Origin of the sequence: Pseudoalteromonas luteoviolacea CPMOR-1 (assembly GCF_001625685.1) — a bacterium.
GTDB classification, from domain to species: domain Bacteria; phylum Pseudomonadota; class Gammaproteobacteria; order Enterobacterales; family Alteromonadaceae; genus Pseudoalteromonas; species Pseudoalteromonas luteoviolacea_K.
On record NZ_AUYC01000084.1, the window covers coordinates 230687 to 327959 of the forward strand.

Sequence of the window (97273 nt, forward strand, 5' to 3'; positions counted from 1 at the left end):
CCTGCGTTTAGACCCGCTGGAATAATGCTTGCAGCGCTTGCTTTACCTGCTTCAGCACTCAAATCAGCTGTTGCTACTTCTACTGATACAGCGCCTGAAATAGCGTTGCCGTCAGCATCTTGTAGAGTAACAGTTGTTGGGATATCCAGCTTCGCGCCACCATTTGTTGAGTTTGCTTCAACAGATAGAGGTTCAGCTAGTTTACCGTCTGTAGTCGCTAAGTCTGCTTGCGATGCAACCGCTAGGTTTGCTTTGCTTACAAGGTTTACTGCAACATTAATTGCATTAGCGTCGCCGCTTAGGTCAACAATTGCTGAGCCTTCAAGGTAATCAGCTGCTGAAACAGCTAAAGTGATAGAAGAAGCTCCATCTTTTGTCTTGAACGCAAATGCGCCATCAGTAGACGTTTGTGATGAAATATCTGCACCGTCTAAATCAGTTACGTTTGTTGAAGCTGCACCGCTTTCAAAGAACGTGATAGTCGCGTTGTCAACTACATTACCTGTTGCACTGTCAGTTACAGTTACAGAAACGTATGAAGAAAGTGCTGCTGGAGTATCTGGAGTAGGAACTTTAGTGGTTTCTTCGCCTGGATCTGGCGGAGTGACTACAACGTCGTTGTCGTTATCGCTGAAACAACCTGTTAAACCAACTGTTAGACCCAATGCAAGGGCAAGTTTAGTTAGCTTCAAATTTTTATTTCCCATGATTTTTACCTTTTCCTTTAAATACAAGTAAACTGAGAGTTATAACCAATTGGTGCAGATGTAAGAAAGCCTTGCCCTGCATGCAAATTAGTGAATTAGAGAATAAGCGTACATTAAATGTTCGTCAAGTGAACTGACCTAACTTTATCCAAAAATTCACGTTTAATAATAACACACTGATCTAAAATTGGGATCTGATCTGACCAATGTTAATAAAATAATAATATTCAGAAATTACAGCTGTGAAAACCCATCTACGAATTCGTGTAACGCTGCCAGATCAACAGGCTTTAAACCTGAATTTGTTCTCTCTATTAAGCCCTTTTGAACTAGTTCGCTCACCACGCGTCTATAGGCGCGTTCAGTTGTTGCAAATCGTTCAGCTTCCGCACTGACTGTTGAATAAGCTCGGAGCAATGTAGAATGTTTATCCTCGGCGCGTAATAAACAGTCCTTGGCAATATTGTAGCTCAACGGAAGTAACAATTTGTCTAGGTTTATCTTTTGGTTCTCGGTAAATTTTGCTGCAATAGTTTGTGCAGTGTATAAACTTAAATCTGGCTGCTCTAATAGCAATTGACGCCAGTGCTTAAGTTCAATTAAGTTGTACTGCACGTCATTTAAACAGGTGACCGTATAGATACAGGGTTGATTATTGAGTGCTTCTATTTCACCGATTAAGGTATTGTTACAGTCCAATTGCCCGAGTAATAGTCGCCTACCATTACCCACATCATAGCTAAATGACACAGTACCACTTCTGACCAAGATCAATTTGCTGAGCGGTTCATCCTGATGGATCAGTATTTCTTTTTTTCTATGCTGAAAACTATTTCCTGCAAAACTGAGTAATTGCTCGACCAAGGTGGTTGAAAAGTGATATTGGAACATCTGGTTAGCTCTCGGACAATTGTCCTATTTATTAAATTAGTATAAAGATAGCATGAACTGAGTTATTCAAAGCTATACACGTTGTTTCTTTTAAGACTTTATTCTCGCTTATCCTTAACTAAGTGAATTAATTACTCCATGAGTTGAGTGTGAACTAAACTATTCATATCTCTTGTGATTAATGGAGCAAGTGTGTAGAAAATCGCCCTACATCTGCGCATTATAGGCTCAAATGTAGTCTGTTATTATCCCTAAAAATGACTTGAATATCGTTTTAGCCGCCAATGCTAACCTAACTACGAGGAGAGAACAAATGACTTGGGAATATTTAGGCTATCTAGCTTCCGTCTTTTTGGTTGTTTCTCTTATGATGACCAATGTCACTAAATTGCGCTGGTTCAATCTAGCAGGCTGTATTTGCTTTACAGTTTACGGCGCAATGATCAGTGCTTGGCCTGTGGTATTGACCAATGGTTTACTCGCACTGGTCAACATCTATCATTTATTTAAGTTAGCCAAATCTGACAATTAGTCTCGTTTGTATTTAAGTTTGCCAGCGATCCACGTTTGCTCTACTTTTATATCATGTAGCTGAGCATTTTCGACCGTAAAATAGTCACGGTCGATTAAAATAAAATCGGCCCACTTTCCGTGCTCTAGACTACCTAATTTAAATTCTTGAAAGGCTGCATAAGCGGCGTCTAGGGTGAACGCTTTCAGCGCTTGTTGTTTTGTCAGGCGCTCTGAGCTTCTCCAGCCATCTTTTGGTTGTTGCGCTTTATCCATTCTAGTGACAGCTGCATATAAACCATCAAAGGGGTTTGCGAGTTCAACAGGAAAGTCAGAGCCGGCAGCCACTTTGATATTGTGTTTTAAAAATGTTTGCCATGCATAAGCGCCTGTTAATTGTGAATTTCTCAATCGTTTCTCTGCCATGCGCATATCTGACGTAGCATGGACAGGTTGCATTGACGGAATAATCTTTAACTGTTTGAAGCGAGGAATATCCTGCATATCGACAATTTGTGCATGTTCAATTCGGTTTCTCAGTAGCTGTCCACCTGTATCTTTAAAAACGTTCTGGTAACTGTCCAATACGATTCGATTCGCGCGGTCACCAATGGCGTGTGTGTGTGCGCTGAATCCATGTTTTACACTCATGCGAATCAAAGACTCGAGCATCGCCTGTTGCTCAAGCATCAACCCTTTATGACCTGGTCTATCTTTGTAGTCTGTTAAGAGTGCCGCTCCTCGACTGCCGAGCGCGCCATCGGCATAAATTTTAACGCTGCGGATGGTTAAGTAATCTGTTTGTTCTTTGACGATACCGGCTTTGAGCATTTTCTCTAAGTTTGGATCTGAGGCGCTTAACATGGCATAAATTCTTAAAGGCATGGATTGTTGCTGTGCTCTATGCTTATATAAATGCCATGTGTCGGCATCAATGCCCGCATCATGCACAGATGTAATTCCTAAACCGAGTAAATGCTTAGCAGCTTTATCCAGTGCGCCATTTAATTGTGTAGGTGAGCGTTTGGGTACTTTACGTAATATCAGTTGCTCGGCTTTATCAATAAATATACCGCTGGGTTGTTTATTGGCTAAACGCAGGATTTCTCCGCCGTCTGGTGATATTGTCTGTTTAGTCACCTGTGCTAATTTCATTGCTTTCGAGTTCACCCAGATAGCATGTCCATCAACTCGGGTTAAAACAACTGGTCTATCAGACACATACTTGTCTAGGTCATGTGCTGTTGGGAATTGATTGGGAGACCACTTAGTCTGGTCCCAGCCTCTCCCGATAAGCCAACCAGACGGATTTTCTTTGGCATAGCTTTTTAGCGATTCACCTACCTCTGCTACTGATTTTGCGTGGCGAAGGTCAAGGCGGGACAAATTTTCACCGAGGCCAATGACATGTCCATGGGCATCGATTAAGCCTGGCAACATGGTTAATCCTTTACCATCGACTGTGGTAGACTGAGGGTATTGCTTGATGGTTTCATTGTCGCCGATTTTGACTACTTTGCCATCCTTAATGACGAGAGTAGAAAACTGTTCAATCCCCCCTGCGCGGGTTGGGGTGTATCCATTCACATTGTGGACTACTGTAAACTGAGCATGGGCCCAGTGACTAAAGAGACATAAGCAAAGTAGCAAGTGTTTTTTCACAGAGATGCCTTTATTTTTATATTTATGATATTTATAAATTAATTATTTTTAATTTGATATCAAATTTTAGCCTTAATTTACAGGCTTAAGTTCTGCGTAGCTACAATGATGCAAAAAATAAAGTTAATCTTCTTTATCGACTTTAATGGCGATTTTGATGGCAATAATAACAATGGCAAACATTAAAAAAGGCAGTGCAGCAAGACTGTACTCTGCCCAGTGATTATTTTGATAGCTCGGTTGCAGAATAAAATGTCCCCCAATGCATAGCGCAATGCTGATCAACAACAAGGGAAGCATTATTAATTCCTTTTTGTAATTAGACTTTTTCATTGTCACCTCCAAACCCCAGTATACATCGCATGCCTCTGTTGAGTTTGACATTGATCATAGTTCATCACGGGGGAGTTGACGTAATCAACATGAATACGATGGTAACGTCCTTGAAATAAATTCTATTGATCTGTTTGTTTAGTATTCAATTTTCATTGCGCGTGGTATAAAAAAAGTCTGTAAAAGATCTTTGGATGTATGTTTGATGGCTAACAAAAAAGTCATTGTTATTAAACTAGGCACTAGTGTACTGACGGCTGGAGGCACGTTACTCAATAAACCAAGGCTGATTGAAATTGCAAGTCAGTGTGTTGAATTGAGAGCCGCAGGGTGGCAGGTCATTCTCGTTTCAAGTGGCGCCGTGGCAGCTGGTCGAGCGGCACTGGATCAAGATGTTGGAAATTCGATTGCGGAAAAGCAAATGTTAGCTGCTATTGGACAGGGTCAGCTCATTCATTTATGGCAAAGCTTGTTCTCAATTTTCGATGTATCCGTTGCGCAATTATTGTTGACGCGTGCAGATGTCGAGGACAGAGCGCGCTATTTGAATGCGAGAGATACGCTCACTCAGCTGCTGCGTCACGATGTGGTCCCTATTATTAATGAGAATGATGCGGTGGCAACAAGTGAAATTAAGGTGGGAGATAACGATAATCTATCTGCAATGGTCGCAATTTTAGCAAATGCAGATAGGCTTCTATTATTGACTGATCAGTCAGGTTTGTTCACTGCAGACCCACGACAAAACCCCGATGCACGTTTAATTGAAACGGTTGACGAAATCGATGAGCAGATCATTGCGATCGCCGGTGGCGCTGGCTCGTCACTGGGCACAGGGGGAATGGCAACGAAATTACAAGCTGCTCAAATTGCTCAGCGGGCAGGCATTGAAACAGTCATTGCCAAAGGCAGTGAACCGAGTGTCATTGTAAACATTCATTCAGGTTTGGCTAAGAGTACCAAGTTCATTCGCTTTGATGCACCACTTGATGGACGTAAAAAGTGGCTACTTTCAGGACCGAGATGCAGTGGCGCGCTGTTTTGTGATGAAGGGGCAATTAGTGCCGTTTGCTCGCAAGGGGCGAGCTTATTAGCGAAGGGCATTACAGACTTAAGCGGTCAATTTCAACGCGGTGATCTAATAGAGCTTAAGAGCAGTCAAGGTAGGGTCATTGCCAAAGGGTTAGTGGCATTTGATAGTCAAGAGTTGCAAAAAATTAAGGGGCTGCATAGTAGAGAGATAAGTGAAGCATTAGGTTATCAGGGTGCCAATGTAGTTATTCACAGAGATGATCTTGTACTACTAGAGAACGTTGCAACCTAACTAAGAGGGTCTAAGCTATACAATGTGAGGGTATTGGGAGACTTAAGTGTGGACATATCACCATGCGGACATGAATTTGCAATCAGCTTATTGCAAATGCGCAGTGAAAATAGTTTGTATAGTCGTATCCAGCAAATCCTCACAGAGTTACTCCCAGCGATACCCATGGCGATGTATCTCGCGCCAAGTTTATCTGAAAAGGAGCGCTTGAAGTTATTAGCCTTATCATCTGCAGACACCCCACCAGATCTTGAATATCTCATAGCCAGAGCGGAGACCTTAAAAAATCAAAACATTCTACGGGGGGAAAATCATGTATGCATTGTATTGAGAAGTAATAAGGCGCTAATGGGGCTATTATGGATTGGTGAGAAGTTACCTACAGCGCGTAGCTTTTTAATAGCACATTTGATAAGTGTGTTTTATCACCAACTCAATACACTGGCTTTGAGTCGCATAGATCCTTTAACGCAGTTACTCAATCGACAGACCTTCGACGACAAGGTGATTGAAATTACGACCGGTGAAGGGTTTGTGATTGAAAGAGAGCAACAAGGAGTGAGAAAATGGTACTTGGCCTTGTTTGACATTGATCACTTTAAGGTGGTTAACGATAACTTTGGTCATGTGATTGGTGATGAAGTACTGTTGTTGGTTGCTCAGCAATTGAAAGATAACTTCCGCGCGGAAGATTTCGTTTTTCGGTACGGTGGAGAAGAATTTGCAGTGCTGTTTCAAGCGCATGACAGAGAAGAAGCAAAATCATTACTTAATCGCGTCAGGCAAGTTATTGCGCGATTTAACTTCCCCCAAGTACAGCACTTAACCATTAGTATCGGTTATACAATTTTAGAAGAAATAGCACAGGTTTCTGAATTGGTACATGAGGCAGACCTTGCCTTGTATTATGCAAAGAAACATGGTCGTAACCAAGTTATTGATTTTGATGAACTTGGCATTGCCGGACAAGCCAAAGCAGAAACAGATATTGAGCTATTTTAGTTTTCTATGGTGAACGTACTCGCAGTAATCATGATAAGCAACTACCGATTATGAAGCATACTTTTATAGGAACTTTTGCGCGTAAGTTGTGCAGCTTTGTGGTATTCTAGCCCCGATTTTGACTGGGAGAATATTCATGAAACTGATCCGTTGGTTGCTTGGTCGCCTTATCTTATTTTTTGACTTTGTTTTTACGCCAAGAAGTAAAAAGCGTTCGGCGCAATCACAGCAACAACTCGATACTATCACGCAAAACCTGAAGCTATATCAGTTTAAGGCTTGCCCTTTTTGTGTCAAAGTGAGACGCGCAGCAAAACGTGAAGGCTTAAAGCTAGAAACACGTGACGCAAAAAGCAATGCGGCTTATCGTCAAGAGTTGCTCGAACAGGGCGGAAAAGTAAAAGTACCTTGCCTGAGAATTGAAGAACAAGGCCAAGTAACTTGGCTTTATGAGTCAAGTGATATTGTGAACTACCTTCAAGGGTTAGAAAGTTCAGTCTAAGCACAGTCAATATGTTAGCTATTTTCCCTATGCTAAGGCTGTGCTAGCATTCCATTTATTATTTTTAGTAACGAATTTAAGAGACATATCATGACAATCCGTACACGTGTTGCGCCCTCTCCGACAGGTGATCCGCATTTAGGTACTGCTTATATAGCGCTATTTAACTACTGCTTTGCTAAGCAACAAGGTGGTGAATTTGTATTGCGTATCGAAGATACCGATCAGGTTAGAAGCACGCCAGAATCAGAGCAGGCTATCATGGATAGCTTGCGTTGGTTAGGTCTTAACTGGGACCACGGTCCGGATGTAGGCGGTGAGTTTGGTCCATACCGTCAGTCAGAGCGTACAGAGTTATATCAAAAGTTTGCTCATCAGCTAGTTGAAGAAGGGAAAGCGTTCTACTGTTTTGCAACCGCGGAAGAGCTTGATCAAATGCGTGAAGAGCAAATGGCTGAAGGTCTTCGTCCTAAATATGATGGTCGTGGTTTACGTTTAAGCAAAGAAGAAATTCAAGCAAATTTAGACGCAGGTAAACCTTACGTTATCCGCATGACAATTCCTGAGGAAGGTACGTTTAAGTTTAACGATTACCTTCGTGGTGAGATTGAGATCCCTTGGGAAAACGTAGACATGCAAGTTTTGTTGAAAGCAGATGGTTTTCCAACTTACTTCATGGCGAACGTTGTGGATGATCATCACATGCAGATCAGCCACATTTTCCGTGGTGAAGAGTGGATCAACTCTGCGCCTAAGCTGTTAAAGCTGTATGAAGATCTTGGCTGGGAGGCACCTGTACTAGGTCACTTGCCTCTGCTACGTAACCCAGATAAATCAAAACTGTCAAAGCGTAAGAACCCGACTTCTATCAATTATTATAAAGAAATGGGCTTTTTACCTGAAGCTGTGCTTAATTACTTAGGCCGCATGGGCTGGTCAATGCCAGATGAGCGTGAAAAGTTCACCTTAGCTGAGATGATCGAACATTTTGATATGAAACGTGTATCACTGGGTGGACCGGTATTCGATGTTGATAAGTTAAGCTGGTTAAACGGTTTATGGATCCGCGAAAACTTATCAGATGAAGAGTTAATTCAACGCTTTGTTGATTGGAAATTCAATGCGCAGACGCTGGCGCGAGTATTGCCTGAAGCAAAAGCACGTATTAATACGTTATCAGATCTGGTTGACCTTGCTGGTCACTTTGTTGGTGGTATACCAAGTTATGATCCTGCACTATTAACTGCTGGTAAAGCAGATGATGCCGTGATCACCCAAGCACTTCAGTTTTTTATTTGGGAATTGGAAAAGCTACGCAGCTGGAATAAGTCTGAGATCTTTGCGATTGCGAAAAGTGTTGCGACGTTCCATGAATTAAAGATCAAAGAATTCTTGGAGCCGATTTTTGTTGCGATCACTGGTAAGACTTCGTCAACATCTGTTGTGGATGCGATGGAAGTACTGGGCTCAGATCTTTCTCGTGCACGTCTACGTGTGGCGCTTAACCACATCGGCGTGTCAAAGAAACAGGCTAAAAAGCTAGAAAAGGCATACCGAGAGTATCCAACAATCGGCTAACCTGTGGCGCATGGTAAGTGTCTTACTTACCATGCACTTCTGTGACCATCAGCTGGTCAAGCAGCTGTTTTAGCTCGATGAGTTTTGCTACCGGCATCTCAGTTTGTTTTAGCATTTGAGAGGGGATGCAAGCACATAAACTCTCTAAGCTTGTACCTTGCTCAGTCAGATACACATAACATTGCCTTTCATCTTCACTGTCCCTTTGACGTGTTACTAATCCATTTTGCTCTAGTCTCTTTAGCAAAGGGGTTAGCGTATTACTCTTGAGCTGTGCACGTTCCCCAATGTCTTTGACTAACATGCCATTTTTCTGCCATAAGATCAGCAGTACAATGTACTGTGGATAGGTTAAGTTATGCTGTTTCAGCATGGGCTGATATAGGCGTGTAATGTGTCTTGAAGCGGCATATAAACTAAAGCAAAGCTGATTGTCTAAGTTCAATTCAGGGTGCTTGTCGCTCATGAAGTGTGCCCAAGCGCATTGATGATATCTGCTTTGATTTTTTCAGGCTTCGTGGTCGGCGCATAGCGCTTAAGCGGTTGCCCATCTTTGCCAATTAAAAACTTGGTAAAGTTCCACTTGATGTTGTTGGTTAATATCCCAGGCAGTGCTGATTTGAGATATTGATAAAGAGGATGTGCCTGAGCGCCATTGACTTCAATTTTTTCCATCATGGTAAAGTCGACACCATAATTGATTAAGCAGCCTTGTTGGATCTCTGAGGCACTGCCTGGTTCCTGTTTGCCAAATTGATTACACGGGAAACCGATGATCTCAAGCCCTTCAGCGTGCAGTTCTTTATGAAGTTGTTGAAGCCCTTCGTATTGCGGTGTCAAACCACATTGACTCGCCGTATTCACGACAAGCACAACTTTTCCTTTTAAAGTCGAAAAGTCATAGGTTTGGCCTTGTAGGGTATTGGCTGTAAATTCGTAAAGCATTTATATCTCCGGTGATTTAATCGTGCACGATTTAAATGTTAGATTAGACTTACGCTGATCGCAATAGAAAAGATCACTTAATGTGTGCAAGTAAAAAGTCGATCAGGAGCCGAACACGCAGTGGCATTAAGTCTTTTCGGGGGTAAACCAGCCAACTGGCATTGTCATTGACCTGATAATCGTCAAGTAATGAAACGAGCTCACCACTTGCAAGACTTTGCTCGGCAATATCTTCAGCTAGATGAGCGATCCCAAGACCTGCACGACAAGCATGGAGGATCGCTTGTGGGTTATTACTCCGCCAATTGCCTGAGACTTTGATCTCATCGATGCCTTCATCGCCAAGGAATCGCCAACGATTGGAAATTGCTATAAGACAATTGTGCTGGGGCAAATCTTGTGGAGATCTTAAAGCCGGCGCTTTTGCCAAATAGTCAGGGCTTGCCAGTAATTTCATATAGCGTGTACTGAGTTTACGGGCAATGAGTCTAGAGTCTTGCAGGCGGCCAAAACGAATTGCCAAATCAAAGCCATCGTCGACTAAATCGACATTGCGTGCATTAAAGTCTAGATGCACGTCGACCTCTGGATAAAGTTGGCAAAACTTAACAATCACAGGGGCAACCCGGTTTGCAACGAAGTCGCCTGCACCGGTGATTCTAATAGGCCCTTTAGGAGTATGCTGGACACCTTGTAGTTCATTGTTGGCATCTAATAATGCGTGTTGTATGTCTTTAAGTTTGGCTGAATAGGCAAGACCTTCTTCAGTCAGCTTTATACTGCGAGTCGTACGCTGCAATAGGACTGTGCCCAGTCTAGACTCTAACTGCTGTATCTGACGGCTCACATGGGAGGTTGAAACATCCAAAGCATTGGCTGCTTTACTAAAACTACCATGCTCTACAACCGCTAAAAAAATATCTAACCCTTGCCACATATCTTGTATCACCTGTGCAAATATGGAAGTGAATAATACTTCATTATTGCATATGCGCAAAAGTGAATTGTCTTTTGAATAATGATCTTCGATAAGCATACCATTACACTGTCTCTGAATTAAATAATATACCGTCATTGCAGGAGCAGTTATGCTTAACTTTAATTTTTACAATCCTACTGAGATCTTTTTTGGTGAAGGACAGATCGCTGAAATAACCAAGGCTATCCCGAGTGAAGCAAAAGTATTGGTGGTTTATGGCGGGGGCAGTATTCATAAAAATGGTATTTATGAGCAAGTCAGTGCCGCTTTAAGCGAGTTTAACTGGGGCGAGTTTGCTGGTATAGAGCCTAACCCAACTTACCAGACTTGTATGCAAGCGGTGGAAAAAATTAAGGCTGAAGAGTTTAACTATATTCTTGCTGTAGGTGGTGGTTCAGTGATTGATGGCAGTAAATTCATCGCTGCGGCTGCCAATTTTGAAGGTGAGCCGTGGGACATCTTGAGTAAAGGCGCAGAAGTCAAATCAGCATTGCCAATTGGTGTGGTATTAACCCTACCTGCAACAGGCTCAGAGTCAAACAGTTTTAGCGTAGTGTCAAACAGCGAAACGCATGACAAACTGCCGTTTGCTTCAATCCTTGTTCAGCCAAAGTTTGCAGTACTGGATCCAAAAGTAATGGAAACGCTCCCTACGAGACAGTTGACCAATGGGGTTGTTGATGCATTTGTTCATACGATGGAGCAATATCTGACTTATCCAGTTGATGCTAAAGTACAAGATCGCTTCGCTGAAGGTTTATTGATGACGTTGATGGAAGAGGGACCAAAGCTGCTGTCAGATGACGTGGATTATAAAGTACGCGCCAATGTAATGTGGTCGGCAACTATGGCGCTCAATGGATTAATTGGTGCGGGCGTGCCACAGGATTGGGCAACGCACATGATTGGTCATGAGATCACCGCGGTGTATGGTTTGGATCATGCACAGACGCTTGCCATTATTTTACCAAGAATGATGTCAGAGCAAAAAGAACATAAGCGAGTGAAATTATTACAATACGCAGAGCGTGTTTTAGGACTCGATACATCTGATGAAGCGCAAGCAATCGCATCGGCAATTGAATTAACAGAGCAGTTCTTCCACCGCGTTGATATGAAGACACGTTTAAGTGATTATGGCGTTGGCGAAGAGGCGGTAGATAAGCTCACGGCTCAATTGGAGCGCCATGGTATGACAGCACTGGGTGAACAACAGGCTGTTACACTGGATAAAAGCCGCCAGATCATTATGGCGAGCTTGTAAGCGATTAGGCTGAGTTGGGCGTCAAATCGGCGCCTTTATTCACAATAGTAATCTTTATTCCCTTACCTTTTGTCCTGCCGCAAAATTTCTGCGTTTTATAACGCAAAACCATCGTTTTTGTTTATCCCCTCAGGTACTCTTTACAATCACACAAAAATAATAGGGGCAATTATGATTAAAGTGTGGGACGGATTTATTCGCGGGTTTCACTGGCTGCTCGTCATAGGCATTGCTGTTTTATATGTATCAGGAGACGAAGGCTGGCTGGATCTGCACTTTGTGACTGGGTACGTGCTATTGGCTTTGATGGTCACGCGAGTGGCGTGGGGTGTGTTTGGGAGTGACACAGCAAAACTGACGGCATTATTTCACCGTCCAAAATCGGTCGTTGAAGCACTCAAGCATAAACGCGCTCATATTGGGCACAATCCAGCAGGCAGCATGATGGTGCTGTTTTTCTTTGTGGTCATTTTTGTTCAGCTGATATCCGGGTTAATGACCACGGATGACATTTTGATGGATGGACCGCTAGTGCGCTATGTCAGTTATGATTGGGTCGAGCTCGCGGGCAGTATTCATAAGACTAATATTGATATTTTGCTCGTCGGTATCGGTGTGCATATCCTAGCCATTGGGCTTTATCGTATTAAGGGCATTCATTTACTGAGCACATTACTGACTGGTAAAATGAGGTCATCAGATAACGCTCCGACCATAAAAAACGGTTTATGGGCGTACGTTATTTTTATGCTGGTTGCGAGTGGTATTTTGATCTTATGGGGAGCTGAGCCACTGAGCGCGCTATTGTAGTTTTAGTATTATCGTTCGTCTTGCTATGACAATCTCTTGGTTAGCCTGTCCTCATAACGTGTTTTGTAGCATACATAAAAAGTGCTGGCGACATCAAAAGTTACAACATATAGCATAGAGATATGACCTCTCTATGCTTATTTTCTGCTAATATAGCGCGATTTTCATGCAAGAAAGAAGTTAACTATGCTTACACCTTATTACCAACAAGAAACCAATAAACTCGTGATCAACCGTGAACAAGGCAGTCAATTTGCAAAGCAAGTCGCCGATGACTTTAACCCTTTGCACGATATTGATGCAAAGAAGTTTTGTGTTCCTGGTGACTTACTGTTTTCATTGGTCCTTGATAAGTATGGTGTGAGTGAAAACATGCACTTTACCTTTGCTGGTATGGTGGATGAAACATCAGTGTTAGAGTTTCCTGAAGGCAGTGATGAGTTTGACATCATTTCAAATGGCAAAACCATGTTGTCAGTGAAGCGTTCAGGCCAAAGCAAGCAGTGCACTCAACTCGTAGAAAGTTTAATTAAGAACTATGTCGCCTTTTCTGGTAAAGCTTTCCCACATGTGATCATTCCGTTAATGGGTCAGCAAGAAGTGATGATAAACCCAGCCCGCCCTATGGTTATCTATGAGTCTATGTCAATTCATTTGGATACATTGGACATTGAAGAGATCACACTGGAAGCTGCAACGCCAGAGTTCAGCTATGAAGGTAAACGTGGCAAGATTATTCTTCGCTTTGAACTATTAAGTAATGGTGAAAAAGTTGGCTTTGGTGAAAAGCACATGCTGGTATCTGGTATTAAAGAATACTGCCAGCAGGCAATCGATGATTTGATTGCCTATTACAATGAGCGAAAAGTCACATTAAAGTAAGTAAAGAGCCAGCAATTAGCTGGCTTTTTCTTTGTTAAAGCAACATTTTTTGATTAAATCCAAAATCACTTTTTGGCTTGGTGTGATTTTATTCATATCTAAGTGTTCGTCGGGCTGGTGGGCTTGATTAATTGAACCTGGGCCCATGACAATGGTTTCACAGCCCAACTGTTGTAAAAAGGGCGCTTCGGTACAGTAATTTACTGCAATGGCCTTTTGCTTTGAGAGCTTTTCTGCAAGCTTCACGAGCCCTGAATCTGTGCGTCCACTAAAAGCGGGGATAGGGTCGTGAAGCGCGATGACATCGACACTACCAGGAAATTGTTCATTAATAGGCTTGAGTGCATTGAGTAGCATCTGCTCCAGTTCAATGATACTCAGTCCAGGTAGCGGTCGAATATCAATATGCAGTTCGCAGCATCCGCAAATGCGATTGGCATTGTCGCCACCGTGAATATGGCCTAGGTTCAAAGTTGGGTGCGGTACAGCGAAATGCTCAATTGAATATTTATTCTTTAATTCTTCTTTTAAATGTAACAATCTTGTGATCGCTTGCTGCATGACTTCGATGGCATTTAACCCTCTATCGGGATCTGAACTATGCCCCGAACGTCCTGTAACACGAATAGCACTGCTCATATGCCCTTTGTGTGTAAATACAGGCACCATGTCAGTGGGTTCTCCGATCACACAGTATTTCGGTTTGAGGGAAGTGTGCTGGGCAACTTGTTGCGCACCTGCCATTGTGGTCTCCTCATCTGCCGTGGCGAGGATCATCAATGGTTCACTTTGGTACTTGTGATCTAGCTGTGATATGGCGTCGATCACAAATGCAAAAAAACCTTTCATATCAATACTGCCAAGCCCAAACAGCTTATTGTCCTTCTCAGTTAACTCAAAGGGATCTGAAGTCCATCTGGCATCGTCAAAAGGCACTGTATCTGTATGACCTGCAAGCATTAACCCGCCATGATTTTCACTGCTATCAAGCGGCTCTCTGCGGGCCAGTAAATTATATTTCCCGGGCGCATGTGTGAGTTCGGTGATCTCAACGTCAAAGCCGAGATCGCGACACCAGTTGGCGAGCGCGTCGATAACGTCCTTATTACTCTGATCTAACGTCTCGTCAATGGCGCTGATTGACGGCTTGGCAATGAGGGTTTTATACATGTCGAGAAAATCAGGCACAGACATAATACTCCAAAATATTTATTCAAAGATGTTGCATAAAAATCTATATGTGTTTAGTATGAATATCAATTCATTTTTAAAGAATAATTATTTTAGGGGTGGCGATGCGAAGAACATGACATCTATAGCAAGTGTGACTCCCCAATCAACTAACTAAGAAAGAGTTATCGATGTTAAATGTTTCTATTATCGGCGCCAGTGGATATAGTGGTGCAGAATTAGCCAAATTACTAGCAAATCATCCTGAATTTAATTTGATTAGTTGTTACGTTTCTGAACAAAGCTTGGACAAGGGTAAGTTGTTGAGTTCTTTGTATCCGGAACATAGCGGTTTACTGGATATCGAGTTATCACCCCTCACAGAGCAAGCATTCGCTCAAATTGCTGCGCAGTCGGATTACGTTTGCCTTTGCACTGACCATAAAGTAAGTGTATCTCTGGCCCCTAAATTTCTCGAATTAGGGTTAAAAGTTTTTGACTTGTCAGGGGGCTTTCGCCTAGCTGATGCCTCTCAATACCAAGCATTTTATGGATTTGAACATCCACATCAAGCATTGCTAGACGAAGCTCAATATGGCTTGGCTGAGTGGTACTCTACTGCGATTAAAGATGCGCAGTTGGTTGCTGTTGCTGGGTGTTATCCAACCGCAGCGTTAAATGCATTAAAACCACTTAAAAACGCAGGGTTACTCACTGAATTACCTATTATTATCAATGCGGTTTCCGGTGTTACAGGGGCGGGCAGAAAAGCCTCTTTGGCTACGCAGTTTTGTGAAGTGTCTTTATCTCCTTATGGTTTATTTAACCATCGTCATGGCCCCGAAATCACTCAGTATCTGGATCACCCAGTTCTATTTACACCACATTTAGGCAATTTTGCACGTGGGATCTTGGAAACTATCTACGTGCAGTTAAAAGAAGGCGTGACATCTCATGAGGTTGAAGCGGCTTATCAATGCCTTGCGGATGAACCCCTTATTCGTCTCAAAGGCGAAAACATGCCATCGATTAAAGGAGCGGCAAATACCCCGTTTGTAGATATAGGCTGGCAACAACAAGAGCAGCAGTTAATTGTGGTCGTCGCAATTGATAATTTACTGAAAGGCGCAGCGGGTCAGGCCCTTCAATGTATGAATATTGTTAGTGAGTTTTCACCTACTTTGGGGTTAAAAGGATGAATCAAGTAGCAAAACAAACTTGGGTGATCAAAGTGGGTGGTGCGGTGCTCAATACCGAACAAGCCGCGCTTTCGCTATTTCAGGTTTTATACGCGTTAAGCAAAGAGCAAGACAAGCAGTTTGTACTGGTTCATGGCGGTGGCGCATTAGTTGATCGCTGGCTAGAAGATGCGGGCTTTGCCACTGCTAAACATCAAGGTTTGCGGATAAGCCCCAAAGAGCAATTGCCATACATAGTCGGCGCTTTGGCGGGGTGCGCTAACAAACAGCTTATGTCACAAGCCATTGTTGCGGGACTTCAGCCTGTTGGCACGTGTTTGTACGAGGCGGGTTTTCTAGCTAAGCAAAAGCTCAAGGCGCTCGGGCAGGTCGGTACATGCGTTGCCGAAGAGGGGCTCGGTCTTTTGGAAAATCTGTTGGCGCTTGGGCGCATACCTCTAGTGAGTTCCGTTGGAATAGGTCAAGACGGCGGTCTGTATAACATCAATGCGGATGAGGCTGCTGCGGAGATTGCTCAGAATATTGGCGCTGAGTTGGTATTTATGACCGATGTAGAAGCGGTATTAGATGCACAAAAACAGCCTTTGCACTCGTTAGATGCAGAGCAAATTGAAAGCTTGATACAACAGAAGGTGATTGTGGGCGGGATGGAGGTCAAAGTTAAGACCAGTCTTCACGCTGCCCAACATTTACGACGTGGTGTTTATATCTCTAGTTGGCAAAAGCCAGAAAATTTAATTGCCTTATTAAAAGGCGACCATGTTGGAACCAAAATTTTACCTTAGGATATACCATGACTCAGTCATTCATCACGGGCTTAGAGCTCGATCAAACTGGACTTTTAAAACTGTTTAATCTTGCGCACCAGATTAAAGCGCAACCACAGGATTTCTCACAAGCTTTGGCTGGAAAGTCGATAGTCACTCTATTTGAAAAACCAAGCTTACGAACGCGTTTATCATTTGATATAGGGATCAACAAACTCGGTGGCCATGCTGTTTATCTGGATCAACAAAATGGCGCAATGGGCAGCCGCGAATCAGTAAAAGATTTTGCGTTAAATATTTCTACTTGGGCTGATGGCATTGTCGCGCGTGTTAATCAACATAGCACGCTGTCAACGCTTGCTGAATATGCCACTGTTCCGGTGGTGAATAGCTTATGTGATCTCTATCACCCATGTCAGGCCTTGGCTGATTTTATGACATTGCAAGAAGTATATGGTGATGTGAGTGGGTTGAAATTGGCCTATTTGGGTGAGGGAAATAACGTGACTCATTCTCTGATGTTATTAGCCGCCAGTTTAGGCACCGACTTTGTTGCTGTGTGTCCTAAAGGCCATTCACCAGATGCGCAAATTGTTAAGCAAGCGGAGCAGATGGCTGCGGTGAATGGAGCCAGTATTTTGATCAGTGATCGAGTTGAAGCTGCAGCAGGCGCAAATGTGTTGTATACAGATACGTGGGTTTCAATGGGCAGTGATGTGTCATTGGAGCAAGCAAAAGACACGTTTATGCCATATCAAATTAATAGTGAACTGTTAAAACAAACAGGCGCACAAACCGTTTTACATTGCCAGCCTGCACACAGAGAGTACGAAATTACGTCTGCTGTAATGGATGGTGAGAATTCAAAGATTATTCAACAAGCTGAAAACCGGATGCATGCCCAGAATGCGCTACTGGTGACCTTGTTAAACAAGCAATATTAAAAGGGTAGATAAAATGAGTGAAGTAAAGAAGGTTGTACTGGCGTATTCTGGCGGTTTGGATACGTCTGCAATCGTACCATGGTTAAAAGAAAACTACGGTTGCGAAGTAGTCGCGTTCGTCGCAGACGTAGGTCAAGGTGAAGAAGAGCTTGCTGGTGTAGAAGAAAAAGCCATCGCCTCAGGGGCCAGTGAATGCCATGTCGTTGACTTAAAAGAAGAATTGGTAAGTGATTATATTTATCCGACTTTGCAAACTGGCGCTATTTATGAAGGCACCTATTTACTTGGGACATCGATGGCGCGTCCTATCATTGCCAAAGCTCAGGTTGAAGTAGCCCGTAAAGTAGGGGCAGATGCGTTATCGCATGGGTGTACGGGTAAAGGCAATGATCAGGTTCGTTTTGAATCTTGTTTTGCTGCGTTAGCGCCTGATTTAAAAGTGATCGCACCATGGCGTGAGTGGACACTATCGAGCCGAGAGTCGCTGCTTGATTACCTTGCCCAAAGAGATATTCCCTGTGCTGCATCGGCCACAAAAATATACAGCCGAGATGCCAATATTTGGCACATCTCTCATGAGGGTGGTGAGCTTGAGGACCCTTGGAATCAGCCAAGCGATCAGGTTTGGACTTGGACAACAGCGCCAGAGCAAGCGCCTGAAAAGCCTGAATTTGTTTCAGTTCTAGTTGAGCAGGGGGCAGTTGTTGCGGTCAACGGTGAGCGATACAGTCCTTATCAATGCCTAGTAACATTAAACCAAATTGCCGCAAAACATGGGGTTGGCCGTGTTGATATCGTGGAAAATCGTCTCGTTGGTATGAAATCTCGCGGCTGTTATGAAACGCCGGGCGGCACGGTGATCATGGCTGCATTGCAAGCCATTGATGAATTAGTATTAGATAAATCAAGCCGTAAGTGGAAAGAAACATATGCCAGCGAGTTTTCTCATCTAGTTTACGATGGCCGTTGGTTTACGCCACTGAAAGACTCCATTTTAGCCGCTGCTCAAGCGTTGGCTGGTAATGCGACGGGTGAAGTGGTGTTGAAGCTGTACAAAGGGCAAGTGGTCGCTGTACAAAAGCAATCAGTGAACAGCCTATATAGCGAGGATTTTGCCACATTTGGTGAAGATGATGTTTATGATCAATCTCATGCTGAGGGCTTTATTCGTCTGTTTTCGCTGTCGAGTCGCATTGCAGCTTTGAATAAGCAAAAGCAGTCTTAGTGGCGCAAAAGGAGTTATAAGTTATGGCATTATGGGGTGGGCGCTTTTCTACAGGCCCTGATCAAGCATTTAAGCAGTTTAATGATTCATTACCTTTTGACTACCAGTTAGTTGAGCAAGATATCGTCGGTTCTATCGCATGGGCTGGTGCGCTTGAGCAAGTCGGAGTTTTGACAAAAGAAGAGTGTGGACAGCTTGTCGCTGCTCTAGACTCACTGCTAGAGGAGTCAGTTCAAGATAGGGCGTCGATAGCAAGCAGTGGCTATGAAGATATCCACTCGTATGTTGAAGCGAAACTGATAGAAAAAGTGGGCGACTTAGGTAAAAAGTTGCATACCGGTCGCAGCAGAAATGACCAAGTTGCTACGGACTTTCGGCTTTGGTCTCGTCAGACTGCACAGCAGATTGTCGCTGCGCTAAAGTCTTTGCAAGGTGCGTTGGTGCAACTAGCTGAACGGGAGTTTGAGACCATTTTACCTGGTTACACACATTTACAGCGCGCGCAGCCTGTGCTCTTTAGTCATTGGTGTATGGCGTATGTTGAGATGTTGACTCGCGATGTTTCACGTTTGAACGGTGCAATTGAACGCCTCAATGAATGCCCGCTTGGATCTGGTGCATTGGCAGGCACTGCGTATCCAGTGGATAGGGAGCACTTGGCAGAGCAACTTGGTTTTAATCGTGCTACGCGAAATAGCTTAGATGCCGTGTCTGATAGAGATTTTGTGGTAGAGCTACTGAGCTGCGCCTCTATTTCAATGATGCATTTGTCGCGTCTTGCTGAAGATATGATCTTTTATAACAGTGGTGAGTCAGGTTTTATTGAATTGGCAGATAACGTGACGTCGGGCTCATCCTTGATGCCGCAAAAGAAAAACCCAGATGCACTGGAGTTAATTCGCGGAAAAACGGGGCGTGTGTTTGGCGCATTCAGTGCCATGATGATGACACTCAAAGCACTTCCTTTGGCATATAACAAAGATATGCAAGAAGATAAAGAAGGTCTGTTTGATGCCCTACCAACGTGGATCGCATGTATTCATATGGCGGAGTCTTGTATTCAGGGGGTGAAAGTAAATGCTGAAACGACCTTAAAGGCTGCACAAGGCGGGCACGCTAATGCAACTGAACTTGCAGATTACCTTGTCGCTAAAGGTATTCCTTTTAGAGAAGGGCATCACATTGTTGGACAATTGGTGCAAATAGCCATTGAGCAGGGCAAGAATTTAGAAGAGCTTGCCCTGGATGAATTTAAACTGGTATGCCCAAAAATTGACAGTGATGTCTATCCGCGGTTAGAAATTGCCGCTTGTATTGCCGCAAGGCAAGCGTTGGGCGGCACATCTTTGCCGCAAGTGCGCGAAGCTATCAATACATTTAAGCAATCTATCGCAGATTAAATATACATAAGTTGCTCGAGTGAAGTGATTGCAAAACTTCACTCATTATTTTTAGTTTACATTTTATTTTCTTTATTGTGTCATATAATATGCATTTGTTCCCATAAGTTCCCTCTTTGGTCAAAGATTTACATGCACTAACAGTAAAAGGTCTAATCTAATCTTTTTTAAGTTTTTGACTTTAAAGTTATTTTTGTTTTTTCACTTCCTAAGTTGATCATTATATTTTTTGTTAACTGATATGAAATTCAGTGATTTTTAATTGTTAAAATGACAATTTCAGACTCGTTTTCCTATAAATCAATAGGTTAATTATTGTTCTCTTAAAGGTTTGGTAAATTTTTTGTTTTATTTTTGTTTTGCTCTGGCCTGGTTGTTGCTTAAATATGACTTCTAGAGTTTTAGCTGCTGAATATTGTTGTGTCAGCTGAAATGAAAAAATTCATAAAGAGGGAAAGCAATGTTTAACTTTAATATCGAACACTTTGATTCATCTAAAAATGCTGGAAAAACAAAGACAAAATCTGGTAATGTGATTACATCTCTCGAAATTTTAAAGGTTGTATCTGGTGGGCGTGGTAGCGGCAATTATCCTAAAAAGCGCTTTTCATATACTCAACGTAGATAATGGCATTTGATTACTTCGGATTAAGTATTGGGGCCCTGGTGATATGGGGCTTTTTTATGGCCAGTTTACTCCATGTGTCTTTTTATATACTGGCCGTGAATAAAAATGTGCAGGCATTAGCATGCGCAACTATTTTGGCTGTCTCATATAGCCTGAGTGACTTGACTATGCCAGTAAATTTTGAAGCCATAGATTTTGGGGTCTTGCTGGCTTATGATTTACTCACGTTGTTTATACTTATCATAGCAAGGCACTTTCTGTTTCAGCAGGCTGTTCGCCAACCTTGCTATACATATTGCTGCATAGGCCTGACCATAAATGCGCTGTTATTTTTAGCGATGTTTACAGACTCGTATTTATTAGGTAACTATGAACCTTGGGGTTTATGGTACTTTTATTCTTCAACCGTCAATATTGTCGACTTAATCATGGTTAGCGCTGTGATACTGAACCGTGATTTTATAGGTTTACAATTACTGTCACAAAAACTTTTTAGTACAAAGGTGACTGCTTAATTTGCTGCTATCACGTGAGTGTCATAGCAGCAACTGGCCGACTCATTAATATTGATATTCCCAACTGACACCAAATGCTTGATGTGTATCGTCTTGTTGATCTGTTTTGTCTTGCCAAATAGTAAAGCTGGATTTAAATAGACCTGTCCAAAGCTCAGTTTGAACACCAACTTCTAACAACGTTCGGTCCAAATCAAGCGATTCAAAATCGCTCACTTTTAGCTTTGCATACCCCCCAGCGCCTTCAATTTGAAAGTAATCGGCTGCAATGGTAATGCTTTTTACTTGAGGTCCACTGGATGCACCAAGCCACAGCCCATATTCTTTGTAGTCAGCGCCTTTATCTGTTTGTTGGAAGTTACATTGAAAGCTTGCTGACCCTGCTAAGCAATCAGTTGTGGTATCACTGAATTCGATATAGCCTTTTATACGGTAGTCTTCATCAGCCCAGAAGCTTTCAACACCTGCCGTAAAAAGCGTTTCATCCGGTAGAACGCCGTTATCATTGTTACCACTATACTCGCCGTACAATGCGAAAGGCTGGCCACTCCATATTGATGAGAATTTAAAATCTACGCTGGTAATACGTTGTTTTTTCAGCTCGGTTTCAGTGCTTAGTTGGGTGTAAACAAAGTCACTGCCTGTCGTCGCAAAACCCAGTTCAAGTCCTTTAACGGGGGTGGAAGAGAATCGAGCCCCCCAAAAGTTTCCAGACTTATTGGCTGGTTTTTGACGTGCAGCGATGGCGGTGATTTGCCATGGCCCAATAAAAGATAAAAACTGTGGTCCTTTGTAATTTGTATTGGCTCTACTTAAACGGACAGCTTTCATCGGAGTTGCATTATTGGATAGCAGCAGCGCGTTCTCATTGCCAGAGCCCCACCAATAGTCAAGTCGTTCAGCGCTTAAAGACCAGTCACCGAGTAATACGGCTAAGTGGCTACCATGATGATTAATATGCTTGCCATCCAGTGCTTCATCGGCATAGTTGATTTGAACGCGAGCACTGACATTGCTGCCGGTGATCTCACCAAATGTTGTAATGCCCGACTTCTCTCTATGATTCTCACCCATGCCAGTATCTGAACCTGGCTTATGTCTATAATGCGCTTTAATACCGGATTGCGTGCTTGTTTTTGCATACTGAAGTGCATGGCGAAGGTGACTGACAGCAAAAGCGGTTTCATCATTCAAAGAGGCTGAATCGATATGACTCAAGTCATGTGCGATGCCTTGCCATAATAAAGGGTATTGATTAACAGGTCGATTGATCAGGCCATAGCTGACCAATAAATCGATTGAGTGCTTTAATGCACTATCCTCAGCAGATATCCAAGGCCCAGCGTAGCTGTGAAGTGATAAAGTGCACAAACCGATTGCACTGAGATATTTTAACTTCATGCGTGCAGTTTCTCCTTCAGGGCGCTAGCAACCAGTGGGTCAACAAATTCACTGACATCTCCGTGGTGAAGCGCGACCTCTTTGACTAAGGTTGAGGAGATAAATGAGTTTCTTTCTGATGGCGTTAAAAATACGCTTTCTAACTCTGGGTATAGTCTACGGTTCATATTGGCAAGTTGAAACTCATAGTCAAAGTCAGAGACAGCGCGGATCCCCCTAATCAAGACATTGGCATTTTGTGCTTTTGCTAGGTCAACTAATAGACCTGAGAATCCGATAACTTTGACATTTGGTATGTCACACAGCACTTCTTTAGCTAATTCTACACGCTCTTCAAGTGTGAAACAGGGCTTTTTTGAAGGGTTGTGTGCGATGGCTAATATGACGGTATCAAACATATTCGCAGCGCGTTTTATAAGATCAGAATGTCCGTTTGTCAGCGGATCAAATGTACCTGGATATAGAGCTATAACTTTCATCAGATTGTTGCAACACAAAAAATTTTTGCTATGTTAGCAGCCTTCTAAAGCAAATTCACTGGTCTGCTTTCAAATTTGCTCATTTAACCTTGTATATGTTTAGTGCTATTTTCAATTAACCAAGTGGCCGCCAAGCCGTTACTTTAATTAAGCGTGTAAAGAGAGTTGGATATGAATACCAAGGAAAAAATAATTCGTACGAGTATTGCCCTGTTTAACCTGCATGGTGAACGAGCAATAACCACCAATCACATTGCTTCCAATATGGGGATTAGCCCGGGAAACTTGTACTATCACTTTAAAAATAAAGAAGACATCATCAGGCATATTTTTTCTCTCTACAGCGAACATTTGAGCACGCATTTTAAGCCATTAAGTATTGAGCATGAGCCTTTGGAGCAATTGACACAGTACTTAGACTCTTTGTTTGAGTTAATGTGGCGATATCATTTCTTTTACGACAATCTCACGGATATTTTGGCGCGTGATAAAGGCTTGAAAAAAGATTATATCGAATTTCAATCACAGTTATTTGAGCAAGTTAAAGCCGTTGTTATCGGCTTGCGCAGTGCCGGTGTGATTGATATTGAAGACTATGATGTGGATGAGTTGGCACATATGCTCAAAATGGTTGTTAGTTTTTGGACTCCTTATGTCAAAGCAAGAAGGTTGACAGGAGTACTTGAGCAAAAAGATATCTACAATGGTATTGTGAAAGTGCTGATGCTATTTAAGCCTTATGCAACACAAATGAGCAGTGAAAAAATAGCGCAGCTGAGAGATTATTATCAAGAGCAGGCTGATACAAGCTTACCAAGTATTGCTTAATCGGCTGTAATCGAGCTGCCATCTGACGTTGGCAGCTTTAGCTGTGGTCCTCAACTATTTGCCAATCTCGCTGATTATTTCCTAGTCTTTAATAAGTTTGCTATAATCCCGCGCCTTAAAATGATTCAACGTCTTGTGCGTTTATAGTTTCACACCAGCGAGTAACTTCATATGCTTAAATTTATCGTCAAGCTGCACCCTGAGATCGTCATTAAAAGTAAATCAGTGCGTAAGCGTTTCACTAAAATTTTAGAAAAAAACATCAAGCTTTTGCTGGGCCGAGTTGATGAAAAGATTTTCGTGAAAAACAACTGGGATAATATCACGGTTGTGAGTCAGTTAAGTGATGATAAAACACGCTTGGCATTGATTGATGGCCTAAAGCGTGTGCCTGGTGTGACGTTATTTTTAGAAGTACAGGAAGTGACCTTCGAAACGTTGGATGATATCTACCAACACACTTTACCATTAGTGCGTGAGCAAATTGCGCATAAAACGTTCTGTGTTCGTGTGAAACGTCAAGGTAAGCATGACTTCACTTCAAGTGATGTAGAGCGTTACGTGGGTGGCGGGCTAAATCAAAATGTTGAAACGGCAAGTGTAAAATTAACTCGACCGCAAGAGACGGTTAAAATCGAAATAAAGGACCAGTTTGCCTATATCGTGCGTGCCCAATATCGTGGTTTAGGCGGATTCCCACTGCCTACTCAAGAAGATGTGCTGTCTTTAATGTCGGGCGGGTTTGATTCGGGTGTTGCCAGTTACCAAATGATCAGAAAAGGCGCTCGTACGCATTTCTTATTTTTCAACTTAGGTGGGGCTGCACATGAGATTGGCGTGAAGCAAGTGAGTCATTACCTTTGGAAGCAGTATAGCTCAACACATAAAGTAAAGTTTATTACGGTTGATTTTGAACCTGTCGTTGCAGAAATTTTGGAAAATGTAGAAAACAGCCAGATGGGTGTTATCTTAAAGCGTATGATGATGCGAGCGGGTAGCGCTGTCGCACAAAAGCTTGGTATTCAAGCACTTGTTACAGGTGAAAGCATTGGTCAGGTTTCCAGCCAAACATTGGCAAACTTAAGTGTTATTGACCGTGTGACTGAAACTTTGATCCTAAGGCCGCTGATCCAGAATGACAAAGAAGAGATCATCCGGATTGCCAGAGAAATTGGTACATGTGAAATGGCTGAAGCCATGCCTGAGTACTGTGGTGTGATCTCTAAAAAGCCAACGGTTAAAGCGGTACTTGAGAAAATAGAAGCAGAAGAAGCTAACTTCGATTTTGATGTATTGGATACTGTCGTCGATAACGCGGTGATTAAAGACATTCGTGATATCGAAGTTGAAGCAAAAGAAGAAGTCAAAGAAGCAGAAAACGTCAAAGAGTTACCAGAAAACGCAGTGGTCGTTGATATTCGTTCTCCAGAAGAGGAAGATGCAGATCCATTGGAAATCGACGGCATTGAAGTGATCCATTTACCGTTTTTCCGTTTAGCGACTAAATTCGGTGATTTGCCTCAAGATAAAGACTATTACCTCTATTGCAGTAAAGGGGTAATGAGTCAGCTACAAGCACTGATCTTACATGAAAATGGTTTTACTAAAGTTAAAGTCTACAGACCATAAAAAATACTAGAGCAGGCTTAAGTCTGCTCTATCAGTTTTATTTGTCGCCATAATCTGTCGTTGATATCCGCATGGCGACCATGCTTTTGTGCTGTTAAAGAGATAAAGCCACAAATTGCATCTATTTCAGAACGCCTTTTAAGCTTGATATCTTGTGCCATCGATGACGTATTCTTTGCGGTTAAAGTCATAACGTTGTAGGCACGAGCAAGTTCTTCATTTAATTTTAATTGAACCCCCTCTAAGTGCGCAATAAAACAAGCTTCATTAAGCAAGTCTAATACGTCAGAGGCATATTTGGGAGCCCTCAATGCACCATTGGGGCATTGCTTAATCGCACTTAATGGATTGATGGCAATATTTACACAGAGCTTTTGCCAGCGGATCACGTTGATGTCATCAACCATTTCAATGGGATCAAAACGCTGTGAGAACCATTTTTGATATACATCGTTCAGCGTGAGTTGCGCCGCTAAGTTGCAAGCGCCCAGTTGAGTGAGGCCTGGGCCTTTAAATATCACTGTGTTTGGGGCTGATTTCATACCACCCATAGAGGTACTGAGAAAAAACAGCGCCTGTTTTGAAGCTAACTTGGCGCTGATCTCAGAGAGGTCGTGCATGCCATTATGGCTGAGAATAATATCAGCGTCATGACTCAAATGGGGTATAATCTCTTTGCAAGCCTGTTCTAGCTGGTAGGCTTTCACTGGCACGATACAGGTCTGAATTTTTTTATTCAGCTGTTTCAATGTGGTCACTTGTACATTGAGGCGATGCTGTATTTTGCCTCGAGTGAGAAAGTATTCAGTATCTGTGCTATCACGTGTGATAAGGACCACCGTATGGTGGTGAGCGAGCCTTTCAGCCAAAAGTAACCCAATTGCCCCACACCCAAGGATATAAATCTCACTCATTATTTAGCCTGCGTTGCTTAAAGCGTTGGTAAAACCATATGGCAATGAAGTAGCTAATAGCACCTGCTACATCAGCAATAAAGTCGCCTAGAGATGCTTGCCTGTATGGGATGGTAGATTGCATCCACTCTACGGCCGCACCATAACTTATTAGTAGCACCATATGAAACCAGATCTTGAATCTAAAAGCGCGATGGGAGAAAAATGCAAGTGCAAAAAATACCCCAAAGTGCACGACTTTATCTAAGTGCTCTATTCTTAAGCCATGACCTTTCACTTCTTTTGCAAAAAGGTATGTGATGACGATTAAAAACAGTAAAAGTAGTGTTCTATATACTTTTCTGGTCACATGTGCTCCAACTTCGATGTGATGAAAATTGAGTATAACACTGAAATATTAAAAGTGGCTTAATAGCAAATGTATGAATACACAGCAGTATATGACTATGCACCAGCGTTCAAGGTGATGTAAAAAAGTATATATTATTGCTAGCGAGCATTGTTATAATTCGACATAAATTTGTTTTGAGGAGAAAGCAATGCCTTCATTTGATATTGTATCTGAAATTGAAATGACGGAAGCAAAAAATACCGTTGATAATGCAAACCGTGAGCTAGAAACGCGCTATGACTTTCGTGGTGTCGAAGCATCGATCGAGTTAAAAGACGAAGTGATCCAGTTAAAATCTGAGTCTGAACAACAGGTGATGCAACTGTTTGATATAGTCGTAGGTAAAGCAGCAAAGCGTGGCTTAGATGTTGGCTGTTTTGAGTTAAAAGACGTAGAGCGCAGTGGTAAAACGTTTGCACGTAAAGTGGCGTTAAAGCAAGGTATTGATAAAGATATGGCTAAGAAAGTCGTTAAGCTTATCAAAGATTCTAAGCTTAAAGTACAAGCGGCTATTCAAGGTGAAGAAGTACGTGTTACAGGAAAAAAGCGTGATGATTTACAAGAAGTTATGCAGCTTATTCGTACGTCAGAACTAGGTCAGCCATTCCAGTTTAAAAACTTTAGAGACTAATTGGTTTCTCAACTAGGGTTTCAGATCAATAGATGGTGCTGGAACTCTAGACGTCCATTGACAATCCCCCCTTAAATCTCAGACAATGTGCGCGGAATTTCGAGGTGCCTGACCCGACAGATAGACTGTCGGTATATTGGATAATCGGGAAGTTGGTGCGCAAGACAGAACTTGGCAATGCCAACGCTGCCCCCGCAACGGTAAAACTGTTTAAATTGGTTGAGCCCGGAGACCGGCCTTGAATTTGACTCATTTGATGAACTTTGTGCGGTGGGCACAGAGTAGGGGACCTTCATGTTAAAAATTTCTGCGCTAAGTGCTGCTGTATTAGCAGCGGTATCATTTCACACATCTGCGACTCAAGAAATAGAGCGTATTACCGTTACAGCAAATAAAATTGAGCAGTCGCAAAAAGATGTATTAGCGTCTATATCGGTAATAGAACGCACAGACATCGAGCGCAGTGGCGCACGCGACCTGGTTACGCTTCTATCTCAGCAAGCTGGTATTCAAATTAATTCAAACGGTGGTTTTGGCCACAATGCTGGTTTGACTTTAAGAGGTGCAAGCTCAAAGCATACTCTGGTATTGATTGATGGAAATCGAGTGGGCTCTGCAACACTAGGCTATAAGTCAATTGCAAAAGTGCCTCTGCAAAGTATTGAACGTGTTGAAATATTAAAAGGATCTCGAGCAGCAATTTATGGCTCTGATGCTATGGCTGGCGTGATCAACATTATCACTCGTCGTGCGGAGCATACAACAGCGGATATTACCCTGGGTAGCAATAGTTATCGCAATGCTCAAGTCGCTACTTCGTTTAAGAATGATGTGCTGACTGTTTTAGCAAATTTGGGCTACGAAGAAACTGATAATTTCGACGTGCTACAGGGTACACAGCCTGACAAAGATGCTCATGATAACACCAGTTTTGGGCTGAGAGCCGAGTACCAAATTACGTCAGAAAGCAAAGTATTTGCGGCTTTTCAAGGCAGTGAAGGGGATACAAGCTATGATAGTCGCTTCGGATCTAGCAATGCGACTGTATACCAAGATAAGTTCGACAATCAATTTTTAAGCATCGGTTTTGAGACGCAGTTGGGTAATGTATCACATGCATTTACAGCAACGAAATCGCAAGATGAGTCCTTGGATGTGAGTGAGTTTGGTGACAGCAAAACGGTGACTAAACGCAATATATTCAATTACGATGGCCATATTGATGTGCAAGAAAACTGGGTTGTTCTGGGGGGGGTCAATGCAACAGAAGATGATGTATCTGCATCAACTTCTACCTATGTACAGAGTGAGCGTGATACCTTGGGTGTATTTGTAGGTACTGTTTACGAATATGATCAAGCTTTGGTAGAGGCAACGGTACGTTATGACGATGATGATCAGTTTGGCAGTGAAGTGACACAAAGTCTCGCATTGGGATATAAAGTACATCGCGATGCTACATTTAGACTAGCCCATAATACTGGCTATAAAGCACCTACTTTTAATGATCTGTATTTTCCTTCATCTGGAAACCCGGCACTATTACCGGAAGAGTCAGATAACTTTGAGCTTGGCTTAAAGGCAGCGATGGCTGACACTGTGATAGATTTTGCGATTTATCAAACGGATTACACAAATAAGATAATATGGAGACCTAATGCTAACGGCAATTGGGGACCTGATAATGTCGAGAATGCACAGCATCAAGGTTTAGAGCTGAGTATTTCAAATACGTGGCTGTATGGTATTGAGTCAGACTTCAATTTCGCATTTGTAAATGCTAAAGACAAGACCAATGGTAAGCCACTTCCTCAGGTTGCAAAGAGCACTGTTAATTGGCAGCTCGCTAAACAATGGGATGACTTTGAAGTGATCACTGAGCTGCAGTTCCGTGGTCGTCGAGACAGCACGGCAGCTTTACCTACTGGCGAAGCATTTAGATTAAACTCATATACCTTGGTGAACTTAGCGGCCAATTATGATTTGTCTGACGCACTTAAGTTATCTGCGCGAATAGAAAACTTACTCGACAAAGAGTATGGTGCGGTTGCATCCAGCCTAGTAATGAATGAGCAAAGCGAAGTGACAGGCGTGAATTATTACAACACACCTGAAAGACGTTTCTTTGTTAATTTACAATATCGCTTTTAAGCGGTAAAAAAAAGGTGAGCGAGTGCTCACCTTTCTTATTCTAAGTAGGCGCTAAATCGCTGCTCAAACTTAGCTACCTTAGGCGCAATCATAATGCTGCAATACCCTTGATTGGGGTTATCATCGAAGTAGTTTTGGTGATATTGCTCGGCATTATAAAATGTATCAATTTCACTCAGTTCAGTGACAATGGTGTCTTGGTACTCAGGTTGCAGCTTTGTTATATGAGCTTGGGCTAGCTGTAACTGCGCATCGGAATGATAAAAAATGACACTGCGGTACTGTGTACCAATGTCATTACCTTGGCGATTTAGTTGCGTGGGATCATGTAGTGTAAAAAACATTTCAAGTAGCTTCTCAAACGATACTACATTCGGGTCAAACGCCAGTTGCACAACTTCTGCATGGCCTGTTGTGCCTGAGCAAATATCTTTATATGTTGGATTGAGTGTACTGCCGCCGCAGTAACCAGACGTTACTTGTGTAACCCCTTTAACTCTGCGAAAAGCAGCATCGATACACCAAAAACACCCGCCACCAAACGTGGCCAGTTGTGATTCACTCATTATTCAACTCCTTCGTTTTGCTCACGATGAGGAAAAGCTTGTTGCTGTTTCCCCAGCTCAACAGCAGTATGCTCAGGTGAGCGGGTTCGTTTAGCCAATATGCTATAGGCTGTTGGAATAACAAACAAGGTTAAAATCGTTGCTAAGCTAACCCCCGCGAATACGACGACACCAATTACCATTCTGCTCTCAGCGCCGGGTCCCGTCGCTAACACTAAGGGAATTGCGCTCATAACCGTGGTTAAAGAGGTCATGATAATAGGGCGCAGACGCTGTGTCGCAGCGGTGATGATGGCGTGTTCGAAAGCCAAACCTTTGTCGCGTAATTGGTTGGCAAATTCCACGATTAAAATCCCATTTTTGGCACTGAGTCCTATCAACATAACGATGCCAATTTGACTATAGATGTTGATTGAGTTGTTACTAAAGTACAAACCTAACATGGCGCCAATTAATCCCAGAGGCACTGTTAACATAATGACAAATGGATGCACAAAGCTCTCAAATTGTGCCGCCAAAACCAAGAAGGTGACTGTCAGTGCAAGGATAAAGACATAGGTCATTGCAGATGCGCCTTCATAAAAGAGCTGAGACTCACCTTTATAGTCGATGGCGCCGTCAATCTGATTTTCTTCACTGGCCACAGTGTTCAAAAAATCCAATGCCTGCTCGAGTGTATAGCCCTCTGCAAGATTGGCTGAAATGGTGATTGCACGCATACGGTTGTAGCGGTTTAACCTTGCTGCAGTGGCTTCTTCTTTGATGGTGATCAGACTATCGAGAGGAATGAGTTGGCCTGTTCGGGAAGACACATATACGTTATTAATATCTGTTGGCGTTGTAAAGTCAGCCTTAGTGCCCTTGAGGATCACGTCATATTCTTCACCTCTGTCAATGAAGGTGGTGACACGGCGCTGGCCAAGCATGGTTTCTAACGTGCGACCGATATCGTCGGTGGACACACCTAAATCAGCCGCTTTGAGTTTATCAATACTGATCAAAAATTGTGGGAATGTTTCTTTGTAATCATGATCAAGCCGAACTAATCCTGGGTTGCTTCTTGCCCGCTCAAAAATTCGGTCTCGCCAAGCGGCGAGTTCTTGGTAGTCGTTGCCTTGCAATACGAACTCAATGGGTCGTGAAGACCCTCCGCCGCCAATACCTCGGCGCATAATCGCAAATGCTCTGACATCGGTTACCTGTTGCATTTTGCCACTGATCTCTGACATAACTTGCCAAGTGGAACGCTTTCGTTCATCCCAATCAGGCATACCAACAATGGCAACGCCCCCCATATTTCCCCAGCCAGGCACACGGATCAGCACACGGCTGAGTTCATTGTTTTCAACATACGGCAGGAGGTGCTGTTCAATTTGTGCCATATTGGCCGCATTATTTTCATAGCTGGCGCCTTCTGGACCACTCATCATTAGGAAAAATGTACCGCGATCTTCTTTCGGTGTCAGCTCTGAAGGGATTTGTTTAAAGAGACCATAACTCGCAGCTACTGAGAGCAGTAAAATGCATAAGAGTCCATAGCGGCTGTGTATATTACGTCTTAAGACATTTTGATAATGTCGCTCTAGCTTGCCAAATTGAAAGTTCATCCACTTTGAAAAGCGACCCTCTTGTTCTTGTTTGAGTATTTTAGAACACAGCGCGGGCGATAGGGTAAGCGCCGTGATACTCGAGAAGATCACTGCGGCACTGACCGCCAGTGCAAACTCGGTGAATAGGGCCCCGATCCGGCCATCCATAAAGATCAGTGGCACGAATACGGACACCAACACCAATGTTGTGGCGATGATTGCGAAACCGACCTCTCTGGCTCCTCTAAAAGCTGCTAATAATCTTGGTTCGCCTTGCTCAATGCGGCGGTGAATGTTTTCAAGCATGACAATGGCGTCATCAACCACGAGGCCGATGGCAAGTACCAAGGCCAATAAGGTGAGCAAGTTGATTGAATAGCCCATTGCGAGTAAAAACATAAATGTTGCTATGAGTGCCACTGGCACCGTTACCGCAGGAATAAGCGTTGCACGAATGTTGCCCAAGAAGATGAAAATAATGAGTACAACTAACCCCATGGCAATGGCGAGCGTGCGATAGACCTCTGAAATAGACTCACGAATAAAAATAGACGAGTCATAGCTGTCTTCAATTTTGGTGCCTTCAGGTAGGTTCCTCTTGATGGCAATAAGCTCTTTTCTCACGTTATCAACAACGTCCAATGTATTGGCTTTGGCCTGCTTTACAATGCCAAGCCCAATCATATTCTTACCGTTTCCTCTGAAGGTACTTTCTTCATCTTGTGCTTCTAAAGACACATTAGCCACTTCGCCTAAGCGAACTAAATAGCCATTTTCGCCGCGTTTAACAACCAGTTCATTGAAATCATGTTGTGAGGTGTAACTACGGGCAATTCGCACGGCAAAGTCACGGTCTAAAGACTCAATTTCACCAGCGGGCAGTTCAACGTTTTCGCGACGCAATACGCTTTCAATATCACTACTTGTTATACCTCTGGCGGCCATGGCTTGACGATCAAGCCAAATTTTCATGGCATACCTACGTTCTCCGCCTATTTGCACGCGTGACACACCATCAACAACGGCAAGTCGGTCAACAACATAGCGCTGTGCGTAGTCAGAAAGTTGCAGCGTGTCCATTGAAGTGCTGTTAAGTACAAACCACGCTATGGCGTTTTCATCGTCACTTGATTTTGATACTTCAGGAGGGCGAACTTGTTCAGGTAATCTATCTAAAGCGCGAGAGACACGCTCTCTCACATCATTCGCTGCAGCATCAATATCTCGGTCGACATTGAACTCTATGGTGATATTAGAGCGACCATTTCGACTTGATGAATTGATACTTTTTATGCCTTCAATTCCAGAAATACGGTTTTCTAACACTTGGGTAATTTTAGCTTCAACGACAGCAGCCGACGCGCCAGTATAATCGGTGCTGACATTAACGATCGGTGTTTCAATATCCGGGTACTCTCGCAAAGGTAGCATGGTGAATGCAACGATACCGAATGTGAGTAAGAGTAAATTGATAACAATGGCAAAAGTGGGCCGCTTAACAGCCATATCAGTGATTTTCACATTTTACCCCTTAACAGACACTTGGCTACCACTACGCAATTTGGTGGTGCCTTCAGTCACAACTAATTCTCCAGCTTGAACCCCTGTGACGGCGACCCAGCCGGAGAAGCGATTTAACAATGTGATCTGCTGTTGCTGTACTTTGTTATCCTTAACGACATAAACAAAGTGCTTATCTTGTCGTGGTATTAAACTTTTTTCCGGCACCATTAAGGCGTCAAGTTGCTGCAATTGGACTGCCACATTCAATAACATGCCTGGACGCAGTGCGTGGTCAGTGTTGTTAAAGTTGGCGGTAACTTGAATACTGCGTGTTGCTTCGTTTATACGGGGGTCAATATGTGAGATCTGGCCCAAAAACGCACGACCAGAATAAGCGTCGCTGGTCACATTGGCTGTCATGCCTAATGCCAGCTTCGCCAAGTACTTTTCTGGTAACTGAAAATCAACTTTAATGATACTGATATCATCGAGTGTGGTCAGTGGGGTGTTGTCTTTGACATAACTGCCGATTGATACCAAACGTTTGCCAAGTACGCCATCAAAAGGCGCATGAATACTCATTTCTGATAATTTGAGTTTCGTCGTTTGCAGTTGTGTGGTTAATGCGTCAACCATTGAGCGTTGTGCGTCTAACTGAGAACGTGCTGCTGATTGTGTTTTGGCTAGTTCTGTTAAGCGAGTCAACTGCCTTTGCTGCTCTTTTAAATTGATAGTCAACTCTTTGACAGCTAGAAGTTCCTCTTTATTATTGAGTTGAGCAAGTTTTTGACCGCGAGAGACCTCTTGCCCATCCACAAATGAGATGTCACTGATGTAATCGCTGTGTGAACTCGTAATATCCACAGCTTGATTCGCTCGGGCTGAGCCGATGGCGTTTGCTGTGATGGCGCGTTGTTCGGCAACAACCTCATGGACTGACACTTCGACGGTTCTTGTCGAACGATTTGTTTGCTCTCCTTGTGACGCAGGAAAATAGAGATAGCCGCATAATGCGAATAGCATTAAAATGAGAGTAGGAAAAAGGGCTTTGCCCGACTGTTTTGCACGCATAATTTAATCTCACTATTTGTAGATGATTAGTGTACAAAAATTCTTACGAGAGAAAATCACGGATATCTTGTATATTTGTGTATTAAACGAAAATATAACAGAACAGATTAATGTGTACCTAAAAGGTTACTGACATGCGTAAAGCAAAACCCTGTAAAAGGTGCTTACAACTGAGAAAGTTATTCGTGTGGTTGATTGCCATGCTGATATTTTATTGGTGGTTTTATTATGCATAAAGTTTCATTACGCGCCTCTGCGAATCGCCATAGTATAGAGTTTATGCTCGCTGGTGGTATTTGCTTAGGAGTGATTATTTTATTCGTGACGTTGCGTGCTACACCACCTACGATATTGGAGCTGGCCCTAGCGGCAGCAGCTATCTGCTCGATATTATTGGGTTTTTTGAAAAGTCAGCAGCCTTTCTACAGCATCGAATTGAGCACGTTAGCGTTTAACTATGTACATAAATTTGGCGTTATGCACGTTTCTCATGGCAATTTTCACTCCAGCGGTGTCCCTTTTGTAACTCAAGGAGTTGAAAACCTTGAGTTAAATGCTGTAGGTATTAAACTAAACAATATTGATGAGTTTTTAGCAGAGCTTACCCCCCGTTTGGCTGGTAAGTTGCTAATTGAACAACGGCATATTTTTTTACAAGCTGTTAAAATACATTGCGCAAATGGCAATTGTCCATCAGAATGGCTGGTTGAGGAAACCTGTTATGAGTCGCCGAATGGGCGAGTTTACACAGGTCTAATGGCTATGTTTGCAAACCGGATGCAAAATTTAAAAACGGTCACAGGGTACGATTTATTGTTACCTGCGAATGTTTTGGATAGGGATATATGGCAATTTGCTACTATTTTAAACCACTGGAAATTAAATCCAGAAAAGGTGGTCAGAGATTTGCATGAGCAAATAGCCACCGCTAGATGAAGTAACAGGATATATACATGAGCTTCGATAAAGCCTTTATTAAAAGTGGTCGAAATACCATCATCCATAAAGATAAAAAGCTCGATTTAGTGATCGTAAACGGGGAAGCCCATCCGAGAATTAAGGTAACTGCGACTGGTTTGATACCTTTCAAAGAGGAGTTGCCGAGAAACCGTCGGGAAGCTAAAGAGCGTTATTTAGAGGTGGTGCAAATATCAAGTCCGGACGTATTCAGTGAAGTAAAACGGCTGCTATTTATTCAGTCACTAGACGGTCGTGAATACAAAGTTGATTACAGTAAAATTGGTACTAAATTATTTGTTCGGATTCACCAAGATAGCTACCTCTAACTTGACACTGAGGTAGTCAGTTAGGAGTTGTAATGCTAAAAAAATCGCTTATCGTCACAGCCGTCTCTGTTGTTTTGAGTGGCTGTGGGGGCTCTGGTGGCTCAGATGAAGAAGTTGTCAGAGCCAGCATCAATGCAGGACAAGATGTCACTGTCATAGAAAAGAATGAATTTACACTCAAAGCGACTGCGTCACCAACAGGTGGGACGTTCAATTGGCAAGTGACTTCAGGTCCCTCATTCGAAGGTTTTCCTCAAACAGGCGAAGAGCTTACTGTCACTGCTCCCGATGTTAAAGGGGATAGCATCGCCGTATTAAAAGTAGATTATCTGGCACCATCAGGTGAACTCGTGTCAGACATGCTCAATGTCAATATCACGTCTAATAATCAATTGCCGGTTGCTAAAGTGACTCAAACAGGCCCTGAAACGCCGCCTTCAAAGTATTTGGATACCGTGGTGTTATCTGCGGCTGATTCGAGCGATCCTGACGAAAACGGCCAAGTTGTAGGTTATAAGTGGGAGCTGATATCAGGACCCAGTAATATCACTGTTGAAGACAGTGGCAGTGTGACCTTAAGTTTTGTACATCCTCTGCTTGCCGATACTCAGACGGCAGTATGGCGCTTAACCGTGACAGATGATGAGGGGGGCAGCACCACCACCGATTTTAGCGTTGCATTGGCAAAAAACGACAAGGTGGTGTTGGCCAATGCAGGGGACGATCAGCAGGTATTGGAGTTCGATACCGTGACTTTGGATGCGACCAAGAGTGTGACTGTGGATGGCGAATATACTTGTGCCTGGCAGCAATCCAGCACAGGAGATAGCATTACCTTGGCTGATAGCAGCGCTTGTAAAACCACATTCCAAGCGCCGGATAAAGACGACAAAACATTCGCAACATTTAAAGTCACTGTGACTGACTCGTCTAATCGCACCGGCGATGACGAAGTCCGTATTGATATCTTGCCCAAGCCGTTGAGTAACCTAAACGACAGTGGAGCCAGTGCTTGCTATAACGACTCAGCCATCATTAACTGTGATAATACTGAGTTTCCACGCCAAGATGCTGAGCTCGGTCGAGACAGTGTGGCTCAAGTTATTTCTAAAGAGGGCACCGGTAGCCTTGCCTTTGACTTTACGAAGCTAGACGCTGATGGTAAAGAGTTACGTGATGATGCATCCACATTTAGTTGTGTGCGAGATAATATCACGGGATTAGTGTGGGAAGTAAAAGAAGCAACCGCAGGCACATTACCTACTACGTCAACGCGCAATGCGCAAAATCACTATACTTGGGCTCTAAACCCCGACGGAACAGAGTTAATTGGCAGCGAGTACCCGGTGATAGATCCGGCACCCTGTCCGCACATTAGCGATACATATCGATGTGGTGTGCAAGCTTTTATCACTCGTGTAAATAGTGAGTCGGGTGGCTACTGCGGTGGTAATACTTGGCGCTTGCCAAGTTATACAGAGCTTATGAGTATTGTAGATTTTGGCCGTGTAGGTGTTCATGTACTCGACCCTACTTTCTTCCCAAATGTGCCACAAACGTCACTGCAAGGGCATTTGTATTATTGGACCATTCAGACCGCGGTTGGGGGAACCGATGGCAGTGATGGCAATTTAACTCGTGCTTATGTAATTGATATGGAAACAGGTAATGATGTGCCTAGGGCAAAAGCGCAAACTGCGTACGTGAGGCTAGTGCGAGGTAATACCAATGCAAATTAAGATGATTTTGGCCGCTGCATTATTTAGTCCTTTTGCGATTGCTCAGCAGTGTGCTTCCAATACCTCGGTGCCGCTTTCAACACCTGATGATCGCTTTATCATTAATACGGATGGTACCGTGTGTGATACTATAACTGACATTATGTGGCAGCGATGTACATTTGGTTTTGTGTACAACGCCGAAACCGAGAGTTGCGATAATAAAGAGCAACAATTGAATTGGCAGCAAGCACTGGCAGCTGCAAATAACAGCCGTTTGGGTGACTATGATGACTGGCAGTTACCAAATGTGAAAGAGCTCGCAACCTTAGTAGAGAGAAGCTGTGAGGATCCCGCCATCAATACGACGGTATTTTTAGGTAATCACAGTGGTAATTACTGGACCAATACTACGAATGTTAAAGACATCTCACGCGCATGGACGTATCAATTTTCAGATGGTCTGAATGACAGTTCAAGTATTAAAACATCAGATGCGTTTGTACGATTAATGCGATATACCTTTTGCCCAAAATCTGAACAATAAATTGCGAAGCGGGTAGAGGGGGTTGTACATCGAAAATGTATGCAGCTCATCTCGCTTGGGTTAAAAATAAGTTTGGTTGAAAAATAAAATTTGCTACCCTCATGCTATTACGTATGGGGGTAGTATGAAGTTGTCTATATCTAGCGCTAAATCTGTGTTCTTGTCACTGTTACTCAGTGCGTCGAGTTTTGTGCATGCTGATGATAAATGTGATGTGGAATTAGGACATGGTTTGATCATCACTGATTCTGTGATCCGCATACTTGATAACGGCCAAACCCGAGTACAAATCAATAATGATAACCAGCTATTGGTGCGCGGCATGTGGGTTAAGCTTAATGAGCAAGAAACTCAAGTTCTGCAAGAGTACGCAAAAGGGATCCGAGATACGGTACCTGAGCTCGTTAACTTAGCAACGGATGGGGTCAACTTGGGGCTCAGCGCTATAGAGCAAGTAGTGGAAGGCATGTCTGATAGTAACCCTGAAGTCCTAAAAACGCAGCTGCAATATGTGGAGCGTGCGCTTATGGATAAGTTTAAGCGTGGCGAAGACTTTTATTATATTGCACCGCAATCGCTGTCTAAAATTGATGATTTCTTTACCAAAGAGATAAGCGGCAAAATCCACTCTGCGGTGCACGGCTCTCTTGGCGCGATCCTTGTGTCGGTTGGCGATGCATTTAAATCGAGAGAGGGTAATATAGAAAGTCGCTTTTCTGACATGGGACAACGTATGGAGATTATTTCTAAAGAAATTGACAAGTCTCTACAACAAAAAGCCGCTCAGCTTGAAGTTAAGGCAAACGAATATTGCGAGTGCCTCAATACTTTGGATGAAACTGAAAAACGTTTACAAGTTATTGTCCCAAGCTTAGCGGCGTTTGATCTAGTACAGATCCGATCTTAAACATCTAGTTTATACAACCGCTTGGCGTTTTCAAAGCTAAGGTTTTGCCATACACTGCTATCAACTTGTTGAATAAGCTCATAATAGTGCTGCCACTGTGCCTGATAATCACGATGGATGAGGCAAACCGGGTGATTAGTTGCCAGCATCACACGTTCTGGACCAAAGTAGGTTAATAGCGCTTGAAGTTGATAGTGTGGTGTCATCGGCGCATCTAACAGCTCGTGCCCTGAAAACTTGATATAGCAGTTTTTTAATTGCGAAAGTAATTGAATATTTTCTTGCCATGTATGGTTCTCAGTCATGAATCCCGCATGATTAATCACCAAAGTGGCTTCTGGCTGTTCGCTGTAAATCTCATACATATGGCGACTGACATCGTTGTTATGTACTTCAAATTGCGCCTCAAAATGTATGCTTTGCTGTGCTAAATAATGGAGGTTCTGCACGGTATGCTGGGACAGCAGTCGCTGGGCATCATCACCTTCTGTGATATCCCTAATGGCAATTAAACTGGGGTGTTGGAGTTCTTCTAGCGCATTGCGAAACTGTTCGTGTGGACTGTCTATTTGGGCATAAGCGACGGCTTTATAAGGCAGTGGGGGTACGATGTTCGCTAACCACTGCAGCTCTTTGATTGGATGAATATTATCGAACCCTGCTTCGACATGCACGCAAGCTGCAACTTGAAAAGTTACATCACCTTGCAATGCACATGGTAAATGGTTTTGTTGGATCTCACTCAAGTTACGCCAAGCTGGAGGGTTGTGCTTTAACCAGCTGTAATTACCTTTGTCGAGATCAAAAAAATGCAAATGTGGGTCGATTATCTTCATTAGCGTGCTGTATAACCACCGTCTATGGTTTGCAAACTACCAGTAATAAACGCAGCATCATCACTGAGTAAAAATGCCACCAGCGCGGCAATTTCATTAGGTTGACCTAATCTGCCTAGCGGCTGAAGAGCGGCTTCTTCGGCCACAACTGCTGTTTTGTCGGCACCGCTTTGTGCACAATATCTGTCAATTGCATTGTGGAACAGTGGCGTTTCGATTGTACCCGGACAGACCGCATTGGCGCGTATATTGTACTGGGCATAATCTAGGGCGGTAGTTTTTGCCATCGAGGCCAGTGCATGTTTACTGAGGTTGTAAGCAAAAGAGTTAGGTTTCCCTACATGTGCTTGGTCTGAGGAAATCAGCACAATCTTACCATCACGTTGCGTTTTCATCGCTGGTAGGACTGCTTGTATGGCTGCATACGCCCCTTTTACATTGAGCGCGAATAATGCATCTAACGTTGCTTCATCTGTGTTTTCAATAGTCGCACTGAGGTGTTTGCCTGCATTTGATATTAAAGCATCTACGCGACCAGTGTCTTCGACAATACTGTGGATGGCCTGTTTAACTTGCTCCACTTGGCTTACGTCGCACTGACGGTATTCACCGAGGTCGCTATGTACAATATCGAGGTTAAATACTCGGTAGTTTTGATTCAGCAGCTTTTCGACAATGGCTTTGCCAATGCCAAAGCTGCCACCAGTAATGATGGCAACAGGTTGCATATATTTTCCTTAGTGGTCGTGACCACAGCCGCCTGCGCCGTGCACATGGCCATGGGATAGTTCTTCGGCTGTCGCTGCTCTCACATTAATAACTTCAACATCAAAGGTCAGTGTCTTGCCAGCAAAAGGGTGATTTAAATCACAATCTGCATTAAAGCGACCGACTTTTACAATGCTTACTTGATGACGCCCTTGGTTTGATTCAACGATGGCTGTCATGCCTGGTTTCCATACTTTGTTTTTACCTAAGCCTTGCAGGTGCTTGATTGGGATACGCTGAATTAGGCCTTCTTGGTATTCACCATAGCTGTCTTTAGGTTCTAGTGTCACGGAAAATTTGTCGCCGGCAGATTTTCCGTCTAGAGCTTCTTCAAGACCTGGAAGCATGCCGTCTTGACCATGCAAGTAGTTTAGCGGCTCTCCATTTTTGCTCGATTCAATTTGCTCTGAACCTTCTGTTAGCGTGTAATGAAATTCTACCGCTGTATCTTTTGTAATTTGCATATGTATTCTTCTGTCTCTTGAGTGTGGCTTTATATTCTACGCTAGGGCCTAGTCTGGGGGCAAGCTAGGTTCAGCGGTGCTTGGGACTTCTTTCAGTTGGATTGCTTCCTCAAGTACATCGAGATAGCTTGGTGTCGTCACCGGATGCTTTGTCTGTGCTTTAGCTTTTGTAGGTAAATGTAAAATAAGTACTTTACCGGGAGATAGAATACTTGCTGATTGTAAGTTGTTCCAATCGAGTAAGTCTTTCAAAGGTACTTGATAGTGCTGGCTTAAATCCCACAAAGAGTCCCCTGCGATAATCGTGTGATGATGCTCTATAGTCGCTTGCTTAGGGGTTGCAAGCTGTTCTAAATAGGGACTTATCTTATAATTTACAGTGAGAGAGCGGTTAATATTCGCCTGATTTATTAGTAGCGTCTCACCAACCCTTATCAAGTTGTTTTGCTTATTATTCAATTGCTTTATTGCCTTTACTGAGGTCCCAAACTGGCGTGCAATACCATATAAAGTGTCATTGAGTTTGACTTGATAGCTTTTGCTAAATTGCTCGCGGTAAAATGGGCTTTGCATTAACGCTTGATCAGTAAGTGGCACTAACACTTTGTAGGGGCCTTGCTCTGGTGTTTGGTGCCGCAAATAACCGCTGTTCAAGTCATGCAATTGTTGTTTATCGATATTAAGCAGTTGTGATAAGACGCCAAAGTTAAATGCTTGGCCAACATCTAAAATTGTGGTGGAGGCCTGATTGGCAAGCTCAGGTCGTTTAAATCCTGTTTCTGGGTGCTTCAATAAGTAACTTAATGCCAGCAGTTTGGGGATGTAATCTGCGGTTTCTTTTGGGAGTTTTAGATGCCAATAATGTGTGCTTTTTCCCGCACTGCGATTACGCTTAATTGCTGCTTTGACACGGCCTTCACCTGTATTATAGGCTGCGATTGCATGCAGCCAGTTACCGTCAAATGTTTTGTGTAAATACGTCAAATAAGAAAGTGCGGCATCTGTGGATGCGAGTACATCACGTCGACCATCGTACCAGTCATTGCTTTGTAAGCCAAAATGGTAGGCGGTTGCATCTACCAACTGCCATATGCCTACGGCGCTTTGCTTTGATACAGCTTGAGGGCGAAAATCACTTTCTACAAAAGGTAACAGCGCAAGATCTAGAGGCAGTCCGCGCTGCTCTATTTTTTTGACAATATGGTACAGATACGGTTTAGCACGCTGGTTTACGGTAAGCAGATATTCTGGCTGTGATAAATACCACTCGACTCTGGTTTTGACGCGTTGATGCGGCGTTTGTTCAAAGCGAAGGTTCTGGGCAATGTGCTGCCATATGTCAGGTGAGCGATAAGGCTTGGGCGGCGCTTGTTCTTGCACCGCGCGTTGCGGCACTGTTTCAACGACAAGTTCAGGTTTTTTAGTCGTTAATAAGTCTTGCAATACATCCTGAAGTGAAGCTCTTTGAATAGGTGTTTGCTTACACCCTAAGATGCTTAAAAAAATGATGCAGCAACAAAGCTGTATATAAATGTTTTTACGGATCATAGGCGCTTAATACTGGAAAACACGATGGGTGATCAACAGATAAATTAGCATAGCTCATGTGTCGTACTATACCTTCTGGTGGTTATTTGTTCAAAAGCTAGTGTGCTTTTTTTGCTTTGTGGCCTGCTCAAAGTAGGCATCAAATTGACTTTTTGAAAAGCCACTTTGTTGATATTGCTGCCGTAACTCATCAACCTGTTGCGGGTTATATTTTGAATTTAATAGAGATAAAAACTGCATCGGTAGACGGAGTTTTGCGCTTTTATAGGGTTTACCAAATCCTGGAAGTACCCACTTTATTTGTTCGGAATGCTTAAGAGTATGCAGGGTTTTTTGCCAGCCCTGAGTGTGGGACTGGGGGACATATGGCAAAGCATTTGTTGTGTGACCACCAAAAAGGGCTTGGTTGCTATGACTATATACATATAGTGCAGCGCCTTTATAGCCTTCAACGGGCGTAACCGATAGCGAGTAACGGCCCAGATCCAGAGTAATGACTTTAGACACAGAGATCACTGTCGGTGGAGATATGTTATGCCAGCGGCTCAAGCGTTGCTTGGCTTGTTGTAACTTCGCATGCCAAGCTAGCTGCTTGGACTCGGGGACTTTAGAAATACGTTGTTGGCTCAGCAATAAGCTTTGCTCAAATCCTACGAGTTTTTGTTCCAACTCCTGCTTTATCGTATTACTTATCGCGTTTTTTGTAGATGTGTTATCTGTTGGAGTGTAAATCAGTGCGTTTGGAAAAGCGCTTTTGAGTAACGCGATACCAGATAGCTGCTTGGGGTCTAAGTTTGTGGCGACGATGAAGCACAAAGGCACGGTAAGTTTTGAACGCATTTGCGCAACTAACAATTCAAGCGCAACGAAGTCACCATGACTGTCTATCAAGGCTGCGCACTTATTACCTTGGATAATCGCTTGATTGGGGAGGAGGTAACGTGCTTCTTTGGTCGGCTCAATGAGCACAGTGTGTTTATCGACTTGATGCCAGTTTGCTGCCTGAGCATAGATGGGGGAGAGCATCAGCACGAGAAAGAGGCCAAACGCAATCCGATTTGGCATGGTTATTTAGCCTCTAAGTGTTCGCCCAAGCGTGCTACCAGCTGAGTACTTTTATTGGTCGCCATTTGATGCTCTTTTTCCAGTGCTTGAAAATCATGACACAGGTGTAAAGCAGCCATCAAAAGTGCGTTTTGATCTGTACGAACCGTGTCCCTACGTTTCATTTCATCAACGCGAGAATTCAATAATTCTACCGCATCAATGAGTGCTTGCTCTTGTCCCTCAGCACATGAAAACTGGTGGCTTTTACCGAGAAGGGTAACCGCCACCTGGCTTACTTTATCCGTCATTAGCTCGCCTGGTGAGCGCTCTGAAGTTTATCCAGTAAGCTGCTTAGCGTTGTGCTGGTTTCTTTTTGCTTTTCTTCACGTTCTAGTAGTTCTAACTGCAATGTTTCGTTTTCATCAACTAATTTACCATTTTGCTCTTTTAATTGGGTAATTTGCTGCTCTAGCTGCTCATTCTTACCAATCAGTTGATCTACCAGTTGTTCGAGTTGTGGAAGAATATCGTTCATTTTAAATGCGCTCTTATCACTGTGATTTGTCATGCAAATGTAAAGCAAAGCGGGCTTTATTACCAGTATTTGCGTAGCTTTATACTGATTTTTGCGCCGTTTTAAGAGATAATTCTGATAACTTCTTATTTTGTTCATTTGTTATTCATGAAAGTGGTCGGGTTTTGACCATTTTGAATTGAGACGAATTTTCAAAAAAGCCACTATAGTCAGTGAATAAAGGCCATTATGCTCAGTTATAGACATTCTTTTCATGCTGGTAATCCAGCAGACGTTATCAAACACTTAGTTTTAGCTGAAGTGCTCTCTTATATGACGCGTAAAGATAAGCCGTTCGACTATATAGATACGCACTCCGGCGCAGGTTTCTTTGAGTTGTCATCAAGCGATGCGCAAAAAACGCAAGAATTTGAGCAAGGAATAGGCCGATTGATGCACTATGGGGGGGAGAATGAAGCGATCCTCCGTTATATCGACATGGTAAAGAGTTTCAACGATAAAGCGTTGGCTTTTTACCCAGGCTCTCCAAAAGTGGCAGAACAATATCTGCGTAAACAGGATAAAGGCTGGTTTTTTGAACTCCATCCACAAGATTTACCTTTATTGCAAAAAAATACAGCTCATAAGCGCTCTTTGCGGGTCAAAGGGGAGGATGGATTTAAAGGGTTATTAGGGTTAGTGCCGCCTTTGTCACGCCGTGCCGTGGTGCTGATGGATCCGCCTTATGAAATAAAGTCAGACTATCAAAAAGCGGTAAAAACCATTGTAAAGGCGCATAAAAGTTTTACCTCAGGGACTTATATGATTTGGTATCCAGTGGTTGATAGAGATCGTATTGAGCACATGGAAGCTGAGTTGATTGCATCTGGTGTGCGCAATATTCAATTGTTTGAGTTAGCGACATCGGCAGATACTGATGAACGTGGTATGACGGCTTCAGGCATGATCGTGATTAATCCTCCTTATGTACTGAAAAATACCATGGATGCGGTGTTACCAGAGTTAGTCAAAGAGCTTGCAGATGATGATGGCTTTTTCCGCAGTGTTGAGTTGGTCGCGGAATAATTAAAGTTGTGTTCCAACCTGATCTTAACTAAGTTCAGGTTGTATTTTATTTGCTCCACTGGCGAAGATTTCATATGCTGAAGCTATGGATGCCAGTAATGCGTGCAAGAGTGAAGGATGTTAATGAGTAGTGAAACTGCTAAGGTAAAGAAAAACGCCGTTCAGTATATCGCCCGCCAAGCTATTTTAAATAGTGAACTGCAAGTACATGCCTATGAATTACTGTATCGTGACTCACACAATAATGTGTTTCCAAGCGGTGTAAGTGATGGGCTTGCAACGGGGCGTCTGTTCTTTAATTCGTTACTGTTTATTGGTTTAGATAGGCTCGCTGCGGGCGCTTTGGCATTTGTTAATTTTTCAGATGAAACACTCATACAAGAACTTCCTAAGCTACTAAGTCCACAGGGGCTTGTGGTGGAAATTGTTGAGCGCTCACAAGATATCGAGAGTTTGACTGCAACAGTCAGTAAATTACAAAATGTGGGCTATCGTTTTGCACTAGATGACTATGATGGCGATCCACGCTGGCAGCCTCTTTTAGACTTAGTTGACTTCGTGAAGCTGGAAGTCGAACTCCCTATCATCAAAACCACCATGATGGTGAAAAAGCTCAAACGTCAATATCCACACCTGCAAATAGTTGTGGAGCGAATTGAAACGCAAGAGCAATTTAATTTTATCCGCGCGGCAGGGGCTGATTATTTTCAAGGTTTTTTCTTTGCCAAACCTGAGATGCTCAATCATGGCAATGTGGAACCCTCTAAGCTTGCGGTATTTGATTTATTGCGTTGTACTGCGAAAAAGTCTCTCTGCTTCAAAGAGGTACAAGATCGTGTATCGAAAGATTTAAGCTTGACTGCGCGAGTACTCCGGCTGGCCAATGCCAAAGCAGGGGAAGATCGCATTGAGATCCGCTCAATTTCGCAGGCGGTGATATACCTCGGTGAGGATGCTATTCGCCAGTTTGTTAAAGTATTGGCGTTGAGTGAATTGGGCGCAGATAAGCCGACAGAATTGACTAAGCTTGGCTTGAATCGTGCCAAATTCTTGGAGCTTTTTTTGGCTCCTGGTGGTGATGAAATGGCAGAGCAGGGCTATTTAATTGGTCTGATGTCGGTACTTGATGCCATTTTAGATGTGGAGCTTTCTGTGGTCGTAGATGAGTTTTCATTGGATCCTGATTTAAGTAGTGCATTATTAAGTTATAAAGGGTTAATTGGTGGTGCACTTCGCTTGGCAATTGAAGTTGAGCGTAACAATTTAACTGAAGCTGAACTTATCTTAAATGCGATTCGCCCCGCGTCAGAGATACAAGTACTTTTTGACTTAATTATAAAAAGCCGAGCATATGGAGATGAAATGTTTGCTGTAGCAAGGGAAGATGTCGACCAGTAGTCAGCTTACTTGTCGACCTTGTGCACTGACACTAGTAGATTGTTATGTCGAGTGATAGAGATAGGTTTTTCCAATAAGCTTGCTCCTGCTCTAAGTCTGCTGCAAACAGTGAATGTTGTTCAAACCATATGCGTTCAAACGAGAGTTCAACACTCTTATTGGTGACAGAAAAACGATATTTAGGTACTTGACTCTCTTGACGTTTTTGATGGAACAGAATCGCTAAACGCAACAGCGTGAGTAATTTTGAGAATTGCGCAAGAGATTCTTCTTCAATCAGTGCATTGAGATCGACTGCTTTAATTTTTTTGCGATGAAAACGGATCAAGGCCCCAAGTAACTGTTGTTGTTCTTGTGTAAAGCCTGGGAGCTGACTATTACTCACCACATATGCACTGTGTTTATGAATGCCAGAAGAATTGATTGCAATGCCTACCTCGTGTAATTGTACAGCCCAGCGCAGGATCTCTAAATCAAGCTCTTCAAGTTGCCATGTTGTTTTTGCTACATTAAATAGTTGTGCAATGGTTTGACATATATGGTTGGCATGCGGCGTATCAACGGCGTACTGCTCTGCGAATGAGGAAATAGTACGGGCACGAATATCAAATTCATTATTTTGCGCTAATTCATGTAATAACCCTTCCCGCAGTGAAAAGTCACAATACGTCATGTCCGTTATATTGAGCTGATTAAAAGCGCCTATTAGCACAGCAAGCCCGCCAGCAATGCTTGCCAGGCGCTCTGGTGGGAGCGCCTTGAGGTCCATACTTTCTAATGTTTGCGCGTCAACAAAATGATTTCGGATCTGATGTAATGACGTTAAGGTCAGAGTTTTGCTGGTAAATAACTCTTCGTTGATTGCGGTGAGGGTTTTAATGGTACCAGATGTGCCTAAGCAGGTTTGCCAGCCTGCTTTTTGATAGTTAGCGGTAATGGCCTCAATGTTTTGCTCTGCGTGGATAATGGCTTTTTGAAAACGCTTATTAGTGAGCTTTCCATCGGCAAAATACCGTTGATTCATGGTAACGCATCCAATATCACGGCTAGTGAGTAGCTTGTGGTGTTGGTGCTTACCAATGATCATTTCTGTACTACCCCCTCCGATATCTATTACTAGGCGGTTGTGCTCGTCGTGCATGTAATTAGCGACACCTTGATATATTAAGCGAGCTTCTTCTTGTCCAGAAATGACATTGATTTTATATGGAAAAACGGCCTTGGCCTGTTTTAAAACGTGGCGCAAATTTTGACACTTTCTCAATGTATAGGTTGCTGCCACTTCAACGTTCTTTTTATCAAACCCGTTCAGTGTGGCGGCAAACTGAGAAAGCACATGCACAGCGCGTGCAATGGCTTCATCACTGAGGTGATCATTTTGATCAAGCCCAGCCGCCAAATAAACACGTTGCTTTTCTTTGTGTAGTATTTGTAATCGACCATCTACCTCCCTTGCAACCACGAGATGAAAACTATTTGAGCCTAAATCAACGGCTGCAAAAGATGGGTATGTTGTCATGTTAAATCCTACTGCTTTCCCATTTTTTAATGTGATCATAGATGGCGATTTGAGAACGGATCTTCTTTTTATTGCCGCGATTCACATAGTTATTTTTTTGTTCACTATCAATTAAACGCGCTTTCACGCGATCTCGAAATTGTAGTTCTAATGTATCAATGATCAACTGTTTCAATGATTCATCATAAATGGGTACGCCCACTTCGACACGGTGATCTAGGTTACGAGTCATCCAATCGGCCGAAGAAATATAGACCTGTGGCTTACCCCCATTTTCAAACACCATGACACGTGGATGTTCTAAAAAACGATCGACGATACTGATCACGCGAATATTGTCGCTGAACCCTGCAAGGCCGGGAACGAGTGCGCACATACCACGAATGATCATACGAATTTTGACACCAGCCATAGCGGCACTATAGAGTTTTTCGATTAACTCCTTATCGACTAAGTTGTTCACCTTTACTGTGATACGTGCTGTTTTACCTGCGCGCGCGTTGTCGACTTCTTGTTCAATGAGTGAGTATATTTTTTCACGTGCATTGAGAGGAGATATCATTAAATGTTGGAAGTTAAATGGTCGATAGCTGGTTTCGATGAATTTAAAGACATCGTCACATTCATTACAAATCTCTGGGTGCTTGGTGAATAAACTAAAGTCGGTATAGATTCGCGCTGTTTTTTCATGGAAATTACCAGTACCTATGTGTGCATATTTAACAATTTGGCCTTTTTCTTTTCGGTGGATCACACACAGTTTGCTGTGAACTTTCAGTGCAGGTAAGCCAACCATAACTTTGATGCCATACTCACTGAGCATTTTTGCCCACTCAATATTGTTTTGCTCATCAAAACGGGCTTTTAACTCGACCATAACGGTCACTTTTTTACCATTTTTGGCAGCATTGATAAGCGACGCGATCAGCTGAGAGCGACTGGCAACTCGGTAAATATTGATTTTAATCTGAGTTACTTTGGGATCAAACGCTGCTTGGCGCACATATTCCAACATGTGGTTAAACGTGTGGTATGGATAGTAGAGTAAAACATCTTGTTCAGAAATGGCTTTAAAGGCACTCTCGTGTTTATCGAACGCACTGCTTTTTAAAGGGGGCAGTGGTTTGTTTTCTAAATATCCCCTGCCAACATTTGGAAAGGCAATAAAATCTCTAAAGTTGCGATAGCTACCGCCTGGGATCAGGGCGTCTTGATGTGTTACACCTAAGCGTTTTTTCATCACTTTCATAATGCTTTCAGGCATGGCTTCATCGTAGGTGAGGCGCACAGGCTCTGCATATAAACGCTGCTTTAGACCTTTAGACATTTTATCCAGTAAGCCCTCTTCAAGCTCGTCATCTAGGTTATATTCAGCATCCCGAGTCAGCTTTATCTCGTATCCTTCGATGTGTTCAAACGAAAGGAAGTTACTGAAGACTTCGCGCAGGTGATATCTCACGACATCATCAAGCAGCATTAACGTTTTTTGTCGGCGTGTTCTCTCTGGCGGTAAAATAACAAATCTATCTAGCCTATCTGTTGGCAGTTCAAGTAGGGCGTACTGATGTTTGTCATTATCGTTACGCATTTCGACAAACAAGTAGGTCATGGTATCGTTGATCAGATCTGAATAGTCCCTATTTTCTGAGAGTAAAATGGGGGATAGATGCTGTAAAACCTGATCGTTAAAATAATCTCGTAACCACTGTTTATGGAACTCTGACAAGGCTTCTGGTTGCTTTACGTGAATGTTATGGGCATTTAAGTCATTAAAGATTTGATTATGGATGTGGTTAAACTTTTTCCCTAAAGACAATACTTTTTTTTGTATTTGATTCAGTAATGCTTCGTTTTCGTCGAAGTTGGCATCGGGCAGATTGCTGAGCAATATCCGGCGTTTGACATCAGCCACTCTGACACGAAAAAACTCATCAAGGTTGTTAGAGAAAATGCCTAAGAACCTTATACGTTCGATGATTGGGTTATTTTTGTCTTTGGCTTCTTGCAAAACTCGCTCATTAAATGAGAGCCAGCTGAGCTCTTTGGCAAAAAAGCTGATGGCCTTAGGGTCGCTAGATAGTGCGTGCATTTTACATTCCATAGTAACGATAGCTTATTCTAGAGTATGTCCAGAATGTGACACTTATATGACAGTAGGTACAACCGAGCGAAAAAGGAATATGGCAGTGGTAAAACCTTGCTGCCATAAGAGTGTAGAATATTTTTAGTGAATTAATTTAATTAGGATCAAACGTTAATCGGGTTCAACATCCACAATCAGATCACTGGTGATTGCTTCTAGTGCATCTACGACATTTTCTTTATCCATGCCGGGAGGTAAGCTCACGGTGGCAAAAGCACTGAATATGGGCAAGCCCCAGTTAGGTGCGCTTTGCTGTCTAGAATTCAAATGAGTGATATTGGCGCCTTTGTGGCGGATCACAGTTGAAAGTTCTTGGATTATGCCTGGTCGATCATTGCCAGTTATCACCAAGTTGAGTTTTTCAATTTGAGTCTCCGGCTTGCTTTGTTCGCCGTGCTCTATGCGGACTTCAAGTTCTGGTAACGCATGAAGTGCATCTTGCAGTGTTTGCAAGTGCTCTTCAGCCACTTCAACGAGAACAATACCTGCAAATTGGCCAGCTAAATGGCTGAGATTACTAGTTGCCCAGTTACCATGGTGCTGTAAAATTGTGGCAGATATTTCTTCAACGAGACCAGGTCGGTCCTTACCTAAAAGTGTTAATACTAACTGCTTCATATCACATGTCTCTTATTATTAAATGCCTTTTGGCGGTGGTGGAAAAGCGAATTATCGCCTGTTAAGCCTAGTAAATGTGCGGGATTTTTCCAATGAGATGACACTTGCTTTGTAAACAAATGCAAATGAAAACGCGGTGCATTTGAGATACGATTTGCTAATACGTATTAAAAGTTAAAAAAAGGGACACATTCCTCTCGCCTGATGTAACATAACTGTCATCTTGATGAAATATAATGCGCCGCAACTTGATAATAAAAAGGTGTTTTGATGACTTCCAATCCGCAAAAACCGTCCTTCAAAACGGATAGAAGCCGTCTCTTTAAAGACCGCTTTGCCCAATTTGGCATTACCTCGGGTGGGGTGATGGTATTGGTTGCTTTGCTCTTGATCTTCTTCTATTTACTTTATGTCGTACAGCCGATCTTTGAATCAGCAAGTGTGACAAAACGTACTGAATTAGTCCTTCAAAGTGATAAAACGTATTTTGGTCTAGGTATGGAAGAGCAAACTGAAATTGCTTACTTGCTAGATAGCACAGGCCAAGTCGATTTTTACCAGATTAAAGGCGATAAAACCGGAGAGTTACTTAGCTCACTGCCTGTTGACTTAGCGGGTCAGGTAAGCAGTTTTTCACAGAGCGCACCTTTTTTAGGGATATATGCCTACGGCTTAGATAATGGTCAGGTTCAGTTAGTTAAGCCGAGTTTTTTGATCTCATTCCCAGGTAACGAACGTGTGATGAAGCCACGCTTGAGTTATCCGTTAGATGGCGTTCAGCTGGTGGTCGATGAGCAAGCGCAAGCGATCAAGCAGTTTGCATTTAGTCACTATGAAGATAAAACGGCCGTGATCGCACAAACGCAAGATAAGCGCGTTATTTTTGCTTCATTCAGCGCAGAAGAGAATATGTTCTCTGGTGAAATAGAGTGGCAAGTTGAGCGTAGTTTATTACCGATTGAAGGGCGTATTGATGAAATGTTGATATCGCCAGACACGACACGTGTATTTATTCGCTCTGCAAACCAAATTTATGTATTTGATACGCGCTTTGCCGATGAGGTTGAGCAAATTCAGTTGCTTGCCGCAAACGAAGAAAATGCAAACCTTGTTAATATGAGTTTGTTAGCGGGCGCTAACTCACTGATGATCAGCAATGATAATGGTGAAGTATCTCAGTGGTTTGAAGTGAATACAGGTAATGGTCGTCAGTTTGCTAAAATTCGTGCATTTGAGAGTATCGCGGGTGCACAGGTCGATATTTTCAGTGAGTTTTATCGCCGCACTTTCTTTACGACGACCAATACTGGTGAACTGGGTTTGTATTACACAACCAGTGAAGCGCACCTGTGGCAAGGTAAAGTCACTCAAGGTGCGATTGAGCAATTTGCAGTATCACCTCGAGCCAATGCTGCGCTGTTATTGTCTGATAAGACTTTGAGCGTCGTTGAGCTTCACAATGAACACCCTGAAGTGACTTGGTCTGCACTGTGGCAAGAAGTGTGGTATGAAGGTTACCCTGAGCCTGCATATACTTGGCAGTCAACTTCAGCAAGTGATGACTTCGAGTCTAAATTCTCTTTGGTACCAATCTCGTTTGGTACGATCAAAGCAGCGATGTATGCGATGTTATTTGCAGTACCAATTGCGCTGTCAGCAGCCATTTATACCGCTTATTTCATGTCGCCGGAACTACGCCGAGTCGTTAAACCAACCGTCGAAATTATGGAAGCTTTACCAACCGTGATCTTGGGTTTCCTAGCAGGCCTTTGGTTAGCGCCACTGATTGAAGCACATTTACCGGCCATCGTTGCCTTGCTGATATTGTTGCCAATTTCTATCCTTGCGACGGCGTTTGGTTGGACTAAATTACCGAAGCAGATCCGTCATTTGCTGCCAGATGGTTGGCATTCAGTATTACTTATCCCTGTGGTGCTTTTCATCGGTTGGTTGTCTTTTGCAATCAGTGACAGCATTGAAGTGTGGATGTTTGGCGGCAACGTTCGTCAGTATCTAACTAATGAATTAGGCCTCACGTTCGACCAACGTAACTCTTTGGTTGTGGGGATAGCGATGGGCTTTGCGGTTATTCCAACTATTTTCTCTATTGCGGAAGATGCGGTATTCAGCGTGCCAAAGCATTTATCAAACGGCTCCTTAGCATTGGGTGCAACACAGTGGCAGACACTGGTTCGCGTGGTTCTATTGACGGCGAGCCCAGGTATTTTCTCAGCGGTCATGATGGGCTTAGGTCGTGCTGTGGGTGAGACCATGATTGTACTGATGGCAACGGGTAATACGCCAATTATGGATTGGAGTATCTTCCAAGGTATGCGTACGCTTGCCGCAAACATTGCTGTGGAAATGCCGGAGTCAGAAGTGGGTAGTTCTCACTACCGAATTCTATTCTTAGCCGCTTTTGTACTGTTTATTTTTACATTTATCTTTAACACGGTTGCTGAATTTGTTCGCCAGCAGTTGCGTGATAAATACAGCTCGATGTAATGGAGTGATGACATGGTAAGACAATGGTTTAAGTCAGGATCTCCGTGGATCTGGATGACAGGTGGTGCAGTTAGCATCAGTTTAATCTCGGTGATTGGCCTATTGGCAATGATCGCATGGAAAGGGTTGAGCTTCTTTTGGCCAACCGAAGTTGTGCAGTTTGAACTTGAAGGGTCTGTCGCGAAGCAAACGGTGATAGGTGAAATCTACGACCGTGAAATGGTGCCTAAAGAGCGATTAGTCGCTGCAGGGTATGATTTATCGGATTATCAAGACGAGTATGTAGAGCGCCTTCTAGTTAAAACCGGTAACCGTGAGTTTGTTGAGCTAGATTTCCGTTGGATTTTAACGACGGATATTCAAAGCCAATCAGTGCCAGAAGAGATGGCGGTTTTTGAACGTAGTAAAAACGGTAACTTTTATGGTTATGTCGTTCGCGTCATCGAAGATGGTCAGGTGGTCTCGCAAAACCCAGTTGCGCGTTTAGAAGAATTAGTCGAACGCGCCGTAGATTTAAATGAAGAAGCATTAGATCTTCAAAATGGCGATATTGGCCATATTAACTACGAGCTTGAGAGATTGCGTTTAAAGGAGCGTGGTTATCAACTTGATAATGAGCTAACAGCAGACATTAAAGCGGACTTAGAAGCGCAGCGTGCACAGCTTCGTGAAGACTACAAAGTGTTTGAAAAGCGTTTGTTTGAACTGCGTGGTGATGCAAAGCGTGACTATGTAGTTGTACGTGATATGCGTGGTGAAGAAGTGACTTTACCTCTTTATCAAGTACTGGATGTGTGGTTCCCAAATAACATGGGCTTCTTTGCAAAAGTTGGCCATTACTTCTCACAAACGGGTAAATTTATCAGTGATGACCCACGTGAAGCGAATACCGAAGGCGGTGTGTTCCCAGCGATTTTCGGTACTGTTTTCATGGTGATGTTGATGGCGGTGATTGTTACTCCATTTGGTGTGATAGCAGCAATTTACTTACACGAGTATGCAGCGAAAAACGCCGTGACTAAGATGATCCGTATTGCTGTGATTAACTTGGCAGGTGTCCCATCTATTGTATACGGTGTATTTGGTTTAGGGTTCTTTGTGTATATGCTTGGTGGCTCTATTGACCAATTGTTTTACCCAGAAGCTGCGCCAAGTCCAGTATTTGGTACGCCAGGGGTAATTTGGTCAGCACTGACACTGGCTATTTTGACATTACCAGTTGTGATTGTGTCAACAGAGGAAGGTTTGTCACGTATTCCAAGTTCAGTTCGTCATGGTTCATTAGCACTGGGTGCAACAAAAGCGGAGACGCTATGGCGTATTATCGTGCCAATGGCCAGTCCTGCGATCATGACCGGTTTAATTTTAGCGGTTGCGCGCGCAGCCGGTGAGGTTGCACCTCTGATGCTGGTGGGTGTGGTAAAAATGGCACCAACCTTACCACTGGACGGCAACTTCCCTTATATTCATTTAGATCGTAAGTTTATGCACTTAGGTTTCCATATTTATGATGTTGGTTTCCAAAGTCCAAATGTTGAGGCGGCACGTCCATTGGTCTATGCAACCGCTTTCTTACTTGTTACGGTGATCATTGCGCTAAATATTACAGCGATTGGCATTCGTAACCACTTACGCGAAAAATTCAGAGCTCTAGAGCACTAATAGTACAGATTTGAAATAGGTATCCTTTTATGATTACAGTAGCGCCACAAGTAAATAATGCAGATGCTAATACGAAATTAGATCTTGCCAACTTGAGCCCAGAGCAAACCGCTTTAGAGATCAAAGACCTTGACCTTTACTATGGTGATAAACAAGCTCTGAGTAAAATCAACATGTTGATCCCAAAGGGTCAAGTAACCGCGTTTATCGGTCCATCAGGGTGCGGTAAGTCAACGTTGTTACGTTGTATCAATCGGATGAATGACTTAGTTGATACATGTCGCATTGAAGGTGAAATTAACCTTCAAGGGCAAAATATCTATGACAAAAGCGTTGATGTTGCAGCACTGCGACGCAACGTGGGTATGGTATTCCAAAGACCAAACCCTTTCCCTAAGTCTATTTACGAAAATGTTGTTTACGGCCTTCGCCTGCAAGGTATTAAAGACAAGCGTAAACTGGATGAAGTTGTAGAGCGTTCACTGCGTGGTGCAGCACTGTGGGATGAAGTGAAAGATCGTCTTCACGACAGTGCATTTGGTCTCTCGGGCGGTCAGCAACAACGTCTTGTTATTGCCCGTTCAATTGCGATTGAGCCTGAAGTATTACTGCTGGATGAGCCAACCTCGGCACTAGACCCGATTTCTACGCTGGTTATCGAAGAACTCATCAATGATTTAAAAGATAAGTATACTGTTGTTATTGTTACGCATAACATGCAACAAGCTGCACGTGTATCTGATCAAACAGCCTTCATGTATATGGGCGAACTTATTGAGTACTCAGATACCAATACACTATTTACAACACCGACGAAGAAGAAAACTGAAGACTATATCACTGGCCGTTACGGTTAATTTATAACAGTGTGGTTGCCCATATACTGGGCAACTTGTTGGGGTTGTTATTAAAGGTAGGGTTTTAGATGGAACACAATATTAATAAGCATATTTCTGGCCGCTTTAATGAAGAGCTAGAAAACGTAAGAAATCACGTACTAAGTATGGGTGGACTGGTTGAGCAGCAGCTGAATCTTGCACTAGATGCTGTGAGCACAAGCAATGCGGACAAAGCACGCAAAGTTAGTGAGAATGATTACAAAGTTAATGCGATGGAAGTGAACATTGATGAAGAGTGTACGCGTATTATCGCTAAAAGACAGCCAGCAGCCAGTGACTTAAGATTGGTCGTGGCCATTGCTAAAACCATTGCTGACTTAGAGCGTATAGGTGATGAAGCAGAACGCATCGCAAAAGTCGCGCTTGATTCTTTCACCAAAGATCAACAACACCTGTTGGTGAACGTAGAAAACATGGGCCGCCTGGTGTCTAAAATGTTGCATGACGTGTTGGATTCTTTTGCACGCATGGATGCACAACGTGCATTTGAAGTGCACAAAGAAGATGCCAAAGTAGACAGAGAATATGAGGCAATTACTCGCCAAATCATGACTTACATGATGGAAGATCCGCGCTCTATCCCAAAAATTATGGACTTAGTTTGGTCAGTTCGTTCATTAGAGCGTATTGGTGATCGCTGTCAAAACATTGCGGAATATGTCATTTATTTTGTAAACGGTAAAGATATTCGCCATACCTCTCAAGAAGATATCGAAAAGACTTTATAGATTTACAAGGGATTAATCGGAATAAATCGAACGATTAATCCCAAGTTCATGATAAAAATCGTTCACAATTTCGGTTAATGCTGTAAACTTGGCCTCTGCACATGCATATTATTATGATTTAAGGGTCAGTTATGCCTAGTAATGCGTTTTTAGGAGTCTTTGCAAAATCTCCTATTAAGCCGATTGAAGAGCACATTAAGATAGTGCATCAAGCCAGTGAAAGCTTGATCCCGTTCTTTGAACATGTCTTCAAAGGGGAGTGGACTGAAGCGGATGCACTTCGCGTTAATATTCGTAACCTAGAACGTGAAGCAGATGCGCTTAAGCGAGAAGTACGTCTTCAGCTGCCTCGCGGTCTATTTATGCCAGTTGAACGGACTGATTTACTGGAACTTATTACCCATCAAGACAAAATCGCCAATAAAGCCAAAGATATCGCAGGTCGAGTCGTTGGCCGTGAAATGGTGATCCCCGAATCTATTCAAAATGAGTTTGTTGCGTATTTAAGCCGTTGTGTAGACGCGACAAAACAGGCCTCAAAAGCGATTAACGAACTGGATGAACTGTTAGAAACAGGCTTCAGAGGTCGTGAAGTTGTATTAGTCGAAAAAATGTTGAGTGAGCTTGACGCCATTGAGCAAGATACCGATGACATGCAAATTAGAATTCGCCAAGAACTTCGTCAAGTTGAAGCTGATCTTAACCCGGTTGATGTGATGTTTTTATACAAAATCATCGAATGGGTAGGGGAGTTAGCTGATATCGCTGAACGTGTTGGTGCTCGCCTCGAGGTAATGTTAGCACGCTGATTTTTATCAGCGATAGTTTATAAAGAAGTACACCGTTGTTACTCTCAAAGCTAGACTAGAGAGCGGCGGTGTTGTGTTTGTTTAATAGCTATTTATATGTGTTCTCATAATCAAGAGTGTGACGAGATAAACGTATAAATACATAATCAGTGTTTAAAAAACACTAAAGGTTTTTCAATGGATATCATTGCTTCTCATGGCTCGATGTTAGTACTCATCGCAGCGGCAGTTGGTTTCTTTATGGCTTATGGTATTGGTGCAAACGATGTTGCAAATGCCATGGGTACTTCTGTGGGGTCAAAAGCCCTTACAATCAAACAGGCAATCATCATTGCGATGATTTTTGAGTTTGCAGGTGCTTACCTTGCGGGCGGTGAAGTAACGTCGACGATCCGCAAAGGGATCATTGATGCAGCTCCATTTGCTGACATCCCTGAATTAATGGTGTTAGGTATGATCTCGGCACTATTTGCAGCAGGTACTTGGTTGCTGTTAGCGTCAGCACTGGGCTGGCCGGTATCTACAACGCACTCAATCATTGGTGCGATTATCGGTTTTGCGTTGGTTGCTGTAGGCAGCGAAGCTATCCAGTGGGGCAAAGTAGCCGGCATCGTAGGTAGCTGGATTGTAACACCTGCAATCTCAGGCTTCATTGCGTACCTTATCTTTATGAGTGCACAAAAACTGATTTTTGATACTGATAAACCGCTTACTAATGCAAAGCGTTTTGTGCCTTTCTACATGGGTCTAGCAGGCTTTGTGATGTCTTTGGTGACTATCAAAAAAGGCTTGAAGCACATTGGTATTAACTTAGGTACTTTTGAAGGTTATGCACTTGCGATTGGTATCGCAGTGTTAATTGGCCTAATTGGTAAAGTGTTTATTGCACGCATGAAAATGGATCCAAATGCTGACAAGCAAATGCAGTTTAACAATGTTGAAAAAGTGTTTGCCGTATTAATGGTACTAACGGCGTGTTGTATGGCGTTTGCACATGGTTCAAATGACGTAGCCAATGCGATTGGTCCACTAGCTGCGGTTGTAAATATTGTAGAAAATAACGGTGAAATGGCGAAAAAAGCTGAGCTTGCATGGTGGATTTTACCGCTTGGTGGCTTAGGTATCGTTGTTGGTCTTGCGGTATTAGGTAAAAAAGTAATTAAAACAATTGGTGAAGGTATCACGCATTTAACACCAAGCCGTGGTTTTGCGGCTGAGCTAGCGGCGGCTTCGACGGTAGTTATTGCTTCTGGTACTGGCTTGCCTATTTCAACGACACAAACATTGGTAGGTGCCGTTTTAGGTGTTGGTATGGCCCGTGGTATCGCGGCGCTTAATATGGGTGTGATCAGAAACATTGTGGTTTCTTGGGTAATCACATTGCCAGTCGGTGCAGCCCTTGCTATTGTTATATTCTATATTTTAAGAAGCGTGTTCGGCGTTTAGTAAAAATCAGACTTTTAGCTTGAAAAGATCTCAGCACCATTGGTGTTGGGGTCTTTTTATTTATGGGTATACCAGTGAATAACTTACCAAGTATAAAACAATTACAATACCTAATTGCAGTGTATCAGCAGCAGCACTTTGGCCGAGCGGCAGAGGCGTGCTTTGTTGGCCAGTCGACGTTAAGCAGTGCGATTCAAAACTTAGAAGAAACGCTTGGCTGTCAGTTGATTGAACGAGAAAATCGCAGTCTTATGTTTACGGATGTAGGTGAAGAAGTCGTCGCACGCGCAAAGAAAATAATTGATGATTCAATTAGCGTCGTAGAGCTCACCAAGAGCTTTAAAAACCCATTATCCGGTAAGCTGGTACTGGGATTGATCCCGACCATTGCCAGCTTTATCGCTGCGCCTTTATATCAGTATTGCCAAACAGCTTTCCCAAATTTGCAACTTGTGTTGGTAGAGGACACCAGTGATAGGCTACTAGATAAGTTAGAGCATGGTCATATCGATATGGGCATATTGGCGCTGCCATACAGAACAGATAAGTTTCATACGCAGATTTTAACTAAAGACCATTTCTCACTGGTTCACCATGAAGACTATGCTATCCCTGAAGTATTAGAAGATTTTAATTTGCTGCCTAAAGACAGTGTATTTTTGCTCGAGCGCGAACACTGTATGACAGGGCATGCACTGAGCGCATGTAACCTGACTCGCAGCGAGTGTATTAATCCATTTGAGGCCGCGAACTTACATACTTTACTTAGCATGGTTGAATATCAGAACGGGGTGACTTTTCTACCTCAGATGGCGCTCAATGCAGGTATCTTAGATGGAAAGCCTATGGTGACTTTGTCGCCTCAAGCGAATGCATATAGAGAAATAGGCTTGCTATGGCGCAAAACCACAGGGCGAATACGAGACTTCAGATTATTTAGTAATGAGGTTGGAGAGTTTATTAAAAAGCAGTGCCAATAGCACTGCTTTTGAGTAGCATGAAATCATTGCTTAAGTCGAACTGAGCTTGCTCTGTGACATAAGATTGGGTAGAAATAATAAGTATACCCACACAACTAAGTTGAAATACGGTACAAACCCTAATACTGTAAACAGCTTAGTTGGATACCCTTTTTGTTTGGCGCAGCGGTAACATTGTATTGTGATTAAACAATGTACCATTGATAGAAACAGAATAAACTGAAACATACTTATCTCCCCGAATTCCATTACGAGATGTACTCAAATCCATTGTATGTCTTCTACTTATAAGCATATAAGTAAAAAAAGAAGACATTCACTTCGAAGTTTTATTATAGTTGAGTTTTTAGTCGACTGCAGCGACTTTTTTCCCCATTTGGATTAGCATGCTGTTTTTAGGGATAAAATAGTTTTTATTTGATGTTTTAATTGCTCAATTGGAAGCGGCTTTGAGATGAAATATCCCTGCCCATAGTCGACGCCTATTCTTTGAAGTTCATCAAAAATTTCTTTACTTTCAACATACTCTGCCACAGAACATTTGTCTAAAGAGTGGCTAATATCGTTGACCGCTTTTACCAGCGCAAGATCAATTGGGTCATTGAGCATATCTCGGACAAAGGAACCATCTATCTTTACATGCTGAGCTGGCAATTGTTTAAGATAGCTAAATGTACTAAAACCAGTGCCAAAATCATCAATAGAAAAATGACAGCCCAGCTGATTAAGCTGTGTGATCATCGCTTGCGTGGCACTTAAATTGTTGATGCTTGCAGATTCTGTGATCTCAAAAATAATGCAGTGTGCTGGGACTTGAAAATCGCGCAGGCACGTTTGGATATGTGGCATAAGTCGCTCGTCTAGAAAAGACTGGGCCGACAAGTTTATTGATATCTGATGTAGCTCTGGGTGATTAGATACCGCTCGGATACTTTCTTTGATGACGGACTGATCCATTAAAAAAGTATCATTAAGCAATTCCAAGGCAGGAATAAACTGATTTGGATATATGATTTTATCATCAATGACTAGGCGAAGCAGCGCTTCAAAATAAGCGATTTGGCTGTTTTTAAAATCCCAGATAGGCTGATAGTGAAGTTCAAATTGATTGTTTTTCAGCGCTTCTCGGACGCTGTGTCCCCATTCTAACCCTGTCTGCAAGGTGCTGTTTTTGGCATCTTCTTTGGTATAGCAGTGAACGAGGTTTCGGCCTAGGTTTTTTGCAATGTATAATGCGATGTCCGATTGCTTCAAGCATTCATTCGGATCGCAATTCACTGTTGATATGAGTGTTAATCCAATCGAGCAGCTGATTGTATAACTGGCCTCCTCAGAGTGAAACTGGTGGTTTTCTATTGCACTACAAATACTCTCGGCCATCATATGAGCGTCGAGCAAACGGGTGTGTTTGAGTAGAATGGCAAACTCATCTCCACCAATTCTAAATATCAGGTGCTCTTTTGCGATATGCGCCCTAAATAGCTGTGCAACTTCTTGTAGGACAATGTCACCTTGTTGGTGGCCTTTACTGTCATTAATGATTTTAAAGTGATCTAAATCGATATAAATCAGTGCATGCTCGGTATCGAGATTATGCTTGGCTTCTTTACAAAAGAGGTTAAGCTGCTGATCAAAATAATAACGGTTATGCAGGCCTGTCAGAGTGTCATGTAGCGCTAAGTGTCGCAATTGTAATTCGGCTTCTTTACGCTCATGTATGTTGTCAATTGTTGCCGTGATTGACGCATTATTCGTTTGATTTTTTATTAGCTGAAAACGGCACTCAACCCAAATTGAAGTGCCTGAATTATGACTCAGTTGGAGCTCGACTGTTGAGGCGTGTGACCCATTAAGTACATCTTCTATGGCTGTATGCAAGCTGGTCAAGTAATCTGGATGTACATAATCACACAGTTGGGTTGCAAGTGTGGATTTGAGCTTATGACCTGTTAATTGCTCCCATGCAGGATTAATAAAGCGAATACAGCCTACAGCATCCAATTCCAATACAACGGTATTTAAATGCAGTAAAATACGTTGGTGTGCAGAGAAAAGCTCTTTGTAACTCTGTTCTCTTCGACTTAGCTGCTCCACTTTATTCGCAAACTCAGCGTAGCTGACCATAAAGTCTTCACGTCTCGCGGCATGGTCACACACTTTACTTAATAATGATAAATTATAAGGGGCTCGAATAAAATCTGTGACGCCCAGTAATAAGAGTTGCTCGGCGTAATCAGCGTTTCGATTGTCTATTATTGTTACGATAGCTTGGCTTGGTTTGTGTTGAAGGATGTTTGCAACGAGTTCTTTGGTTGTTTCTGCACGAGTAGATGTTGCGTCCAGTAAGACGATTGAGTAATCGTTTTGTAAAAACTCGGAGAGCGCTGCATTTTCTGTAGAAACAGTATTGCAGCTGAAGCTCAAAGCAAGATGATCGCTAATATCGTCTGCTTTTTTCCCATTGGGTTCCAACAGCAGCAAATTAAGGCGGCTACTTTTTTCTAAATGTGTCGATAGAACATTGGCCAAGACCTGAGGCAATACATCATGTCGTTCTAGCGGCAGCACGGCATCAATACTGTAACTTCGCGCGGTAGTTTCTGCAATGCGCTCACAGTATGTCGGTGGGATCAACACAATAGGGGTGTGTTTTGGGGTTTTTAATAGCCCTGAACGGATCATGCGAGAAAACCGCCAACCATCTATTTTACCCACGTTGAGGCCACTAATGACTAAGTCAACGGCGCGTTGTTTTAATAACTGCAGGGCATCTTGTGTATCACTGAGTTCTATTATTTGAAATACATTGAGCTTTTGTAACGTTCTTATTACGGTTTGACGCTCACCATGATCGGCATTGACAAGTAATAAAGTAAGCTGTTTAGCCATGGTGTTACGACCCCAAACCCATGTTTTAAGTTTTTAAATATTGCACATTCATTGTTATTTGCATGTTTTATATTGCTTTTTACTCAATATACCTGAAGAGCAAGATTTGCATTAAAAAGAGTGAATACATGCAAAGCCGCTAGTAGAGTAAAGCTATTTAACACTGCTGACAAGAGGTGAAAAAGTATGAATAGATCAAGCTTGTTGCTTGATTTCATTATCTCGCAGCACTAGACTTGCCGCCTAATTGCACGAATATGAGGTCTTATATGCGCGTTGCTGACTTTAATTTTGAACTTCCTGATGAATTGATCGCCCGCCACCCGAAAGCGGAGCGTTCGAGTAGCCGCCTATTAACATTGAATGGCACTAATGGTGAATTAGAGCATAAAATATTTAAGGATATTATTGATCTGATTGAACCTGAAGATTTGATCATTTTTAATAATACTAAGGTTATTCCAGCTCGCATGTTCGGTCAGAAATCAACAGGCGGTAAAGTTGAAGTTTTGGTCGAGCGTATTTTAGATGAGCACCGTGTACTTGCACATGTGCGTTCAAGCAAGTCGCCGAAGCCTGGCGCCGAATTGATCCTTGAAGACAAAGCACAAGCAACTATGGTTGCACGCCACGGCGAATTGTTTGAATTAGAGTTTAAAGGTGAGCACTCGGTATTGAGTATTTTGGACGAAATTGGTCACATGCCATTGCCGCCTTATATCGATCGCCCAGATGAAGAGGGTGATAAAGAGCGTTATCAGACCGTGTATGGAGAAAAGCCAGGTGCGGTAGCGGCACCAACAGCGGGTCTGCACTTTGACGATGCGCTTATGGCTCAACTCAAAGACAAAGGCGTTGAAATGGCCTTTGTGACCCTGCATGTAGGCGCTGGGACTTTTCAGCCTGTCCGTGTTGATGATGTTAATGATCATCACATGCACTCTGAATATATTGAGGTACCTGATGAGGTTGTGGATGCCGTGGCTAAGTGTAGAAGCCGTGGGGGTCGTGTTATCGCGGTTGGTACAACGTCGGTTCGCTCTTTAGAGTCTGCTGCAAAGGTTCATGGTGGAGCGTTAAAGACTTTCTATGGCGATACGGACATTTTTATTTATCCGGGTTATCAGTTTAATGTTGTCGATGTGATGATCACTAACTTCCATTTACCTGAGTCAACATTAATTATGCTTGTGAGTGCCTTTTCAGGGCAAGAGCACATCATGAATGCCTACCATGAAGCGATTGAACAGAAGTATCGTTTCTTTAGTTATGGCGATGCAATGTTTTTAACTAAAAAACAGTAATATAGAATTTTAAGACCGGCTAAAAGCCGGTTTTTTTATATTTACACTCAACCTTTTTTGATTGTGACTTTATTTATCCCTTTTTAGCCCCAATATTAGAATTGCTCGGGCTTTATTGATAGAATCTGACAGTTTACATGGCCCATTTATGGATTTGGGCCATCGGTTGAGTTTTGTTGGACTGTTTTTCCGACACGAGGTAGTTATGAAATTTGAATTAGATTGTACGCATGGCAAAGCACGCCGCGGACGCTTAGTATTTGATCGTGGTGTGGTTGAAACACCCGCATTTATGCCTGTAGGTACTTACGGCACAGTTAAAGGTATGACGCCAGATGAGCTAAAAGACACTGGTGCACACATTTGCTTGGGTAACACATTTCACCTGATGTTACGCCCAGGTACCGAGATTATTAAACAGCATGGCGATCTGCATGATTTCATGAACTGGGATAAGCCCATTTTAACAGACTCAGGCGGCTTCCAGGTATTTAGCCTAGGTGCGATGCGAAAGATATCTGAAGAAGGTGTATTGTTTAAGTCACCTGTAAACGGTGAAAAAATCATGTTGTCTCCTGAAAAAGCAATGGAAGTACAACGTGATTTAGGCTCTGATATCGTCATGATTTTTGATGAATGCACACCGTATCCAGCAACGGAAAAAGAAGCAAAAGATTCTATGGAGCTATCGCTTCGTTGGGCAAAACGTTCAAAAGAGGCACATGGCGATAATCCATCTGCTTTGTTTGGCATTATTCAAGGTGGTATGTACCCTGAATTGCGTGCAGAATCGCAAAAAGGATTAGAAGACATCGGTTTTGATGGCTATGCCTTAGGTGGCTTATCGGTTGGTGAGCCAAAAGAAGAAATGGTTAAAATCCTTGACCATTGCGCGTACAAAATGCCAGAGCAAAAGCCACGTTACTTGATGGGCGTTGGCAAGCCAGAAGATTTGGTAGAAGCGGTTCGTCGCGGTATCGATATGTTCGATTGTGTGATGCCAACGCGTAATGCACGAAATGGACACTTGTTTGTTACCGATGGTGTGATTAAAATCCGTAATGCTGTTCACAAAACAGATACAAGTCCGCTAGATGCGGAGTGTGATTGCCACACATGTAAAAATTATTCACGTGCGTATCTGCATCACTTAGATAAGTGTAATGAGATTTTAGGTGCGCGTTTAAATACCATTCATAACTTACGTTATTACCAGCGTTTAATGGAAGGTATGAGAAATGCCCTGTCAGAAGGGACATTTGATGAATTTGTCGCTGACTTTTATGAGCGCAGAGGGCTGCCAGTGCCGCCACTTGCCGACGTAGAAGCAGAATAAACTTTTTTATAAAAATTAAATGAGGAAGAGCAATGAGCTTATTTATATCTAGCGCCCATGCAAGTACAGCGGCAGCCGCGCCAGCAGGTGGCGGTATGGAAATGCTTATCATGTTGGCTATTTTCGGTTTGGTATTTTATTTCTTAATTTACCGCCCGCAAGCTAAGCGTGTTAAAGAGCATAAAGACCTAATGGGTGCACTTGGCAAAGGCGATGAGATCCTTACGTCAGGTGGTCTAGTGGGTAAAGTTTCGAAGGTTGCTGAAGACAAAGATTTCGTGGTAATTGCCTTGAATGATCAAGTTGAAGTAACAGTACAGAAGTCAGCAGTGGCAGCAGTTTTACCTAAAGGTACAATGAAGTCGCTATAACAATAACAAAGGGATAATCCAGTGCTAAACAAGTATCCAATGTGGAAATACTTGCTTGTGCTCGCTGTTTTGGCCGTTGGCATTCTTTATGCCACCCCTAATATGTATGGTCGGGATCCGGCCATACAGATTTCAGGTAAGAAAGGGGCCAGCGCCGATTTAAGCGTGCTTGATCAAGCAAATAAAACACTTCAAGACAATAATCTACCTATCAAATCTGCTGTCCTAGAAGAAGGGCAGGTTCTCATTCGCTTCAAGAATGTAGAAGATCAGCTTAAAGCACAGGATATCCTGCGTGACTCACTGAGCGAAGACTACATTTCTGCTATTAATATGTCTCCAGCACAACCGGATTGGCTCAAGAGCATTGGTGCAAACCCAATGAAGTTGGGTTTGGATCTCAGTGGTGGTGTTCACTTCACAATGGAAGTAGACATGGCGACAGCAATGGAAAAAGCGCTTGAGCAGATGGAGCAAGATTACAAGAGCGACTTGCGTGGCGAGAAGCTGCGTTATCGTTCAATCCGCCAAGTTGCCAATAGTGAGCGAGTTCAGGTTGTGATGCGCTCTGTGGAAGACAAAAAAGCCGCTGAACGCTTTTTGAAAAAGCGCTACCCTGGCAATGTGTTTGTTAACGACAGCAGTAATGAACTCGCATTCTATTCAAGTTTAAGTGACTTGAAGCAGCGTGAATTGCGTGATTATGCTATCAAGCAGAATGAAACCATTATTCGTAATCGTATTAACCAGCTGGGTGTTGCTGAGCCAAATGTACAAAGACAGGGTGCTGAGCGCATCATCGTACAATTACCTGGTGTACAAGATACGGCGCGTGCGAAAGAAATATTAGGTGCAACCGCGACACTGGAGTTCCGTGAAGTGGACGATAAAGCGGATTCACGCGCAGCATCGCAAGGCCGAGTGCCTGCGGGCAGTGAAGTGTTGTACCACAAAGACGGTTACCCTGTTGTATTGAAAAAGCGTGTTATCCTTGAGGGCTTGCACATAACCGGTGCACAATCGGGCATGGATGAATATCAACGCCCGCAAGTAAGTATTAATCTTGACAGCAAAGGTGGCGCTAAGATGAGTGCCTTTACCAAACGCGCGGTTGGTAAGAGCATGGCAACGGTATTTATTGAATACAAGCCGTCTGGCAAGGTCGATGAGAATGGCAAAGCGCTACCACCTATCAAGGTGGAAGAAGTCATTAACGTCGCGACAATTCAGTCTCGTTTGAACAACTCATTCCGTATTACTGGCATTGATAATCCGGCTGAAGCACATAACCTGAGCTTATTGCTAAGAGCTGGTGCATTGGTTGCGCCTATTCAAATTGTGGAAGAGCGTACGGTCGGTCCAAGCTTGGGTCAAGAAAATATTGAAGCGGGTATGACTGCGGTGGTACTAGGCTTCGCATTTGTGCTTGGTTTCATGCTGATGTACTACAAGGGCTTTGGCATTGTTGCGAACCTAGCGCTTGCGGCCAACTTGGTGATGATTGTTGGTGTAATGTCGATGATCAGCGGCGCGACGCTGACCCTACCTGGTATTGCGGGTATTGTATTAACCGTAGGTATGGCAGTTGACGCAAACGTACTTATCTTTGAACGTATCCGTGAAGAACTCGCTGATGGCAGAAGCCCTCAACAAGCGGTTCATTATGGTTATGACAGTGCATTCAGTACAATTTTTGATGCGAACATTACAACACTCATTGCAGCGGTTATCTTGTTCTCGGTCGGCACAGGCCCGATTGCTGGCTTTGCTGTAACCCTTGCGATTGGTATTTTAACCTCAATGTTTACTGCGATCATTGGTACACGTGCCGTGATCAATGCGTTCATTGGCGGTAAACGCATCAACAAACTGTCGATATAGGAGCGAGCATGCAATTATTAAAATTATCGAGCACTATTCGCTTCATGTCGGCAAGAAAGTTGTCGATGGCATTTTCAGCGTTCTTGATCTTGGCGTCTATCGCATCGTTTATGGTCAAAGGTTTAAACTTTGGCCTAGATTTTACGGGGGGGACAGCCGTTGAAGTAGGGTTCTCACAACCTGCGGATTTACCTAAAATCCGTAAAGTGTTAGCAGAAAATGGTTTTGCTGATGCAGCGGTCACTTTATTTGGCTCAAGCCAAGAAGTCTTGGTACGCATCGCTCCTCGTGACGATGCTAAAGCTGAGACCATAGGTAACCAATTAATTGATGCACTTAAACTGGCTGATAGCAGTGTTGAAATGCGTCGAATTGAGTTCGTTGGCCCAAGTGTAGGTGAAGATCTAAAGGAAGATGGCGGCTTAGCTATGTTGACTGCACTGCTGTGTATTTTGGTCTACGTAGCATTTCGTTTTGAATGGCGTTTTGCCGTTGGTGCTGTTGCGGCCCTTTTCCATGATGTGATCTTAACGATGGGTCTGTTCTCTCTACTTGAACTTGAATTTGATTTGACTATTTTGGCGGCAGTGTTGGCGGTAATAGGTTATTCACTGAATGATACCATTGTTGTATCAGACCGTATTCGAGAAAACTTCCGTAAAGTGCGTATTGATGACACGCTTGAAATCATCAATATTTCATTGACACAAACGATGAATCGTACGCTTGTTACCTCGATCACAACGATTCTAGTATTAATTGCACTGTTTGTATGGGGTGGTCAAACCATCCACGGTTTTGCGACAGCTTTACTATTTGGTGTTTTCATTGGTACTTATTCGTCAGTGTATGTTGCGAGCTCTGTTGCGGTTGCAATGGGTGTAAGCAAAGAAGACCTGATCCCAGTTGAAGTTGAAAAAGAAGGTGCAGATTTAGACGCCATGCCTTAAATCTGTGCGCTCAGTTACGCTTGTTAGCTGAGCGTGAACGCACAATTCAATTTTCGATCTGAATCAAAAAGGCCACATTTATTGTGGCCTTTTCTGTTTCAAAATGATGACAAGACTGTATAATGAGAATTGTTATCAATAATAATGATTTTGAGGATTATATGTATAAACAGCTAGGAATTGCATGCGCAGCATTAGCGCTATTTGCATGTTCAGAACAACCAAGCACGCAAGCGGCTAAGCCTGAAACACAAGCAACTGCAAGTGATAACGCGCTAGGTGAATATAAAACTCAGGCAACTTCATTGCTCGCTAATATCAGAGAACACAAATCTGCTTCGGATCTTGAGCAAGAGTCTGCAAAGTTAGTGGCTACCTCGCGTGATTTACTGGCTGATTTTGTTACTAAGTACCCTCAGTGTAAAGACTACCTAGATGCACTTGATAAAGCCGCTGATATTATTCCTACGCTACCGCTAGCAGAGATTGAGTCTGGTTACCATGAAGACGGTAAGTTACCTGAGTACAGCGATCCTGTTTGTTATCATGCGAAAGACTTACTGGTTCACCCTGCGACCGTTCAGGCAATTGCTAAACTTGGCTTCACTGAGAAAACGCATTATGAAGATGCTGAACTTGAAATTGTTGAAGTGATTGCACATTTTGGCCAAGTTGAAATGGCGCTAAAATAAGTTGATTACAGAGGTGAAAACACTGTTTTCATCTCTTTCCTTGCATTTTTATCTACCAATTCTCTTCTTATTTATCCCCAATATTGGTAATTTCCATTAGATTGCAATCTAACTGTCATAAATCTTTGATATTTTGCTCGATTATTAAACACTTGAATTGAGTTTGGTTGTTTCAGTGGACTCCTTATACGTCATGTTGGATGACATTTTGCTAAATGAAGCTGTATATCCAATGTTTCAACCCATTTTTGATATTGCAAAAGAACAGATACTTGGCTTTGAGGCATTGAGTCGCGGCAGTGTGAACAATGAGTTGGTACAGCCAGATAAAATGTTTGCTGCTGCCAGTAAATATGACCGACTATCTGAACTGGAACTACTTTGTCGTAAAAAAGCCATTGCACAGTTTGCTGCATTGAATTTACCCGGAAAACTATTCCTTAATGTTAGCCCTAAGGCACTACTTGACCCTCATCATCCAAAAGGTGAGACGCTACACTTGATCGAAGAGGCTGGTTTGAATAGCAGTCGGGTGGTGATCGAGGTAACTGAGCAAGATAAAGTGGATGATGGCTTTTTATTGCTGAAAACGATTTCTCACTATCGTCAATTGGGTTTTCAAATTGCAATAGATGATCTGGGGGCGGGTTATTCTGGGTTGAAACAGTGGTCAGAACTTTGCCCTGACTATGTGAAGGTGGACCGTTATTTCATCGATTATTGCGACCAAAGCATTGTAAAAAGAGAGTTTCTTAAATCCATTATTGAGCTGGCTAAAGCGACCAATACCGCAGTGATTGCTGAGGGCATTGAACGTGCAGAAGAGTTAAAGTTACTTAAAAAAATGGGGATAGTGAATGCGCAAGGTTTCTTGCTAGCTAGGCCAAGCTGTGAATCGAGTGAATTACTCATTAATCCCAGCGAGATCCTGACTGTGCAAATTCAGTCGGAGCTTGCTACAGATAAGTTTGAGCAATCGATGGCCATCGGTTGGCTTGCCCATGATGTACCCGCAATTCATATGAGTACACAATGCTTGGATGCTCATCGCCGTTTTGAGCAAAATAAAGGGCTGACTAGCATTGCAGTGTTGAATGACTTGCAGCAACCTGTGGGGTTATTGCATAGAGATCAGCTTACTGAAGTGTTTGCTGCACCCTATGGCCATGCTTTGTTTGATAAGAAGTCGGTTGTAAAGCTTATGGATAAACAGCCTTTGATTGTCGATGAGCAACAACAGTTGGACTTTGTTAGCCAACTGATCACGGAAAATGAGTTTGATATCAGACGGCATATTGTGATCACTAAAGACGGGGAGTATATAGGCTTGGCCCCGCTTAGAGATATTCTGAAACACATTACCGAAGATAAAATACGCCATGCCCAGCATGCGAACCCGCTTACTATGCTGCCAGGCAATGTTGCTATCAATGAAGCGATTGAGCAACGACTGCGCGCAAAGCATCAATTTTCACTGGCTTACGTTGATCTTAACCATTTTAAGCAATTTAACGATCTTTATGGATACGCCAGTGGAGATAGTGTCATTAAATTATTAGCAGATGTCACGTTGCAAGTATGTCAGCATAGTCAGTGCTTTGTTGGTCATATAGGTGGTGATGATTTTATGGTTGTTTTTGATCAAGCTGATGCGGAGTCCCTTTGTCACCAGATAATTGAACAATTTGAGGCAAGATCTAAATCATTATTTACACCTGAGCATGTTGCATCTGGCGGGTATTGGGCCACGAATAGGGAAGGGCAAAAACAGTTCGTACCCTTGCTAACGTTATCTATTGGCCTAGTAAGTCCAGATGTTGAGTCGTGTAAGAATAGTCATCAGGTAGCTGCACTGGCCACAGATGCGAAAAAAGAGGCAAAGCGCTATCGCAATAGTTACTTGTTTGTGTGTAATAGACGAAAACCCAGTGCGCCAATGGTGAGGCTTGAAACGGCAGCCAATCAAAGTTGATTAATCATTAGGGTGTAACTTGTATGGGTATTTAATCCATTGAGAATAACTTGTGCTATTTTTGCAACTAATTTGGTTTCCAAGCGCAACCTTATTGCTTTAATAATATAAATTGTGAAATATATATACTTAAGGCGAAGAGAAATTCTGGCTAAGTGAATATATAGTAATTGATAACGTCGTAATTACCGAGCAACTTAGCAAGTGTGGGGAACATGATGATCAAATATTTCATAGGGTTGTGCTTATTAACTTTAGGATGCGCTGGCCATGCTAAAGATGAAGTAAAAAAAACCATTTACGTAGCGAAAGAGCAGCGACCACTTTATGATCGTGATTTATTCCTTTATGAGCTATTGCAGCAAGCTCTAAATGCGGCTGATTACGACGTAAATATTGAGCACGTTAAAGTTCATCCACATCAACAGCGTACCCTCATGGCGCTCAGTAAAGGGCAAGTTGATTTACACTGGAGCATGACTAGCCCTGCGAGAGAAAAACTTGCTATCGCTGTGAAATTCCCATTATTTGATGGGTTGATAGGTAAACGGGTGCTGATCATTCACAAGGCGCAATACGAGCGCTTCAAGCGTGTGACTGAGTTACAACAATTGAGTCGATTCACCGCAGTGCAAGGACATGACTGGCCAGACACAAAAATACTTTCTAGCAATGGCTTGAGCGTCAAGCCCATCGTTAATTATCAAGCAATGTTTGATATGGTGACGGGGCAAAAAGCAGATTATTTTCCAAGATCTATTGTCGAGGCGCAGTCAGAAATCATTAATCAAAACAACGCTGAATTAATGATAGTGCCAGATTATTATTTGTCTTATCCAGCAAGATTCTACTTTTTCGTAAATAAAGATAAAGTAGAACTTGCGGAGAAACTAGAAATTGGTTTGTCTAAGCTAAAAAGCAATGGTGCGTATAACACACTATTACGCCGTTATTTTGATTTAGATATGCTGGCTAATAGCCATATGTTGCCCTTGTCGAACCCATTTGAATAACCCTGTTAGCGCCTGATTGAAGGCACTTTAAAGTCGTAAGCTTCTTTATAAGTTAAGAAAGTAAGGACGACTAACACACCACAAAATATCGAATAGTTTAAGTATCCTGTTACATCAAACGCATAATAGAAAAAGGTCATGTCATACCCTTTACCGTTGCGTATATAGTTTTCAATCAGTGCAAAAAAGCTCATTGCTGCGCTAATTAGGCATAGCCAAGGCAAAATGCTATCTGCGAACGTGTACTTAATTTTGTGTTTTGGAAATAACCGTTTAGAAATTTCTACTCGATATGTGAGAGGGACCAATATGATCAACTCTTTGAGTAAGTGAACACCATAAATTAAACTATTTTGGATCAAGCGATCTCCTGGTGTTGAAACTAAGCTAATCAATCCGGTAGTAAAAATAATGTTTTCAAATAATACGGGGACCATAGCAATAAATGCAATGGAACATATATTGACATCCCTTAGTCTGTGCCCAATTAAAAATACTAATGAAATAATGGAAATGTAGGCTAGAAAAAAGAAATAGGTCGCGTCTTGGATTATAAAGATCACCACTACCATTACTACATATGGTAGTAGTAAATCTTTGAATGCAAATTGTTTTGCCATAAATAATGCTTATTTTAGGAACAAATTAAGGCTTTTGTTCGGGCTTTACTTGCCCTGAACTGGAATTTGCAATAAGCATGCTTTGTTGGGACTTTCTCCCTACTGAAAAAGGGTCCGCTGGACCTAATAAACCTGAACCGCCTGTAATTAAACGGCATTGTTTGTTAGCAATCATCTTCATAGTGATTATCCTTATTTCATTATCGTCTAGTCAGCTAAATGAATGTCAGACATTCTCATATTTCCAATGGCAAAAGGCACAACGCATCGCCTTAACTGCTTTACCAGAAGGAAGTGTCGCCAGAATAACTAAAAAGAACCAACCTCAATGTATTTTCTCGTACTTTACGGTAGTTTTTATATGGCTGACTCAATGAATTTAACACCAAATAATTTAGAGTTAAACATTTTTTTACAAAAAAATAAGATGCTAAATTCAGGCCAATTTGTGAAAAAAATTACCCAAAATAGAAAAGGGTAAGTGTCCCTATTCTATTTTGGAAAGTTGTTTAATGATAATTCAGTGATATTAAAGCTTAAATTTAGCCATTTCACTTTCTAACTGGGCTGCTTGTGCCTTAATGCTGTCAGTTGCGGTATGAGTTTGTTGCGATACACTGGCTGTCTGAGATGCGGTATCCGATATAATCACAACTCTTTTTGCTGTATCTTCACCAGCCGTTAATTGCTCTTTTGCTGCGAGGGCGATTTGGTCACTCATCTGCGAAATTGCACTTAACGAGGTGGCTACACTGCGCAGAGCCTCACTTGCTTCATTTGACATAGTTACGGTTTTTTCGCTGGTTGCGATGCTTAATGAAACGGAGGATTTCGCTTCTTGGGTCGCCGCTTGTAAGTTACCTATCATCGTATGAATTTCTTCAGTACTTGATTGTGTCCGCTGAGCCAATTGACGGACTTCGTCGGCAACGACGGCAAAACCTCTGCCTTGTTCCCCAGCTCGGGCTGCTTCTATTGCTGCATTGAGTGCAAGTAAATTGGTTTGCTCAGCAATGCTTTGTATGACGCTCAGTACATTAGCAATGTTATTAACCTCTTCATCTAATGCTTGAATATTATTGCCAGCACTGTCAATCTGCTGCTCTAGTAGGGCAATTGCCTCACTTGCATTGGATGTCAGTCGATCGGCATTTTGACCTTGGTTCTCAGCTTCTTGCACAGAGAAAGCAGCTTGTTCGGCATGTTCAACTACTGTTTGAGCTGAGGCGGTGAGTTCTGTGATAGCCGAAGCAACCATCTGTGTTTCTTCACTAAGGCTTAACGTTAAGCTTTCCAAGTCATTTGAGCGGGCCTCGCCATCATAGCTTTGCTCTTTTAATTTATCGCTTACAGTCATTAAACCACTTACCACCCCTTTTAAGCCATCTTGCATATAGTGCATCGCGGCCATAATGCTATAGTCTTTAGCATTTGAGGTATCAATGCGTGACGTGAGATTACCGTGTGAGACGTGCCTCACAATATCCAGTACATCGTTGAGCTCTGCACCGAGCTTATTTGAGAGTGATAGACCGTATCGTGTTACCGTGAAGGTCAGTGCAACTGCGATAAAAAGGGAGAAGGTTAATAACCAACTTGCGGTCTCCCAGTATCTTTCATCGACTTCTTTGTAACTGATCCCTGTACCGACATACCAGCCAAATAAAGATGTTTTTTGCACCACGGAGGTTAGGTCAACAACTTCACCATTTCTTTCTGAGTTCCAATGATAAGTAATGATGCGATTGGTTTTGTTACCCACTTTGCGCTCGACTAATCTTCCAATGCTGTTTCCTTGCGCATCTTTGAAGTCGTTGAAGCTCGTGCCGTGCAGTTGCGGGTCATGAGGAGCGGCGACAAAGTTTAACTCCTCATCGACCACATAGACATATTCAGAGTCATGGTATTTGTTTTCTCGAAGGATCTGGGCTGCTAACTTTTTAGCGTCGGCTTCGGATAAATCACCAGCTTTCACAAATTGTTCAAACTGTTCGACGATATTTACCGTGCTTTTCATTAGCTGGTTGATACGCGCAATATTATCTGTTTCACTGGCGTGGCGCAGTGATTGAAGCCCGAGTACCGCAACGGAAATTAAGGCGATAAAAATTGCTACTGCAAAAAATATAATTTTTAATCTTAGAGTCAGAGTCGAAAACACAATATGCACCTTAGCAGAGTCAGTTAAAAGTTTATGGCACTCTTACCTTTATGATTTATCATGTTTGAGCGCGCTATGTAAGTAGGGCTTAACCGTATATAAGTAAAAATTAGATGATTTTTCCTCATATGACGACCCTACTGCTATCTATTTTGCATTGATTATGTCGACTTCTTGTTGCGTTAAGGCGCGATACTCACCCATCGCAAGCGAGGGATCTAGTTCGATCTCACTAATTTTTTCTCTATGTAATTCAACAACATGATTTCCAACTGCTGCAAGCATACGCTTTACTTGGTGATATTTTCCTTCACAAATAGATAGCTGGAGAGCGTACTTATCCAAGGCGTGCGCTAGTGCTGGTCGGGTGAGTTGTTTTTCATTATGTAATGCTACGCCTTGGCGTAATTGTTCTAAACAATCTTCGGTAATTATTTCTTTTGTTTCAACACGGTATGTTTTGAATTTAGCCTTTTTTGGGGAGGTGATTTGATGTGACCAATCGCCATCATTGGTGATCAACACTAACCCAGTTGTATCAATGTCGAGTCGGCCTGCGACATGAAAATCTTTTAAGTTAGGCTCATCAATCAAGTCAAAAACAGTGGGGTGTAATTCATCATGATTGGCACAGACATAGCCTTGAGGCTTATTGAGCATGAAATATCTTTTTCCTAGATATTTCAGTTTGTTGCCACTTACTTCAATGTGATCTTCAGCATTAATTTGGGTGTCACTTTTCTTTGTAACCACGCCATTGATTGTCACTTCTCCTTTTTTGATTAAGATTTTTACTTTACTACGCGGTAGTTCATTTATGTGACTGACAAATTTGTCTATACGGCATGGGAATTTCATTAGGTTAACCTTACTGCTGGTATGAAAAGAACCATATTATGAATCATTTAATTTTTTCGATAAATAGTAGGATCCAAATCATAGGGGTGAACACTTAAGCTGACAGTCTCTGGCAGTAGCTTTTGTAGTGTAGAAAGTATTTTTTCACTGAGTAGTTGCTTTTGTTGCTGTGTTCTTCCTGTCAATAGATGTACTTGGATATGTACAAAGTCTTGTCTGCCATCGCCAATAATGGACTCAGAAAATGCAATTCGCCTTGTTTTTATCGTCTTTTCGTCAAATAAACCGGTCTCTATCGTGCTTTGGTGAATTGAATTGGTTAAATCTGAGAGGCTGATTTTAAGTGAGTCGGAATGCTCGATGATGATATGTGGCATTGTTGTATCCTTTATGTGTTAATAAAGCCCTATCATAGTGTGCTACTCATACTTAGCCAAGCGACAAATGACCGTGATATGGGATTATTAAAAGCCACTCTATTATTGTATTTTATCATTCGCTTCCTTGCTTTAGCTTAATGCCCCTTGTTAAGGTGTTGGGTTATTAATGTACTGTTGTGTTGAATGTATACATGTTATCTATTTTCAAATCTAAACCCTTGTTAGCCTCATCAGAATCACAATCTCTGATCGAGTTGTTTTTGTGGTCGGTAGAACACTTTGATAGTGACTACTTTCTAAAACACACTCAAGTTGTACAGCCAACTGAGCAATATTTCCCTGATCGTGTCAGTAGTGTAGAAGAGATGGCACAGTCTGTTTTTCAAAGAGTAAGAAGTTATGCCGGTTTAACGCAGTGGCCGATAGCGCTGACGTCGCCGAATATGATGCCGATGCAGCAGTCATTTCCAAACTTTACATTAGCTGGCGGGTTACGGGGAGAGAGTGTAACTGTCATGGATCCTCCTGGTTTACCTGTGCAGCTCTCTTACAATCCTAATCAAATAAATCAACCTCAGGATCTAGTTGCCAGCATGGCGGGAAGTATGGCGCTGATGTTGATTCATCAGGTTGGCAAATTACCACCTGGCGGGCAACAAAGCTTACCTGTTGCAGCTGATGTGCTGGCTATATTTATGGGATTTGGCACTATGATATGTAATACCGCCTATCATTTCAGAGGTGGGTGCGGATCTTGTTATAATCCATATGCGAACCGACAAGCGGCGCTCAGCGAACAGGAAAGCATATTTTTGCATGCTTTGGTTTGTTATTTAAAAGGAGATGAAAAAGGGGGGCAGCACCTTAAACCACATCTAAAAGGCATGTACAAAAAAGCCCAGAAGCAGTTAAAGAAGATATTACAAACATCGGCAGATCCGATGCTCTTGGCGATTGAGGATAGAAGTCGTGCTTGAATATCTAGATGAGTTTTTAATTATTGCGATCGCACATTTTTTAGCGGTCGCGAGTCCGGGGCCCGATTTTGCTATAGTTTTAAAACAAAGTGTTCAGCAAGGCAGAAGAAATGCCTTGTTTACCAGTGCTGGAGTCGGTTTGGGGATTTTTGTCCACGTCTCATATTGCCTGTTGGGAGTGGCACTTGTATTGTCTAAATCACCGGAGTTATTTAACCTATTTAAATATATAGCCGGAGCGTATTTGGCGTTTATGGGTGTGCAAGCACTGCGCGCGAAGAAAAATACAGATCCAGAGCAATCGATTCAAGCAGCGTCGATAGTTGAATCTGATTTTAAAGCCTTGCGACGCGGTTTCTTGGTTAACGCACTTAATCCAAAAGCGACCTTGTTTTTCCTTTCCTTGTTCACCCTGATGATTGATCCAGACACACCACAGGCAGTACAAATTTTTTATGGGTTGTACATGGCGATGGCGACATGGATCTGGTTTTCTTTTTTATCTGTGGTTTTGTCTAAGCCTCAAGTTCGACGTTTTTTCCATCGTGCAGGGCATTGGTTTGACCGTGGTATTGGTGTGGTGTTATTGCTTTTGGCTGTGCGAGTTGTTTTATAGGTGTGTTAATGAATGTGAAAGAATATTTATATTTTGCATATGGTTCCAACCTATCATCACTTAGACTTAAAGCGCGTCTGCCCCATGTTCGTTTAGTCGCAAGTGCAGTATTACATGGATATCGGCTGGCCTTTGATATGTTAAGCACTGATGGTTCGGCCAAGTGCAATATCGTAAAAGCAACACAAGAGGATATTGTTTATGGTGCAGTGTATAGGTTGACTCAATTTGAAATGGATCAACTAGATGCAATTGAAGGTGCGCGATATGAGCGTGTTGAATTAGATGTGACTATGCAGAACGTAAGCGCGGCTAAGGTATACTGCTATGTGGCCAATACATTTGTAAGTGATGAATTACCTTTTGATTGGTATTTAAACCATGTTCTTGTCGGTGCTCAAGAGCAGGGTTTCCCTGAGTTTTATATTGAAAATATCAGGGCGCAAAAATGCACTAAAGATGCAAATAAAGATAAACAGGCATCAGAATTAAATATTTATAACAGATAAGGCAATATGGATATGAAAAAAGCTCTTTGGCGCACATTGTGCAGTGCAACGACTTTGTTGATGAGTAGTAGCGTTGTCGCTTTAACGGCACCTCAGTTGGCTGAAGTAGAGAAATCGGTGCAACAAGCCATGGATAGCTTCGCAATCCCCGGGTTGGCGATTGGGATTGTAAATAATGGGAAAGTAGTCTTAGCAAAAGGGTATGGTATAAGGCAGTTTGGTAAAGCTGGCGAGGTGGATGAGCATACCTTATTTGGAATCGCTTCTAACAGTAAAGCATTTACAGCAACTGCTTTGGCGATGTTGGTTGAGGAAGGTAAGTTGAACTGGGCAGATCCTGTCATTTCGCACTTACCTGAATTCCAATTGTATAGCGAGCAGCTAACAGAACAAATGACTATCCGTGATTTACTCAGTCATCGTAGTGGTCTTGCGTTAGGTGCTGGCGATCTCATGATCTGGCCAGACACCGACAAGTCTATAAAAGAGATACTCGCTGGACTAAAGCATATTAAGCCTGTCGCACCATTACGTACTGAGTATCACTATAATAATTTGATGTTTGTGGTTGCCGGTGAAGTGGTTGCGAGAGTAAGCGGTCTCAGCTGGCAAGAGTTTGTTGAGACAAAAATTTTCCCTAAAGTAGGGATTAAAAACTCCTATGCTTCATTTTCTCGTATTGATAAAGCGAATAAAAATTTTGCCACCGGAACAATTAAGTATGACGGTCAGCTAGAAGAGTTCGTGGGTGACTATTTAGAAGACTTTCGTGGTGCTGGTGCCATCGCGTCTAATGTCTCGGATATGACTAAGTGGCTACAAACACAGGTTAATGAAGGTCAAACACCGCTTGGTAAGCAGTTAATAGACCGTGAAACACACCAGTACTTATGGCATCCACAAATTATGCGTATACCAAAAGAAGCCGATCGCATCGCATTTGGACAAGATTTCAAAGGATATGCTTTAGGTTGGGCAGTTGAAAGTTACTTTGGTTATAAACGTGTCGGCCATATGGGGGGCATTTTAGGGATGGGCTCACAGGTTGCGATGATCCCAGAAAAAGGCTTAGGTGTGGTGATTTTATCTAATCAGCATGCTTACCCCGCAATTCGTGCCATCACCAATGAAGTCTTTGAGCAAGCACTTGGGTTGGAACCGCAAGAGTGGGTTGCGAAAAGCCATCAAGCGTATCAAAAAAAGCGTGCATCATTATACGCTGATTTAGGCCCAAAGAAGGTTGAGTCCAAAGTAGCAAATTTACCACTTAACCATTACACGGGTACTCTAAGAAGTCCGTGGTATGGCGATGTTATCGTGGAGGAAATCTCAGGGAAGCTGCATATTGACTTTACTCACACAAAGGCGCTTAAAGGCATATTACACCATCATGACAGCAATACGTTTGTGGTGAAGTGGCATGAAAAACTGTTAGAAGCCGATGCCTATATTCATTTTAAATTAGATGATAAACAACAGATCAAAAGTGCTGATATGGAATGGGTAAACCCTAAAATTACAGATTTTAGTTTCGATTTTCATAACTTAGGGTTGGTGGCCGTGGCGCCAACACAGTAATACGGCCGTTTACTGACTAAAAATATCAAACCAAAGTATCAAGGCACTCAATATAGTGCTTTGATACACTATCAATTCAGGTTTTTAAGGACAGCGATATGCGCACAGCCATTATATCTCACCCGCTTTGTCGTAGACATAAAATGACTGCTGAGCACCCAGAGTGCCCTCAGCGTTTGGATGCCATCTCTGATCGCATTTTGGCATCGGGGTTAGACATTGCAGTGACGCATTTAATGGCGCCAAAAGCGGATGAATCGCACTATGCGCTTGTACATGATGATCAGCATATCGAGCGAGTATTAACGTCGATACCTGAACAAGGGTTGATAGATTTGGACGGTGATACCTCTTTATGCAAAGACTCTTTAAAGGCCATTGAGCGTGCAGTAGGTGCAGGTATAATGGCCGTTGATGAAGTGCTTGATGGTCGTCATGATGCGGCGTTTTGTTCCGTCAGGCCCCCAGGGCATCACGCGGATAAAGGCAAGTCTGCCGGATTTTGTATCTTTAATAATGTCGCAATTGCTACTAAGTACGCTCAAAGCAAAGGGGTTAATCGCATCGCCATTTTAGATATTGATGTCCATCATGGAGATGGAACACAAGCGATTGTTAAATCAGACCCTAATGTGCTCTTTTGCTCCTTGTTCCAATATCCTTTTTATCCTAATACTGAAATTGAAAACACCGAAACGGTCGTGAATTCTCCGTTGCCAGTGGCTAGTGATGGTGCTGATCTTCGAGCATTATACTCTCAGCAATGGCTTCCTAAGTTACGACAGTTTCAACCAGAGCTAATATTTATCAGTGCCGGATTTGATGCGCATTTGGAAGATGACATGGGTGGGCTTAAGTTTGTCGAAGGTGACTACGCCTGGTTTACCCAGCAAATTGCACTGTTAAATAATGAGCTCAATTGCCGAGGGATTATTTCTTATTTAGAAGGGGGGTATGATTTATCATCTCTCGGGCGCAGCGTTGAAACGCATATCCGAACTCTTGCCGAATTCTAGTTAGCTCATAACGTCGATTTCATCAAGCTAAATACTTGTTCTATATTTGTAATTTGTATTTTTGCCGTGCAGCATTGTCCTTCAGAGACGAGTTTTTGTTGCACTAAAAGCGTTAAATTATTATAGCAAGAAGGTGTTTTTGGCGCGCCATCTAGTGCTTTAAAAGTTCCGTCAGGAAAGATGCAGGTAGCTGTTTTAATTTGATTTTCAGACAAGTAAAAGAGGCTTTCTTGCATTTCTTCCTCACTCTCAATGTATTCTATACTTTGGTCGAATATCAGCACTAATGGGTATGAATTAATCGTCATTTTTTGTTCTCAGTCAAGGTTAGCGATAAGCACCTAAGTATACTCAAGATGGTAGTTAGATTGCGAGGAAAGTGCTTATGATAGGTGACTCACGTCAGCTGAGAATTAAAGACGTGTTTTCGGCTAGCTTATTATCGTGTGACGATTCTACGAGCTTATATGACGCGCTGATAAAAATGCGTCAACACTGTGTTAGTTCCATTTTTATCACACATGCAGGAGACATCGTTGGTATTTGGACTGAATCAGATTGTGTGAAGCTTGATCTTAAGCACATTAACCTCGCTCAGCTGCCCATTGGCGAGGTAATGACTTCTCCGGTTTACGATATCTCTTTGGATAAGACCCTCAGTGAAGCCACAATCAAGTTACATCAACTTGGGATCCGTCACTTGCTGGTGAAAGATTTAACCAACACACCAGCAGGCGTTGTATCTTTGTCTGACATTGTTCGCAATCAGGGGTTAGATCACTACTTACATTTTCGTCCCATTGAGGATCATTTTGATAAGACTGTGAGCGTGCTTGACAGTATGCAATGTGTGAGTGAAGCAATTGAACAGATGCGCCGTAATAAAGCCACGGCAGTACTGGTCTATCATCGTCAGCAACAAGAGTACGGCATAATCACACAGCGAGATATCGCATACGCAATTTTAGATCCGCAGTGGCAAATGCCATGTTGGGAACTTGCGAGTTATCCAATGTTATCTATGACACCAGACGAAAGCTTGTTTGATGCCTATCGTAAGATGACGGCTAAATCTATTCGGCATTTGGTAGTGAGAGACAAAGTATCAAATGCTGTGGCAGGGTTATTGGCACTTAAAAATGTATTGACTGAAATAGAAACCGCTTACTGTAGTGAATTGGAGAATGTTTTAGCGCAGCGAGATATTGCTCTGCGTAAATCAGAAAAAAATTTGTACCTTGCTAATCGAATTATTGATGCCTCCCTTGACGGTATCATGATCACAAGAGGAAGCGGGGAAATTATTCAAATTAACCCTGCTTTTAGTGCATTAACCGGTTATCAAGACTATGAAGTCATCGGCAAAAAGCCCAGTTTACTCAGTTCAGGCATGCATGATCAAAATTATTACGACAAAATGTGGGCTGCATTAAAAGAGAAAGGGGTGTGGCAAGGAGAGATCTGCAATAAGAAAAAAAGTGGAGACATCTATGTTGAATGGCTCACAATCATAGAAATTAACGACCCGTATAGCGATGAAACACTGTATGCCGCCATATTCAGTGATATTACTGAACGTAAAAATGCAGAAGAAAAAATAGCACGTTTAGCTTATTTTGATGAGCTGACTGGGCTGCCTAATCGGCGGTTATTCTATGATAGATTGTCTATGGCTTTGGCATCAGCACATCGTGATCAGCATAAGCTGAGCGTTATGTTTATCGACTTAGACCGCTTTAAAGAAGTGAATGATACATTGGGTCACAGTGCTGGCGATAAGTTACTGACTCAGGTGAGTGATCGTATTAAAGGGATTTTAAAAGAAGGGGATACGTTAGCTCGGTTAGGAGGAGATGAGTTTGTAGTGCTGTTAACCGAAGTTGCTGATATGGATTCGGTGGTGTCGTTTGCTGATAAATTGTTATTACAATTTAATAAGTCTTTTGATCTTGGCAATATCGCAGTGGCTGCTACAGCGTCATTGGGGGCGTCTATGTACCCAGATGATGGTCTTGACAGTGAGAGCTTATTAAAACACGCGGACGTGGCTATGTATCGCTCAAAAGAGTTAGGGCGTAACTCTTTTCAAATGTATAAAGCGTCTATGAATGCGCGCTCACTTGAGCGGTTGTCTATGCAAAGCCGTTTTCAAAGCGCGCTTGAAAATGGTGAGTTTGAGCTCTATTTTCAGCCTTTAAAATGTTTGGTTAGTGGCCGCATCACAAGCTTAGAATGTTTGTTGAGGTGGCATGACCCCAATTTAGGCATGATCTCACCAGCTCAATTTATTCCATTAGCTGAAGAATTAGGCTTAATTGTGAAGCTTGATGAATGGGTAATTGATAGGGCGTGCGCCCAACTTGCTCATTGGAGGAGATTAAATATTGATGTCAGGCACTTGGCTATTAATGTATCGGCTCAGCATTTAACTCAGGGAGATTTAGTTCAGACACTGAATCGAGCGTTAGCCAAATATGACCTGCATGGACACCAAATTGAATTAGAGCTGACAGAGGGCTGTTTCATCAGTAACTTCCAACGGGCGAAAGAGGTGCTGAGTGAAGTGAAAAAAATGGGGGTCAGTATCGCGTTGGATGATTTTGGTACTGGCTACTCTGCACTGAGTTACCTTACTAAATTACCAATCGATATTCTAAAAATTGATCCCAGTTTCATTGCAAAAATACCTGATGAGTATGGCAACAGTGAAATTGTCAGTGCGATTGTGGCAATGGCCAAAGCCTTGAAGCTACATGTTGTCGCTGAAGGCGTCGAAAAGCACGAACAAATGCGATTTTTACAAAAGTTGGGTTGTCATGCGATGCAAGGGTATTTGTATTGTAAGCCGCTTTCGCAAGCGGCTTGGTATGAGTTTTATCAAGCGGAAAAATTGATTTCGTAGGAAGTAAACTTACGAATATTAATGACGCCTTTTTCAAAAATGAGATATTGCCCCTTAATACCTTTCAATACGCCGCTGACTGTTGGCTCTTTATCAAAGTTAAAGGAACTTATTTTTGTTGGGTAGTCCTCAACAGGGAAGGTTAAGTCTACAACCTCTTCATCTAAACGCTCAATCGCAGTTGCACCAAATAGCTCAGCCAGCTCGTCGAGCTTTTCTTGAATTTGAGGAATTAACGCTTGTGCACTTTGCTTCAAATCTAATTCAGGATTAATGCCTTTTAGCATATTGCGCCAATTGGTTTTGTCTGCAATGAAGTTGGCCAGCGCCACTTCCACCAAGCCTGATTGCAGACGTGTTTGCACTTTAAAAATTGGTAGAGCTTGGGTTGCGCCTTGATCTATCCAGCGAGTTGGGATCTGGGTATGTCGTGTGATACCGACTTTGAGTCCTGATGTATTGGCTAAATAGACATAGTGCGGGATCATACAATTGGCCTCTCCCCACTCGGGCTCTCGGCATGTGCCTTGATCATAGTGACACGTTTCAGGCTTCATGATGCACATATCGCAGCTAGCAAGCTTTTTCATACACACAAAGCAGTGGCCCTGAGAGTAGCTCTTTTTGGTTTTTTTACCGCAACTGCAGCAATAGATATTACCTGTAAAAGTTAAGGTAATTTCTTTGTCAAGATAGTCATTGAGATTAACCAGCTTGTCGCCAATTGGCAGCTGGTACTGAATTGGATTGGTAAGGCTGGCTTTTAGTTTACTTAATGTGCCCTGCATCTTTACGCCCCTAAAGATGATACAAAAGGAGATCCTAGCAAGTCAGTTTGAAAATACCAATGGTAAAGTTAAAAAAATTATATATTTCAATAGTTTGAGATTGATATTGGTTTTTGTTTTTATTTGCGTTTGGTATCTTAAATAAAAAACGGCTCATGAAGAGCCGTTTTATGATGTTCGCCTGATTAAAGATCACTGCTCACGTGCTATGGCACGATAAGCGATGTCTGTACGGTACTCTACGCCGTCCCAGTTGATGTCTTTAACCAGCGCATAAGCTCGCTTCTGTGCTTCTGTGACAGTATGACCTAATGCAGTTGCACATAACACTCGTCCACCAGCTGTCACGATGTCATCACCCTGTTGCTTAGTACCAGCATGGAATACTTTTTCACCTTCAGAGTAATTGACTTGAAGACCTGAAATCGCATCGCCTTTCGGATAGCTAGCTGGGTAGCCTTTTGCTGCTAATACAACACCGACAGCGGCTCTAGGGTCAAACTGTATTTCAGTTTGATCTAGCTCTTGGCGGTTTGCCGCCTCAATCAGTGACACAAGGTCTGATTGTAAACGTAGCATGATCGGCTGTGTTTCAGGGTCACCAAAACGACAGTTATATTCGATAACTTTAGGTGTGCCATCTGCCGTGATCATCAAGCCCGCATATAGGAAGCCAGTATAAGGGTGGCCTTCTGCCGCCATACCTTCTACTGTTGGGTGAATCACTTCATTCATAATGCGGTCGTGAATGTCTTTGGTCACAACTGGAGCAGGAGAGTACGCACCCATGCCGCCTGTATTTGGACCTTGGTCGCCATTGTATGCACGTTTATGGTCTTGGCTGGTGGCAAAAGGCAATACGTTTTTACCGTCAACCATAACAATAAATGAAGCTTCTTCACCTTCTAAGAACTCTTCAATCACCACACGGCTGCCCGCATCACCAAATGCATTACCTGCAAGCATGTCACGGATTGCTTCTTCTGCTTCTGCTTCGGTCATTGCGACGATAACGCCTTTACCAGCTGCTAATCCATCTGCTTTAACAACAATAGGGGCACCTTGCTCTTTGACATAAGCAATTGCAGGCTCAATGTCAGTGAAGGTTTGGTAGGCAGCTGTTGGGATCTGGTGTCTGGCTAAAAAGTCTTTGGTAAATGACTTTGAACCTTCTAGCTGCGCCGCAGCTTGAGTCGGGCCAAAAATGGCCAAACCTTCAGAGCGGAAACGATCAACAACACCAATGACCAATGGTGCTTCAGGGCCAACAATGGTCAGTTCAACTTTGTTTTCTTTGGCGAATGCAACTAGGGCATCTAAGTCTTCAACGCCAATAGCAACATTTTCTAACTTTGGCTCCAAAGCGGTTCCTGCGTTACCAGGTGCTACAAATACTGTTTTTACTGATGGGTTTTGAGCGGCTTTGAACGCAAGTGCGTGTTCACGGCCACCGCTGCCAATGACAAGTACATTCATGGCATTGTTTCCTATTAAATCTTTTTAAACTTTAAAGTCATACGGTCGCTTTCCCCAATCGCCTTATACTGCGCAGATTTCTCTTCACCTAACGCAAGTCTAGGTGGCAGTGTCCAAACACCGTGAGGGTGGTTTGCACTGTCTAATGGGTTAGCGTTGATTTCGCTGCTTGCTACCAATTCAAAGCCTGCTTTCTTTGCCATTTCGATGACATAGCTTTGCTTCATATAACCTGAACGCTTTTGATCTTCAGTATCGCGATGTTCTGGTAAACGGTGCTCTACCACACCTAAAATGCCGCCTGGCTTAAGTGCTGTATGGAATGCTTTAAATGATTTAAGCACACCTTCATCACCTGGACGCATGTACCAGTTATGAACATTACGGAAAGTTAAGACCATATCTGCAGAGCCTGCAGGTGCGATATCATGATGTGTTAATGCTGAGAATTCAGTCACTTTGATTTCGCTAAAACGCGCATCGTTGGCAATCTTATCTTTAAACGCAGCTAACGATTTTTTGTAATACTCCCTCTCTGAGTTAGCAGGGAAGTGTGCTGCATACAAAGTACCTTGGCCTTTTACAGTTGGCGCTAGGATTTCTGTATACCAACCGCCGCCTGGTGCGATTTCAACGACTGTCATATTCGGCTTTAGACCAAAAAACTCCAATGTTTGGACTGGATTACGGTATTTATCACGGGCACGATTATTATCTGCGCGCTCGCTACTTTGCGCTGCTTTTGCAATGCTTACAGTTGAACTATCAGAACTTGTGGTGCTGCTACAACCTGCTAGTGCAGTGACGATACCTGCTGTGACTAATGCTTTAATACCTAGTTTCATTATTCAGTTCCTTCAAGGTTATTGTGATTGTCTTTTGGTCAGAATACTTGAATTTGGTGCAAACAAAAAGCGCGAAACGTTAAACGTTTCGCGCAAATCGATTAGTGACGGAAATGGCGCATTCCAGTGAAGACCATTGCCATACCTGCTTCATCAGCGGCGGCAATTACTTCTTCATCACGCATTGAACCGCCAGGCTGAATTACGGCAGTAATGCCTGCTTCAGCGGCTGCATCGATACCATCACGGAATGGGAAGAATGCATCAGAGGCCATGACAGAACCTTTTACTTCAAGGTTTTCGTCTGCGGCTTTGATACCTGCGATTTTCGCTGAATAAACACGGCTCATTTGGCCTGCACCTACACCGATGGTCATGCCGTCGCGGGCATACACAATCGCATTTGATTTAACGAATTTAGCGACTTTCCAGCAGAATAATAAGTCTTTCAGCTCTTGCTCTGTTGGTTGGCGTTTGGAAACAACCGTTAAATCATCCAGTGTCACCATACCCTGATCGCGATCTTGGATAAGCACGCCACCATTGACGCGTTTAATGTCTACACCGGTTGATTTAGTTGCCCACTGTCCACACTCAAGAAGACGCACATTCTTCTTCTCAGAGACGATTTCAGCGGCTTCTGCAGAGATACTTGGTGCAATGATCACTTCCACAAACTGGCGTTCAATGATCGCTTTTGCAGTTTCTACATCTAGCTCACGGTTGAAAGCGATGATGCCACCAAACGCTGAAGTTGGATCCGTTTTAAATGCTCGGTCGTATGCACTTAAGATATCTTTGTCTTCTGCTACACCACATGGGTTTGCGTGTTTAACAATCACACATGCAGGTGCATCGAAGCTTTTAACACATTCAAGTGCCGCGTCGGTATCCGCGATATTATTGTATGATAGCGCTTTACCTTGCAATTGTTTCGCAGTTGCAACTGATGCTTCTTCAATGTTGTTCTCTACATAAAAAGCTGCGTCTTGGTGTGAGTTTTCACCATATCGCATATCTTGCTTTTTAGTGAACTGCATATTAATCGTGCGCGGGAATTTAGTTTCCTCAGCAGCTTCTTCTGTGTAGTCAGCAACGAGCTTACCAAAGTAGTTTGCGATCATGCCGTCATACTGTGCTGTATGTTCATAGGCTGCAATCGCAAGGTCAAAACGTGTCTTATACGTTGTTGAACCATCATTTGCTTTGATTTCTGATAACACGCGGTCATAGTCGCTGGCATTAACCACAATCGTTACGTCTTTATGGTTTTTTGCTGCTGCGCGAACCATTGTTGGGCCGCCGATGTCGATATTTTCAATCGCATCTTCTAGGCTGCAGTCAGCTTTTGCAACAGTTTGTGCAAAGGGGTATAAGTTAACTACAACCATATCAATAGCAGAGATGTTGTTGTCTGCCATAACATTTTCATCTTGGCCACGACGCCCCAAGATCCCACCGTGTACTTTAGGGTGGAGGGTTTTCACGCGACCATCCATGATCTCTGGGTGGCCTGTGTAGTCAGATACTTCCGTTACCTGAATGCCGTTATCGGCTAGGAGTTTACAAGTACCGCCTGTAGAAAGAAGTTCAACACCTGACTCAGCAAGAGCACGGGCAAACTCAACGATACCAGTTTTATCTGACACGCTTAAAAGTGCGCGACGAATAGGACGATGTATATCCATGATGATTTTGATTTCCTCAATGATTAGTTAAGGGCTAGCTTAGAAAGGCTGTATTTTAGCTCAACTAGGATGAGAAAACGATGGAAATGATGTTAACGAGATTGAGAAATACTGAACTTTATCTATTAATTAGGCGATAAGAGGACATTATGCCTTATTTTTTTCAGATAAATGGAGTAGGAGAGTTTTTTAGGAAAGAGGCTATAAGGGGTGAAAACGCCCTAATTCGGACGTTTTCAGCTTAAATACGGATTAGTTCATGCCGTACTTTTTAAGCTTTTTACGAAGGGTACCACGGTTGATACCTAGTAAGATTGCAGCACGAGTTTGGTTACCACGTGTGTAAGTCATTACTTCTTCTAGTAAAGGTGCTTCAAGCTCAGATAATACTAGCTCATATACATCTTGCACGTCTTGACCATTTAACTGCTTTAAGTAGTGGTGGACAGCTTTTTTTACTGCATCGCGCAGTGGTTGCGGTTTCTCTTGTGACTGAACATGAGCGTTAGTGATAAAAGGAGAAGTCACATTTTGTTCGAACATCTTTATGTCTCTTTCTTAGTTAGCTGCTAGTGTTTCAAAATAGTTTTCTAATGCCTCGATTTGCGCCTCTGGCTCCTCAAGTGCATTGAATACTCGCCTAAATTGACCTTCTTGGTCATGGGACTGCAAATACCAAGATACATGTTTGCGTGCGATGCGCGCTCCCATTGGTTCACCGTAAAACTGATGGAGGTTCACTAGGTGTTCCATCAAAATACCACGCACTTCGGAAATCTCAGGTGCTGGTAAGTGTTTTCCAGTTCGCAAATAATAGTCTATCTCTCGGAAAATCCAAGGACGACCTTGAGCGGCTCGACCAATCATGATGGCATCTGCGCCCGTATAATCCAAAACCTGCTTAGCTTTTTCTGGAGACGTTATGTCACCATTCGCTACAACAGGCATAGAAACCGATTGCTTTATCGCTTTGATAGTGTCGTATTCCGCGTCACCTTTATACATGCATGCACGAGTTCTTCCGTGCACTGCCAGTGATGCAATACGATTGCGCTCGGCTATTTTCGCAATTTCAACACCATTACGGTTGTCAGGATCCCATCCAGTCCGGATTTTTAGGGTGACAGGCACATCTACCGCGCTAACCACGGCTTGTACTATTTCCTCAACTAAATCCGGGTACTGCAACAGTGCAGAACCTGCGAGTTTTTTGTTCACTTTTTTGGCTGGGCAACCCATATTGATATCTATGATTTGCGCGCCATTTTTGACATTGAATTGTGCAGCTTGTGCCATAAGCTCAGGATCGGCTCCTGCAATTTGCACTGAACGTATGCCTGATTCACCAGAGTGATCCATTCGGTTCATCGATTTATCAGTTTTCCAAACCTTTGGATTTGATGACAACATTTCAGAAACCGCAAGTCCTGCGCCAAGACGCCGACATAATTGTCTAAATGGTCGGTCTGTTATACCGGCCATTGGAGCTACGATCACATTGTTATCAAGTTGGTAAGGACCAATACGCACTGCTATTCATCTGCCTCATTTCAAGGGGCGCTAAGTTTACGGTTTTTTTCGCAAAAATCAAAGGCTATAAATTGAACATAAGTGTTTTTTTTTTGAACTTTTTGGGTTGACTTTTGGTAACAATATGAAGGGCTGTATAAATTGCTGAAAATTTATTCAAAAATTTTTGAATGATAAATCTGGACGTGTTTATCGAGCTGTAAAAAAAGCGTAAAGCCTGTTAAGTACAGGCTTTACGCGTAATAGAATACTAACTCAGAAGATAGTCGTTACACTTGTTATGGTTTTGTAATTCCACTTACTCGAGTCCATTCTCCCTCTTGTTTTATTGCATCTAAGTCAATATATGGTGCATACACATCAGCAACAGATTGAGCTTGTTCTTCTAGGATCCCTGACATGGCAATTGCCCCCTGTGGTTTTAAGAACCCAAGGATAATTTCATGCAATTCCCTAAGCGGTTGAGCAAGAATATTGGCAACGACAATATCCGCTTTAAACTCTGGTTGATTCTCTGGTAAGTAAACCTCTAGTTGATCAGCAACACCATTACGCTGTGCATTATCTCTGCTTGCGACAAGCGCCTGTGGGTCGATATCGATACCGATCACGCGTTCTGCACCGAGTTTAATCGCAGCAATGCCTAAAATACCCGACCCACAACCAAAGTCGACTACGGTTTTACCACTTAAGTCTTGTGCTTCTAACCACTGTAAACAGAGTGAAGTGGTAGCGTGTGTGCCTGTACCAAATGCAAGGCCAGGATCTAATAGCACATTTACAGCATCTGGATCTGGGATATCGCGCCAACTCGGACAGATCCACAAACGTTCACCAAACTTGATTGGGTGGAAGTTATCCATCCATTCTCTTTCCCAGTCTTTGTCTTCTAACTGCTCAATTTTGTATTTAGGCGCTTCAGGCATTTGCTCGCAGAGGTAATCAACAACAGATTGCATATCATGGGTTGCTTCAAATAGGCCAATTACAGTTGTCTCAGGCCATAAAATAACTTCACCCGGCTTAGGTTCATAGACAGGGGTGTTTTGGCCATCAATAAATGTCACAGAAGGACAGCCAATATCCATCAGTAAATCACTGATCAGATCGGCTGTTTCTTTGTTAGCATCAATGCGGATTTGGATCCAAGCCATAATGTTGTTCCTATTAAATATCTTTTGGTTTTCATTGTGCGATGAATGACACATCGACTAACAGTGATTATGACTGTTACTGAATGTGAGCACCTAGGTGTTGATGTGTACAATTACAGGCACATATTTAAATTCAAATAAAAAGGCCGCATGATGCGGCCTTTTTTTTATTCTGTATTCTTAGCCTTTGACATCTAAGAAGCTCTTCAGCAGATCAGAGCGAGAAGGGTGACGTAGTTTACGCAGTGCCTTCGCTTCAATTTGACGAATACGCTCACGTGTTACATCAAACTGCTTACCAACTTCTTCAAGCGTGTGGTCTGTATTCATGTCGATACCAAAACGCATACGAAGTACTTTAGCTTCTCTTGCAGTTAAGCCTGCAAGCACTTCGTTGGTTGCACCGCGTAAGCTTTCCATTGTGGCTGAGTCAATCGGAGATTCAATCGTTGTATCTTCGATGAAATCGCCAAGATGCGAATCTTCATCATCACCGATTGGTGTCTCCATAGAGATTGGCTCTTTAGCAATCTTAAGCACTTTACGGATTTTGTCTTCTGGCATCATCATGCGCTCTGCAAGCTCTTCAGGGCTAGGCTCACGACCCATTTCTTGCAGCATTTGACGAGAAATACGATTTAGCTTATTAATCGTCTCAATCATGTGCACTGGAATACGGATTGTTCTTGCTTGGTCAGCAATTGAACGCGTGATCGCTTGTCGGATCCACCATGTTGCGTAAGTTGAGAACTTATAACCACGGCGGTATTCAAACTTATCAACAGCTTTCATCAGACCGATATTACCTTCTTGAATTAAATCCAAGAATTGAAGGCCACGGTTGGTGTATTTTTTAGCAATTGAAATTACAAGACGTAAATTCGCTTCAACCATTTCTTTTTTCGCACGGCGCGCTTTTGCTTCACCGATACTCATACGACGGTTGATATCTTTGATGCGCTCTACGCTTAAACCAGTGCTCTCTTCAATAGCTTTTAGCTTGTTAACACAACGCTCAATTTCAGGTTTCACTTCACGAAGTTTATCTGAGTGCTTTTCACCCGCTGCAATTTCAGCGTCAATCCAAGCAATATCAGTTTCGTTGTTGGCAAAGTGCTTAACAAATGTTTTCTTAGGTAATTTTGCAATCTGAACAGCTTGTTTCATGATGATACGCTCTTGAACACGTACTTTGTCCATCATTTCACGCATGTTATTAACCATACGGTCAAACTGCTTAGGTACTAATTTGAATTTGCGGAACAGCTCACCTATCTCTTTGATAGCGGCTTGTGCATCTGGATGACTGCGGCCTTTTTCTTCAAAACACTGACGCGCACTGGTGTAAAGTGAGCGAAGCTCTTCGAAGTGCTCGCGTGCAACTTCAGGGTCAGGACCTGACTCGCCTTCTTCAGAATCGTCGTCATCCTCTCCATCATCGTCTTCATCGTCTAAGTCTTCTTCACTTAGTTCTGAACCGATATGCGTTGCAGAGATCGTTGCTTCGTCATCTTCTAATGAGTCGAAGAAACCTGTGACGATGTCACTTAAGCGCATTTCTTCGGCTTCGTACTTGTCCCACTGTTCTAACAAATACGTGATTGCTTCAGGGTATTCGGCAACAGAAATCTGCACCTGATTAATCCCTTCTTCAATACGCTTTGCAATAAGAATTTCGCCTTCCCGAGTCAGTAGCTCAACGGTGCCCATTTCACGCATATACATACGGACTGGATCAGTTGTTCTGCCAATTTCTTTTTCTACCGTTGCTAGCGCAGCTGCCGCTGCTTCTGCTGCATCCTCGTCGGTGGTTGTTTCTTGCATCATCAACTCATCGGCATCAGGGGCTGCTTCAGAAACCTGAATACCCATATCATTAATCATGCTAATGATATCTTCAACTTGATCCGAATCTATGATGTCTTGTGGAAGGTGATCGTTAACTTCTGCAAAAGTTAAGTAACCTTGCTCCTTACCTTTCTGAATCAGAAGTTTGAGTTGTGACTGAGGAGATTGATCCATAGAGATTTATGCTTCCACTCTGATAAAGTTTATACAACGGGCGCCAGCTAAAAACAGCGTTATTTTGGTTGACGCAGTGAATAGAACATTATAACACCAAAAATTAATTTTGACCAGTTCTACGAGAGCTTAAAGCTTGTGTTAATAACGCACATTCTAGTCGTTCGTCGCTATTTAAGCCCTCAGTTTTGTCTTTAATAAGTAAGGTCTCTAATCGTAAATTTAAACACTGATCTTCAATAAATTTAAAAGTGTGTTTAAATTCATCTTCTAAGGCCTCTTCTTGTATATTATGTTGCCAAGTTGCGAGCTTTTTTAATGCTTCATAATCTTGACTATCCCTAAATGACTCTAATATATGCGCGGTGGTGTAATTGGGGTTTTCTAGACTGGTATGTTGAAGCCTCAAAAATAGCGCCATGCCAGGTAGTTGCATGTGAGCAAGGTCGGGTAGGTAATCAACACAACTCGCCAGTTTTGGATGTTGTAATAACAGCCCGATTGCACGTCGCATTGGGGTGACTTTGAATTTGCGCTCTATATTATGTTGTTTTTTAGGTGTTGATAGTTTTGCGGTGAGCTGTTCTCGCGTTCTACCTATGAGTCTTGCCAATGTTGTTAGTAAAGACTCTTGATAAAATTCGCTCGGAATTTTATTGATCAGCGGTACCGCTTCCGCGAGTAGTTTTGCTTTACCTGCATCAGTGGTTAAATCACACTGTTCACTCAAACGATTGAATAATACTTTACTGTAGTCATCAGCCGCTAATAATCTCTCTTCAAAGCGCTCTTTGCCTTCTTGCTGGACCAAAGAATCAGGGTCTTCGCCATCCGGTAAAAATACAAACCCTAATGACTTACCATCCTTTAAATTTGGTAATGCATGTTCAAGTGCACGCCATGCAGCATCACGACCAGCTCTATCACCATCATAACAACATACGACTTTGTCGGTATTACGAAAAAGTGTTTGCATATGCTCTAGAGTGGTTGCAGTACCAAGTGCTGCAACCGCATAATCGATACCGTACTCTGAGAGCGCCACCACATCCATGTAGCCTTCGACTATGAGCACTTGTTCTAATTTTTTATGTGCTTGCTTAGCTTCGTAAAAGCCATACAATTCAAAGCTTTTATGGAATATACGTGTTTCAGGTGAATTAAGATATTTCGGCCCCTGATCTTGGCCCATAACACGACCACCAAAGGCAATTACTCGTCCGCGTTTATCACGAATAGGGAACATCAGTCGGTCGCGGAAAAAATCAAATTGTCTGCCGGGCGTTTTTTCACTGGCGAGCTTTAATTCAACCAATTGTTGTCGCTGAGCCGGATTGCGTGCGAATTTGCCAAGTAATGCATCCCACTCTGGTGGTGCATATCCTATTTGAAACTTATTAACGGTTTGTTCAGATAGTCCACGGCCTTTGACATAAGCCTGCACTTGACCTGCGTTATTATGCGAATTCAGCTGCTGTTGGTAAAAACGCGCAGTATGCATCATTAAGTCATAATCAGACTTTTTTTCTTCAAAGCTTCTCTGTGGTCCGCCAAGCCCTTGCTCTCTTGGTATTTCAAGATTAAACATACCGGCAAGCTCTTCAATGGCGTCAACAAACTCAAGTTTGTCATACTCCATTAAAAATGAAATGGCATTGCCATTGGCACCACAACCGAAGCAGTGATAAAACTGTTTATCTCTAGAAACAGTAAAGGAAGGAGACTTTTCATTGTGAAAAGGGCAGCAAGCTTGGTAGTCTTTTCCTGCTTTTTTTAGACCAACACGGCCATCAATAAGCTCGACGATGTCAGTTCTTGCCAATAAATCATCGATAAACTGTCTTGGAATTTTGCCAGCCATAGTTTTCCTAACGCTTATACGAAGAAACCGAGCACGAGGCTCGGTTTACTAATTTCATACATTTGTATGTGGGTAATTATGCGCTTAATCTTTGCTTAATTAAACCAGAGATTTTGCCCATGTCAGCGCGACCTTCAGCTTTCGCTTTGATCACACCCATTACTTTACCCATGTCTTGCATACCAGCTGCGCCTGTGTCAGCGATAGCAGCATCGATCATCTCAAGTACTTCTTCCTCAGATAAAGGTTGAGGTAAGAAAGACTCAAGTACTGATATTTCACCAGCCTCGATTTGTGCTAAATCTTCTCTTCCTGCATCAGTATACTGAGTGAAAGAGTCTTTACGCTGTTTAACCAGTTTAACCAACACTGAGGTGATACCAGCATCGTCTAGCGTTGTCTGGTTATCAATTTCACGTTGCTTGATTTCAGCTAGAGCTGCTCTGATTGCCGCAAGACGAGGTTTGTCTTTGGCTTTCATTGCTTCCTTTTGGGCGTCTTTTAGCGTCGCTAATAAGCTCATATGTACAAGACCAAATGTTAATTAGTATAGTTTAACGCGACGTGCGTTTTCACGAGAAAGCTTTTTCATGTGACGCTTTACAGCTGCCGCTTTCTTACGCTTACGCTCTGCAGTTGGCTTTTCATAGTGCTCGCGACGACGAACTTCTGAAAGGATACCTGCTTTTTCACATGAACGCTTGAAACGACGAAGTGCTACGTCAAACGGTTCGTTTTCTCTTACTTTAATTACTGGCATTAAAAATTCACCTACCTAAATAATGAGCTTGGCTCAAATTGACCGAAAAATGGTCAATTGGTTCAAAAATGGTGCGGTATTGTAAGCCGAAGCGAGACCGCGTGTAAAGATCAAATTATAGCGGATCTGAATAATTGTGTCATGCGTTAATCTCTTTCGCGCATTTTCCCCCGTTATTGATGGTCTCGGCGAAAAAGCATGCAAACCACTTGTCCAGCTTTTTTCTCTTTTAGCAACTGCCAGTTAGCTGGGAGGCTAGGTTGTGCTTCTTTTTCAAATTCAACGTAAATTAATGACTCATCATGAAGCCAACCAGCACTTTCGAGTAATTCGCAACAAGGTGAAAGTAGGTCTTTTCTAAATGGTGGATCGAGATAGATAATGTCAAAAGTCCGGTTTTGCTCGTTTTTACTGAGGTAATCGAGCGCACTCGTATGAACAACTTGTGCATTATCTAATGCAAGCGTCTGTATATTTTGTTTAATTTGCGCAGCTGCAGTTTTATCTAATTCTATAAAGGTCGCTGTATTGGCAAAACGCGATAGAGATTCCAGGCCTAAACTGCCAGAGCCAGCAAAGCAATCTAACACGTTGGCGTCACGTGTGTCTGCCATTAGCCAATTAAATACGGTTTCTTTTACACGGTCAGTTGTGGGTCTGAGGCCTTCAACGTCTTTTACTGGTAGTTTACGACCTTTAAATTTACCACTGATAATTCTAATATGGCCGTCAGTTCGGGTTTGAGGCTTTCTTTTTTTCATATATTTTCACTATCGAGTTTGTTGCGCTCGATTATAAATTTTTCATCTACTTGGAACATGATACACTAAGCGCATATTATGGCGTTAACTTAGTGATTATAACAATTATCACAAAGTCTTTTGTGTGATTATTAAGGTCTTTGTACAAATCCCAACATTTTGGCAAACAGTAGTAGATGGCGGTGCGCATGTGTGCAGCGTTATACAGCTTTGCGTTTAATAGTGGTGATCATAGATACGGTTATGGCTGCTAAATCACAATACAAACTTATATGGTATTAGTTGGTTATGGGAAAGAAAAACAAATTTTTATCTTGGTTGGGGTTTGGTAAATCCGATAAAGAGCAAGCCGAGCGTGAAGACGCAGAACGTTTAGCCAAAGAACAAGCTGAACGTGAAGAAGCAGAACGTTTAGCCAAAGAACAGGCGGAGCGTGAAGAAGCAGCGCGTTTAGCCAAAGAACAGGCGGAGCGTGAAGAAGCTGAGCGTTTAGCCAAAGAACAGGCGGAGCGTGAAGAAGCAGAACGTTTAGCCAAAGAGCAAGC

Annotated in this window: 91 protein-coding genes, 2 pseudogenes and 1 riboswitch (1 of these 94 only partly in view); of the genes and pseudogenes, 48 read left to right on the forward strand and 45 right to left on the reverse strand. The window is 42.7% G+C overall.

Going from position 1 to position 97273, the window contains the following annotated elements; all coding sequences use genetic code 11:
* Nucleotides 1-707, reverse strand: the 5' portion of a protein-coding gene (locus N473_RS24130; protein WP_063370170.1) for a hypothetical protein. The gene continues 931 nt to the left of window position 1, outside the view; the window shows 707 of its 1638 coding nt (coding positions 1-707); its start codon is at nt 705-707; its stop codon lies beyond the left edge, outside the window.
* A 234-nt stretch (nt 708-941) separates the two neighbouring features.
* Nucleotides 942-1598, reverse strand: a complete 657-nt coding sequence (locus tag N473_RS24135) for a Crp/Fnr family transcriptional regulator (RefSeq protein WP_063370171.1) — start codon at nt 1596-1598, stop codon at nt 942-944.
* Nucleotides 1599-1911: 313 nt separating this feature from the next.
* Here N473_RS24135 and N473_RS24140 point away from each other — a divergent pair, with 313 nt between their 5' ends.
* A complete protein-coding gene (locus N473_RS24140; RefSeq protein ID WP_063370172.1) occupies nt 1912-2130 on the forward strand; it encodes a YgjV family protein in 219 nt (72 codons plus the stop codon).
* On the opposite strand, the gene N473_RS24145 is transcribed toward N473_RS24140, so the two are convergent.
* Nucleotides 2127-3770 (reverse strand): amidohydrolase, encoded by a 1644-nt coding sequence (locus tag N473_RS24145; RefSeq protein ID WP_063370173.1) that lies wholly within the window; start codon nt 3768-3770, stop codon nt 2127-2129. The genes N473_RS24140 and N473_RS24145 overlap by 4 nt on opposite strands.
* 123 nt (nt 3771-3893) lie before the next feature.
* On the reverse strand, nt 3894-4103 hold the full coding sequence (locus N473_RS24150; RefSeq protein WP_063370174.1) for a hypothetical protein: 210 nt from the start codon (nt 4101-4103) through the stop codon (nt 3894-3896).
* A 205-nt stretch (nt 4104-4308) separates the two neighbouring features.
* On the opposite strand from N473_RS24150, the gene proB reads away from it, so the two are divergent.
* The 4 genes from proB (at nt 4309) to gltX (ending at nt 8509) form a co-directional block, all read left to right on the forward strand.
* Entirely contained in the window at nt 4309-5427 is a 1119-nt protein-coding gene (gene proB, locus N473_RS24155; protein ID WP_063370175.1) for a glutamate 5-kinase, read from the forward strand.
* A gap of 48 nt (nt 5428-5475) precedes the next feature.
* Nucleotides 5476-6429, forward strand: coding sequence for a GGDEF domain-containing protein (locus N473_RS24160; RefSeq protein ID WP_081221418.1), 954 nt, complete (start codon nt 5476-5478; stop codon nt 6427-6429).
* Nucleotides 6430-6565: 136 nt separating this feature from the next.
* Complete coding sequence (locus tag N473_RS24165; protein WP_063370176.1) at nt 6566-6931, forward strand: glutaredoxin family protein; 366 nt, start codon at nt 6566-6568, stop codon at nt 6929-6931.
* 90 nt (nt 6932-7021) lie between these two features.
* Entirely contained in the window at nt 7022-8509 is a 1488-nt protein-coding gene (gene gltX / locus N473_RS24170; protein WP_039608265.1) for a glutamate--tRNA ligase, read from the forward strand.
* Nucleotides 8510-8531: 22 nt separating this feature from the next.
* On the opposite strand, the gene N473_RS24175 is transcribed toward gltX, so the two are convergent.
* From N473_RS24175 to N473_RS24185, 3 genes are all read right to left on the reverse strand, one after another.
* Nucleotides 8532-8975: a MarR family winged helix-turn-helix transcriptional regulator gene (locus N473_RS24175; protein ID WP_063370177.1), complete on the reverse strand. Its 444-nt coding sequence runs from the start codon at nt 8973-8975 to the stop codon at nt 8532-8534.
* Nucleotides 8972-9454, reverse strand: a complete 483-nt coding sequence (locus tag N473_RS24180; protein WP_063370178.1) for a glutathione peroxidase — start codon at nt 9452-9454, stop codon at nt 8972-8974. The genes N473_RS24175 and N473_RS24180 overlap by 4 nt, the downstream gene beginning before the upstream one ends.
* A 73-nt stretch (nt 9455-9527) precedes the next feature.
* Nucleotides 9528-10391 carry a LysR family transcriptional regulator gene (locus N473_RS24185; protein WP_063370242.1) on the reverse strand — a complete coding sequence of 288 codons (864 nt, stop codon included), beginning with the start codon at nt 10389-10391 and terminating at the stop codon, nt 9528-9530.
* 151 nt (nt 10392-10542) lie between these two features.
* On the opposite strand from N473_RS24185, the gene N473_RS24190 reads away from it, so the two are divergent.
* From N473_RS24190 to N473_RS24200, 3 genes are all read left to right on the forward strand, one after another.
* Nucleotides 10543-11697, forward strand: coding sequence for an iron-containing alcohol dehydrogenase (locus N473_RS24190; RefSeq protein ID WP_063370179.1), 1155 nt, complete (start codon nt 10543-10545; stop codon nt 11695-11697).
* Between the two features lie 171 nt (nt 11698-11868).
* The gene (locus N473_RS24195) at nt 11869-12507 is read left to right on the forward strand and encodes a cytochrome b/b6 domain-containing protein (protein WP_063370180.1); all 639 of its coding nucleotides are present in this window, start codon (nt 11869-11871) and stop codon (nt 12505-12507) included.
* A gap of 186 nt (nt 12508-12693) precedes the next feature.
* A complete protein-coding gene (locus tag N473_RS24200) occupies nt 12694-13389 on the forward strand; it encodes a DUF3581 family protein (protein ID WP_063370181.1) in 696 nt (231 codons plus the stop codon).
* A 15-nt stretch (nt 13390-13404) separates the two neighbouring features.
* Here the strand turns inward: N473_RS24200 and argE are convergent, their stop codons facing one another.
* Nucleotides 13405-14583: an acetylornithine deacetylase gene (gene argE / locus N473_RS24205; RefSeq protein WP_039608271.1), complete on the reverse strand. Its 1179-nt coding sequence runs from the start codon at nt 14581-14583 to the stop codon at nt 13405-13407.
* Nucleotides 14584-14750: 167 nt separating this feature from the next.
* Between argE and argC the strand changes: the two genes are divergently transcribed.
* The 7 genes and pseudogenes from argC (at nt 14751) to N473_RS24235 (ending at nt 21237) form a co-directional block, all read left to right on the forward strand.
* Nucleotides 14751-15758 carry an N-acetyl-gamma-glutamyl-phosphate reductase gene (gene argC, locus N473_RS24210; protein WP_063370182.1) on the forward strand — a complete coding sequence of 336 codons (1008 nt, stop codon included), beginning with the start codon at nt 14751-14753 and terminating at the stop codon, nt 15756-15758.
* Nucleotides 15755-16543: an acetylglutamate kinase gene (gene argB / locus N473_RS24215; protein ID WP_063370183.1), complete on the forward strand. Its 789-nt coding sequence runs from the start codon at nt 15755-15757 to the stop codon at nt 16541-16543. Before argC ends, argB begins: the two co-directional genes overlap by 4 nt.
* Before the next feature lie 8 nt (nt 16544-16551).
* Nucleotides 16552-17469, forward strand: a complete 918-nt coding sequence (locus tag N473_RS24220; RefSeq protein WP_063370184.1) for an ornithine carbamoyltransferase — start codon at nt 16552-16554, stop codon at nt 17467-17469.
* Between the two features lie 13 nt (nt 17470-17482).
* A complete protein-coding gene (locus N473_RS24225) occupies nt 17483-18694 on the forward strand; it encodes an argininosuccinate synthase (RefSeq protein WP_063370185.1) in 1212 nt (403 codons plus the stop codon).
* A 23-nt stretch (nt 18695-18717) separates the two neighbouring features.
* A pseudogene (gene argH / locus N473_RS24230) lies at nt 18718-20079 on the forward strand (argininosuccinate lyase); the annotation flags it as partial.
* 475 nt (nt 20080-20554) lie between these two features.
* On the forward strand, nt 20555-20722 hold the full coding sequence (locus N473_RS26410) for a hypothetical protein (RefSeq protein WP_155735729.1): 168 nt from the start codon (nt 20555-20557) through the stop codon (nt 20720-20722).
* Between the two features lie 56 nt (nt 20723-20778).
* Nucleotides 20779-21237: a hypothetical protein gene (locus N473_RS24235; RefSeq protein WP_155735730.1), complete on the forward strand. Its 459-nt coding sequence runs from the start codon at nt 20779-20781 to the stop codon at nt 21235-21237.
* Nucleotides 21238-21282: 45 nt separating this feature from the next.
* On the opposite strand, the gene N473_RS24240 is transcribed toward N473_RS24235, so the two are convergent.
* Nucleotides 21283-22638, reverse strand: coding sequence for a capsule assembly Wzi family protein (locus tag N473_RS24240; protein WP_063370188.1), 1356 nt, complete (start codon nt 22636-22638; stop codon nt 21283-21285).
* Nucleotides 22635-23117, reverse strand: coding sequence for a pantetheine-phosphate adenylyltransferase (gene coaD, locus N473_RS24245; RefSeq protein WP_063370189.1), 483 nt, complete (start codon nt 23115-23117; stop codon nt 22635-22637). Before coaD ends, N473_RS24240 begins: the two co-directional genes overlap by 4 nt.
* A 171-nt stretch (nt 23118-23288) precedes the next feature.
* Between coaD and N473_RS24250 the strand changes: the two genes are divergently transcribed.
* Nucleotides 23289-23945: a TetR/AcrR family transcriptional regulator gene (locus N473_RS24250; protein ID WP_046355665.1), complete on the forward strand. Its 657-nt coding sequence runs from the start codon at nt 23289-23291 to the stop codon at nt 23943-23945.
* A 171-nt stretch (nt 23946-24116) separates the two neighbouring features.
* Entirely contained in the window at nt 24117-25574 is a 1458-nt protein-coding gene (gene thiI, locus N473_RS24255; protein ID WP_039608279.1) for a tRNA uracil 4-sulfurtransferase ThiI, read from the forward strand.
* A gap of 17 nt (nt 25575-25591) precedes the next feature.
* Here the strand turns inward: thiI and N473_RS24260 are convergent, their stop codons facing one another.
* Both N473_RS24260 and N473_RS24265 read right to left on the reverse strand, forming a co-directional pair.
* Nucleotides 25592-26488: a ketopantoate reductase family protein gene (locus tag N473_RS24260; RefSeq protein WP_063370190.1), complete on the reverse strand. Its 897-nt coding sequence runs from the start codon at nt 26486-26488 to the stop codon at nt 25592-25594.
* Entirely contained in the window at nt 26481-26837 is a 357-nt protein-coding gene (locus tag N473_RS24265) for a VanZ family protein (protein WP_063370191.1), read from the reverse strand. Before N473_RS24265 ends, N473_RS24260 begins: the two co-directional genes overlap by 8 nt.
* A 190-nt stretch (nt 26838-27027) precedes the next feature.
* On the opposite strand from N473_RS24265, the gene N473_RS24270 reads away from it, so the two are divergent.
* Nucleotides 27028-27510, forward strand: coding sequence for a YajQ family cyclic di-GMP-binding protein (locus N473_RS24270; RefSeq protein ID WP_063370192.1), 483 nt, complete (start codon nt 27028-27030; stop codon nt 27508-27510).
* Nucleotides 27511-27595: 85 nt separating this feature from the next.
* A riboswitch (cobalamin riboswitch) is annotated at nt 27596-27766 on the forward strand.
* 38 nt (nt 27767-27804) lie between these two features.
* Nucleotides 27805-29661 carry a TonB-dependent receptor domain-containing protein gene (locus N473_RS24275; protein ID WP_063370193.1) on the forward strand — a complete coding sequence of 619 codons (1857 nt, stop codon included), beginning with the start codon at nt 27805-27807 and terminating at the stop codon, nt 29659-29661.
* A gap of 35 nt (nt 29662-29696) precedes the next feature.
* Here the strand turns inward: N473_RS24275 and msrA are convergent, their stop codons facing one another.
* Genes msrA through N473_RS24290 form a run of 3 tightly spaced genes read right to left on the reverse strand, consistent with a single transcriptional unit; the run spans nt 29697 to nt 34390 of the window.
* Nucleotides 29697-30230, reverse strand: a complete 534-nt coding sequence (gene msrA / locus N473_RS24280) for a peptide-methionine (S)-S-oxide reductase MsrA (protein ID WP_063370194.1) — start codon at nt 30228-30230, stop codon at nt 29697-29699.
* Complete coding sequence (locus N473_RS24285) at nt 30227-33337, reverse strand: efflux RND transporter permease subunit (RefSeq protein ID WP_063370195.1); 3111 nt, start codon at nt 33335-33337, stop codon at nt 30227-30229. Before N473_RS24285 ends, msrA begins: the two co-directional genes overlap by 4 nt.
* Nucleotides 33338-33340: 3 nt before the next feature.
* Nucleotides 33341-34390: an efflux RND transporter periplasmic adaptor subunit gene (locus tag N473_RS24290; RefSeq protein ID WP_063370196.1), complete on the reverse strand. Its 1050-nt coding sequence runs from the start codon at nt 34388-34390 to the stop codon at nt 33341-33343.
* A 228-nt stretch (nt 34391-34618) separates the two neighbouring features.
* On the opposite strand from N473_RS24290, the gene N473_RS24295 reads away from it, so the two are divergent.
* From N473_RS24295 to N473_RS24315, 5 genes are all read left to right on the forward strand, one after another.
* Complete coding sequence (locus N473_RS24295; protein WP_063370197.1) at nt 34619-35326, forward strand: DUF2982 domain-containing protein; 708 nt, start codon at nt 34619-34621, stop codon at nt 35324-35326.
* 17 nt (nt 35327-35343) lie between these two features.
* Nucleotides 35344-35676: a hypothetical protein gene (locus N473_RS24300; RefSeq protein WP_039608288.1), complete on the forward strand. Its 333-nt coding sequence runs from the start codon at nt 35344-35346 to the stop codon at nt 35674-35676.
* Nucleotides 35677-35708: 32 nt separating this feature from the next.
* Nucleotides 35709-37415 (forward strand): DUF1566 domain-containing protein, encoded by a 1707-nt coding sequence (locus tag N473_RS24305; RefSeq protein WP_063370198.1) that lies wholly within the window; start codon nt 35709-35711, stop codon nt 37413-37415.
* Nucleotides 37405-37941 carry a DUF1566 domain-containing protein gene (locus N473_RS24310; protein ID WP_063370199.1) on the forward strand — a complete coding sequence of 179 codons (537 nt, stop codon included), beginning with the start codon at nt 37405-37407 and terminating at the stop codon, nt 37939-37941. The genes N473_RS24305 and N473_RS24310 overlap by 11 nt, the downstream gene beginning before the upstream one ends.
* A 124-nt stretch (nt 37942-38065) precedes the next feature.
* The gene (locus tag N473_RS24315) at nt 38066-38848 is read left to right on the forward strand and encodes a YggN family protein (RefSeq protein WP_063370200.1); all 783 of its coding nucleotides are present in this window, start codon (nt 38066-38068) and stop codon (nt 38846-38848) included.
* On the opposite strand, the gene N473_RS24320 is transcribed toward N473_RS24315, so the two are convergent.
* From N473_RS24320 to N473_RS24350, 7 genes are all read right to left on the reverse strand, one after another.
* On the reverse strand, nt 38845-39684 hold the full coding sequence (locus tag N473_RS24320) for an amidohydrolase family protein (RefSeq protein ID WP_063370201.1): 840 nt from the start codon (nt 39682-39684) through the stop codon (nt 38845-38847). The genes N473_RS24315 and N473_RS24320 overlap by 4 nt on opposite strands.
* Nucleotides 39684-40412 carry an SDR family NAD(P)-dependent oxidoreductase gene (locus N473_RS24325; protein ID WP_063370202.1) on the reverse strand — a complete coding sequence of 243 codons (729 nt, stop codon included), beginning with the start codon at nt 40410-40412 and terminating at the stop codon, nt 39684-39686. Before N473_RS24325 ends, N473_RS24320 begins: the two co-directional genes overlap by 1 nt.
* Before the next feature lie 9 nt (nt 40413-40421).
* Nucleotides 40422-40916, reverse strand: a complete 495-nt coding sequence (locus N473_RS24330; RefSeq protein WP_063370203.1) for an FKBP-type peptidyl-prolyl cis-trans isomerase — start codon at nt 40914-40916, stop codon at nt 40422-40424.
* A 48-nt stretch (nt 40917-40964) separates the two neighbouring features.
* A complete protein-coding gene (locus tag N473_RS24335) occupies nt 40965-42464 on the reverse strand; it encodes a transglycosylase SLT domain-containing protein (protein WP_081221421.1) in 1500 nt (499 codons plus the stop codon).
* Nucleotides 42465-42554: 90 nt separating this feature from the next.
* A complete protein-coding gene (locus N473_RS24340) occupies nt 42555-43529 on the reverse strand; it encodes a hypothetical protein (RefSeq protein WP_063370204.1) in 975 nt (324 codons plus the stop codon).
* A 2-nt stretch (nt 43530-43531) separates the two neighbouring features.
* The gene (locus N473_RS24345; protein ID WP_063370205.1) at nt 43532-43819 is read right to left on the reverse strand and encodes a cell division protein ZapA; all 288 of its coding nucleotides are present in this window, start codon (nt 43817-43819) and stop codon (nt 43532-43534) included.
* Nucleotides 43819-44046 (reverse strand): hypothetical protein, encoded by a 228-nt coding sequence (locus tag N473_RS24350; RefSeq protein WP_063370206.1) that lies wholly within the window; start codon nt 44044-44046, stop codon nt 43819-43821. The genes N473_RS24345 and N473_RS24350 overlap by 1 nt, the downstream gene beginning before the upstream one ends.
* Before the next feature lie 228 nt (nt 44047-44274).
* Between N473_RS24350 and N473_RS24355 the strand changes: the two genes are divergently transcribed.
* Nucleotides 44275-45111, forward strand: a complete 837-nt coding sequence (locus tag N473_RS24355; RefSeq protein WP_063370207.1) for a 23S rRNA (adenine(2030)-N(6))-methyltransferase RlmJ — start codon at nt 44275-44277, stop codon at nt 45109-45111.
* A 117-nt stretch (nt 45112-45228) separates the two neighbouring features.
* Nucleotides 45229-46509, forward strand: coding sequence for an EAL and HDOD domain-containing protein (locus N473_RS24360; protein WP_063370208.1), 1281 nt, complete (start codon nt 45229-45231; stop codon nt 46507-46509).
* A 31-nt stretch (nt 46510-46540) separates the two neighbouring features.
* On the opposite strand, the gene N473_RS24365 is transcribed toward N473_RS24360, so the two are convergent.
* The 3 genes from N473_RS24365 to N473_RS24375 form a co-directional block, all read right to left on the reverse strand.
* Nucleotides 46541-48028: a hypothetical protein gene (locus N473_RS24365; protein WP_063370209.1), complete on the reverse strand. Its 1488-nt coding sequence runs from the start codon at nt 48026-48028 to the stop codon at nt 46541-46543.
* A gap of 1 nt (nt 48029) precedes the next feature.
* Nucleotides 48030-50117 carry a polyphosphate kinase 1 gene (gene ppk1 / locus N473_RS24370; RefSeq protein WP_063370210.1) on the reverse strand — a complete coding sequence of 696 codons (2088 nt, stop codon included), beginning with the start codon at nt 50115-50117 and terminating at the stop codon, nt 48030-48032.
* A 165-nt stretch (nt 50118-50282) separates the two neighbouring features.
* Nucleotides 50283-50789: a glycine cleavage system protein R gene (locus tag N473_RS24375; RefSeq protein WP_039608303.1), complete on the reverse strand. Its 507-nt coding sequence runs from the start codon at nt 50787-50789 to the stop codon at nt 50283-50285.
* A gap of 270 nt (nt 50790-51059) precedes the next feature.
* On the opposite strand from N473_RS24375, the gene N473_RS24380 reads away from it, so the two are divergent.
* From N473_RS24380 to N473_RS24410, 7 genes are all read left to right on the forward strand, one after another.
* A complete protein-coding gene (locus N473_RS24380; protein ID WP_063370211.1) occupies nt 51060-53294 on the forward strand; it encodes an ABC transporter permease subunit in 2235 nt (744 codons plus the stop codon).
* Between the two features lie 12 nt (nt 53295-53306).
* Nucleotides 53307-54956 carry a phosphate ABC transporter permease PstA gene (gene pstA / locus N473_RS24385; protein ID WP_063370212.1) on the forward strand — a complete coding sequence of 550 codons (1650 nt, stop codon included), beginning with the start codon at nt 53307-53309 and terminating at the stop codon, nt 54954-54956.
* Between the two features lie 29 nt (nt 54957-54985).
* On the forward strand, nt 54986-55813 hold the full coding sequence (pstB, locus tag N473_RS24390) for a phosphate ABC transporter ATP-binding protein PstB (RefSeq protein WP_039608306.1): 828 nt from the start codon (nt 54986-54988) through the stop codon (nt 55811-55813).
* A 68-nt stretch (nt 55814-55881) separates the two neighbouring features.
* A complete protein-coding gene (gene phoU / locus N473_RS24395; RefSeq protein WP_046355639.1) occupies nt 55882-56583 on the forward strand; it encodes a phosphate signaling complex protein PhoU in 702 nt (233 codons plus the stop codon).
* 131 nt (nt 56584-56714) lie between these two features.
* Nucleotides 56715-57392, forward strand: a complete 678-nt coding sequence (locus N473_RS24400; protein ID WP_039608308.1) for a TIGR00153 family protein — start codon at nt 56715-56717, stop codon at nt 57390-57392.
* Nucleotides 57393-57569: 177 nt separating this feature from the next.
* Nucleotides 57570-58838: an inorganic phosphate transporter gene (locus N473_RS24405; RefSeq protein WP_063370213.1), complete on the forward strand. Its 1269-nt coding sequence runs from the start codon at nt 57570-57572 to the stop codon at nt 58836-58838.
* 74 nt (nt 58839-58912) lie between these two features.
* Nucleotides 58913-59818 (forward strand): hydrogen peroxide-inducible genes activator, encoded by a 906-nt coding sequence (locus N473_RS24410; protein ID WP_063370244.1) that lies wholly within the window; start codon nt 58913-58915, stop codon nt 59816-59818.
* A gap of 30 nt (nt 59819-59848) precedes the next feature.
* Here the strand turns inward: N473_RS24410 and N473_RS26820 are convergent, their stop codons facing one another.
* Together N473_RS26820 and N473_RS24415 are read right to left on the reverse strand one after the other, a co-directional pair.
* Nucleotides 59849-60046 (reverse strand): hypothetical protein, encoded by a 198-nt coding sequence (locus tag N473_RS26820; RefSeq protein ID WP_081221424.1) that lies wholly within the window; start codon nt 60044-60046, stop codon nt 59849-59851.
* A gap of 153 nt (nt 60047-60199) precedes the next feature.
* A complete protein-coding gene (locus tag N473_RS24415) occupies nt 60200-62707 on the reverse strand; it encodes an EAL domain-containing protein (RefSeq protein WP_063370214.1) in 2508 nt (835 codons plus the stop codon).
* Nucleotides 62708-62976: 269 nt separating this feature from the next.
* Here N473_RS24415 and queA point away from each other — a divergent pair, with 269 nt between their 5' ends.
* The 8 genes from queA to N473_RS24455 all read left to right on the forward strand — a co-directional run bounded on the left by queA (nt 62977) and on the right by N473_RS24455 (nt 72226).
* Nucleotides 62977-64011 carry a tRNA preQ1(34) S-adenosylmethionine ribosyltransferase-isomerase QueA gene (queA, locus tag N473_RS24420; protein ID WP_063370215.1) on the forward strand — a complete coding sequence of 345 codons (1035 nt, stop codon included), beginning with the start codon at nt 62977-62979 and terminating at the stop codon, nt 64009-64011.
* A gap of 205 nt (nt 64012-64216) precedes the next feature.
* A complete protein-coding gene (gene tgt / locus N473_RS24425) occupies nt 64217-65347 on the forward strand; it encodes a tRNA guanosine(34) transglycosylase Tgt (protein ID WP_039608312.1) in 1131 nt (376 codons plus the stop codon).
* A 32-nt stretch (nt 65348-65379) separates the two neighbouring features.
* On the forward strand, nt 65380-65718 hold the full coding sequence (yajC, locus tag N473_RS24430; protein WP_039608313.1) for a preprotein translocase subunit YajC: 339 nt from the start codon (nt 65380-65382) through the stop codon (nt 65716-65718).
* Nucleotides 65719-65739: 21 nt separating this feature from the next.
* Entirely contained in the window at nt 65740-67599 is a 1860-nt protein-coding gene (secD, locus tag N473_RS24435; protein ID WP_063370216.1) for a protein translocase subunit SecD, read from the forward strand.
* A gap of 8 nt (nt 67600-67607) precedes the next feature.
* Nucleotides 67608-68549, forward strand: coding sequence for a protein translocase subunit SecF (secF, locus tag N473_RS24440; protein ID WP_039608315.1), 942 nt, complete (start codon nt 67608-67610; stop codon nt 68547-68549).
* A 161-nt stretch (nt 68550-68710) separates the two neighbouring features.
* A complete protein-coding gene (locus tag N473_RS24445; protein WP_039608824.1) occupies nt 68711-69241 on the forward strand; it encodes a hypothetical protein in 531 nt (176 codons plus the stop codon).
* 193 nt (nt 69242-69434) lie between these two features.
* Nucleotides 69435-71213: a GGDEF domain-containing protein gene (locus N473_RS24450; protein WP_196766475.1), complete on the forward strand. Its 1779-nt coding sequence runs from the start codon at nt 69435-69437 to the stop codon at nt 71211-71213.
* 215 nt (nt 71214-71428) lie between these two features.
* The gene (locus N473_RS24455; protein WP_063370218.1) at nt 71429-72226 is read left to right on the forward strand and encodes a substrate-binding periplasmic protein; all 798 of its coding nucleotides are present in this window, start codon (nt 71429-71431) and stop codon (nt 72224-72226) included.
* Between the two features lie 5 nt (nt 72227-72231).
* Here the strand turns inward: N473_RS24455 and N473_RS24460 are convergent, their stop codons facing one another.
* From N473_RS24460 to N473_RS24475, 5 genes are all read right to left on the reverse strand, one after another.
* Nucleotides 72232-72846, reverse strand: a complete 615-nt coding sequence (locus tag N473_RS24460; protein WP_196766471.1) for a hypothetical protein — start codon at nt 72844-72846, stop codon at nt 72232-72234.
* Nucleotides 72847-72871: 25 nt separating this feature from the next.
* Nucleotides 72872-73027, reverse strand: coding sequence for a hypothetical protein (locus tag N473_RS26415; protein WP_155735731.1), 156 nt, complete (start codon nt 73025-73027; stop codon nt 72872-72874).
* 348 nt (nt 73028-73375) lie between these two features.
* A complete protein-coding gene (locus N473_RS24465; protein WP_063370219.1) occupies nt 73376-75007 on the reverse strand; it encodes a methyl-accepting chemotaxis protein in 1632 nt (543 codons plus the stop codon).
* 147 nt (nt 75008-75154) lie between these two features.
* The gene (gene rsuA / locus N473_RS24470) at nt 75155-75865 is read right to left on the reverse strand and encodes a 16S rRNA pseudouridine(516) synthase RsuA (RefSeq protein ID WP_063370220.1); all 711 of its coding nucleotides are present in this window, start codon (nt 75863-75865) and stop codon (nt 75155-75157) included.
* Between the two features lie 47 nt (nt 75866-75912).
* On the reverse strand, nt 75913-76242 hold the full coding sequence (locus N473_RS24475) for a 5-carboxymethyl-2-hydroxymuconate Delta-isomerase (RefSeq protein WP_039608320.1): 330 nt from the start codon (nt 76240-76242) through the stop codon (nt 75913-75915).
* A 194-nt stretch (nt 76243-76436) separates the two neighbouring features.
* On the opposite strand from N473_RS24475, the gene N473_RS24480 reads away from it, so the two are divergent.
* From N473_RS24480 to N473_RS24500, 5 genes are all read left to right on the forward strand, one after another.
* A complete protein-coding gene (locus N473_RS24480; protein WP_063370221.1) occupies nt 76437-77222 on the forward strand; it encodes a hypothetical protein in 786 nt (261 codons plus the stop codon).
* Entirely contained in the window at nt 77215-77838 is a 624-nt protein-coding gene (locus N473_RS24485) for a LysE family translocator (protein WP_063370222.1), read from the forward strand. The genes N473_RS24480 and N473_RS24485 overlap by 8 nt, the downstream gene beginning before the upstream one ends.
* An 8-nt stretch (nt 77839-77846) precedes the next feature.
* A complete protein-coding gene (locus N473_RS24490; RefSeq protein ID WP_063370223.1) occupies nt 77847-78347 on the forward strand; it encodes a gamma-glutamylcyclotransferase family protein in 501 nt (166 codons plus the stop codon).
* Between the two features lie 6 nt (nt 78348-78353).
* Nucleotides 78354-79925, forward strand: a complete 1572-nt coding sequence (locus tag N473_RS24495; protein ID WP_063370224.1) for a serine hydrolase — start codon at nt 78354-78356, stop codon at nt 79923-79925.
* Nucleotides 79926-80023: 98 nt separating this feature from the next.
* Complete coding sequence (locus N473_RS24500; protein WP_063370225.1) at nt 80024-80941, forward strand: histone deacetylase family protein; 918 nt, start codon at nt 80024-80026, stop codon at nt 80939-80941.
* A gap of 5 nt (nt 80942-80946) precedes the next feature.
* Here the strand turns inward: N473_RS24500 and N473_RS24505 are convergent, their stop codons facing one another.
* Entirely contained in the window at nt 80947-81249 is a 303-nt protein-coding gene (locus tag N473_RS24505; protein ID WP_063370226.1) for a hypothetical protein, read from the reverse strand.
* A 77-nt stretch (nt 81250-81326) separates the two neighbouring features.
* Here N473_RS24505 and N473_RS24510 point away from each other — a divergent pair, with 77 nt between their 5' ends.
* Nucleotides 81327-83843: an EAL domain-containing protein gene (locus tag N473_RS24510; protein ID WP_063370227.1), complete on the forward strand. Its 2517-nt coding sequence runs from the start codon at nt 81327-81329 to the stop codon at nt 83841-83843.
* On the opposite strand, the gene N473_RS24515 is transcribed toward N473_RS24510, so the two are convergent.
* From N473_RS24515 to rsmD, 12 genes are all read right to left on the reverse strand, one after another.
* Nucleotides 83819-84631, reverse strand: coding sequence for a DUF2797 domain-containing protein (locus N473_RS24515; protein WP_063370228.1), 813 nt, complete (start codon nt 84629-84631; stop codon nt 83819-83821). The two genes, N473_RS24510 and N473_RS24515, sit on opposite strands and share 25 nt — an antisense overlap.
* A 192-nt stretch (nt 84632-84823) precedes the next feature.
* Entirely contained in the window at nt 84824-86107 is a 1284-nt protein-coding gene (gene purD / locus N473_RS24520) for a phosphoribosylamine--glycine ligase (protein ID WP_063370229.1), read from the reverse strand.
* 14 nt (nt 86108-86121) lie between these two features.
* The gene (locus tag N473_RS24525; protein ID WP_063370230.1) at nt 86122-86952 is read right to left on the reverse strand and encodes a class I SAM-dependent methyltransferase; all 831 of its coding nucleotides are present in this window, start codon (nt 86950-86952) and stop codon (nt 86122-86124) included.
* Nucleotides 86953-87053: 101 nt separating this feature from the next.
* Nucleotides 87054-88640: a bifunctional phosphoribosylaminoimidazolecarboxamide formyltransferase/IMP cyclohydrolase gene (gene purH, locus N473_RS24530; protein ID WP_063370231.1), complete on the reverse strand. Its 1587-nt coding sequence runs from the start codon at nt 88638-88640 to the stop codon at nt 87054-87056.
* Nucleotides 88641-88892: 252 nt separating this feature from the next.
* Nucleotides 88893-89183 (reverse strand): DNA-binding transcriptional regulator Fis, encoded by a 291-nt coding sequence (fis, locus tag N473_RS24535; RefSeq protein WP_010374122.1) that lies wholly within the window; start codon nt 89181-89183, stop codon nt 88893-88895.
* A 15-nt stretch (nt 89184-89198) separates the two neighbouring features.
* Complete coding sequence (dusB, locus tag N473_RS24540) at nt 89199-90170, reverse strand: tRNA dihydrouridine synthase DusB (protein WP_081221423.1); 972 nt, start codon at nt 90168-90170, stop codon at nt 89199-89201.
* A gap of 278 nt (nt 90171-90448) precedes the next feature.
* Nucleotides 90449-91324: a 50S ribosomal protein L11 methyltransferase gene (prmA, locus tag N473_RS24545; RefSeq protein ID WP_063370232.1), complete on the reverse strand. Its 876-nt coding sequence runs from the start codon at nt 91322-91324 to the stop codon at nt 90449-90451.
* 180 nt (nt 91325-91504) lie between these two features.
* Nucleotides 91505-93346 carry an RNA polymerase sigma factor RpoD gene (gene rpoD / locus N473_RS24550; protein WP_039608334.1) on the reverse strand — a complete coding sequence of 614 codons (1842 nt, stop codon included), beginning with the start codon at nt 93344-93346 and terminating at the stop codon, nt 91505-91507.
* Nucleotides 93347-93449: 103 nt separating this feature from the next.
* Nucleotides 93450-95207, reverse strand: a complete 1758-nt coding sequence (dnaG, locus tag N473_RS24555; RefSeq protein ID WP_063370233.1) for a DNA primase — start codon at nt 95205-95207, stop codon at nt 93450-93452.
* 76 nt (nt 95208-95283) lie between these two features.
* On the reverse strand, nt 95284-95730 hold the full coding sequence (locus tag N473_RS24560) for a GatB/YqeY domain-containing protein (protein ID WP_039608336.1): 447 nt from the start codon (nt 95728-95730) through the stop codon (nt 95284-95286).
* 21 nt (nt 95731-95751) lie between these two features.
* Entirely contained in the window at nt 95752-95967 is a 216-nt protein-coding gene (gene rpsU, locus N473_RS24565) for a 30S ribosomal protein S21 (protein ID WP_010362466.1), read from the reverse strand.
* A 173-nt stretch (nt 95968-96140) separates the two neighbouring features.
* Complete coding sequence (gene rsmD, locus N473_RS24570; protein ID WP_063370234.1) at nt 96141-96728, reverse strand: 16S rRNA (guanine(966)-N(2))-methyltransferase RsmD; 588 nt, start codon at nt 96726-96728, stop codon at nt 96141-96143.
* A 288-nt stretch (nt 96729-97016) separates the two neighbouring features.
* Between rsmD and N473_RS24575 the strand changes: the two are divergent.
* Nucleotides 97017-97273 (forward strand): annotated as a pseudogene (locus N473_RS24575) (signal recognition particle-docking protein FtsY); the annotation flags it as partial.

Excerpts from the sequence above, each read along its gene's own strand:
- secF (WP_039608315.1), top strand. The coding sequence starts at position 67,608 with ATGCAATTATTAAAATTATCGAGCACTATTCGCTTCATGTCGGCAAGA.
- N473_RS24335 (WP_081221421.1), bottom strand. The coding sequence starts at position 42,464 with ATGATCCGTAAAAACATTTATATACAGCTTTGTTGCTGCATCATTTTT.
- N473_RS24180 (WP_063370178.1), bottom strand. The coding sequence starts at position 9,454 with ATGCTTTACGAATTTACAGCCAATACCCTACAAGGCCAAACCTATGAC.
- N473_RS24475 (WP_039608320.1), bottom strand. The coding sequence starts at position 76,242 with ATGCCACATATCATCATCGAGCATTCCGACTCACTTAAAATCAGCCTC.
- proB (WP_063370175.1), top strand. The coding sequence starts at position 4,309 with ATGGCTAACAAAAAAGTCATTGTTATTAAACTAGGCACTAGTGTACTG.
- N473_RS24295 (WP_063370197.1), top strand. The coding sequence starts at position 34,619 with ATGCATAAAGTTTCATTACGCGCCTCTGCGAATCGCCATAGTATAGAG.
- N473_RS24270 (WP_063370192.1), top strand. The coding sequence starts at position 27,028 with ATGCCTTCATTTGATATTGTATCTGAAATTGAAATGACGGAAGCAAAA.
- N473_RS24225 (WP_063370185.1), top strand. The coding sequence starts at position 17,483 with ATGAGTGAAGTAAAGAAGGTTGTACTGGCGTATTCTGGCGGTTTGGAT.
- N473_RS24250 (WP_046355665.1), top strand. The coding sequence starts at position 23,289 with ATGAATACCAAGGAAAAAATAATTCGTACGAGTATTGCCCTGTTTAAC.
- N473_RS24315 (WP_063370200.1), top strand. The coding sequence starts at position 38,066 with ATGAAGTTGTCTATATCTAGCGCTAAATCTGTGTTCTTGTCACTGTTA.
- N473_RS24325 (WP_063370202.1), bottom strand. The coding sequence starts at position 40,412 with ATGCAACCTGTTGCCATCATTACTGGTGGCAGCTTTGGCATTGGCAAA.
- N473_RS24165 (WP_063370176.1), top strand. The coding sequence starts at position 6,566 with ATGAAACTGATCCGTTGGTTGCTTGGTCGCCTTATCTTATTTTTTGAC.
- N473_RS26415 (WP_155735731.1), bottom strand. The coding sequence starts at position 73,027 with ATGAAGATGATTGCTAACAAACAATGCCGTTTAATTACAGGCGGTTCA.
- dnaG (WP_063370233.1), bottom strand. The coding sequence starts at position 95,207 with ATGGCTGGCAAAATTCCAAGACAGTTTATCGATGATTTATTGGCAAGA.
- rpoD (WP_039608334.1), bottom strand. The coding sequence starts at position 93,346 with ATGGATCAATCTCCTCAGTCACAACTCAAACTTCTGATTCAGAAAGGT.
- N473_RS24340 (WP_063370204.1), bottom strand. The coding sequence starts at position 43,529 with ATGCCAAATCGGATTGCGTTTGGCCTCTTTCTCGTGCTGATGCTCTCC.
- N473_RS24185 (WP_063370242.1), bottom strand. The coding sequence starts at position 10,391 with ATGTGGCAAGGGTTAGATATTTTTTTAGCGGTTGTAGAGCATGGTAGT.
- coaD (WP_063370189.1), bottom strand. The coding sequence starts at position 23,117 with ATGAAAGTTATAGCTCTATATCCAGGTACATTTGATCCGCTGACAAAC.
- N473_RS24240 (WP_063370188.1), bottom strand. The coding sequence starts at position 22,638 with ATGAAGTTAAAATATCTCAGTGCAATCGGTTTGTGCACTTTATCACTT.
- N473_RS24405 (WP_063370213.1), top strand. The coding sequence starts at position 57,570 with ATGGATATCATTGCTTCTCATGGCTCGATGTTAGTACTCATCGCAGCG.
- fis (WP_010374122.1), bottom strand. The coding sequence starts at position 89,183 with ATGTTCGAACAAAATGTGACTTCTCCTTTTATCACTAACGCTCATGTT.
- N473_RS24260 (WP_063370190.1), bottom strand. The coding sequence starts at position 26,488 with ATGAGTGAGATTTATATCCTTGGGTGTGGGGCAATTGGGTTACTTTTG.
- N473_RS24195 (WP_063370180.1), top strand. The coding sequence starts at position 11,869 with ATGATTAAAGTGTGGGACGGATTTATTCGCGGGTTTCACTGGCTGCTC.
- pstA (WP_063370212.1), top strand. The coding sequence starts at position 53,307 with ATGGTAAGACAATGGTTTAAGTCAGGATCTCCGTGGATCTGGATGACA.
- ppk1 (WP_063370210.1), bottom strand. The coding sequence starts at position 50,117 with ATGCACGCACTATCTAGCGACCCTAAGGCCATCAGCTTTTTTGCCAAA.
- gltX (WP_039608265.1), top strand. The coding sequence starts at position 7,022 with ATGACAATCCGTACACGTGTTGCGCCCTCTCCGACAGGTGATCCGCAT.
- N473_RS24305 (WP_063370198.1), top strand. The coding sequence starts at position 35,709 with ATGCTAAAAAAATCGCTTATCGTCACAGCCGTCTCTGTTGTTTTGAGT.
- N473_RS24460 (WP_196766471.1), bottom strand. The coding sequence starts at position 72,846 with ATGGCAAAACAATTTGCATTCAAAGATTTACTACTACCATATGTAGTA.
- N473_RS24510 (WP_063370227.1), top strand. The coding sequence starts at position 81,327 with ATGATAGGTGACTCACGTCAGCTGAGAATTAAAGACGTGTTTTCGGCT.
- N473_RS24150 (WP_063370174.1), bottom strand. The coding sequence starts at position 4,103 with ATGAAAAAGTCTAATTACAAAAAGGAATTAATAATGCTTCCCTTGTTG.
- N473_RS26820 (WP_081221424.1), bottom strand. The coding sequence starts at position 60,046 with ATGTTTCAGTTTATTCTGTTTCTATCAATGGTACATTGTTTAATCACA.
- yajC (WP_039608313.1), top strand. The coding sequence starts at position 65,380 with ATGAGCTTATTTATATCTAGCGCCCATGCAAGTACAGCGGCAGCCGCG.
- N473_RS24190 (WP_063370179.1), top strand. The coding sequence starts at position 10,543 with ATGCTTAACTTTAATTTTTACAATCCTACTGAGATCTTTTTTGGTGAA.
- N473_RS26410 (WP_155735729.1), top strand. The coding sequence starts at position 20,555 with ATGTTTAACTTTAATATCGAACACTTTGATTCATCTAAAAATGCTGGA.
- argC (WP_063370182.1), top strand. The coding sequence starts at position 14,751 with ATGTTAAATGTTTCTATTATCGGCGCCAGTGGATATAGTGGTGCAGAA.
- N473_RS24350 (WP_063370206.1), bottom strand. The coding sequence starts at position 44,046 with ATGAACGATATTCTTCCACAACTCGAACAACTGGTAGATCAACTGATT.
- rsuA (WP_063370220.1), bottom strand. The coding sequence starts at position 75,865 with ATGAAATTCCCATGCCGTATAGACAAATTTGTCAGTCACATAAATGAA.
- N473_RS24310 (WP_063370199.1), top strand. The coding sequence starts at position 37,405 with ATGCAAATTAAGATGATTTTGGCCGCTGCATTATTTAGTCCTTTTGCG.
- N473_RS24175 (WP_063370177.1), bottom strand. The coding sequence starts at position 8,975 with ATGAGCGACAAGCACCCTGAATTGAACTTAGACAATCAGCTTTGCTTT.
- N473_RS24300 (WP_039608288.1), top strand. The coding sequence starts at position 35,344 with ATGAGCTTCGATAAAGCCTTTATTAAAAGTGGTCGAAATACCATCATC.
- N473_RS24235 (WP_155735730.1), top strand. The coding sequence starts at position 20,779 with ATGGCCAGTTTACTCCATGTGTCTTTTTATATACTGGCCGTGAATAAA.
- N473_RS24400 (WP_039608308.1), top strand. The coding sequence starts at position 56,715 with ATGCCTAGTAATGCGTTTTTAGGAGTCTTTGCAAAATCTCCTATTAAG.
- phoU (WP_046355639.1), top strand. The coding sequence starts at position 55,882 with ATGGAACACAATATTAATAAGCATATTTCTGGCCGCTTTAATGAAGAG.
- argE (WP_039608271.1), bottom strand. The coding sequence starts at position 14,583 with ATGTCTGTGCCTGATTTTCTCGACATGTATAAAACCCTCATTGCCAAG.
- prmA (WP_063370232.1), bottom strand. The coding sequence starts at position 91,324 with ATGGCTTGGATCCAAATCCGCATTGATGCTAACAAAGAAACAGCCGAT.
- N473_RS24515 (WP_063370228.1), bottom strand. The coding sequence starts at position 84,631 with ATGCAGGGCACATTAAGTAAACTAAAAGCCAGCCTTACCAATCCAATT.
- rpsU (WP_010362466.1), bottom strand. The coding sequence starts at position 95,967 with ATGCCAGTAATTAAAGTAAGAGAAAACGAACCGTTTGACGTAGCACTT.
- N473_RS24505 (WP_063370226.1), bottom strand. The coding sequence starts at position 81,249 with ATGACGATTAATTCATACCCATTAGTGCTGATATTCGACCAAAGTATA.
- rsmD (WP_063370234.1), bottom strand. The coding sequence starts at position 96,728 with ATGAAAAAAAGAAAGCCTCAAACCCGAACTGACGGCCATATTAGAATT.
- pstB (WP_039608306.1), top strand. The coding sequence starts at position 54,986 with ATGATTACAGTAGCGCCACAAGTAAATAATGCAGATGCTAATACGAAA.
- N473_RS24355 (WP_063370207.1), top strand. The coding sequence starts at position 44,275 with ATGCTCAGTTATAGACATTCTTTTCATGCTGGTAATCCAGCAGACGTT.
- N473_RS24495 (WP_063370224.1), top strand. The coding sequence starts at position 78,354 with ATGGATATGAAAAAAGCTCTTTGGCGCACATTGTGCAGTGCAACGACT.
- N473_RS24330 (WP_063370203.1), bottom strand. The coding sequence starts at position 40,916 with ATGCAAATTACAAAAGATACAGCGGTAGAATTTCATTACACGCTAACA.
- queA (WP_063370215.1), top strand. The coding sequence starts at position 62,977 with ATGCGCGTTGCTGACTTTAATTTTGAACTTCCTGATGAATTGATCGCC.
- N473_RS24365 (WP_063370209.1), bottom strand. The coding sequence starts at position 48,028 with ATGACAACATACCCATCTTTTGCAGCCGTTGATTTAGGCTCAAATAGT.
- N473_RS24480 (WP_063370221.1), top strand. The coding sequence starts at position 76,437 with ATGTTATCTATTTTCAAATCTAAACCCTTGTTAGCCTCATCAGAATCA.
- N473_RS24200 (WP_063370181.1), top strand. The coding sequence starts at position 12,694 with ATGCTTACACCTTATTACCAACAAGAAACCAATAAACTCGTGATCAAC.
- N473_RS24320 (WP_063370201.1), bottom strand. The coding sequence starts at position 39,684 with ATGAAGATAATCGACCCACATTTGCATTTTTTTGATCTCGACAAAGGT.
- N473_RS24415 (WP_063370214.1), bottom strand. The coding sequence starts at position 62,707 with ATGGCTAAACAGCTTACTTTATTACTTGTCAATGCCGATCATGGTGAG.
- N473_RS24445 (WP_039608824.1), top strand. The coding sequence starts at position 68,711 with ATGTATAAACAGCTAGGAATTGCATGCGCAGCATTAGCGCTATTTGCA.
- N473_RS24500 (WP_063370225.1), top strand. The coding sequence starts at position 80,024 with ATGCGCACAGCCATTATATCTCACCCGCTTTGTCGTAGACATAAAATG.
- N473_RS24455 (WP_063370218.1), top strand. The coding sequence starts at position 71,429 with ATGATGATCAAATATTTCATAGGGTTGTGCTTATTAACTTTAGGATGC.
- N473_RS24135 (WP_063370171.1), bottom strand. The coding sequence starts at position 1,598 with ATGTTCCAATATCACTTTTCAACCACCTTGGTCGAGCAATTACTCAGT.
- thiI (WP_039608279.1), top strand. The coding sequence starts at position 24,117 with ATGCTTAAATTTATCGTCAAGCTGCACCCTGAGATCGTCATTAAAAGT.
- N473_RS24450 (WP_196766475.1), top strand. The coding sequence starts at position 69,435 with ATGTTGGATGACATTTTGCTAAATGAAGCTGTATATCCAATGTTTCAA.
- N473_RS24490 (WP_063370223.1), top strand. The coding sequence starts at position 77,847 with ATGAATGTGAAAGAATATTTATATTTTGCATATGGTTCCAACCTATCA.
- purD (WP_063370229.1), bottom strand. The coding sequence starts at position 86,107 with ATGAATGTACTTGTCATTGGCAGCGGTGGCCGTGAACACGCACTTGCG.
- purH (WP_063370231.1), bottom strand. The coding sequence starts at position 88,640 with ATGGATATACATCGTCCTATTCGTCGCGCACTTTTAAGCGTGTCAGAT.
- argB (WP_063370183.1), top strand. The coding sequence starts at position 15,755 with ATGAATCAAGTAGCAAAACAAACTTGGGTGATCAAAGTGGGTGGTGCG.
- N473_RS24360 (WP_063370208.1), top strand. The coding sequence starts at position 45,229 with ATGTTAATGAGTAGTGAAACTGCTAAGGTAAAGAAAAACGCCGTTCAG.
- N473_RS24525 (WP_063370230.1), bottom strand. The coding sequence starts at position 86,952 with ATGAAACTAGGTATTAAAGCATTAGTCACAGCAGGTATCGTCACTGCA.
- N473_RS24345 (WP_063370205.1), bottom strand. The coding sequence starts at position 43,819 with ATGACGGATAAAGTAAGCCAGGTGGCGGTTACCCTTCTCGGTAAAAGC.
- N473_RS24290 (WP_063370196.1), bottom strand. The coding sequence starts at position 34,390 with ATGCGTGCAAAACAGTCGGGCAAAGCCCTTTTTCCTACTCTCATTTTA.
- N473_RS24380 (WP_063370211.1), top strand. The coding sequence starts at position 51,060 with ATGACTTCCAATCCGCAAAAACCGTCCTTCAAAACGGATAGAAGCCGT.
- N473_RS24220 (WP_063370184.1), top strand. The coding sequence starts at position 16,552 with ATGACTCAGTCATTCATCACGGGCTTAGAGCTCGATCAAACTGGACTT.
- N473_RS24560 (WP_039608336.1), bottom strand. The coding sequence starts at position 95,730 with ATGAGCTTATTAGCGACGCTAAAAGACGCCCAAAAGGAAGCAATGAAA.
- N473_RS24140 (WP_063370172.1), top strand. The coding sequence starts at position 1,912 with ATGACTTGGGAATATTTAGGCTATCTAGCTTCCGTCTTTTTGGTTGTT.
- tgt (WP_039608312.1), top strand. The coding sequence starts at position 64,217 with ATGAAATTTGAATTAGATTGTACGCATGGCAAAGCACGCCGCGGACGC.
- N473_RS24275 (WP_063370193.1), top strand. The coding sequence starts at position 27,805 with ATGTTAAAAATTTCTGCGCTAAGTGCTGCTGTATTAGCAGCGGTATCA.
- N473_RS24375 (WP_039608303.1), bottom strand. The coding sequence starts at position 50,789 with ATGAAGCAGTTAGTATTAACACTTTTAGGTAAGGACCGACCTGGTCTC.